Source organism: Bacillus sp. EKM202B (assembly GCF_011066025.1).
Taxonomy (GTDB): Bacteria; Bacillota; Bacilli; order Bacillales; family Bacillaceae_G; genus Bacillus_A; species Bacillus_A toyonensis.
Genome location: NZ_JAAMNK010000011.1, coordinates 57,672 through 141,426, shown reverse-complemented (window position 1 = coordinate 141,426; position 83,755 = coordinate 57,672). Strand labels below are relative to the sequence as shown.

92 protein-coding genes, 3 pseudogenes and 2 riboswitches (1 of these 97 running past the window's edge) are annotated in these 83,755 nt (G+C 34.8%); of the genes and pseudogenes, 57 read left to right on the top strand and 38 right to left on the bottom strand.

The features are described 5' to 3' along the window. The first annotated feature begins 219 nt into the window (after positions 1–219). On the top strand, positions 220–411 hold the full coding sequence (locus G9F74_RS15700) for a YjcZ family sporulation protein (protein WP_001290392.1): 192 nt from the start codon (positions 220–222) through the stop codon (positions 409–411). A gap of 50 nt (positions 412–461) precedes the next feature. Here the strand turns inward: G9F74_RS15700 and G9F74_RS15695 are convergent, their stop codons facing one another. From G9F74_RS15695 to G9F74_RS15670, 6 genes are all read right to left on the bottom strand, one after another. Beyond that, complete coding sequence (locus G9F74_RS15695) at positions 462–2,438, bottom strand: FtsX-like permease family protein (protein ID WP_016109252.1); 1,977 nt, start codon at positions 2,436–2,438, stop codon at positions 462–464. Further along, positions 2,435–3,187 carry an ABC transporter ATP-binding protein gene (locus G9F74_RS15690; protein WP_000393256.1) on the bottom strand — a complete coding sequence of 251 codons (753 nt, stop codon included), beginning with the start codon at positions 3,185–3,187 and terminating at the stop codon, positions 2,435–2,437. Before G9F74_RS15690 ends, G9F74_RS15695 begins: the two co-directional genes overlap by 4 nt. Positions 3,188–3,206: 19 nt before the next feature. Beyond that, positions 3,207–5,162, bottom strand: a complete 1,956-nt coding sequence (locus tag G9F74_RS15685) for an FtsX-like permease family protein (RefSeq protein WP_016109251.1) — start codon at positions 5,160–5,162, stop codon at positions 3,207–3,209. Positions 5,163–5,241: 79 nt separating this feature from the next. Next, entirely contained in the window at positions 5,242–7,212 is a 1,971-nt protein-coding gene (locus G9F74_RS15680; protein ID WP_000145026.1) for an FtsX-like permease family protein, read from the bottom strand. A 94-nt stretch (positions 7,213–7,306) separates the two neighbouring features. Next, positions 7,307–8,329 (bottom strand): sensor histidine kinase, encoded by a 1,023-nt coding sequence (locus G9F74_RS15675; RefSeq protein ID WP_000765359.1) that lies wholly within the window; start codon positions 8,327–8,329, stop codon positions 7,307–7,309. Positions 8,330–8,331: 2 nt separating this feature from the next. Further along, positions 8,332–9,027 (bottom strand): response regulator transcription factor, encoded by a 696-nt coding sequence (locus tag G9F74_RS15670; protein ID WP_000276732.1) that lies wholly within the window; start codon positions 9,025–9,027, stop codon positions 8,332–8,334. Between the two features lie 262 nt (positions 9,028–9,289). Here G9F74_RS15670 and G9F74_RS15665 point away from each other — a divergent pair, with 262 nt between their 5' ends. The 6 genes from G9F74_RS15665 (at position 9,290) to G9F74_RS15640 (ending at position 14,368) form a co-directional block, all read left to right on the top strand. Further along, positions 9,290–9,874: a sigma-70 family RNA polymerase sigma factor gene (locus tag G9F74_RS15665; RefSeq protein WP_000157855.1), complete on the top strand. Its 585-nt coding sequence runs from the start codon at positions 9,290–9,292 to the stop codon at positions 9,872–9,874. Then, positions 9,858–10,670: a DUF4179 domain-containing protein gene (locus tag G9F74_RS15660; protein ID WP_016109250.1), complete on the top strand. Its 813-nt coding sequence runs from the start codon at positions 9,858–9,860 to the stop codon at positions 10,668–10,670. The genes G9F74_RS15665 and G9F74_RS15660 overlap by 17 nt, the downstream gene beginning before the upstream one ends. Before the next feature lie 367 nt (positions 10,671–11,037). Further along, a complete protein-coding gene (locus G9F74_RS15655) occupies positions 11,038–11,310 on the top strand; it encodes an autorepressor SdpR family transcription factor (protein WP_001070532.1) in 273 nt (90 codons plus the stop codon). Then, entirely contained in the window at positions 11,307–11,942 is a 636-nt protein-coding gene (locus G9F74_RS15650) for an SdpI family protein (RefSeq protein WP_000716342.1), read from the top strand. The genes G9F74_RS15655 and G9F74_RS15650 overlap by 4 nt, the downstream gene beginning before the upstream one ends. A gap of 145 nt (positions 11,943–12,087) precedes the next feature. Further along, on the top strand, positions 12,088–12,804 hold the full coding sequence (locus tag G9F74_RS15645) for an ABC transporter ATP-binding protein (RefSeq protein WP_000889768.1): 717 nt from the start codon (positions 12,088–12,090) through the stop codon (positions 12,802–12,804). Next, positions 12,794–14,368 carry a putative ABC transporter permease subunit gene (locus tag G9F74_RS15640; protein ID WP_001095675.1) on the top strand — a complete coding sequence of 525 codons (1,575 nt, stop codon included), beginning with the start codon at positions 12,794–12,796 and terminating at the stop codon, positions 14,366–14,368. The genes G9F74_RS15645 and G9F74_RS15640 overlap by 11 nt, the downstream gene beginning before the upstream one ends. Before the next feature lie 217 nt (positions 14,369–14,585). Here the strand turns inward: G9F74_RS15640 and G9F74_RS15635 are convergent, their stop codons facing one another. Further along, positions 14,586–15,458, bottom strand: a complete 873-nt coding sequence (locus tag G9F74_RS15635; RefSeq protein ID WP_016109249.1) for an AraC family transcriptional regulator — start codon at positions 15,456–15,458, stop codon at positions 14,586–14,588. Positions 15,459–15,763: 305 nt separating this feature from the next. Here G9F74_RS15635 and G9F74_RS15630 point away from each other — a divergent pair, with 305 nt between their 5' ends. From G9F74_RS15630 to G9F74_RS15570, 12 genes and pseudogenes are all read left to right on the top strand, one after another. Beyond that, positions 15,764–16,534: an ABC transporter ATP-binding protein gene (locus G9F74_RS15630; protein ID WP_000859652.1), complete on the top strand. Its 771-nt coding sequence runs from the start codon at positions 15,764–15,766 to the stop codon at positions 16,532–16,534. Then, the gene (locus tag G9F74_RS15625) at positions 16,521–18,470 is read left to right on the top strand and encodes an ABC transporter permease (RefSeq protein WP_000176170.1); all 1,950 of its coding nucleotides are present in this window, start codon (positions 16,521–16,523) and stop codon (positions 18,468–18,470) included. Before G9F74_RS15630 ends, G9F74_RS15625 begins: the two co-directional genes overlap by 14 nt. A gap of 142 nt (positions 18,471–18,612) precedes the next feature. Then, complete coding sequence (locus tag G9F74_RS15620) at positions 18,613–19,191, top strand: class I SAM-dependent methyltransferase (RefSeq protein ID WP_001176051.1); 579 nt, start codon at positions 18,613–18,615, stop codon at positions 19,189–19,191. Beyond that, positions 19,191–19,790, top strand: a complete 600-nt coding sequence (locus tag G9F74_RS15615) for a DedA family protein (protein WP_000418929.1) — start codon at positions 19,191–19,193, stop codon at positions 19,788–19,790. The genes G9F74_RS15620 and G9F74_RS15615 overlap by 1 nt, the downstream gene beginning before the upstream one ends. A 170-nt stretch (positions 19,791–19,960) precedes the next feature. Beyond that, the gene (locus G9F74_RS15610) at positions 19,961–20,308 is read left to right on the top strand and encodes a YxeA family protein (RefSeq protein ID WP_000819390.1); all 348 of its coding nucleotides are present in this window, start codon (positions 19,961–19,963) and stop codon (positions 20,306–20,308) included. Between the two features lie 72 nt (positions 20,309–20,380). Next, a complete protein-coding gene (locus G9F74_RS15605; RefSeq protein WP_000924677.1) occupies positions 20,381–20,560 on the top strand; it encodes a hypothetical protein in 180 nt (59 codons plus the stop codon). Positions 20,561–20,714: 154 nt separating this feature from the next. Continuing rightward, positions 20,715–21,485, top strand: a complete 771-nt coding sequence (locus G9F74_RS15600) for an ABC transporter ATP-binding protein (RefSeq protein ID WP_000855628.1) — start codon at positions 20,715–20,717, stop codon at positions 21,483–21,485. Next, on the top strand, positions 21,472–23,388 hold the full coding sequence (locus tag G9F74_RS15595; protein WP_000059452.1) for an ABC transporter permease: 1,917 nt from the start codon (positions 21,472–21,474) through the stop codon (positions 23,386–23,388). Before G9F74_RS15600 ends, G9F74_RS15595 begins: the two co-directional genes overlap by 14 nt. A gap of 443 nt (positions 23,389–23,831) precedes the next feature. After that, entirely contained in the window at positions 23,832–24,599 is a 768-nt protein-coding gene (locus tag G9F74_RS15590) for a DUF4261 domain-containing protein (protein ID WP_016109248.1), read from the top strand. After that, positions 24,596–25,090 (top strand): annotated as a pseudogene (locus tag G9F74_RS15585) (immunity protein Imm33 domain-containing protein); the annotation flags it as partial. The gene G9F74_RS15590 and the pseudogene G9F74_RS15585, both read left to right, overlap by 4 nt. A gap of 104 nt (positions 25,091–25,194) precedes the next feature. Further along, positions 25,195–25,900: pseudogene (locus tag G9F74_RS15575) on the top strand (DUF7003 family protein). Between the two features lie 24 nt (positions 25,901–25,924). Beyond that, entirely contained in the window at positions 25,925–26,434 is a 510-nt protein-coding gene (locus G9F74_RS15570) for a DUF2199 domain-containing protein (RefSeq protein WP_000830223.1), read from the top strand. A 39-nt stretch (positions 26,435–26,473) separates the two neighbouring features. Here G9F74_RS15570 and G9F74_RS15565 read toward each other — a convergent pair whose 3' ends face one another. Together G9F74_RS15565 and hpt are read right to left on the bottom strand one after the other, a co-directional pair. Further along, the gene (locus tag G9F74_RS15565; protein WP_016109247.1) at positions 26,474–27,376 is read right to left on the bottom strand and encodes a diacylglycerol/lipid kinase family protein; all 903 of its coding nucleotides are present in this window, start codon (positions 27,374–27,376) and stop codon (positions 26,474–26,476) included. A 229-nt stretch (positions 27,377–27,605) separates the two neighbouring features. Then, entirely contained in the window at positions 27,606–28,133 is a 528-nt protein-coding gene (hpt, locus tag G9F74_RS15560) for a hypoxanthine phosphoribosyltransferase (RefSeq protein WP_000687583.1), read from the bottom strand. A 161-nt stretch (positions 28,134–28,294) separates the two neighbouring features. Between hpt and G9F74_RS15555 the strand changes: the two genes are divergently transcribed. The 6 genes from G9F74_RS15555 to G9F74_RS15530 all read left to right on the top strand — a co-directional run bounded on the left by G9F74_RS15555 (position 28,295) and on the right by G9F74_RS15530 (position 32,959). After that, complete coding sequence (locus G9F74_RS15555; protein ID WP_002039823.1) at positions 28,295–28,510, top strand: hypothetical protein; 216 nt, start codon at positions 28,295–28,297, stop codon at positions 28,508–28,510. A gap of 184 nt (positions 28,511–28,694) precedes the next feature. After that, on the top strand, positions 28,695–29,027 hold the full coding sequence (locus tag G9F74_RS15550; protein WP_000415609.1) for a hypothetical protein: 333 nt from the start codon (positions 28,695–28,697) through the stop codon (positions 29,025–29,027). Positions 29,028–29,202: 175 nt separating this feature from the next. After that, entirely contained in the window at positions 29,203–29,649 is a 447-nt protein-coding gene (locus G9F74_RS15545; protein ID WP_016109246.1) for an LPXTG cell wall anchor domain-containing protein, read from the top strand. Between the two features lie 89 nt (positions 29,650–29,738). Continuing rightward, positions 29,739–30,359, top strand: a complete 621-nt coding sequence (locus G9F74_RS15540; RefSeq protein ID WP_000771583.1) for a class D sortase — start codon at positions 29,739–29,741, stop codon at positions 30,357–30,359. 39 nt (positions 30,360–30,398) lie between these two features. After that, positions 30,399–31,088: a response regulator transcription factor gene (locus G9F74_RS15535; protein ID WP_000041867.1), complete on the top strand. Its 690-nt coding sequence runs from the start codon at positions 30,399–30,401 to the stop codon at positions 31,086–31,088. Continuing rightward, complete coding sequence (locus G9F74_RS15530; RefSeq protein WP_001225352.1) at positions 31,085–32,959, top strand: sensor histidine kinase; 1,875 nt, start codon at positions 31,085–31,087, stop codon at positions 32,957–32,959. The genes G9F74_RS15535 and G9F74_RS15530 overlap by 4 nt, the downstream gene beginning before the upstream one ends. Before the next feature lie 222 nt (positions 32,960–33,181). Here G9F74_RS15530 and thiT read toward each other — a convergent pair whose 3' ends face one another. Then, positions 33,182–33,850: an energy-coupled thiamine transporter ThiT gene (thiT, locus tag G9F74_RS15525; protein ID WP_001246601.1), complete on the bottom strand. Its 669-nt coding sequence runs from the start codon at positions 33,848–33,850 to the stop codon at positions 33,182–33,184. Between the two features lie 86 nt (positions 33,851–33,936). After that, a riboswitch (TPP riboswitch) is annotated at positions 33,937–34,038 on the bottom strand. Positions 34,039–34,232: 194 nt separating this feature from the next. Between thiT and G9F74_RS15520 the strand changes: the two genes are divergently transcribed. Genes G9F74_RS15520 through G9F74_RS15510 form a run of 3 tightly spaced genes read left to right on the top strand, consistent with a single transcriptional unit; the run spans position 34,233 to position 36,626 of the window. Next, a complete protein-coding gene (locus G9F74_RS15520; protein ID WP_000060512.1) occupies positions 34,233–34,460 on the top strand; it encodes a FeoA family protein in 228 nt (75 codons plus the stop codon). Next, entirely contained in the window at positions 34,457–36,445 is a 1,989-nt protein-coding gene (gene feoB, locus G9F74_RS15515) for a ferrous iron transport protein B (RefSeq protein ID WP_001044841.1), read from the top strand. Before G9F74_RS15520 ends, feoB begins: the two co-directional genes overlap by 4 nt. Before the next feature lie 13 nt (positions 36,446–36,458). Continuing rightward, entirely contained in the window at positions 36,459–36,626 is a 168-nt protein-coding gene (locus tag G9F74_RS15510; RefSeq protein WP_000989597.1) for a FeoB-associated Cys-rich membrane protein, read from the top strand. A gap of 35 nt (positions 36,627–36,661) precedes the next feature. Here G9F74_RS15510 and G9F74_RS15505 read toward each other — a convergent pair whose 3' ends face one another. Beyond that, positions 36,662–37,240: a lipoprotein BA_5634 family protein gene (locus G9F74_RS15505; RefSeq protein ID WP_000737473.1), complete on the bottom strand. Its 579-nt coding sequence runs from the start codon at positions 37,238–37,240 to the stop codon at positions 36,662–36,664. Between the two features lie 420 nt (positions 37,241–37,660). Between G9F74_RS15505 and G9F74_RS15500 the strand changes: the two genes are divergently transcribed. The 5 genes from G9F74_RS15500 (at position 37,661) to G9F74_RS15480 (ending at position 40,605) form a co-directional block, all read left to right on the top strand. Continuing rightward, positions 37,661–38,326, top strand: a complete 666-nt coding sequence (locus G9F74_RS15500) for a PspA/IM30 family protein (RefSeq protein ID WP_000110292.1) — start codon at positions 37,661–37,663, stop codon at positions 38,324–38,326. A gap of 198 nt (positions 38,327–38,524) precedes the next feature. Then, the gene (locus tag G9F74_RS15495; RefSeq protein ID WP_000220091.1) at positions 38,525–38,929 is read left to right on the top strand and encodes a DUF350 domain-containing protein; all 405 of its coding nucleotides are present in this window, start codon (positions 38,525–38,527) and stop codon (positions 38,927–38,929) included. A gap of 21 nt (positions 38,930–38,950) precedes the next feature. Further along, on the top strand, positions 38,951–39,457 hold the full coding sequence (locus G9F74_RS15490) for a DUF4178 domain-containing protein (RefSeq protein WP_000051753.1): 507 nt from the start codon (positions 38,951–38,953) through the stop codon (positions 39,455–39,457). A gap of 12 nt (positions 39,458–39,469) precedes the next feature. Further along, the gene (locus G9F74_RS15485) at positions 39,470–40,288 is read left to right on the top strand and encodes a DUF4247 domain-containing protein (RefSeq protein ID WP_000071184.1); all 819 of its coding nucleotides are present in this window, start codon (positions 39,470–39,472) and stop codon (positions 40,286–40,288) included. A 98-nt stretch (positions 40,289–40,386) separates the two neighbouring features. Continuing rightward, entirely contained in the window at positions 40,387–40,605 is a 219-nt protein-coding gene (locus G9F74_RS15480) for a hypothetical protein (protein ID WP_000158335.1), read from the top strand. Between the two features lie 160 nt (positions 40,606–40,765). Here G9F74_RS15480 and G9F74_RS15475 read toward each other — a convergent pair whose 3' ends face one another. Next, complete coding sequence (locus G9F74_RS15475) at positions 40,766–41,638, bottom strand: YitT family protein (protein ID WP_000415908.1); 873 nt, start codon at positions 41,636–41,638, stop codon at positions 40,766–40,768. 187 nt (positions 41,639–41,825) lie between these two features. Next, complete coding sequence (locus G9F74_RS15470; protein WP_016109245.1) at positions 41,826–42,863, bottom strand: YdcF family protein; 1,038 nt, start codon at positions 42,861–42,863, stop codon at positions 41,826–41,828. 825 nt (positions 42,864–43,688) lie between these two features. On the opposite strand from G9F74_RS15470, the gene G9F74_RS15465 reads away from it, so the two are divergent. Then, a complete protein-coding gene (locus G9F74_RS15465; protein ID WP_002039815.1) occupies positions 43,689–43,922 on the top strand; it encodes a spore germination protein in 234 nt (77 codons plus the stop codon). A gap of 315 nt (positions 43,923–44,237) precedes the next feature. Here G9F74_RS15465 and cydB read toward each other — a convergent pair whose 3' ends face one another. Beyond that, positions 44,238–45,266, bottom strand: a complete 1,029-nt coding sequence (gene cydB / locus G9F74_RS15460; protein ID WP_000017645.1) for a cytochrome d ubiquinol oxidase subunit II — start codon at positions 45,264–45,266, stop codon at positions 44,238–44,240. After that, complete coding sequence (gene cydA, locus G9F74_RS15455; protein WP_001286179.1) at positions 45,256–46,605, bottom strand: cytochrome ubiquinol oxidase subunit I; 1,350 nt, start codon at positions 46,603–46,605, stop codon at positions 45,256–45,258. The genes cydB and cydA overlap by 11 nt, the downstream gene beginning before the upstream one ends. Positions 46,606–46,829: 224 nt before the next feature. On the opposite strand from cydA, the gene G9F74_RS15450 reads away from it, so the two are divergent. Continuing rightward, on the top strand, positions 46,830–47,393 hold the full coding sequence (locus G9F74_RS15450) for a beta-class carbonic anhydrase (RefSeq protein ID WP_000838170.1): 564 nt from the start codon (positions 46,830–46,832) through the stop codon (positions 47,391–47,393). On the opposite strand, the gene yidD is transcribed toward G9F74_RS15450, so the two are convergent. Then, positions 47,390–47,626 carry a membrane protein insertion efficiency factor YidD gene (gene yidD / locus G9F74_RS15445; RefSeq protein WP_000809334.1) on the bottom strand — a complete coding sequence of 79 codons (237 nt, stop codon included), beginning with the start codon at positions 47,624–47,626 and terminating at the stop codon, positions 47,390–47,392. The two genes, G9F74_RS15450 and yidD, sit on opposite strands and share 4 nt — an antisense overlap. Positions 47,627–47,754: 128 nt before the next feature. On the opposite strand from yidD, the gene luxS reads away from it, so the two are divergent. The 4 genes from luxS (at position 47,755) to G9F74_RS15425 (ending at position 50,234) form a co-directional block, all read left to right on the top strand. Continuing rightward, a complete protein-coding gene (luxS, locus tag G9F74_RS15440; RefSeq protein ID WP_001141371.1) occupies positions 47,755–48,228 on the top strand; it encodes an S-ribosylhomocysteine lyase LuxS in 474 nt (157 codons plus the stop codon). Positions 48,229–48,464: 236 nt separating this feature from the next. Continuing rightward, the gene (locus tag G9F74_RS15435) at positions 48,465–49,226 is read left to right on the top strand and encodes a MerR family transcriptional regulator (protein ID WP_000362244.1); all 762 of its coding nucleotides are present in this window, start codon (positions 48,465–48,467) and stop codon (positions 49,224–49,226) included. Next, positions 49,223–49,918 (top strand): DMT family transporter, encoded by a 696-nt coding sequence (locus tag G9F74_RS29860; protein WP_000148147.1) that lies wholly within the window; start codon positions 49,223–49,225, stop codon positions 49,916–49,918. The genes G9F74_RS15435 and G9F74_RS29860 overlap by 4 nt, the downstream gene beginning before the upstream one ends. A gap of 1 nt (position 49,919) precedes the next feature. Beyond that, entirely contained in the window at positions 49,920–50,234 is a 315-nt protein-coding gene (locus G9F74_RS15425; RefSeq protein ID WP_000312334.1) for a DMT family transporter, read from the top strand. Between the two features lie 25 nt (positions 50,235–50,259). On the opposite strand, the gene G9F74_RS15420 is transcribed toward G9F74_RS15425, so the two are convergent. The 4 genes from G9F74_RS15420 to ytzI all read right to left on the bottom strand — a co-directional run bounded on the left by G9F74_RS15420 (position 50,260) and on the right by ytzI (position 51,458). Further along, positions 50,260–50,490 (bottom strand): DUF3953 domain-containing protein, encoded by a 231-nt coding sequence (locus G9F74_RS15420; RefSeq protein ID WP_000957183.1) that lies wholly within the window; start codon positions 50,488–50,490, stop codon positions 50,260–50,262. 342 nt (positions 50,491–50,832) lie between these two features. Next, a complete protein-coding gene (locus G9F74_RS15415) occupies positions 50,833–51,063 on the bottom strand; it encodes a DUF3953 domain-containing protein (protein ID WP_000911975.1) in 231 nt (76 codons plus the stop codon). 13 nt (positions 51,064–51,076) lie between these two features. Continuing rightward, positions 51,077–51,307, bottom strand: a complete 231-nt coding sequence (locus G9F74_RS15410) for a DUF3953 domain-containing protein (RefSeq protein ID WP_000946673.1) — start codon at positions 51,305–51,307, stop codon at positions 51,077–51,079. 1 nt (position 51,308) lies between these two features. Further along, positions 51,309–51,458, bottom strand: a complete 150-nt coding sequence (ytzI, locus tag G9F74_RS15405; RefSeq protein ID WP_000472801.1) for a YtzI protein — start codon at positions 51,456–51,458, stop codon at positions 51,309–51,311. 83 nt (positions 51,459–51,541) lie between these two features. On the opposite strand from ytzI, the gene G9F74_RS15400 reads away from it, so the two are divergent. The 3 genes from G9F74_RS15400 to G9F74_RS15390 all read left to right on the top strand — a co-directional run bounded on the left by G9F74_RS15400 (position 51,542) and on the right by G9F74_RS15390 (position 53,067). Next, the gene (locus tag G9F74_RS15400; RefSeq protein WP_000412304.1) at positions 51,542–51,859 is read left to right on the top strand and encodes a hypothetical protein; all 318 of its coding nucleotides are present in this window, start codon (positions 51,542–51,544) and stop codon (positions 51,857–51,859) included. Positions 51,860–51,943: 84 nt separating this feature from the next. Further along, positions 51,944–52,423 carry an antimutator 8-oxo-(dGTP/GTP)ase gene (mutTA, locus tag G9F74_RS15395; protein WP_000276384.1) on the top strand — a complete coding sequence of 160 codons (480 nt, stop codon included), beginning with the start codon at positions 51,944–51,946 and terminating at the stop codon, positions 52,421–52,423. A 104-nt stretch (positions 52,424–52,527) separates the two neighbouring features. Next, positions 52,528–53,067 carry a DUF3267 domain-containing protein gene (locus G9F74_RS15390; protein WP_000361300.1) on the top strand — a complete coding sequence of 180 codons (540 nt, stop codon included), beginning with the start codon at positions 52,528–52,530 and terminating at the stop codon, positions 53,065–53,067. A 72-nt stretch (positions 53,068–53,139) separates the two neighbouring features. Here the strand turns inward: G9F74_RS15390 and G9F74_RS15385 are convergent, their stop codons facing one another. After that, on the bottom strand, positions 53,140–53,811 hold the full coding sequence (locus G9F74_RS15385) for an HAD family hydrolase (RefSeq protein ID WP_000617321.1): 672 nt from the start codon (positions 53,809–53,811) through the stop codon (positions 53,140–53,142). Positions 53,812–53,904: 93 nt separating this feature from the next. Between G9F74_RS15385 and G9F74_RS15380 the strand changes: the two genes are divergently transcribed. Continuing rightward, complete coding sequence (locus G9F74_RS15380; protein WP_016109244.1) at positions 53,905–55,008, top strand: hypothetical protein; 1,104 nt, start codon at positions 53,905–53,907, stop codon at positions 55,006–55,008. A 239-nt stretch (positions 55,009–55,247) separates the two neighbouring features. Further along, positions 55,248–55,475 carry a hypothetical protein gene (locus G9F74_RS15375; protein ID WP_000849116.1) on the top strand — a complete coding sequence of 76 codons (228 nt, stop codon included), beginning with the start codon at positions 55,248–55,250 and terminating at the stop codon, positions 55,473–55,475. Between the two features lie 34 nt (positions 55,476–55,509). Here G9F74_RS15375 and G9F74_RS15370 read toward each other — a convergent pair whose 3' ends face one another. The 3 genes from G9F74_RS15370 to G9F74_RS15360 are packed head-to-tail and all read right to left on the bottom strand — an operon-like array spanning position 55,510 to position 58,092. Continuing rightward, the gene (locus G9F74_RS15370) at positions 55,510–56,316 is read right to left on the bottom strand and encodes an ABC transporter permease (protein WP_000368773.1); all 807 of its coding nucleotides are present in this window, start codon (positions 56,314–56,316) and stop codon (positions 55,510–55,512) included. Further along, positions 56,309–57,073, bottom strand: a complete 765-nt coding sequence (locus tag G9F74_RS15365; protein ID WP_000009038.1) for an ABC transporter ATP-binding protein — start codon at positions 57,071–57,073, stop codon at positions 56,309–56,311. Before G9F74_RS15365 ends, G9F74_RS15370 begins: the two co-directional genes overlap by 8 nt. Positions 57,074–57,084: 11 nt before the next feature. Beyond that, positions 57,085–58,092 carry an ABC transporter substrate-binding protein gene (locus tag G9F74_RS15360; RefSeq protein WP_000733218.1) on the bottom strand — a complete coding sequence of 336 codons (1,008 nt, stop codon included), beginning with the start codon at positions 58,090–58,092 and terminating at the stop codon, positions 57,085–57,087. A 120-nt stretch (positions 58,093–58,212) separates the two neighbouring features. Here G9F74_RS15360 and G9F74_RS15355 point away from each other — a divergent pair, with 120 nt between their 5' ends. The 3 genes from G9F74_RS15355 (at position 58,213) to G9F74_RS15345 (ending at position 61,263) form a co-directional block, all read left to right on the top strand. After that, positions 58,213–58,509: a DUF3986 family protein gene (locus G9F74_RS15355; RefSeq protein ID WP_000873109.1), complete on the top strand. Its 297-nt coding sequence runs from the start codon at positions 58,213–58,215 to the stop codon at positions 58,507–58,509. Positions 58,510–58,520: 11 nt separating this feature from the next. Then, positions 58,521–58,751, top strand: coding sequence for a hypothetical protein (locus G9F74_RS15350; protein WP_000227439.1), 231 nt, complete (start codon positions 58,521–58,523; stop codon positions 58,749–58,751). Between the two features lie 403 nt (positions 58,752–59,154). After that, positions 59,155–61,263, top strand: a complete 2,109-nt coding sequence (locus G9F74_RS15345; RefSeq protein ID WP_000050732.1) for an LTA synthase family protein — start codon at positions 59,155–59,157, stop codon at positions 61,261–61,263. 385 nt (positions 61,264–61,648) lie between these two features. Here G9F74_RS15345 and G9F74_RS15340 read toward each other — a convergent pair whose 3' ends face one another. Continuing rightward, the gene (locus tag G9F74_RS15340) at positions 61,649–62,458 is read right to left on the bottom strand and encodes an alpha/beta fold hydrolase (RefSeq protein ID WP_000498281.1); all 810 of its coding nucleotides are present in this window, start codon (positions 62,456–62,458) and stop codon (positions 61,649–61,651) included. A gap of 27 nt (positions 62,459–62,485) precedes the next feature. Then, positions 62,486–63,238 (bottom strand): annotated as a pseudogene (locus G9F74_RS15335) (catalase); the annotation flags it as partial. Between the two features lie 182 nt (positions 63,239–63,420). Here G9F74_RS15335 and G9F74_RS15330 point away from each other — a divergent pair. Next, on the top strand, positions 63,421–64,674 hold the full coding sequence (locus tag G9F74_RS15330; protein ID WP_000664869.1) for an ATP-binding protein: 1,254 nt from the start codon (positions 63,421–63,423) through the stop codon (positions 64,672–64,674). After that, a complete protein-coding gene (locus tag G9F74_RS15325; RefSeq protein WP_001032640.1) occupies positions 64,671–65,888 on the top strand; it encodes an ATP-binding protein in 1,218 nt (405 codons plus the stop codon). Before G9F74_RS15330 ends, G9F74_RS15325 begins: the two co-directional genes overlap by 4 nt. Positions 65,889–65,998: 110 nt before the next feature. Here the strand turns inward: G9F74_RS15325 and G9F74_RS15320 are convergent, their stop codons facing one another. Beyond that, complete coding sequence (locus tag G9F74_RS15320) at positions 65,999–66,919, bottom strand: Nif3-like dinuclear metal center hexameric protein (RefSeq protein ID WP_016109243.1); 921 nt, start codon at positions 66,917–66,919, stop codon at positions 65,999–66,001. A gap of 332 nt (positions 66,920–67,251) precedes the next feature. Between G9F74_RS15320 and G9F74_RS15315 the strand changes: the two genes are divergently transcribed. Both G9F74_RS15315 and G9F74_RS15310 read left to right on the top strand, forming a co-directional pair. Further along, positions 67,252–67,575, top strand: coding sequence for an iron-sulfur cluster biosynthesis family protein (locus G9F74_RS15315; protein ID WP_000289564.1), 324 nt, complete (start codon positions 67,252–67,254; stop codon positions 67,573–67,575). 221 nt (positions 67,576–67,796) lie between these two features. Next, positions 67,797–68,702, top strand: coding sequence for a DMT family transporter (locus G9F74_RS15310; protein WP_001255426.1), 906 nt, complete (start codon positions 67,797–67,799; stop codon positions 68,700–68,702). 28 nt (positions 68,703–68,730) lie between these two features. Here the strand turns inward: G9F74_RS15310 and G9F74_RS15305 are convergent, their stop codons facing one another. Further along, positions 68,731–68,952, bottom strand: a complete 222-nt coding sequence (locus G9F74_RS15305; RefSeq protein ID WP_000639048.1) for a hypothetical protein — start codon at positions 68,950–68,952, stop codon at positions 68,731–68,733. 291 nt (positions 68,953–69,243) lie between these two features. Here G9F74_RS15305 and G9F74_RS15300 point away from each other — a divergent pair, with 291 nt between their 5' ends. Next, positions 69,244–69,627 carry an ATP synthase subunit I gene (locus G9F74_RS15300; protein WP_000624935.1) on the top strand — a complete coding sequence of 128 codons (384 nt, stop codon included), beginning with the start codon at positions 69,244–69,246 and terminating at the stop codon, positions 69,625–69,627. Positions 69,628–70,054: 427 nt separating this feature from the next. Here the strand turns inward: G9F74_RS15300 and pckA are convergent, their stop codons facing one another. Further along, positions 70,055–71,641, bottom strand: a complete 1,587-nt coding sequence (pckA, locus tag G9F74_RS15295) for a phosphoenolpyruvate carboxykinase (ATP) (protein WP_000108810.1) — start codon at positions 71,639–71,641, stop codon at positions 70,055–70,057. A gap of 228 nt (positions 71,642–71,869) precedes the next feature. After that, positions 71,870–71,991: riboswitch (SAM riboswitch) on the top strand. Positions 71,992–72,160: 169 nt separating this feature from the next. Between pckA and metK the strand changes: the two genes are divergently transcribed. Further along, positions 72,161–73,360 (top strand): methionine adenosyltransferase, encoded by a 1,200-nt coding sequence (gene metK / locus G9F74_RS15290; RefSeq protein WP_000163114.1) that lies wholly within the window; start codon positions 72,161–72,163, stop codon positions 73,358–73,360. A 41-nt stretch (positions 73,361–73,401) separates the two neighbouring features. Here metK and G9F74_RS15285 read toward each other — a convergent pair whose 3' ends face one another. After that, positions 73,402–73,581, bottom strand: a complete 180-nt coding sequence (locus G9F74_RS15285) for a hypothetical protein (RefSeq protein ID WP_016109242.1) — start codon at positions 73,579–73,581, stop codon at positions 73,402–73,404. A gap of 6 nt (positions 73,582–73,587) precedes the next feature. Further along, the gene (locus tag G9F74_RS15280) at positions 73,588–73,767 is read right to left on the bottom strand and encodes a hypothetical protein (protein ID WP_000424805.1); all 180 of its coding nucleotides are present in this window, start codon (positions 73,765–73,767) and stop codon (positions 73,588–73,590) included. A 252-nt stretch (positions 73,768–74,019) separates the two neighbouring features. On the opposite strand from G9F74_RS15280, the gene G9F74_RS15275 reads away from it, so the two are divergent. Then, the gene (locus tag G9F74_RS15275) at positions 74,020–74,529 is read left to right on the top strand and encodes a MogA/MoaB family molybdenum cofactor biosynthesis protein (RefSeq protein ID WP_016109241.1); all 510 of its coding nucleotides are present in this window, start codon (positions 74,020–74,022) and stop codon (positions 74,527–74,529) included. Next, complete coding sequence (locus tag G9F74_RS15270) at positions 74,526–75,128, top strand: molybdenum cofactor guanylyltransferase (RefSeq protein WP_000049466.1); 603 nt, start codon at positions 74,526–74,528, stop codon at positions 75,126–75,128. Before G9F74_RS15275 ends, G9F74_RS15270 begins: the two co-directional genes overlap by 4 nt. A 280-nt stretch (positions 75,129–75,408) precedes the next feature. Here the strand turns inward: G9F74_RS15270 and G9F74_RS15265 are convergent, their stop codons facing one another. The 3 genes from G9F74_RS15265 to G9F74_RS15255 all read right to left on the bottom strand — a co-directional run bounded on the left by G9F74_RS15265 (position 75,409) and on the right by G9F74_RS15255 (position 77,821). Continuing rightward, a complete protein-coding gene (locus G9F74_RS15265) occupies positions 75,409–76,551 on the bottom strand; it encodes a glycosyltransferase family 4 protein (RefSeq protein WP_016109240.1) in 1,143 nt (380 codons plus the stop codon). A 12-nt stretch (positions 76,552–76,563) separates the two neighbouring features. Then, positions 76,564–77,097 carry a phosphatase PAP2 family protein gene (locus G9F74_RS15260; protein WP_016109239.1) on the bottom strand — a complete coding sequence of 178 codons (534 nt, stop codon included), beginning with the start codon at positions 77,095–77,097 and terminating at the stop codon, positions 76,564–76,566. Positions 77,098–77,308: 211 nt separating this feature from the next. Next, positions 77,309–77,821 (bottom strand): gamma carbonic anhydrase, encoded by a 513-nt coding sequence (locus G9F74_RS15255; protein ID WP_000640192.1) that lies wholly within the window; start codon positions 77,819–77,821, stop codon positions 77,309–77,311. A 74-nt stretch (positions 77,822–77,895) separates the two neighbouring features. On the opposite strand from G9F74_RS15255, the gene G9F74_RS15250 reads away from it, so the two are divergent. Both G9F74_RS15250 and G9F74_RS15245 read left to right on the top strand, forming a co-directional pair. Then, positions 77,896–78,699: an alpha/beta hydrolase gene (locus tag G9F74_RS15250; protein WP_016109238.1), complete on the top strand. Its 804-nt coding sequence runs from the start codon at positions 77,896–77,898 to the stop codon at positions 78,697–78,699. A gap of 37 nt (positions 78,700–78,736) precedes the next feature. After that, entirely contained in the window at positions 78,737–79,801 is a 1,065-nt protein-coding gene (locus G9F74_RS15245) for a tetraprenyl-beta-curcumene synthase family protein (RefSeq protein ID WP_016109237.1), read from the top strand. 37 nt (positions 79,802–79,838) lie between these two features. Here the strand turns inward: G9F74_RS15245 and G9F74_RS15240 are convergent, their stop codons facing one another. The 4 genes from G9F74_RS15240 to mnmL all read right to left on the bottom strand — a co-directional run. Continuing rightward, entirely contained in the window at positions 79,839–81,140 is a 1,302-nt protein-coding gene (locus tag G9F74_RS15240; RefSeq protein WP_000867831.1) for a PepSY-associated TM helix domain-containing protein, read from the bottom strand. Between the two features lie 155 nt (positions 81,141–81,295). Then, positions 81,296–81,970: an aspartate/glutamate racemase family protein gene (locus tag G9F74_RS15235; RefSeq protein WP_016109236.1), complete on the bottom strand. Its 675-nt coding sequence runs from the start codon at positions 81,968–81,970 to the stop codon at positions 81,296–81,298. A gap of 278 nt (positions 81,971–82,248) precedes the next feature. Next, positions 82,249–82,821 (bottom strand): tRNA 5-(aminomethyl)-2-thiouridylate-methyltransferase MnmM, encoded by a 573-nt coding sequence (mnmM, locus tag G9F74_RS15230; protein WP_000764466.1) that lies wholly within the window; start codon positions 82,819–82,821, stop codon positions 82,249–82,251. Continuing rightward, on the bottom strand, positions 82,818–83,755 hold the 3' portion of the coding sequence (gene mnmL / locus G9F74_RS15225) for a tRNA modification radical SAM protein MnmL/YtqA (protein ID WP_000868008.1). 22 nt of this gene lie beyond the right edge of the window; only the last 938 of its 960 coding nucleotides appear in the window; its start codon lies beyond the right edge, outside the window; its stop codon occupies positions 82,818–82,820. Before mnmL ends, mnmM begins: the two co-directional genes overlap by 4 nt.

Genomic DNA, 83,755 nt, shown 5'->3' with positions numbered 1-83,755 from the left:
ACCTCCATTAAAATCATAACTGATACTTACGATTTAGAGAGGTGTTTTTTATCGTCTCATTCTCAGGGTTCACTCCATGATGAAGCCCAATTGCCAAAACAAGCCCGTTTTTAAGTAAGCCAAGCTTCCTATTCGCCCTGAAAACATACTATAAATGGAATCCCCTCATTTAGAGCAAGGTGAACTTGTTATGAATGATACTAAAGGAGGAATAGAGTAATGAGCGAAAAGTGTGAACACAGACATGATGATTGTAACCGCAGACATGGGTGCGGCGGCGGTTTTGCGCTTCTAATCGTATTGTTTATTTTATTAATTATCATCGGTGCTAGCTGCTTCGGCGGAGGCGGCGGTTGTGGTTATGGTGGTTACGGCGGTTATGCAGGCGGCTATGGTGGATATTGCTGCTAATTAAAAACTATTGAAAATGGCCTTGTGCGTATTGCACAAGGCCATTTTATTCACGTTTTAATATGTTGTGATAATTTATTAATGTACAGAGAACGGATTAAGAAGAAGAAAATGATCTCGATAATCCCGAAAAAGGTGAGTACAATACATGTCTCTTTTAGTAATGAAAAAGAAAACATACTTTGTAAAAACTTAACCGCAAATAACGTGTGAACACCAGCAACGATGTAAGGAACGAAAAATAAAATTCCTAATTGAATCGTTGCAGAGCGAAACATTTCTGATTCAGTTAAGCCAAGCTTTGTAATCGTAATGTATTTTTGTTTTTCATTCGTTAAGTCGTTATACATACGGAAGTATAAAACACTAGCCGCACCGATAAAGAAAATAAAGCCGAGAAATGCCCAAATAAAGAACTGAGCAACCGCATTTCCTTTACTATGAACGAGTTCATCCGTAGCTGTATAAATATGAAATGGTTTAATGAAATCTTCTTCATCCTTATGTGCTTCATACAAGGTTTCTGCATCATGATCTAAGCTTTTTAATATATTTTTTGTTGGGACAATTGCATTTTCCCAATTTTCCACGAAGTAGTTATAAACTGTAATTGTTTCAATATGAGGAATCATATTTTCAATTACTTCATCTTGCATCACAATTAAGTGAGGTAATGCAAAGGGAGGCTCAATTCCTCTATTAATAAAACCTTTAATTTGAAATTCTTTTTTATTAGAGCCAAGTGTAATCGTGTCCTGCTTCGCAAATGGGTTAGACACGAGATTTAATAACGCTGGTGAATAGCGAGAAATATTATAAACTTGTGTAGAATCAAGAGTGATTTCTGGTCTGTTTAATTGCTTTGCTATTGCGTTATAATCACTCATTTTCATAATGGAAATTAATTCTTTTGAAGCTGTATCTTTTAAAACGGTAAACTTATATTTGTCATATTGAAAATTAGCATTTGTAAGTTCAGTTTCAATCGTAGTAATATGCTTTTGTTCAAATGCATTAACACCTTCTGATGTATAGGTGAATGGTATTGGATATCGTTCTAGTATGGATGCTTTCGTATGATTGTTTGCAGCAAATAACCCGATAATAATTGTAAATGCAAGTGCAGATAGCATAGAAACGATAAAGAGTACATTAATATTACTGCGGGTACGAGAAACTAAATCTGAAATCCATAACATATTTATTTGTTTCAAATAAAACTTTCTTCGTTTCTTTAAAATATAGATAAAGAGAAGAAATGTTTGTGAAAAAAACAAATACGTCCCAACTACTACGAGCGGTAAAATAGATAGTATAATTAAGAATACAGACCCATTTTGTACATTTTTTTCCGTTATGTAGCCTTGCGGATAACCGGCAATATAATAGCATAGTCCTAAACAAGTTAAAGCAAATAGTGAAATGAGTATAGATGGTTTTTTTTCGCTCTTCTTTTTGTTAACTCCCTTAATAAGCTGCGTTGTTTTTCGAGTACGAATAAACATTGGTGTAAACGTAGAAACAATTAAAAATAAAATGATAAACGTTACGGTTGTAACGATAATCGCTTCTGTTGGCCAATATAAATAGAGACCTTTTGCACTTGTTAATTTCGAAGTGACTAATAAGAAAAAGTTAGAAAATACAAGTCCACCTTGAATGCCGATAAAGATAGATAATATCCCGATTATCATATTTTCAGTAAATAACAGTCTTTTTAATTGTCTCTGTGAGATACCGAGAATGGTGAGTATCCCGAATTGCTGCTTCCGTACATTTAAAAATGTTCCAACTGAATATAAGAGAAAAAAGAACGAGAACATAACAATCACAAGCTGTGCTGTACTAGCTAAGTTCATTAGAGGATCCCGATCTTGAAAGCCTTGTACACTTTGTAAGCGCGGATGATACGCATATACAGTAAATGAAAAGAAAACCATAATAGAAAAAGCACTACTTACAAAATAAGCGAAATATGCTTTAGAATTACGCGAGACATTTTTAAATGCGAATTGCCAAAATGTCATCCACGTCTTCCTCCTAATAATGCTAGGACATCTAATATTTCTTGATAAAACTTCTCACGATACAATCCGCGATGCAGTTCATTGTAAAGCTCTCCATCTTTAATGAAAATAACACGGTTACAATAACTTGCTGCAAACGGATCATGCGTAACCATTAAAATCGTTGCATCTTCTTCTTTGTTTAATTTCGTAAATAATTCCATTACATCAATCGCTGCTTTTGAATCTAAGTTTCCTGTTGGTTCATCCGCAAGTAAAAGAGACGGATGATGAATGACAGCACGTGCTACCGCAGTACGCTGTGCTTGCCCTCCTGAAACTTCAAAAATACGTTTGTCCAAAATATGATCAATTCCAAGTTTCTTTGAGATGTTATCGAGCTTTTCGTCCATTTCTTTTAAAGGAACATTATCTAACGTTAAAGGTAATACGATATTTTCTCCAATCGTTAACGTATCTAATAGGTTAAAGTTTTGGAAAACAAATCCTAATTCTTGACGGCGGAAAATTGCTAATTTTTCTCTACGAAATGTATGAGGTTGTTTGCCGTTAATTACGACTTCTCCAGAAGTAGGAGAATCAATTGTAGAAATAACGTTTAAAAACGTAGATTTACCACTTCCAGAAGGCCCCATAATTGCGACGAATTCACCTTTATCCACGTGTAAATTTATATTTTTTAAAGCGGTATGAGGGACTTTCCCTTCATACACTTTTGAGACGTTTTTTATGTGTAATACTTCTTCCATAATAATCACCTTTCTATTTTTAAAACTTAATATGTTGTGATAATTTTTGCATATAAAAGGAACGAATTAAAAGGAAAAAGAGAATTTCAACCGTTCCAAAAATCATAAGTACGACTGTAATTTCAGCGAAGAACGAGAGATGTAATATCTCTTGTAGCATCTTTGTCGCGAACATCGTATGGATGGATGCCATAATGTAAGGGACAAAGAAAAGAATCGCAAGTTGGATTGTAGCAGATTGTTTCATTTCGTCTGCTGTTAATCCAATCTTTGTAATCGTTATATACTTTTCTTGCTCATTTGTTAAATCTGTATACATTCGGAAATACAGAACACTGCCTGCACCGATGAAGAAAATAACACCAAGAAAAGTTCCGATTAAGAAGAATGAAGCAACGTTTAGTTTCGTGTTGTATAAAGAGTCACTTGCTTCACTTGCATGAAACGGTGGATGTTCTGCCTGAATAGCTGCATTGTCGTTATCAATTTTTGTTATAAATGCTGAACCGATAGTATGTGCTTCTTCCCAATCGTTAACTTTAAAGTTATATACACTCATCTGTTTTGAAACGGTGAATAATGTTTCTACATTTTCATCAGATAGTATGAGCAATTGGTATATTAAGCTGTTTGGGAATGGGTTATAACTTTTATATTCTTTCACTTGTAGTTGTAAATTGTTTTGAGCAAGTGTAAGAGTATTTTTCTTTTCTTTAGTATGAATTGTTCCAACAACTTGATCGTCTAAGTCTTTCATAAGAATATAAGATTCATTCTTATTCACCGAGAGAGTCTCCCAATTTAACGCCTTAGCAAGTACATTATAGTCACTTTGTTTAATGGCATAATAGAGCTGCGCGTTATCTTCAGCTGAAGATACTTCATATATGTCTGTTTTAAATTTTGTATAAGTAAAGTGCTCTTCATTAAATTTTTGTTCTAACCAGTTTAAATGTTCATCAGCTAACGTATTTTCAGTATGTGATAAATACGTAAACGGGAAAGGGTTTTGCCTAATCGCATCAAACTTTGTAAATTTCCCGAATCCATATAAGAATGTAATCATTGTAAAAGCGAGCGTTGATAGCATTGCTACTATAAATAGCATATTAATATTTGTTCGAATGCGCGTTGCTAAATCAGAAATCCAAAGCATATTAATTCGTTTCATATAAAACTTTCTTCGTGTTTTTAATATACGAATAAGTAAAAAACTAATCTGTGAAAAGAAAAAATATGTTCCGGCTGCAATAAGCGATGGAATGACAAATATACTAGAGACGGCATATAAAAGCCCAATGATGTCGCCTAGCGACATAAAATATAGAGGATTTGCTGCTAATACATATCCAGATATTAAACATATCGCACCAAATAGAGAAATGAGTACGGATGCTTTTCTTTCTTTTTGTTTTGTTCCTTCTTTTAAAAGACGTACAGCTTTTCTCGTACGGATTAGCATCGGTGTAAAAGATGATACGAGAATGAAGAGTCCAAGAAAGATTATTATAGTTAAAACGATAGCACCTGTCGGCCAATATAAATATAGACCAGGTACATGTGTAATTTTGGCGGTAACTAGTAAAAAGAACTGTGAACAAACAAGTCCAAGTTGAATACCAAAAAATATAGAAAGAACACCAATCAGCATATTTTCTATAAATATGAGTCGCTTTAATTGTTTTTGAGATATACCAAGTACTGTTAAAATCCCAAATTGTTTTTTACGAACCTTTAAAAATGTACCAATTGAATAGAGTAAAAAGAAAAATGAAAAGAACACAATGACAACTTCTGAAATTGTCATTAATATGTTCAGAGCATAATTCACGTCTGTCATATGCAATTTAGGATGAAATAAATAAACTGCAAATGAGAAAAAAATAGCAATGGAAAACGCACTGCTTACAAAATAGGCGAAATAAGCTCTGGCGTTTCTTGTTACATTTTTAAAGGCAAACTGCCAAAAAGTCATTCACCTAAACCTCCTAATAGAGTGAAGAGGAAAAGAATATAAGAGGTATCCTTTTCCTGTACTAATATATTTATAAAACTTAACCATTCGTATACTCTGATAACTTTTGCATGTAAAAGGAACGAATAAATAAGAAAAAGATGAATTCAACTACTCCAAAAATAATAAGAACTGCTGAAATTTCTTTGAATAGTGATAAAGCAATTACGTCTTGAAGCATTTTTGTCGCGAACATTGTATGAATGGACGCCATAACGTACGGAACAAAAAATAAAATGCTAAGTTGAATGGTTGCAGATCTTTTCATCTCTGCATCTGTTACACCAATTTTTGAAATTGCTACATATTTTTCTTGTTCGTTCGTTAAATCTGTATACATTCTGAAGTAAAGAACGCTACCAGCTCCAATAAAGAAAATGACACCTAAGAATGTCCCGATTAGGAAGTATGCGGCACTTCCTGATGTGATTCTATATAATGAGCCTGCTGATTCATAGGAGCGTACAAGGGGTCCTTCGTATTGGAATTCTTGTCGATCTCTTTGTATTCTTTTCATAAAATCATCAGCAATTTCATACGTCTTTTCCCAGTTTTGTACGTTATAATTGTACGCTGCTACATGCTTTGTTGTACTTGGTAAGTTGTTTACAACAGCGTCAGGTAAAATTAAAGTTTGATATGAAAAGTCAGAGGGAATGGCCCCTGCTTGTTCATAGCCCTTTACTTGTAATATCGTATTTGTGCTAGAAAGTGTAATGGATTTTCTATTGAAGCTTGGCTCAAATTGGCTGAATAAGGTGAAATAAGCATCGCCGCTTAAGATATATGCTTCGTTATCACTCATGAATAGTTCTTTCATTCGCAGGGAAGCTGCAAGTTTATTATAGTCACTTTGTTTCATTGCATAAATGTCATTGTAAGTCGTTATACCTTCATCTTCTTTCAATGGTGTTTCATATAAATCAGTTTTGATCTTTTTATAAGAGAAATTTTCTTTTTGTAACTGCTGTTCAAGCCAAGTTAAATGCTTGTTAACAAAAGGATTTGCGTCATATGAAAAATAAGAAAATGGAAAAGGTGAAGTTCTCGCAACATCTAGCTTTGTAAACTTTCCGAATCCATATAGGAACGTAATCATTGTGAAAGCAATTGTAGAAAGCATGGCTACAATAAAAAGCATATTGATATTTGTTCGAATACGACTTGCTAAATCCGAAATCCAAAGCATATTAATTCGTTTCATATAAAACTTTCTTCTTTTCTTTAAAATATAAATAAGTAAGAAACTAATTTGAGAAAAGAAAAAATATGTCCCAATTGTAACAAGCGCTGGAATCACAAAAACACTTGAAACCATATAGATAACGCCTACTTGCGTGTTTATTGAGAAGAAATATTTAGGGTTTGCAGCTAAAATATAACCACCTAATAAACAGATAGCACCAAATAGAGAGATAAATATGGATGGTTTTCTTTCCTTTTGCTTCCTACCATTCGTTTTTAATAGGTTTACCGTCTTTTTCGTACGAATTAGCATGGGTGTAAATGAAGATACAGCGATAAAGAGACCAAGAAACACAATCGTTGTTAAAATGAAAGCATTCGTAGGGGGATATAAATATATCCCCGGTAGATGTGTAATTTTCGCTGTTACTAATAAGAAAAACTGCGAAAAGACAAGTCCAAACTGCATACCGAAAAAGATAGATAAAATACCAATTAACATATTTTCAGTGAAAACGAGTCGATGTAATTGTTTTTTTGATATACCTAAAATAGTTAAAATACCAAATTGCTTTTTACGAACTTTTAAAAACGATCCGATTGAATAGAGTAGAAAAAAGAACGAGAACAAAACAATCACAACTTCTGAAAAAATCATTAATCCTGAAATTTCAGAGATCATAGTGGGATTTTGTAATTTCGGATGAAACAAATAAACAGCGAACGAAAAGAAAACAGCAATGGAAAAGGCACTGCTTATAAAGTAAGCAAAATAAGCTCTTGAGTTGCGCGTTACATTTTTAAATGCAAATTGCCAAAATGTCATAATACGTGCCTCCCGTTAGCAGGGAAATATGTAGTTTTATTGCAAAAAATGTATGAGAGTGAGTTCTCATACATTTTGCTAGCATATGTTCTGATCATGATTCAGTCACCTTCTCTACATTCTCTGCTTGATTATTCGCAGCATTGTGGAAGATGATTTTAATCGTCGTTCCTTTACCAACTTCAGAATCTAGTTTGACGGAGTGACCTAAATAATCACAAATTTTACTTACAATATAAAGCCCCATACCGGTAGATTCTCCGAATGTACGACCGTTTTTCCCAGTGTAGAATGGTTCAAATACTCTTCGAATATCTTCTTGCGGAATACCAACGCCTTCATCGCGAACTTCTAGAATAATGTCTTTTCCATTTCGATAAGCGGATAAGAACACTTTCTTTCCACGCTCACCAGAGTAACGGACTGCATTTGTCATTAACTGATAGATAATAAATTTTAGCCATTTCGCATCAGAAGCAACTTTTAGATCAGAATGTACTTCTAAAACAGGGAAGACGCCATTACGAATAAATAGTTCTTTTAATCCATTAATATTTTTTGTTACCGTATCTTTTAATGAAATCGTCTCAACATGGAAATCTTCATGGAAGTTATTTAACCTAGCCATGTATAAAGCCATATCAAGTCCTTGGTTTAGACGCTCTAACTCTTTTTTGAATTTCGGAATTAAATGTTCGTCTTCCATTTCCAGTACCATAAGCTGCATAACAGAAACAGGTGTCTTCATTTGGTGTACCCAATGGTTAATGAATAATTGATGTTCCTGTTGTTTTACTTCATACGATTGTAGTTCTTTTTGGAAGAGACGGTATTGCGTACGCACGAGTTCATTTACACCGTGAGGCATCGGAGCGGTTGCTCTTTCAATAAACGCATCTTCCATTTTTTCTGGCTGCTCACTTAATCTATGATACATTCTACGGTTACGAACGTAACGATAAGCAAGGAAACAAATAAATAAGTATAAGCTTAAAACGATGAAGTAAAACTTATTATTTTGAAATCCATCTACTGCATCATAGAGAACGAAAATGATACCGAAGTTTAATACGTACAGTAGAAAAAATGTAAAATGATCACGTAAAAATAGCTTCATGCTTATTCACTCCAAGTTGCGTTAAAACGATACCCAAGTCCGCGTACTGTTTCAATAGCATTTTCAATACCAAGCTCATTGAACTTTTTACGAAGACGCGTGATGTTTACGTTTAATGTATTTTCCTCAACGAAGCTCTCATCATCCCAAAGAGCAGCTAATAAATCTTCACGGCTCGCTGTACGAGGGAATTTAGATAATAACATTTCGGCTAAAATTGCTTCTTTCTTCGTTAAAAGAACTTGTTCAGATCCGAAGTGAATTTCTGGACGTTCAGGGAATAGTTTTAAACCTTCTACTTCAACGATACGCTCAGAAATATTTGGTGCATAGTCACCGTAAATACGGCGCAATTGACCTTTAATTTTTGCCATTACAACGTCGTAGTGGAACGGTTTCGTAATATAATCATCCGCACCGCTTTCAATCGCCATAATTTGTTCCATCTCACCAGCACGCGCTGAAATGAAAATAATTGGACAAGTAGATTCATGACGAATTTGACGGCACCAGTAGAATCCATCGAATTTCGGTAAGTTCACATCAAGTAAAACAAGGTGTGGTTTCACGGCGTTAAACGATTCCATAATATCATCAAAATTTTCAGTAACAACAGCGTCGTACCCGTATTTTTGAATGTGAGATTGCAGTAATGATGAAATATTTGGATCGTCTTCAACGATTAAAATTTTATACATATGTATATTCCTCCTCAAAAAAACAATTGTAGCTATAGTGTACCATGTGTTTCACGTCTTTTCATTATGTTGAAATATAAGCTAGTTAACAGTATAGGTTAAAAGTGAGAAAAGTAAAAAGTATTATAGGGATAACTGAATGTATTGTCCTTTTAAATAGATGAAATTTCATAAAAAATAATATATTTTTTATGAAATTTGGAACTTTATTTTGCTTACTGTCCAATATATAGTGAGAACATCGTTAAGGAGGGGGCACTACTTGGCAAGTAATGAAGATATACATATCTGGATAGAACGTTTATTAAAAGGCGATGAGGAGGCTTTTGAATTTATATTTGATTTAACGAGTCAGAGAATATATGAAACTGTCTTCGCTATAGTTAAAAATCGGCATGATACAAATGAAATCGTAAATGAAGTTTACTTTCAACTTTGGAAATCTATTTCAACATATGATCAATCTAGACCGTTTCTATTTTGGTTGAATGGAATTGTTTACAAACAGATTAGTCAGTGGAGAAAAAATATATGGAAGAGGATGCGCTTATTTGAAAAACAACAATTACGTGATGATCCAGTTGTAGACGTTCCCGAAAAAGTATTATTAAGAAAAGAAACAGAAGAGCAGTTATTAACGGTGATACAAGAACTTCCATTTAAATTTAGAATAGTAATCGTGTATCGCTTTTACCACGATTATACGTATGAAGAAATTGCAGAACTATTACAAATCCCTATAGGTACAGTGAGGTCTAGAATTCACAGAGCGTTAGAAAAAATTCGGAATCAGTCTAGTATAGAAATAGATGAGGAGGAATCTAATTCAAATGTCGTTTTCAAATGAATTTAAAAAAGCAATGAAACAAGAGGTCCCTAAAGAAGTTAAAGAGCATGCTCATCAATCCTTTAGTCAAATGTATAAAAAAGATAGCAAAAAGAAAACGAAAAAGAAATTATTAATAGCGGGTTTAATAGCGGCTATCGTTATACCGACGAGTACAATGGCGTTAAACAATTCTTATTTTGTAAAGCCGGAAGTAAAATTAAATGACATGATTAATGATCAAGTTAAAAAGGATGCTGCGGATGGAAAGTCTATACAGCTAAATGAAAAAATAGTCGATAATGGTATTACTCTTCATATAAAAGAAATATTAATTCAAGATGCCAAAATACTTGTTTATTATCGTTTTGAACAACAAGATGGTTCGCTCGTTCCATATGAATTTAATACAACTGGGCTTGATATTAAATCTGATGGTAAAGAAGACGGGAAACAAGTAGAGAGTCCACATTATGAAAATAAGAAATTTAATGCTGTGCAATATTTGCATTTTCTTAGTAACACTCATATCGATAATTATCAAAAAGATCGTATTGGTAATCCTGATGCACCAGAGGCAAGTACTTTTTACTTAAGTGATGAAGCAGGAAAGAGCTTTGAAACGGCATACGCTAATCACGACAAACCAGAGGGAGTAGCGATTTTTGAAACGTTAGAAGGTGAAAAATTCCCAGACTTCTTATCTGTCCATATTAATATTAACAGAATTGGAGGAACGGAAGGAACTTGGAAAACGAAAATTCCAGTGGACATGGCGCATAAAACTGTCCAAAAGGACTCTACAAAGAATGGATGAATTCTTATTATAGTTAATAGAATCCAAACTAGGTGTGTGAAAGCATGATTAGTTATTGGTTAAATGAATTCGGAACGATAGTAGGTATGTCCTTTATTATAAGTTTGATAATCTTTTGGATTTCTTCGTTTGTTAATAAAATGATAAAATTTAAATAAAAGAAGCTCTTCCTTTAGTTAGAAGAGCTTCTTTTATTTTGTATCCCTCGTATTTCTTCCATCTTTACAGTTTTACTCTATAAAGTAATTAATGTAGGTTAAAAGTGGAAAAAGTAAAAAGGGCCTTACATATTATTGACAATTAACTGAAATCATTTTAACATTTAGATAAATATCTAAATGTCTAATTATCGAAAGGAAGAAAGACATTGAATCAAGCATTCAAAGCATTAGCAGATCCAACAAGGCGAAAAATTTTAGACTTATTAAAAGAAGGTGATCTAACCGCTGGTGAAATTGCCGAACATTTCAATATGACGAAACCAAGTATTTCACACCACTTAAGTGCACTTAAAAATGCTGAACTTATTCAAGATGAAAAAAGAGGGCAATTCGTTGTGTACTCTTTAAACACAACTGTCTTTCAAGATTTGTTGACTTGGGTGTTTACGTTTACAAATAAGGGGGAAGAGGGGAAATGAAAAAACATCTTTTCGCAATTATATTAATTGTTACAACTTGTTTAGCTTGGGCGTTTGCTTGGCCACATTTGCCGGATACAATTGCGACACATTGGAGCGGCGGTAAGGTAGATGGCTATTCGTCTAAATTTTACGGAATGATTTCTATGGTCGGAATTATGATTGCATTATATATATTTCTAAATGTGATACCTAAGATTGATCCAAGAAAAGCAAATTATGAGAAATTTTCTAAAGCTTTTATGATGATGAATAATGGGGTACTCCTGCTACTATTTGTAGGGAATATAGATATTATTACAAGTGGATTAGGATATAACTTATTTATTAATCGGGTTCCAGAATTATTAGTGGGTGTTTTATTTTTAGTAATGGGTAATTATTTACCACAGTGTAAGCCAAACTTTTTTGTCGGGATGCGTAATCCATGGACGTTAAGTAATGAAGAAGTGTGGCGGAAAACACATCGATTTAGTGGAAAAGTATTTGTGGCTTTAGGAATTATTATGATTATAAGTGTTTTCGCTCCGGCTGATTGGAGATCTTATATGATGCTGGGGATTATAGTAGTTGCTGTTATTATAACGAATTTATATTCTTACGTTTTATATAAAAAAGAAATACAATTGTGAGCTATATTAATCAAATTTTATAGTTATAGTTTCTATGTGTTAAGAGATTTTAATACTCAGTGGGGATAATGAAAAGCTCACTGAGTAAATTTTCTGTTTTGAGGTCTGAAAATTCAGTTAAAGAGATGGCTTGGGGGGATTTTACATGTTAGAAATTATAAATTTTAGTAAGACATACAAAGGTGGAAAGAAAGCGGTAAATCATTTAAATATTACTGTTAAAGCAGGAGATATCTTTGGATTTATTGGACATAACGGTGCGGGGAAAAGTACAACAATTAAGTCGTTAGTAGGAGTTATAGATTTTGAAGAGGGCGAAATTTTTATTGATGGACATTCAGTAAAAAAGGATCCGATTGCATGTAAGAGAGTAATGGCGTATATTCCTGATAATCCAGATTTATATGAGCAATTAACAGGAATTCAATATTTGAACTTTGTTGCGGATGTATATAAAGTGCCGGCGAAGGATCGGGAAGAACAGATCCAGAAGTATGGGGATGCCTTTGAGATTACACCTTACTTGGGAGACTTAATATCTTCTTATTCGCATGGCATGAAACAAAAAGTAGCGATTATATCGGCGGTTTTACATAAACCGAAATTACTAGTTTTAGATGAACCTTTCGTTGGTCTTGATCCAAAAGCAGCCGTAGTTTTGAAAGGTATTATGAAAGAGCTTTGTGAAAAAGGAAGTGCGATTTTCTTTTCTACGCACGTTTTAGATGTAGCGGAGAAGTTATGTAATAAAATAGCGATGATAAATAGAGGGAAATTAGCACTTTCAGGGGAAGTGCATTCTTTAATAAAGGAAAGTTCATTGGAAGAACTCTTTATGAAGGAGCTTGCTAATGAATACTAATAGTTTAGGACTTTTAAAAATCCGGTTAATAACGCAGCTCGGTCTAAACACTTTTAAATATGAAAAAGATAAGAAAAAGAAGCAGAATAAGATTTTGCTGACAGCATCTATTGCTCTAGTTGGTGTCATGCTAATGTTATATTGCGGAGCCTCGGCATATGGATTGGTGAAACTAGGAATGAGTGAAATTATTCCCGTTTATGCACTAGTTATTAGCAGTGTATTAACGTTGTTTTTCACTATATTTAAGGCAAATGGAGAAATTTTTGCTTTTAAGGATTACGACTTTTTAATGTCATTGCCGATTCGTGTAAATACTGTTATTGCAAGTAGATTTTTGTATTTATACTTGCTGAATACAATCTTTTCAATCATAATCATGCTACCGATGGGAGTTGTTTATGGCATACATGAAAATCAATCAGTTTCTTTTTACTTTATGTGGTTCATCAGTATGTTTATAGCATCTTTAATTCCAACAACAATTGCAGCAATCTTTGGAGCTGCGATTACGGCAATCGCTTCTAAATTTAAAAATGCGAATAAAATAACTACGATTTTAAGTTTTATAGTAATTATTACATTCGGTTTCTTTATGCTAAAAAACGGAAATGCTCAATATAGCCTTAATGATATGAACGGAATTGGTGCAATTGTTTCGGAGCAATTAACTAAAGTGTATCCACTAGCTAACATGTTTCAAAAAGCAATTGTTCATGCTGATATTATAGCTTTCATCTTATTCGTCGGGATATCAGTTAGTTGGTATTATCTTTTTGTAAAAATACTTTCGTTAAAATATAAGCAAATAAACACAGGGATTTCCACTTATCATATGCTTTCAAATTATGAGATTAATAGTATAAGAAAAGAAAGTGTATTGGTCGCATTGTATAAAAAAGAGCTGAAACGTTTCTTCTCTTCTACAGTGTATGTCATAAATAGTGGAATGGGAGTCGTGATGGCGATAGCTTTCTCGTTAGCTGTAGTTGTAGTAGGGCCAAGTCAATTAATAGCGTACCCTGGAATTGAGCCCTTGTTGCAAAAGATTGCTCCATTTGCTATTGCAGCAGCGATTTCAATGACGTGTACAACATGTGTGTCATTGTCTTTAGAAGGAAAAAATGTATGGATTATTAAGTCATTGCCTATAGCGCCAAAGATGGTTTATGACAGTAAAATTCTTATGAATCTTTCATTGAGTATACCTGCATCACTTATTAGTGCCGTATTGCTAATAATCGGGTTAAAACTCGATGTTTGGAGTTCTCTTTTCATCGTAATAACACCGATAACATACTCACTCTTTTCGGCAGTATGGGGAATTTTTATTAATAATCGATTTGGTTATTATGATTGGGTATCAGAAACTCAAGTAATAAAACAAAGTATAGGATCGTTTATCGGTATGTTTGGTGGCTTAATTATGGCAGTTATACCTGCCATGTTAATCGGTACCGGTACTATCTTGAACGACAGAGTATTTACTTTTGTAGTTGTTATAGTACTTACGATTATTACTATTTTCTTGTATAAGAACGAGTCGAGAAGAAGTATAAAGTGAAACTTTGATCAGTGGGGGGTGTTCATCCCCACTGATTATTAGCCCTCACCAATTGGGCGTTTACGGGCAGTTTATCTCCCACCTAACTTCTTTGCTTCACCTGAATTTTGAGGTGGGAGTTTTACTGCCCGCAAATAGCGGGATAAAATAAAGAAGCTGCTTTTCCTTTAAAAAGGAAGAGCAGCTTTTTTATTTTGAAAAGGTTTAGACTCTTATATTACTTTTTTAAAACAGGTATCCATATCTCGCTTCTGAAATTCGGCGAGGATATCTCTTTACTTTCATTCCACAATATTTCCGGACCTCCTGCTAGTTCATAGTTTGAAGAAGGGAACCATTCAGAATAAATACGTCCCCACACATTTTGTAATGCATCAGGAAATGGACCGACAGCTTCAAATATAGCCCATGTTGAAGTTGCGACTTCAAGTTGCGCGAATTGCTCTGGACAATCTTTCGTTGTGGCTACCCCAATATAATGATCGAGTTCGCCTTTTTCCTCCATTCTTCCTTCAGAAAAATTTGTAGAAGCACTAATGATTCCATTTGGTTCCACATTTGAAAGGGACTTTAATGTTTGAATAGACTCTGGATTTAAACTTTTCCACATAGAAGCGATTTCTGCATTTACACCGTTAAACACAATCGGTACTCGTTTTGTAATACCAATGATTTGAAATGGTTCTTTTTCTTCAATTCGATAGTTCATTTCATTTCCTCCTCGGATCGATAACTGGAAGGTCATTGGTGAATAAGCTTTCAAAGAATGGCTACTATTTCGGGCCTCTGAAGGTGTTATGCCGTGCAAGTTTTGAAAGGCACGTGCAAAAGAATCCGGTGAGTTGTACCCATACTTTATAGCGACATCAATGACTTTTGCATTGTTATCTTTTAGTTCAAAAGCAGCAAGAGTAAGACGTCTACAGCGAATATAATCAGATAGTGATATACCTGCTAAAAACGAAAACATTCTTTTAAAGTGATACTCAGAACAGAGAGCTAGCCTCGCAACTTCTTTAAAATCAATTTCATTCGTAAGGTTATCTTCAATATAGTGCATTGCTGCATTCATATTTTTAAGTGAATCCATACTATGACCTCCTCTGTACATAGAATAGCAGGAACGAAATAACCCCATCCGACATTTCGTGCACAACTTTGTAGGTGCATTTTTTACCTTACAAAATTGTAATGTTCCTGTAAGGAGAATGAATGGATGGTATGATATCCCAATGTTATAGTAACAAAGTACTTTTGTTCAGTAGGTTAAATTTTTATATCTTTACTTATGCGTCTTACATAACTGTCATGTTTGTGTAAGAAACATCGATAGTGGCAAGAGTAGAGAGTGTATATAGTTGAAAATAGAGAATAGAAGAAATGAGGGATGTCGAGATGAAAACAGTGTTAGAAGCAAAAAATATTGAAAAAGTGTACGACACGGGTGGTAATAAATTTGCAGCGTTAAAAGGTATTAACTTACAAGTAAAAGAAGGTGAGTTCGTTGGAATTATGGGACCTTCTGGTTCTGGTAAGACGACTTTACTAAATGTTCTTTCTACAATTGATAATGCGACGAACGGTGAAATTTTAATTGATGGAAAAGATATTGTGAAGATGAATGATGATAAGCTAGCGTTATTCCGCCGCGATCATTTAGGTTTCATTTTCCAAGATTATAACTTATTAGATACGTTAACAGTGAAAGAGAATATTGCGTTACCTCTTGCTTTATCGAAAGTAAAGGCAAATGAAATTGATCGACGTGTTCTTGAAATTGCGAAAAAGTTCGGTATCGATCATATTTTAAGTCAGTTTCCATATCAAGTATCTGGTGGACAAAAGCAGCGCTGCGCCGCATCGCGTGCAATCGTTACGAATCCAAGTATGATTTTCGGAGACGAGCCAACTGGAGCGCTTGATTCTAAATCAGCGACAGATTTACTTGAAAGTATGAAGTCGTTAAATGAATATGATAACTCTACCATTTTAATGGTAACACATGATGCATTTGCAGCGAGTTATTGTAAACGAGTTATTTTCATTAAAGATGGTGAACTATATAAAGAATTGCATCGCGGTGAATCGACGCGTAAACAGTTCTTCCAAAAAATCGTTGACGTAATGTCTTCTATTTCTGGAGGTATGGCTGATGACCTTATCTAGCATTGCCCTCCGCAACATACAGCGGAACTTTAAAGACTACTTTGTATATTTTGCATCTATGATTTTTAGTATCGTCATTTACTTTACATTTAAAGCACTGCAATATAATTCACAAATGGAAAAAGCAGCGGAAGCCTCTAAAAAAATTAGCGGTGCGTTTCAAGTTTCAAGTGTGATGCTTATCATTTTCGTAGCAGTGTTCATTATATATTCGAACGGATTCTTTACACGTAAACGTAAAAAAGAAGTTGGCTTATATTCGTTATTAGGTATTCGTAAAAGACAAATTGGTAAAATGCTCTTTTATGAAAATATGTTAATGGGATTAATGTCATTAGTAATTGGGATTGCGATTGGTAGTGTCCTTTCAAAATTATTCCTTGAGTTATTAGTAAGTATGATGGGATTAAACTTAAACGTTCATTTTGAAGTACCGATGGCGGCCATTATTGATACAGCAATTATTTTCCTTGTGATTATTTTATATACATCGCTCCAAGGATATCGTTTAATTTATCGCTTTAAATTAATTGAACTTTTCCGTGCGGAACGTGAAGGAGAAGCAATGCCAAAAGGATCAGTCATTATGGCATTAATTTCAGTTTTCTTAATCGGTTCAGGTTATTTCTTAGCATTAATGTTCATGAAGGCAGTTAAGTATGCAGACTTTATGGCAATTGCACTTTATATTTTACTTGCGACAGTATTAGGTACGTACTTACTATTTATGTTCTTTACTGTATTCGTATTGAAACGTGCAAGAAATAATAAATCATCGTTTTATAACGGTATGAATATGGTAACGACGTCACAGCTACTATATCGTATTAAAGGGAATGCAAAGTCACTTGCGACAATTTCTATTTTAAGTGCGGTAACATTAACAGCAGTTGGTACGTCAGTTACGATGTATTACAACACATTTACACAATCAAAAGCAGTTGCACCATACAGCTACTCTTATGAGAAGAAAGATGCAGAACTAGATAAGAAAGTAAATGCGATTTTTGCTGAAGAGAAAGAAAATCATCCTGTAAAAAATCAATTTGAAGTTGAGATGGTTCCTGTAAAAGGAAAGTTTGAAGGAGCTAAAGTCGATTTTATCTTTAATATGAACTACAGTATCTCAGAGAAATATCAATTTATATCTCAATCTGAATTCAACAAACTTGCGCAAAAAATCGATGCGGAAACAGTGAATGTAGCTGCTGGTGAAGCCTTTATATATGATAGTTCTTATATTGAAGGGTATGAGTTTAGCCCTGAATATAAAGGAAATAAAGCGGTATTCCAAATTGGAAATGAAACGAAGACATTGAAGATCCAAGGTGCAAATAATAATGCAATTACGAATTTAGGTGAATTAGTTGTTGTCGTTCCAGATGAAATGTATGAACAAGCGAAGCAAGCATTTGGAACACGTGTTGTGAAAAATATTGATGTAAAAGATGAAAGAAACAGTAAATTATTAACAGAAAAATTTAAAAAAGTGATGCCAGCTGGTGAATCAGAAATGGCACCACCATTTAGAGACTTCTATACTGGTTTCCATATGGGACTTGAAGCAACTGGACTAATGATGTTCATCGGAATGTTCTTGGGACTTGTATTCTTACTAGCAACAGGTTCTATTATTTACTTCAAGCAGCTAACAGAAGCAAGTGCAGATCGTGAGCGTTACGTTGTCCTTCATAAAATCGGTGTAACGAAACAAGAAATGAAAAAAGCTATTGCAAAACAAGTGAGCTTTATCTTTGCAATTCCGTTAGTAATCGGAATTCTACACAGTTTGTTTGCATTAAAAGGTTTAGGGAACATACTACCATTTGAAATTATGATTCCGCTTCTAATTAGTATCGGAGTATACAGCGTTATTTATATCGGATATTATTTCTTAACAGTTCGCTCTTATTATAAGATTGTGAGTGCGAAGTAATAAGGGGACAGCTATCGCTATAGGCGGTGGCTGTTTTTTATTCTTCATAAAATCTTAAGAAATCTCCTCAATTTTTATTAAGAAACGCTAGTTATACTTAGACACAAGTTAAAAACTATTGATCGAATGGGGAGAGGTTTACATGCAACTCATAACATTCTTACATGAATTTATTAAACATCCGAAACATACTGGTGCAATTGCACCAAGTTCAAAAATATTAGCAAAGAAAATGGTAGATGTAATTGATTTTAATAAAGCGAAATGCATTGTAGAGTTAGGTCCTGGTACAGGAGTCTTTACGAAAGAAATTATGAAGAGAAAGAAGAAGGAAACAATATTTCTTCTTATTGAAATTAATGAAGTGTTTTGCAAAGAGCTAAAGAGAAAATTTAAAGATGAAAAGAACGTCATTGTTGTACATGGTTCAGCTGAAAATATAAAGAAGTATATGGAAGAGTTCAATATAGAATGCATTGATTACGTCTTATCAGGATTGCCTTTTACTTCTTTACCAGAAGAAGTTTCAAAACGTATTTTAAACAATGCAATGGAAGCGATACATGAGAATGGGGAATTCATAACATTTCAATATTCACTTGTGAAAAAAGGCTTTATACAGCATTTCTTCCCTGAAATTACATTAGAAAAGGTGTGGCTCAATTTCCCGCCAGCTTACGTCTTTAGCTGTAAAAAAGAGCTAAGGAGAGCGTATGCATAATGGAATTACATGAATTATTATCATACATTGAACAGTACGGGTATTGGGCATTATTTTTCTGTTTATGGTTAGGAATTATCGGTATGCCAATTCCAGATGAAATGATTGTGATGAGCGGAGGATTTGTATCTTCATTAGGTATATTAAGTGTTATTCCTGCGTTTTTATTAACATATTTAGGCGTTGTGTCCGGGCTTTCTTTAGGATATATATTAGGGAAAATATTTGGGACAAAAGTACTCCATAAATTAATGAAAAAGAAGAAGGCGAAGTATTTTATAAAATCACAAGAAATGGTCGAGGCATACGGACATTACGCACTAATTACGAGTTATTTCATACCGGTTGTAAGACATATCGTGCCGTATTTAGTTGGAATGAATAACATGTCATTTAAGACGTATGTTTTATATTCCTATACGACAGGCTTTGTTTGGACGCTCGTTTACTTTGTGCTTGGTTCTATATTTGGACAACATATTGAAAGTATTGTGGCGATTGCGATAGAGTATGGAGTGTATTTTGGAGGAATCATCGCAGTGATTGTGAGTGTGTTTTATTTATACAGACAAAAAAGGAATACAGTGATGAGTAAATAAAGGAGGCGGCAGCCTCCTTTTATTATGAATATGGCTTTATTTATCGAAGTGCTGATGCACAGCCCTGTTACATTAAGAAAAAGTTAAGAAACTGTACGAGTTTTTATTAAGAAATGTTCTCTATACTTAGAAAGGTCTTATTGAAAAACATAATGAAAGGCGGAATATAGATGAAAAGATTTATTTTAGGATCATTACTTGTGATTGTAGCAGGGGCGGCATATTTATTAAATGGGAGTGCTACAATTGATCGAATGAACCCATTTCTTGATTTAGAATATCGTTATGCAGTGATCGATAATGATGGAAAAGAGTTAGATGGAAATAAAGGTCGTGAGTATACAGTAAAAGCTTATGATGAAAAAGGAGAGGTAAAAGAAGTTACGATTAATGGGGTAGATGAATTACCGATAGGATCGTATTGGCATGTAATTACAAGAGGGAAGTTTTTACACGATAAAGTGCAAATAGATGTAGATAAAATTCCTGATGGTGCGAAGGCAAAGTTAGGACTGTAAGTATAAACCCGATTCTAGATGAGAGAATCGGGTTTGTTATTTTATGGTAAAATATAGAGGGGAGTGAGAGATATGCTACTCATTGTTAGCCTTATATTAATTGGGATTATGTGTAGTATGAGAATAGTATCCTTAAATATGCTAGAGCGGCAAAAGATAGAAGAGCAATATGTATATTGTCCAAAATGTAATGCGAAAATTAGAAAAGGGAATTCTGCTCCTTTTTGTTCGAAGTGTAATTTGATATTTTAATAATAGTAAATCCAAAGTTGGTTGTTACGGCTTTGGATTTTTCTTTTTAAGAAAACCTTAAGAAACCATAGCACTATTTGTTAAGAAAATATATCTATACTGAATTCTGTTGCTTAAAGAGGACATCAAGAATCATAACAGGAGGTACAGATAGATGAAAACAATGTTAGAGGCGAAAGGGATTTCGAAAATATATGATACAGGCGGGAATACGTTTGAAGCGTTGAAAGATATTCATTTACAGGTAAAAGAAGGAGAGTTTGTCGGTATTATGGGACCGTCTGGTTCTGGTAAGACGACACTTTTAAATGTCCTTTCTACCATTGATACAGCTTCAAAAGGTGAGATTTTAATTGATGGAAAAGATATTGTGAAGATGAATGATGATGAATTGGCGCTATTTCGTCGTAATCATTTAGGATTCATTTTTCAAGATTATAACTTGTTAGATACGTTAACAGTACGAGAAAATATTGCACTGCCACTCGCTTTATCAAAAGTGAAGGCGAAAGAAGTAGAATTACGAGTCGAGACGATTGCGAAGAAGTTTGGAATAGATCATATTTTAAATCAATATCCGTATGAAGCATCAGGTGGACAAAAACAGCGCTGTGCAGCATCAAGAGCGATTGTAACAAATCCAAGTATGATTTTTGGGGATGAGCCAACGGGTGCACTTGATTCAAAGTCAGCGACAGATTTATTAGAAAGCATGAAAACATTAAACGAAAAAGATCGTGTAACAATTTTAATGGTAACGCATGATGCATTTGCGGCAAGTTATTGTAAACGTGTTGTATTTATTAAAGATGGCAAGTTATACAAAGAATTACACCGCGGGGATATGACACGCAAACAATTCCTCCAACAAATTATTGATGTGATGTCTTCAATTTCTGGAGGTGCTATAAATGAGCTTATCTAGCATTGCGCTTCGTAATATAAAACGAAATTTTAAAGATTATTTTATATACTTTGCGTCTATGATTTTTAGCATCGTCATTTATTTTACATTTAAGGCGCTGCAATACAATTCACAAATAAGTGAAGCTGGAGATAACATCGGACGAGGATTCCAGCTTGCGAGTGTAATGCTCATTATTTTTGTTACGATATTTATTATATATTCGAATGGTTTCTTTACACGAAAACGTAAGAAAGAAATAGGTCTTTATTCTTTACTTGGTATTCGAAAGAAAGAAATAGGTAAAATGCTTTTTTATGAAAACATGTTAATGGGGTTATTATCGTTAGTAATCGGAATTATAATAGGTAGTTTACTTTCAAAAGGGTTCCTGAATTTACTTGTAAATATGATGGAGTTAGGTGTAAAAGTTCACTTTGAAGTACCGATTGGAGCGGTTATAGATACAGCAGTTATTTTTTGTTTCATTATTTTATACACATCGTTTAAAGGGTACCGCGTTATTTATCAATTTAAGTTAATTGAGCTATTCCGTGCAGATAACGAAGGCGAAGTCATGCCAAAAGGTTCTAAAATAATGGCTATCATTTCTATATTATTAATTGGATCAGGGTATTTCTTATCAGTAACGGCTATTAAAAATGCAAACAGTGATAACTTTATGCCACTTGCTCTTTACATTTTATTAGCAACAGTACTTGGAACGTATTTATTATTTATGTTCTTTACTATTTTTGTATTAAAAAGAGTGCGAAACAAAAAATCTTCATTCTATAACGGAATGCAAATTGTGACGACATCGCAGTTACTATACCGCATTAAAGGAAATGCGAAATCGTTAGCGACGATTGCAGTATTAAGTGCAGTAACTTTAACGGCGGTTGGAACTTCTGTAACAATGTATTACAACACATATATGCAGGCGAAAAAATATAAGCCAGTTAGTTATTCATATGAAATGAAAGATAATCATGTGGATCGTAAAGTGAATGAGATTTTAAAAGAAGAAAAGAATGAAGTCATTCATCAATATGAGTTAGAGACAGTAAAAGTGATAGGTGAATACGGTGATGATATTTCAAATAAAGATAGTTTACATGCAAGAACAACTGAAATAATCGCACAGTCAGCATTTAATAGAATAGCAAAATATTTGAATGAAGAAACTGTGTCTTTAAAGAAGACCGAAGCGTATGCATTTGATGCTATGTATAGTGAAGGAAATAGAGATAGTGGTGTATATAAAGGGAGAAAAGCTATATTCCCAATTGGAGAAGCAGCACCGGTACAAGTGAAAGATGTCCAAGCACAAAACATTACAAACTTATATGAACTTCTATTTGTCGTTCCGGATGAAGTGTATGAGCAAGCGAAGAAGACAATTGGAGCTCATACTGTGAAAAATATTGATGTGAAAGATGAAAGAAATAGTAAAGTGTTAACAGAGAAATTAAAGAAAGTAATACCGGAAGAAGATGCAGAAGGAAGAGAGCAATTCAGCGATTTCTATACGATATTCCGCAGCGGTATTGAAACGTCAGGTTTAATGATGTTTAGTGGAACTTTCTTAGGTCTAGTATTTTTACTTGCAACAGGGTCTATCATTTACTTCAAACAATTAACAGAAGCACATGCAGACCGTGAACGGTACATCGTTCTTCGAAAACTCGGTGTTACGAAAAAAGAAATGAAAAAGGCAATCGCAAAACAAATGAGATTTATCTTCTTCACTCCTTTAGTACTTGGTATATTACACACTTTATTTGCGCTGAAAGGATTAGCGACAGTTATTCCGTATGAAATTGCAGTTCCGTTGTTAATTAGCATTGGCGTGTATAGCTTTATTTATATTGGTTATTATTTGTTGACGGTTCGTGCTTATTTTCGGATTGTTAGTAAATGAAAAAATCCCGTGTTGAGTTTGGACACGGGATTTTTTGTTTATTTAATACTAATAAACAAGGTAGATATTACACTTAGTTTACGATATCTTTTTGTATGAATATATTGTAATTCATTTTGAGTGATTATGAAATAGAAAATCGAAAAGTGTCGATAAAGAGTCGGAATAGATATTTTTTCTTTAAAACCTTATGTTCTTTAGTTGAGTTTCTTTCTAGAATTCATTAGATTTTTAATGAAAGTAAGTAGCGCTAATTAATAGGTAGTATAAAATACAATATAGAAATAACTAGGATTTAATATAGAGCAATATATATAAGAAATGCTTACTACGTATTTCTTAAGGGTTTTAAAGAAGATTAGTAGAAGGTGCTTAGTAATTCAGCTATGCTTTTTTATCATTCAAAATATTGTAGTGATTTTAATTGAAAAGGGAGCATGTTAATGGAGACACAAATCGTTATTGGAGTACCTGGTTTATGGAAAGATAGAACAGAATTAATACAAGAAGTTGTGAGTAAAAGTAACTATATGTTAGCAGGGAATAGTATGCACCATAAGGAGAAGGAGATTGGCTTTGAAATCGATATATATGAACAAGATCCTTCTTTGAGAGAGGCTTTCTTCTATGCAAGTGGTGAGCGTTTTGATGAAGAATTGCTTCGGGATTTGGAGAAGCATACTTATACAGTGTATGTTATTGCAAAAGTTGACGATACAGAGAGGTTACAAGAAGTAATTGATGTAGGAATGGAACTTTTAAATGCAGGTGGACTTGCTTTAAAAGTTGAAACAGCAGGTGTAGCTTATTCAAAAGAAGAATGGCAAGGGCTTGCAGAGGATAAGGAAATCTTTCCTATGTATTCACATCTTGTAACTTTAGTTGGAGATGAAGAGGACGGTTATTATTCATGTGGAATGCAAGCATTTAATCTACCAGACGTTGTTTTAGACGGAGGAATAGAGCCGGAAGTAGCTGTAGATTTATTAAATGATTTTAACCTACATAATATATTGGAAAAACCTAATTTGAAAGATGGAGATACAATTAGTTTCAAAGAAGATGCTCCAGTGTATCTTTTATCTCATTATATAGATAATCGTTATGAACAAGAGGATCCATTTTATAATCCGTGTGGGGTATGGAAGTTAGAGAGTGCTTCGCCAAAGAAATCTATATTTCAAAAATTGAGGAGTATGCTAAGAGGATGAAGAAATGCATAAAAGAGCAACTACGCATATGTGAAAAATATGAGGCGGAGTATGTAGAATCACCAGATAACTTTAAGTTAGGGATAGCGCAAAATGTGAAAAGTGGTACCGTTCCAATTAATGGGTTACGAATGCCTGTAGAAAACGGAACGACAGGTTGGTACATTTGGGCTGGTGAAGAAATGGGGACAGAAGAAGATTTCTTTCTTCCTTTACACGTTCAACATATTGATGAATGGGCACCTGAAATAAAGAAGTATTTAGGGTTACCACCTGGTTGGAGATTTTTAATTGATGGAGATTACGAAGATGTGTGGTATGATCCGAATTTACTTAATGAAGAGTTAGAAGAGGATTCAGATGCATGGGAAGAAAATATGCTACAAGAGCATGGATGGTACATGCATAGCATATTAGCAGAAGATATTGATGGTATCCATGCTAATTATCATACGCATGGTCTAAAAGATAACTTTAATCATCAAGATTTATAAAAAATATTAAATATAGATTCTGAAGTTTTTCAAGTAACAGATTGAGAGTTTTTATTACTCAATGAAAGAGGAATTTTTTCAGCTGCATGAGAGCACGGTAAATGTTAGATAATATTAATGAAAAGGTGATAAATGTGCAAAAAGATATTTTAAGGTTATTAGATAGAAAGCAAAGTAAGTATGAATTTCCTATCTTAGATAATGAAAATATGGATATTTCACAAGTGAAATATCCATATTTTCTTTAAAGAGAATCAGGATTGGTTAATGGTGTTTCAATTTGTTGGTACAGGTTCATTAGGTGTATTTAATGATATTCAAGTATATGGAGATAGAATTACTCATTCAATGGGTGATGATGGTATTTTGCAATTAAATGATGGCGATTATGAGTTGTTTGATGATGAAGGTGAATTTATACTGGATATTTATAACGGCAGTTTAAAGATTCGTGAGCATCATTTTGAATATCAATTTACAGAAGAAGATTATGCGAATAATGGAATAGAAGTACAAACGACAGAGCAGTATCCAACATACTTCATGCGTATGCTTGCTACTAATGATGAAGCTAAAGAATTATTATGGTGGGATAAAGAAGAAATTTTAGAAGAGTTTGGTTTAGAAGGCGACTGGCAAGTAGCTTATGAAACGGAAGAATGGAAACATGTTGAAGAAGAAAAAGTAAGTGAAAATGAATTCTTCCAATCAGTAGCCGCTGCAATAGAGAAGAAAGATCCAAGTGTTATTGTGAATAAAAATGCTAATACGCATTGGAAAAATTGGGTAGAATTTGATTGTGACTGAAAAGGATAGGAGAAAGAATAACAAATGAAAAGAAGAAGAAAATCCGGAGAAAAAGTACAGATGAATCGTTTTACACTTCCTTTATGCTACGAAAGTGTAGCGCCATATTATTATTACGAGGTGGCGCCTCATGAAAGAGAGGGACGGTTCCATTTAACATCAGATCTTTGTGTAATGGACGATGAACATTACTTTATTAGAGGATGTTTAGAGATTCCTATAATTGATTATCACGAAAATTTCATTTGGACTGTGTGGGCATCACTTAGTAAAGAAAGTTATGATGAAGTATTAGAGAAGTGGGATGAAAGAGGCCGAGAAAATAGTGATCCTTACTTTGGTTGGTTATCTGTAGAAATACCAGTTTATCCAGAAACACTAAATTTAAAAACAAATGTACATATAAGAGAAGTAGGAATGGCGCCGTATGTTGAATTAGAGCCAACCGAGCATCCTTTAGCGATCGAACAAAGAAATGGAATTACTTTGGAGAGAGTTAAAGAAATACAAGAAATGATTCAACAACATAACTAGATTAGAAGAGAAAAAACGAGTGATAGCACTCGTTTTTTCTTATACAACCGCAGGATTATAAATCATCGTAAAGTGCCCTTGCAACAATTCAATATGACACGGTGTATGAAGTGAACTTTCGCCATCTGTATCTACTTCTTTTTCTTCTTCTGTTTCAATATGAATGGATTTCGCCTTTACATGGAAAATATCATTTTCATTTGAGTCTTCAAATAGTTTCTTTCCGATATAATCTTTAAACGCTTGAATGCCTGTTGACTTAACTACGAAAATATCAAGTGTACCGTCATCACATTTTACGTTCGGAATAAAGGAGGGAATACCACCAAGATATTCACCGTTTCCAACCATAACAAGAACAGCTTCATCTTCATATACTTGTCCGTCGTAAGTGATTTTAACTGGGAATGTTTCAGCATTTTTTACAGTTCGAATTGTGCTTAAGTAGTAGCCGATTTTTCCAAGTTTTACTTTTTCTTCTGCATCGATATTGTTTGATACTTCAGATACGAGACCAATGCCCCAGAAGTTTAAGAAATGTTGTCCATTTGCTTTTGCAACGTCAATTGGTTTTACGTGTTCCTTTGTGATAAGTTTTGCCGCTTCTGAAATGTTTTGCGGAACACCAAGTGTGCGAGAGAAGTCGTTGCAAGTTCCGCCTGGAATAATTGCAAGTGTAGGTCTAGTTTCAAGAGGAGCTAAGCCGTTTGTGCATTCAAATACAGTTCCGTCACCGCCAAAGACGATAATTAAATCTACTTTACTAGCAAACTCCTGACAATATTTTGTTGCATCACCTTGTTTTTTCGTATGAAGGATACGTAAGTCAGGAAAATTCGCCGCAAGAGGTGGTACGATTTTCGCTAAATTTGTATGTAAGTCGCCTTGTCCAGCTTTTGGATTTACGATGAGGAGTACTTTTTCAAATTTTTTCTTTGTCATTTTTATTCTCTCCCTTTGTCTTTTACGAATTGTGATAGAAAATAAACTTCCATCAGTAATTGATGGAAGTTTACCCCGATTAACGGGCAGTAAGACTCCCACCTCAAATTTCGCCGAATACGAGGAAGTCAGGTGGGAGATTAACTGCCCGTAAAAGCCCGATTGGTGAAGGCTAATAATCAGTGGGAGAAAAAAACCACTGATTAAAGTTTCACTTTATTTTATTATATTACTCCGTTACAACTGAAGCGATAAATGGTAAGTTACGATATTTTTCTGCGCAGTCGATACCGTAGCCAACGATAAATTCGTCTGGAATTTGGAAGCCAACATATTCAGCTTTTAAGTCCACTTTACGGCGTTCAGGTTTATCAAGTAACGTACAGAATTTCAATGCTTTTGGTTTGTGCATGAAGAAGTGATCTTTTAAGAAGTGAAGTGTTAAACCAGAATCGATAATGTCTTCTACGACAATTACGTTTTTTCCAGTAATGTTTACATCGATATCTTTTAATAGTTTTACTTTTCCAGTTGTTTCTGTTTGATTTCCGTAGCTAGATGCAGAGATAAAGTCGATTGTTACTTCGTTTTTAATGTGACGAATTAAATCAGCAGCGAATACGAATGAACCTTTTAATACTGCGATTACTACGATTTCTTCTCCTTCAAAGTCACGCTCGATTTGAAGTGCTAGTTCTTTTACTTTTGCTTGTAATTGTTCTTCAGAAATTAAAGTGTCTTTTATTTCAATTTTCATTTGAATCCTCCTACAGTGTAAAACTTGTGAACATTTCGACTGTAAAGGATAGAAAGAAAAAAGTCAAAGAAGACATAAGGTTTTTACAAAAATCCCCACAAAATAATCAGATGATATGATATACTGATTACATTAAGAAAACGCTTCCACAAAGGGTGATTATGATGAAAAAGAAACAGTATACAAGTGTAACATTTATAAAAGCATTGCTGTTAACAATTGTTCTTGGTATGTTGGCTTACATAATTGATGTACCTGCAATTCGCATTTCACTAATTGGAATGACTTTAGTATTAGGCGCAATTTCCCACGGTATGATATCACAGCTCAAAGAAGCTGGACTTGATAATATGAAAAATCATATAGATAAGAATTAAGAAACCCTCACGTATATATAGTGAAGGTTTTTTCGTTTCTTACAAAACTGTAAGGTAGTTGTAAGACAAATCGATAGTTGCATAATAGTATTTTGGATAAACTAGGGGTGTAAGGTAAAAGGCAAGCACATTTTAGGTAAATTAAGTTTTAGGCACTCTATATGTGAAGAAGGAGTAGGAGGGCATGGAGAAACGTTGGACAACCTTTTCTTTTTTAGCGACTAGTAACACCGTAATGCTAGCTGGAGAAATGGATTTTTTGCACTTGTTTGATCGTAAAGACGATCATTCTTCTTCGCAAATTACAATGAAATGGCGTAAATGGAGCGAAAGTTGTAGATTGGAAGAAGAGGCCCCTAACGAAGAGCAAAAGATTATTTTAACAAATCCTATTAAAGCGTGGGTTGTTCAACGTCGTAAGTGTAACGTCAAAAATCACTTCAAGAAAACTGAGCCGAGACAATTAGTTATCGCTCCGGCCCGCTCTACTTCTGAAACACGCGAAAGTAACATGTAAATATTGAGACACGCACTCAAAAAACATCGTATATATTGCGATGTTTTTTATTTTTCTACAATGAAATCTTTAAATGAAATATATTTCATCTGCATCTTATATTTATCTCTCTTGTTTATTCTAGTGATACATCCGATGCGAAGTGATGTAAAACGTATAAGAGGAGAGAGATAAAATGAAAAAGAAACTATTACCGATCTGTGCAATGGCACTTTTAACAGTAGGATATTCTTCAGTAGCAAGTGCGGATACTGGAACAGTAACAAAGGAAGAAGAAGCGCAAGTGCAACAAGATAAAGCTAAAAAAGAAGAAGCAATTAAGGCGCAGCAAAAAAATGAAGAAGAGAAAAAGCAAGCGGCACAAGTCCAAGAGAAAAGTGATATGGCTAAAAAAGAAGCTGCGATAAAAGAGCAACAAAAGAATGAAGTAAGGAAAAAAGAAGAAGCACAAGTGCAACAAAAAAAAGATGCGGCAAAAAAAGAAGTAGCGAAGCCAGTTGTAAAAGGTGAAAAATTACCAAATACAGCATCTAATAATGTAGCAATGATGGGATTAAGCGCATGTCTTGTAGCGATAGGTACATTATTTGGTTTGAATCGTCGTAATAAAGTTAAGGCGTAAATAAAATATTGTCCTATAAAGAATGGGATAATTTCACATATTAAAAATGGTAGGTTATTCCTACCATTTTTTGCATGGAGGGATGAAACATGAAGTTACTCAATTATATCGGTATCATATTGATGGCCATAGGGCTATTCATGGGATCATATTACGCTGTGGAATGGTATAAAGGAAAAAGCTCTGCGCAAGAATTAACGGCAGAAGAAATAAAGAATCTTAAAAATATACAAGATACTCAACTTGCTCATGAAACACCTGTAACTTCTCAAGTGCCTTCTTCTCAAATAGAACATAAAGAAGGAGAAAAAGTAGCAATGTTAAATATACCGAAAATAAAGAAGAAGTTTTCTATATATTGGGGAGCGAATGATGCAACGCTCAAAAAAGGAGTTGGTATGTTTGTAAGCGATTTAACGACAACGCCATCTGGAGGGGGACATACTGTATTAAGTGGGCACCGGGATACTGTATTTACAGATTTAGGAGAGTTGAAAGAAAAGGATACTCTTACTTTAGAGTATGATAATAAAACTTACACATATGAAATTCAAAAGACGTGGATTACCCATGCGGATGATCGTACTGTTATTATAAAAAAAGAAGAACCACTATTAACACTGACAACTTGTTACCCATTTGATTATATAGGAGATGCACCGGATAGATATATTATCGAGGCGAAGTTAACTGCTAGTTATTCAAAATAAAATTATAGTTTCTGAAGGCGAGAGGGGGATACATAGGTTATGTCAAAAAACATTTTAATTGTTGAAGATGAAGAGATTTTACGTGAAATATTAAAAGATTATTTTTTAAGTGAACAATATGTAGTGTTTGAAGCAAGGGACGGGAAAGAAGCTTTAGTTGTATTTGAAGAAGAAGAGGTTGATTTAGTTATTTTAGATATTATGTTGCCGGAACTCGATGGATGGTCTGTTTGCCGAAGAATTCGGAAGACGTCCGAGGTGCCTATTATTATGTTGACGGCGCGCGTAGATGAAGATGATACGTTACTTGGTTTTGAACTTGGGGCAGATGACTATGTGACGAAGCCGTACAGTCCACCAATTTTATTAGCAAGAGCGAAACGATTATTAGAAAGTAGAAAAGCATCGAAGAAACCTTTAGAGAATGAAGATGATACGTTATCAATTCATGGTATCCACGTTCATTTTCCATCACGTACTGTTACTGTTGATGAGGTAGATGTTAGTTTAACGCATACGGAGTTTGAAATATTGGTGTATTTCATGAAAAACCAAGGAATTGTACTAACAAGGGAACAATTAATTTCAAGAATTTGGGGATATGAATTTGCTGGTGATGATCGAACGGTTAATAGCCATATTCGTAATTTAAGAAATAAATTAGGAGAGAAAGCAAAGTACATTACAACTGTAGTGCGAACTGGATATAAGTTTGAGGGGAATGTATGAGAAAAGGGATTGTACTAAAATTATTTACTCTCACAACAGCATTATGTATGTTGATTTTAGCGACGATTTTTATTGGACAAACGATATTTTTCAAACAATATTATGCAAATCGAAAAGTGGAAGATATTAAAGTGAATTTAAATTCTTTTGAAAAGAACTATTTAAATTATGCAGGAAGTGCAGATGGAATCCAGAAGCTGGAGCAAGAATTTTTAAGAGAAAATAACACGTGGATTACAACATTAGATCAGAATGGAAATTTAAAACATGCGGATGATTTTTATGTGGAGATTACTTTAGAGCGTTGGGCAGAGAAACAATTTGGACAAAAAACAATCACTATTCCTCTGTATAACCTCATGAATATAGATGAGATTGAAAGTAGGATACTACCTAGTTTGGTAGGAAAAAAGGTTTATTTTAGTGGTTTGCTAAGAAATGACAGTTTCATCACATCATATTTACAGTCAGCAGAGGGGAGTTTGAGTTGGGCTAATAAACCACTAAGTAAGAAGTTAGCTGAAAGGGAACTTAAGGCAAGTGAGGAAAAGCCAAAAGTAGCACAAGATTTAATCGATGAGGAAAGAAAAAAAGTTGCTGGGAATTTGAGTGATTTGGAGAAGAAGAGGGTTGCTCAAAATTCCGATTTCAATATAAATGGGACAATTACGAAAGTGCAGCCTTCTGATGGAACAGTTCCCGTAAATCCAATTTATAAAAATAATTTATTTTTGGATAATATAAAAGAATTTCAAACTGATTTATTATTAAAAGAAAGCAATAAAATACGATATACAATAGAGACAATGGATTTTGAAAAGAATGATATAAAGTATAAATTATTAATTAAGCCAATAAAAGAAAAAGATGGATCAGTAGCATATATATATGCGATGGCTTCTTTACAACCAGTAGATGAGGCTGTACAAATGGTACAAGATTATTACATTTACATTATTGCATTTGTAGTCGTTTTGGTTTTTCTAGCTTCGTTTTATTACTCGAAACAAATTGCAAAACCGCTACTAAAAATAAATGATACAACGAAAAAAATAGCGCATTTAGATTTCACAGAAAAAATACCAATTACTTCAAAAGATGAAATTGGTGATTTATCGAAAAATATTAATACGCTATCGAATAAACTCCATTCGCATATTGGACAGCTAGAACAAGATATTGAAAAGGAAAGAAAGCTAGAAAAGACGCGGAAGGAATTCATTTCTGGTGTTTCACATGAATTAAAAACACCGTTAAGTATTATGAAAAGCTGTATTTCTATTTTAAAGGATGGGGTAGCTGAACATAAAAAAGAGTACTATTTTCAAGCGATGGAACGAGAAGTAGATAAAATGGATACGTTAATTTTAGATATGCTTGAGTTAGCTAAATTTGAGTCAGGTACATATAAAATGAAAATGGATTCATTTTATATCGATACAGTAATTGAAGATATATGTGAACACCTTTCTGTAGAAATAGAGAAAAAAGAACTTCGTGTTCATAAAAATATAGGTCCATTTGAAGTAGTCGCAAATCAAGGCCGGATTGAACAAGTCATCGTGAACTTCATTACGAATGCCATACGTTATACACCGAATAAAGAGGATATTATTATTTCTACAATAGATGAGAAAAATCGTATAAAAGTGTGTATTGAAAATAAAGGTACTCATATTGAAGAAGAGCAATTAGATAAAATTTGGGATCGTTTTTATCGCGTGGATGCAGCACGTCATCGTTCACAAGGTGGAACAGGGCTTGGGCTTGCTATTTCAAAGAATATTTTAGAACTGCACGATGCTGAATATGGGGTAAAGAATACAGAAGATGGTGTGTTATTTTACTTCTACTTACTGAAAAAAGCGTAGATCATACATGCTACGCTTTTTTTTAAGTTATTTTCATATTATCTTTACCTAATCTTTATTTTTAAGAGATATAATCTTGTTAGAAAAAGAGGTTATGTAAGGAGTAGATTAGCCATGAATAGCAATTTACTAGGTGTGATGGTATTTATTTTTCTTTGTGCATTTATTGTATTTATTATCGATATTACTCATTGAGAATTTTGATATAAAAAAGGGCGCTAGTTAAGCGCCCTTTTTGTTTGCATTTATTTGATAAGCATTGATGCTTTTGAATAAGCGTGGTGAAGTGATAAATAAAAATATAAGTAAAACTGTACATAGAATAAAAGAACCAAGCATTGTGCTGCCATTTACGATTAATGAATATAGCACAGCTGATTGACCTTTCGGTGCATATTGTCCCCAGAAAATAATACCGGCAATAAAGTGACAGAAGTAACGAGCTAGACTACCGATAAATGTAGCAACGATAATGAATCCAATTACTTTCTTTCCTTGGTTTTGTTTTGATGAAGGTTTATCTTTATGGCTACTTAAGTTTGATTGTTCGTTGCCATTCGCATTAGATGCTAAAAGTGCATTTTGAATTGGACGATAGAATAACCCGGCAAATCCGATAAAAGCAAAGGCAATGAAGTACTCAATGAATGCTTGAACTGGTGTTAAAATGTAGGCATCACCTACGACAATTTGTAACAGTCCCCAAACTAAACCACCTAAGAAAGCTGATTTAAAGCCCCAGCGGTAAGCAATAATAAAAATAGGAATCATAGCGAATGAGATAGAACCGCCTGTTGGAAGTTTAATTGATAATGGTAAAATGTCGATGACCATGGCGAAGGCTGCAAGAATAGCAGATTCGATCATCGCTTGTAAATTAGTGTTACGCATGTTGTCTCCCCCTAAATCCAAGTTGTACAAAAAAGAATAGATATCATAGGAGGATACGAAATACGTAAATAAAAATGAGGTATGTATTTCGGACGTTTGCACAATCCCTGCGTTAGCATTAACTAACAGGTTCGAAGGGTCGGAACGAAGTGTTCCCTCTCAGCGGCATGGCTCCCCCAGTGATAACGAGATTCTTTATTTGCTATTGTTTATTGTAAGCGAAATGGATGAGAATGGCAAACGAATACAGTATGACAATAATTGAAATACAATTGTAGCGAAATGTTAATAAATATGAAGCAAAAGGGTATAGTACAAGAGAAATTGGGTGTGGTATAATTTTTTTGAAAATAATTATCATTCTCTTCTGAGGGGGAAGGTTATGAGCTTAGTAGATATTAAAATTGGAGAGAAAGTGTTAGTAAAAAGTATTCAGTCTTTAGATCAGCTATTAAAGCGTAGACTAGCTGCTTTCGGTCTTGCTGAAGGAAGCGAACTTCGCCTGAAACAGAAAGCGATGTTTAAAGGTCCTTGTACATTGGAGTGTCGTGGACAGTTAATTAGTATTCGTCATTGTGACGCGAAAATGATAAAGGTGGAATTAGCGTGAATAAGGTAGCTTTGCTAGGGAATCCGAATACAGGGAAGACATCATTATTTAATGCACTTACTGGTTCTTATGAATATGTAGGAAACTGGAGCGGTGTAACAGTAGAAAAGAAGGTTGGTAAATTAAAAGATAGACAAGGAACATTAATTGATTTACCAGGTGTTTATGATTTAAATCCAGTTTCACGTGATGAAGGTGTTGTAACAAACTTTCTATTAACAGAAGAATTTAATCATATGTTAAATATCGTAGATTCCTCGCAGTTTGAAAGAAATATGCATTTAACGTTGCAGTTACTTGAATTTGGTAAGCCAGTCTCAATTGGTTTAAACATGGTTGATGTGGCGAAGCAAAGAGGAATTGTAATTGATGTAAAACGATTATCAGAACTATTAGGTGTAACAGTTGTGCCTGTCGTTGCAAGAAGTGGAAAAGGCTGTGAAGAACTGCTTACGACTCTTAAAGAAAATGACAAAAAAGAGAAAAAGCCATTCCTTATTTCATATGGTGTACAAATGGATGAAGGAATTGGAGAAGTAATTGCTCTTTTAGAGACAGTGAATTACGAGCATCCGAGATGGTTAGCACTTCAATTTTTAAGCAATAACGAAGTAGTAGAAAAAGAAATAAAAGCATTACCAATTTATAAGGAACTCATAGCCATTCGATCTCGCTTAGAAGGAAAACTTGATTGTACGTTAGAAGAGCACATTTACAAAACTCGTGAAGCGTATATTGAAAAGTTAAAAACAAATGTTATGAAGCATGAGAAAGAAGGAAAAATTCCTTTTTCAGAAAAAATTGATAGATTAATTACACATAAAATTTTAGGACTTCCAATCTTTTTAGCAGTTATGTTTTTTATTTTTCAGGTTACGTTTACTTGGATTGGTACACCTTTATCGGATATGTTAGATGAGTTTTTTGGTGGCCAGCTTACGGATTGGGTGACGGCTGGACTTACAAGTATTGGAGCTTCTGATTTTATTCAAGCGCTTGTTACAGAAGGTATTATTGCCGGTGTTGGTGCTGTGTTAGTATTCGTTCCACAAATCTTTGCACTATTCTTTTTCATTTCATTATTAGAAGACTCAGGGTATATGGCGCGAATTGCAGTTGTTATGGATAGAATTATGGAGTTCTTCGGTTTAAATGGAAAAGCCTTTATTCCGATGATTATCGGTTTTGGCTGTAACGTTCCAGGTATTATGGCAGCGAGAACGATTGAACAGGAGAAAGAGCGTTTACTTACAATTTTAGTAACACCATTTATGTCTTGTTCAGCACGTTTACCTGTATATGCATTATTTGCGGGAGTGTTCTTCCCTCATAGTCAGGCAACTGTTGTGTTCTCTTTATACGTTGCAGGGATTGTCCTTGCGTTATTAGTTACAAAAATAATGTCTCTTACTATTTTAAAAGCGGAAAAATCTATTTTCGTCATTGAACTACCGCCTTACCGCGTGCCACAAGCGAAAACGTTATGGCTTAGCACATGGGAAAAAGGGAAAGGGTTTGTTCGTAAAGCTGGTACATTCATCTTTGGTGGTTCGGTTGTCATTTGGCTATTAAATTATGCAGGTCCATCAGGATTTGGTGTTGATATGGGAGACAGTTACTTAGCGATGATTGGTGGATTTATCGCACCGCTATTTGCACCGCTAGGCTTTGGAACGTGGCAAGCTGCAGCATCCCTTTTAACAGGATTTTTAGCGAAAGAAGTTGTCGTTTCTACAATGGCGATTATTTATGCGGTTAAAGAAGATGTGCTTGGAAACGTAATGGGAGCACATTATACAGCATTATCAGCGTATGCATTTATGTTCTTTATTTTATTATACGTTCCGTGCTTAGCGACAGTAGCTGTTATTAAACGTGAAACAGGATCAGCGAAATGGACGATTTTCTCAGTCGTTTATCCGCTCGTAGTTGCTTATGTATTAACGCTTATTATATACCAAGTTGGATCTTTACTCGGATTCTAAAAGGAGATGTATGATGATGGTCAATATTATAATTGGAGCTATCATTTTTGGTTATGCAGCATATACGTTAGTTAATTTCGTAAAAAGAAGTAAAAAAGGAAAATGCGCAGCATGTTCTTTAAATAAGTCATGCCAGTCGCAAACTTGTAGTCCGGATATGGAGCAAATCGCTCACAAGTAGAAAAAAAGCTTTGCGAATCTCGCAAAGCTTTTTTCTTACTTTTTAATTTTTACAAGTTGTGATGTTTCTACACCATTTTTGCCAGGGAATTCTTTACTCGGGTCCTTATCAAATTTTAATACACCCACCGATTTTTCTTCACCTTTTACATTGTTGTAAGTTGCATCATCAACAATCGCGAACATATCTGCATATGCACGGCCACTTCCGATAATTATGTTGCCTTCATATTTTAATTTCGCGCCATCGATTTTAGCATTTTCAACTTTGTTTTTTGCGAATAATACACCTTGTTCTGTTGTTACAGCTGGTAATTTATCAAGTGGTTTCGTGTCGTCTTTTGCATCCACTTTGCTAAGTAACTCTTTCTTCACTAGTTCTTCACCAGTTTTTTTATCCATTACAAGAACTTTTTTATCTTCTAACGTTGTAAGTTTCATTTTATAGAAGTCTTTTTCTTTCACTTCTTTTTTGTTTTTATCTGCAATTTGTGTTACTTGCTCTTCTGATCCGTACAATACAAAGCCGTTTGCCTTTTCTCCTAATAAAGAACAACCTGATAATGCTCCGAATGAAATTGCTGCTGCTAATCCGATTCCTACTAATTTTTTCATGATGATTTCTCCTTGTCATATGTTTTATAGTAAATACAGTTTTTGTATTAGTTCTTACAGTTTGAGAAGCTTGTTTGTTGCTTCTGGTATTAGTGTATAAGAAATATCGGAATGTAACTATCGAGTTAGCTTACAGTAACATTACAATAATGTAATTTAGTGAAAGTAAATAAAAATAAGTCAATTTTTGATGGTTTTAATTATAATATATTGGTAATATAATATATTAGGAATACAATGTTATATCTGGAATGTCATATTATATTGGTTATATTTTGGAAATAACATGTAAGGACATATTAGTTTTGTTATAATAAACACATAGGCTGTAAAAATGAATATTCTTTACTGTAAAGGGAGATTTTTAAGTTTTCCAAGTAGTGAATTTGAAATATGAGGTATATCATAGGAGGAATTTGGATGTCTGTATTTAAACGATTACGAGATTTAACAATGTCAAATGTGTATTCATTAATTGAAAAAGCGGAAGATCCAGTTAAGATGACGGATCAATATTTACGCGATATGCAAGCGGATGTACAAGAAGCTGAGAAAAGTGTAGCAGCTCAAATCGCGCTTGAGAAAAAGTTTAAATTATTATTTGAAGAACAAGAAGCACTTGTGAAAAAGCGTGAAGATCAAGCTCATATGGCTGTTCAAGCTAGTAACTTAGATCTTGCGCGCCGTGCACTAGAAGAAAAACAAAATGCAGAGCAAAAAATGAATGAGTATAAAGCAAGCTATGAGCAAAATAAAGCAGCTGCTGATAATCTTCGTGCGAAGTTAGAAGAAATGCGTAAGCAATTAACAGAGCTGAAAAATAAACGTGAAACACTTGTAGCACGTGTAAATGCAGCGAAAGCACAAAAGAATATTAATCAGGCGATGTCTGGGTTTGATTCAAATTCAGCAAAAGCTGGTTTAAGCCGTATGGAAGAGAAAGCTCTTCAATTAGAAGCTGAAGCAGAAGCAAGCGGTGAAGTTTACAAAAAAGAAAAGTCATTAGATGATGAATTCGCAAGCTTAAACAAAAATTCTGCTGTTGACGATGAATTAGCTCGTATTATGAAGCAGTATGAGAAATAATATAGAATAGAGACAAATGAACCGACATGTCTAAACAAATTCATGTCGGTTTTCTATTACCCCGCTATTTGCCGGTAGTAAGACTCCCGCCCCAACATTTCGTGAAAGCAGAGAGGCTGGTGGGAGCTAATAATCAGTAGGGGATGGAAAACGCCCCACCGATTAAAGTTTCACTTTATATTTAGAGGAGGTTTTGCAATGACATGGATGAATGTAGTAGCCATGCTCGTATGGACTGGAGCGAGTGCAGTACTTTTATTTGCAATTATGTGGGTTGATTCAATTTTTACAAAATACAATGATTTAAAAGAAATAAAAAATGGGAATACAGCTGTAACAACTCGTTTCGTCATGAAATTATTCGCACAAGGGTACATTTTATCTCAATCAATAACGAAAGCGAATGACTTATGGCAAGCACTACTTGCTTCAGCAGTTTCTTTCGTTATTTTACTAGTGGTAGAAATGTTTATTGAGTTTGTGTTAAAGAAAATGTCTGGTTTGGATTTAGAAGAAGGTACGAAAGAAGGCAGTGTTGCGCATGCGATGTTAGCTGGATCATTACATATTGTTGGTGCACTTATTTTAGGTGCTTGTTTATAAAGAGAAAAGGAGGGGTAGATTGTGAGCTTATTTAAACGAATTAAAAATATAATGAAAAGTCCAGAGCCGCCGAAGCCGGAAAAGAGTCTTTTGACATTAGCTCCTGGCGATATGATTGAAGTTTCATTAGTTATGTACGAATTAACTGGAAAAACGAGCATGCATTCTCGTAAGGAGATTGTTTTAACACTGCAAGATGGGAAAGATATTCGTTATTTGAAAATTGAAGATCGTGAAAATACGTATTACAAATTATATACACCAATTGATGGTCGTTTAGATTCAATTGATGAAGTTCCGACGACAATTGAAATGGATGATACCGAGTACCATATGGAAGAGCAATATAACGGACGTGTTGTTGTAATGGGAAAAACACCATTCTCTGCTTCAGAAGAACAGTACGTATGGGAATTTCAATCTGATAACCGAAAATTATTACGTATTGAATGGCAAAATGGTCGCACAATGATGTATGAGGGAGAAGCAATCATTCCTGCAGATGTACAAATTATAAGAGCAACGTAAGGGGGCGTAATCATGTCAAACCGATTGTTTACCATGATTAAATCGTTCGTGATCCCTATACTTGCTATCGTTATTTTACTTGTTGTTGCCGGTTATGCTTTATCAGGCTGTCAAGGCGGGCAGACGAAGTCGATTCAAGACCGTTATCCACTCGAGTCTGTTGCAAAGGAAGGTAAACAAGAATCTTACGTGTATAGGGCCGCCAATCGGTCTGTTCCTGAAGTAGCAAAGGAACTCATTAATGAAAGAGAACCGAAGCAAGCATCTAAAGAAGACGAAAATCAAATGTTCCTCGTTTATTCTGATAAGATTTATAATCTGCAAAAGGATAAAGAGAAACCGTCTGATACGTTAATTGAAATAAGTAATAAAGAGTTTGTCCGTCAAAATTACCAACCATCCTTCTTGCAAGGGTATATTATGGGGAGTATATTAAACGATATATTCGGTTCAAAAAAATCATCATCTGGTGATTATCGAGGATATAATGACAGACAAAATCATAAACCAGTTATTCCGGAAAGGCCACCTACGAAAGAAGAAAAGAAAACCCCGCCTCCAATTACGAAGGAAGGGAAAGGATCTATCATTAAGCGAGGCGATAATGTAGATTCGAAGTCATCAGTAGGTGATAAGGGAAGTATTACTGAAAAAGGAAATAATACGACGCCTCCACCTTCTACCGGAAGCAAAGGGAAAATTACAAAAACACCAGGTGGTTCAAGCGGATCAGATGTGAAGCCGAAATCATCTATTAAAACCCCGCCAAGGAATACATCTCCTCCGAAAACGAGGGTCGGTGGTTCAGGAAAAATTACGAAGCGAAGATAGTTAAAAAGATCGAAAAGTAGAATTTGCTTTTCGGTCTTTTTATTATGGAAATTAATTCCTTGTAGCTGGTACAATTAAGTTATAAGGAGGAGATTATTATGACTATATATAAAAGGTTTAGTTTGATTATGTTCCTCGTCTTATTCCTCAGTTTGTTTATTAGCACAACGATGAAATTTCACTTTGTAGTAGGTATTCTATGGATACTATGTACATGTACTCTTTTTCTATATGTTCCGCTTCGTTTTCAACAAGAAGTGCCGGTTTTTCAAAAGTATGTAGAGTGGATTAAACGAGGGAGCCGGTGGGGCGAGTAAAAATATATCAGCGCTTATTGGAATATATCGACCGCAACTCAAAATATATCAGCGATTATTGAAATATATCGACTTACCGACAAAAACTGACAACGATAGCAACTTAATAATAAAACGAGGCTGTGCCAAAATGTTGGCACAGCCTCGTTTTTCATAACGATTAATGAATATCACGTTTCTTGAAATTACCGCCTTTTACTTCTGCTACGTCATAAACTGTAATAAAGGCATTTGGATCGATTTCATTAATAAGATCTTTCATTTTACTTTCTTCTAAACGGTTAATTACACAAGAAATTTCTTTGAATTTCTCTCTTGAATAACCACCGTATACTTCGTTATACGTTGCGCTTCGGCCTAAACGATCGCGAATTGTTTCTACCATTAATTCAGGCTCTTTGGTGATAATTTTAAATGTTTTCGAACCACTTAAACCAACTTCAACGATATGAATCACTTTCGAAGCAATAAAGTAAGCAATTGCCGAAAGAATAGCTCCTTGAAGACCGAATACTGTTGATACGAAAATAAACACGAACATGTTTAAGAATAAAATAAGGTCACTCGTTCCAAAAGGTAACTTGCGAGAAAGTAATACAGCTAGCATATCGATTCCATCTAATGCTCCGCCGTTACGTAATGCTAGTCCCATACCAAAACCGATAATAATACCACCAACAACTGTAACTAATAATGTATCGCCTTCAATAATAGTTGGTATTCCGTGCATGACAACGGTACCTATTGCTAATGAAGCAATCCCGATAATGGAATAAATTGCAAAGCTTTTACCGATTTGCTTATATCCTAACCAAACGAAAGGAATGTTAATAACTGCGATTAGAGCCCCTAATGGCAATCCAAATAATCTTGAACTAACGATACTTAAACCAGTTACACCACCGTCGGATACGTTATTTGGAATTAAGACAGCTTCTAATCCGTACGCTGTAATAAATGCCCCAATAATAATCATCAAAGCTTTTGAAGCGATTTTTAGCTTATTGGGCTTGTTTTTGATAGTTTTCTCCATATAATTTCCTCGTTTCAAACTAGTTTCTTGTTTGTTACATCATTCACACCTAAATTTCATTTTAACATTTAATTTGAAAAAATTCTCCTTTAATGGATGTATGGAGGGAATATTATCGCCATATTATCTTTAAAATATTTTTGAAATGAGTATAAGAAATCCCATCCTTTCAAAGGATGGGATGCTATTAAGAAAATATAAAGCTAAGTACTGACACGAATAAAGCGAATCCTAAAATAGCTCCGCAAAACTTCATATGACGTTTACGTCCCATTACGACAATCGCAACGTATTCACGAATCATTGCATTAGGCCAGTAATAAAATGCGGTTTTTGATCCAATTCCTTGGCTATTTAGGCCAGCTTGTCTTGCATATATACCAGCGCGGAAAAGGTGGAAATTATTCGTTGTAAAAATACTTCTATACTTACCTTCAGGTTTTAAAGAATCCATAATTTCTTTAGAGAACGACATATTTTGATATGTGTTTACAGAACGATTTTCTTGCACTGTATGTTCAAGAGGAATTCCTTTTTCAACCGCATAATTTTGCATCGCTTCTGCTTCAGGAAGCCCTTCATCTGGACCTTGTCCACCAGAGAAAATAATTGTTGGTGGGGTATTCACAGCTGCTTGTTTCCAATAAAAGTCGATAGCTTTATTAATGCGGCTTGCAAGTAAAGGTGGTACTTTATCATTAATTAAGCCACTACCGAGAACGATGATGAAATCTTGATTACGTCTTGGTCTGTTGAATTGGTATAGAAAATAAGCACTTAAAAAGTTAGATAAGTGTATAAAGAAATATATGCTTATAAGAGAAATACCTGCAAAAATAGGCTCTAAATGTGATGAGACCAAACTTGCTGGATTTATAATAGGGAGTAACATAAAGAATAACATCCCTAATGCAGCAAGGAGCGTTAAACAGTTAGTGAACCGTCTTCCTTCTCGCTTCATTAAAATTCTTGCATTAAGAAATAATCCAAACATTAAAGCGATAATACCGAAAGGAAGCATAATGAGGAGTGCTAAAAAAGGTAAAAATATAATGTAACGCAAGACAGCACTATCTGAGTTCAAAGATGCGATTACGCAAAAAAGAAGGAAAAAACAGATAAAGGCATTAAATAAAAAGCCGTTTATGATTTTTCGCGGATCTTTTAAATAAGAGATAAGAAAAATAATAAACAATATAAGAGGAATAATTCCAAAATACAGCATAAATATAGTACACCTCAACTTGTATAAGAATTTGACATATCTTTTATATTACATGATTTCATAAGTGAAAATGAAAGAAAAAGGATTTTGAATTTTCTCAATAAATTATATAGATACATATGTTAAAATGTATGTAAGGCGATATATTAAAAGTAAAGTGGTTGAAAAGGCACTCGGTAGAGTGTCTTTTCTTTTTTGTATGTAATTGTGCATATTATATTTATTTTAAAATGAAGAGGATTAAAATATAAGTTGTAGACAGACTTTATAAAGCAGAATTTTGTACAAGCATTTCCCTCAATTTTTTGTATCTAACAATCGTATAACAATAAAGTGAAACTTTAATCAGTGGGGGATTCATCCCCAGCTGATTATTAGTTGAACCAATCGGGCATTTACAGGCAGTTGATCCCCCACCTAACTTTTTTTCTTTCGCTGAATTTTGAGGTGGGGGTCTTACTGCCCGTTAATGCGGGATAAATAATTCTGTTTTATAGTGTCTGTTTATGAAAAGTGTCTTCTTTGAGGGCACTTTTTATTGTTTAGTGGAGATGAGTTTTTACTGTTAACATAGTGGAAACTATCTATACTAAACATTAGCAATCTTCCGTATAAACATTATCAATTTACTATATATTCCAGTGGTGTTAAGTTAAATATGAAAGGCTTTCTTTTTCAAAATATTACCCCTAATAAAATTTTGAAGAAGTCAACTGTCTCCAAACTTGCCATTCATGCTTAGAGAAAAAGCACTCATTTTGAGTGCTTTTTCTTATTGAAACATGCTATTTTTATAGGCGATTTTCATAAAATGAAAGTAAGGAAATGAAAGTAGGTGACAATATGCCGGCAGTTGTTGAAGGTGTTATTATTGAAAACTGCAATGGGACGATTAATTTAGGGGATAAATATAACGTGCAACCGATTGAAAAGACGAAAGCTTATAATGGATCGGGATCATCGAACACTGGATTAAATGTGAGAACATTTAGCGGGATTAGTACAGCAGATGTAAGGGATAATGATGTAAATGACCAAGAGATACAATTTACCTTATAGTGCAATATGTAAAATTGCATAAAATGATGAATTTGCCCTATGATACAATTTAGTTGTGAGCTGTTTGTGATTCTTCTGTATCATAGTTGTTAGATTGAAAGTATAACATCTTATCCTGCTATTTACGGGCAGTAAGACTCCCACCTCACAGATCGGCTTGTGCTGAGTATTTAGGTAGGGAATCAACTGCCCGGAAATGTCCGATTGGTGTGGGCTAATAATCAGTGGGGATGAACAAAATCCCCACTGATTATAGTTTCACTTTATCGAAAATCATACGTAAAAAAGACACTTCAAACGAAGTGTCTTTTTATCTTAGTGATATCCTTTAGCAGAGTCTTTATGGATTTTATTTTTAAAAATACTGTAGCTCCAAAGTTGATAGCCAATAACAATTGGTACCATAACTATTGCAACGAAGAACATAATTTTTAAGTTTAATTGGCTACCAGCTGCGTTGTATAACGTTGTACTATAGGCGTCGTTAATGCGAGAAGGTAACATTCTTGGGAACATACCTGCAAAGCCAGTTGTCATAAACATTGCGATTGTTAAGCAAACAAATGTAAAGGCGAGGCCGATTTTATGTTTGTACACCATAATAAGTGCGAGTACACTCATTAACATTGCAAGTACTGGAAGAATAAATAGTACCGGATATTCCGTAAAGTTTTGGAATAAGTTTGTGCGATTTGCAGTTGCTACATAGAAGATAGCTAAAATGATAGCAGCTGCCATTGAAAATGGTCTTGCGATTTTATAAGCACGATCGGATACTTCACCAGTCGTTTTAATCATAACCCAAAGAGCACCAGATACGACGAATATAGCAGTGAAGAACAGACCACCTAAAATACCGTAATGGTTTAGTAAGCTAAGTAAATTTCCTTCATAGCCATTTTTTCCGATTTGTAGTCCGTAATATAGGTTAGCGAATGTAACACCGAATAAAAAAGCGATTAGGAAACTACCAATTGTAAATGCCCATTTACAAGTTTTTTGCCAAATTGGTGAATCATCTTTATGCATAAATTCAAGTCCAGCAGCACGAGCAAATAGTGCAAGTAATACTAAAAATAGTGGTGTGTATAGGTAACTAAACATATTTGCATATGTGATTGGAAAGGCAGCAAATGTTGCGCCACCAGCTGTAATTAACCATACTTCATTACCACCCCAAAATGGACCAATTGCTTCTTGTAATTGATTTCGTTCTTGTCGGTCTTTCGCAACGAATGGGAAAATCATTCCGTTACCGAGTGCGTAGCCATCAAGAATGAAGTAAACTGTCCAAATTACGCCCCATAAACCGAACCAGATGATTGCAAGCATATCATGAGACATGAGCTGTACCTCCTTCAGTAGCAGGCTCTTCTAATGCAGCTGGTCCTTTTTTTGCGAACTTCAGCATTAAGTATACATCTGCAATTAAAAGTAAAGTGTAGAACAATATTAAACTAATTAATGAGAACCAAATTTGTGGAACTGATATAGGTGATACAGATTCTGCTGTACGCATTAGTTTATAAACTGTCCATGGTTGACGACCTACTTCAGCGACAATCCAGCCAGCGTTAATCGCAATGTACGGAAGTAAGACAGACCACATTGTAATTTTTAAATAACGTTTTGAGTTTTCTAGTTTTCCTTTTCGGTTTAAATAGAAACCGAACCAAGTTAATGCCATAAAGAACATGCCAAGTGCGACCATTAAGCGGAAGCTATAGTACACAAGGTTAACGTTTGGACGATCTTCTTTCGGAATATCTTTTAAACCAACAATTTCTCCATCAAATGAGTTTGTATAGAAGAAACTTCCGAGTTTTGGAATTGTAAGTAGTTCAAAGTTCTTTTCATTTTTCACATCAGGAATTTGAATGATTGAGAAACCTTGTCCTTTTCCAGTTTCCCAAACTGCTTCCATCGCAGCTCCTTTAGCAGGTTGATATTTAGCTGCCGATACACCAGATTGATGTCCCATAAACGGTGTAATAGTTGCGGCGAATAAGCCTAACATTAAACCAAACTTAAATGATTTTTTGAAGAATTCCACTTCGTTTTTACGTAGCAAGTGATAGGCACTAATGGCCATAACGAAGAAAGCACCAACGATATAACAACTAATTACAGTATGGAAGAACATGTTCCAAGCATATGGATTTGTAACAAGTGCCCAGAAATCATTTAATTCAGCGCGGCCGTTACGTACTACATAGCCAACAGGATTTTGCATAAAGCCGTTTGCTGTAATAATCCAAAGTGCGGAAATATTTGTTCCAAGTGCAACCATCCACATACAGAAGGCACGGAACTTTGGTGAAATTTTGTCTTTACCGAATAACCATATTCCCATGAACGTAGATTCTAAGAAGAAGGCAACGAGTGCTTCGATTGCGAGAGGGGATCCGAAAATATCTCCCATATATTTGGAGTACTCAGACCAGTTTGTTCCAAATTGGAATTCCATCGTAATCCCGGTTATAATCCCCATTACGAAGTTAATTGTAAATAATTTACCCCAGAAATTTGCCATTTTGCGGTATGTTGGATTCAATGTGCGGGCGTATTGAGTTTCCATACATGCTACTAAAATAACAAGTCCGATTGTTAAAGGTACAAATAAAAAGTGATAAAAAATAGTAATTGCAAATTGAAAACGACTTAGTAACAGAACGTCGGACATAATAAATATTCACTCCTTTTTTACATTATCTACAATCAGTTTATAGTGAAAATACGTTTAAAGTATGTGAGACTTGTTACAAAGGTGTGTGTATATTTTGAAAGAATTATGTCGGTTATCTGAAAATATCTCATTTTTACTATAAAGCAATATCCTTTTTGAGTTTTTCAAATTTTGGTACACTACATATGTAATGTAAATGAGAGAAAAGAGGGTTCTGTACTATGAAGTCATTAGAAGAGATTTTACAATACAATGAAAAATTCGTTGAAGAGAAAAAATACGAAGAGTATGAAACAGGAAAATTTCCAAATAAAAAAATGGTAATTATCTCTTGTATGGATACTCGTCTTGTTGAATTATTACCGAAAGCGATGAATATGCGTAACGGTGATGTGAAAATTATTAAAGTAGCAGGCGCTGTTATTTCCCATCCATTCGGAAGTATTATGCGTAGTATTTTAGTTGCTGTATACGAACTTGGTGCCGATGAAGTTTGTGTAGTTGGTCATCATGATTGTGGTATGGCAAAAATTCAAGCAAGCAGTACAATTGAGAAGATGAAAGAGCGCGGTGTAACAGATGAGAAATTAGATACACTTCGTTATTCTGGAATCGATTTAGAAAGATTCCTACAAGGGTTCTCTAGTGTTGAAGAAAGTGTAGAACATAGTGTATCAATACTTCGCAATCATCCATTACTTCCAGAAGAAGTACCTGTTCACGGTCTTGTTATAGATCCTGATACAGGAAAATTAGATTTAGTTGTGAATGGTTACGACAATTAAGAATTTACTTTGTCATCCTTTTTATCTGGGACAGGATCAAATCCTCCCGGGTGGAAAGGGTGACATTTTAATATACGCTTACAAGTAAGCCAAAAACCTTTCAATGCACCATGCTTTTGAAACGCCTCTAATCCGTAATGAGAACAAGTCGGATAAAAGCGGCACGTTGGCGGTGTCATCGGCGAAATAAATTTTTGATAAAAGCGTATAATTCCAATGAAAATCTGTTTCATAATGGTCTCCTTTTCAGCATATTCTTAAAGTATTATAGCACGACTGTACATAATACTTTACTAATGTGCATTTCCGTTATATCATATTGGATATAACGGAATTAAATTAAAAGCGGGAGAGATGTTGTATGCCATCAGTAGAAAGCTTTGAATTAGATCATACGATTGTAAAGGCACCGTATGTAAGACATTGCGGAGTTCATAACGTAGGTAGTGACGGTATTGTAAATAAATTCGATATTCGTTTTTGCCAACCGAATAAACAAGCAATGAAACCAGATGTTATTCATACGTTAGAGCATTTATTAGCATTTAATTTACGTAAATATATTGATCGTTATCCGCATTTTGATATTATCGATATTTCACCAATGGGCTGCCAAACAGGATATTATCTTGTTGTAAGCGGAACACCAACAGTTCGTGAAATCATTGATTTATTAGAACTAACATTAAAAGATGCGGTTCAAATTACAGAAATTCCAGCTGCAAACGAAACACAATGTGGCCAAGCGAAGCTTCACGATTTAGAAGGAGCACAACGCTTAATGAACTTCTGGTTAAGCCAAGATAAAGACGAACTTGAAAAAGTATTTGGATAAAGAAAAACTGCCTGTGAAAAGGCAGTTTTTTTATTTGTAAAAGAGAAAAGTACAGGTTTTATAGAAAAACAATGAGTTTCACTTATGAGCATTTTTAAGAAATGAAAGGCAGTAGGTGAATATATTAATGAGAGCTCCTGTTTGAAAAACAGGAGTTTTTTGTGTGAATGGAGTATTGACTTTAACGTATACGTCAAAGTTTATAGTGAAGATAAATAAGGCGTGAGGAGGAAACGATGGATAAGTATAGCATTGGTGAAATTTCAAAAGAAACAAATGTAACGACGAGAACACTTAGATATTATGAGGAAATTGGATTATTAAAACCGTCGTACGTTGCTGAGTCAGGATATCGTTACTATTCAAAAGATGATGTAATTACATTGCAACAAATAACAACGTTTAAAAAGCTTGGTTTTAAGCTTTCGGAAATAAAAAAAGTGTTAAAAGAGGAAAAGGGGAATTCAGAAGAAAGATGGAAAAGTGCAATTCAAAATGAAATTCAAACAATACAAGCGGAAGTAAAAAGATTACAGGACTTAGAAAAACTATTATATACAGCATTTCATTCCATTGAATTAACTGGAGAGCTTAAAACAGAAGATTTAATGTTATTCATAAAATCAGTACAGGGAATTGAGCAGAGAGAAAATTTCCGACAAAAATATTTTACGGAGGAAGAACAGAAGGTTATAGAGGATTTACCAACACTTGAAGAAAACGATGAAAGAACAAAAGAATGGTTACAAGTATTAAGAGAAATTCGTCAGCGTATAAATGAACCAGTAGATTCACCGGAAATTCAAAAATTAGCGGAAAGGGTAGTGGCCTTTTCAATGCACGTATTTCATGAAGATGAACAATTAATAAATAAGTATTGGGATTTAATTAAACCTGAAGAGGGAGAGATTGCAAGAGTATACGGACTTGATTTAGAAACGATGAATTATTTAGAAAAGATGATGGATTGTTATTTAAAAAAGGAGGAGGGTAAATGACGGGCACGGGAAAAGAGAAGCTATATGGAATTAAGCATGCGCGGATGGAGAGGCAATATTTTTATAAGCATCTGGGGATTTTCATTTTTGCACAGCTTCTATTTATTTTTATAGTAGGGCTTGTACCAGCTCAAGAGTTGCCAAGCGGTTCCTATTTCCTTCATATGAAAGAGTGGATTTTAAATAAACAAATTGGATTTTATAAAAATGAAACGATTAATACGATTACAAGTGTCTGGACATCAGTGCTTATTATTCATTTTATATGGGCGATGTCTTACATTCTTTTTCCGAAAAAGAAGCGTAATTCTTCGAAACAAGAAACAAGAGAAGAGATAAAAGAAGAAGTGAAAAAGAAAAAGGAGATTAGCATAAATAGGGCGTGGATGTATTTAGTATTTGGGGGCTTAATTGAAATATATTGGGCGACAGGATTAAAAACAAATTCAATGAGTATTTTGACACTCATTGCAATTTTAGTGAGCTTTCAACTACTAATTGAAGCAACTAAAAAAATTCCAATTGGTACGGCATATTCAGTATTTACTGGAATTGGTACAGTTGGAACGATATTGGTAGATATTTTATATTTCAAAGAACCATTTTCGCTCATCAAAATTTTCCTCGTTTGCTTATTGGCACTATTTATTATCGGATTGAAATTTAGTGGGAATAAGGAAGAGGTGAAATAAAGTGGCATGGATCTATTTAATTATAGCTGGGCTCTTTGAAATTGTCGGTGTAATTGGGATAAAGAAAGTAGCAAAAAATAATAGTTGGACGAATAATATTATTTTAATAGGTGGTTTTATTATTAGTTTTCAATTTTTAACGATGGCGCTTCAAGAAATTCAGTTATCGATCGCATATGCAGTTTGGACTGGAATCGGAACGCTCGGGGCAGCAGTTGTCGGTATTTTATTTTTTCAAGAACCTAAAAACGCTTTTCGGATTATTTGTATCGTTGGGATTATGGGGACGATTATTGGATTGAAAGTAGTGAGTTAAAGAAGAGCACACAAGCTCTTCTTTTTTATGGAAGTATGTCAGAAATCCCAACGAAGAAAGTGATTATCCCAACTATAAAACAAAAGATAGCTTTCGGTTTTTGCTTTTGTTGTATTTCAGCAACTCCCGAAAGAATAAATGTGATGCTTAAAAGGATAAATACATAAGAGAAAAGAATAGAAATTCGTGTAAAAAGACTAAAAAAAGCAAGAATAAAAGCAATAGCAGATAGTAAGATTCGAAGGTTTGTTAGCATAGTATCCTCCAATTTATTAACTGTTTAAAAAATCCAAATTAGTGAGAGGTAATGGTCAGTAGGTGATTGGAAATTACATGTTATCTTTAGTGAAAGTAATTCGATATTACAATGAAGAGCATAAGACTAGAAACGAAAAAATGCGAGATGCCCATTGATTTTCTTCCGGATTTCAGTTCATTAATTCCTAGAAGAATAAAGAAACAACTGAGAGCAAATTGCATGTATGGGAGAAGTGTGAAGTTGTCGGTAGCAAGAGAATAAGTGCAAAGAGAGAATGTGAGAAGCATGAAAAAATAGCGTAATCCAGTTAGCATTGTATACCTCCTTTAAAGAGACTATTTATCGAAATATTTCTGAGAAGCCAAGAAATAAAGCACCAGCTCCTGCTAACAGAGCAAGTATACTACCACCTTTTTGCTGTTTTAAGATTTCCTCTATACTAATAACGAAAGCCATCATCCCTAAAAAGATGAACATATAAGGCATAATTTCTCTATTACTAGTAAAGAAACTATAGATTGCTATACATAAAGCAATAAGTGAAAAAGTAATTCGCAATCCTTTTAGCATACATGTATCCCCTTTATTTTATATAGCTAATGATAAGAACAATCCAAATGAAAGCACCGGCAACAATACAAATGAATCCTGTTCCTGAATCCTTCTTTTTTATTTGTTCCATTGCAATGAGGAACATGAGAGCTCCTAATAAAAATTGTGAAAGTGGTAGAAAGTTATTTTGACCTGTATAGAGCCCGATTATCGACATTATGATCACAGTGAGTGCGATTGCAATGCGAAGTACACGAAGCATATTATGAATCCTCCTTATTATTTTTTGTATAAGGATTATCTTCTGGTTTATCAACGGAATGTTTGTATGCATAGCCTTTATTAATCGTCATGACGGAGAGTACTAGTATGACTAGGACGATTATAATACCGATAATTAATATTTTGAACATGAAATCCCTCCTTTTCTTTATTTTACATAATTTTGTAATTGATGAAAACAATAGAAACTAAAAGGATGAAAGAAGGGTGTTACATGGAGAAGAAAAAAACATATTATATATCAATAGGTAATGGTCAAATTTCACAAGTGAAGACGGCAGATACGTACAATTTTGAAGTTTACGCAAATGATGAGGAAATTACGGAGTTAAGAGCGTACTTTGATCAAGCATATGTAGAGGATTTAGGTTCATTTGTACGGTCTCACGTTCCATTTGTTGAATATCATCACGATTCAAATAATGATCGATATGATGAACAACTACAAAAAGCATATAAAATGATTTACGAATTAGGAAATCATGAGACGAAAGAATTAGTCGCACAAATGGGAATAATCAATGGATTGTAATTGGATAATATTATGCAGAAAAGCGAGAATATGCTACAATTTGTGGTAGGAAAAACTTGTAACCATCAATAGGGGAGTAATGGCATGTACAAATTTAAAGATTATTACCACAACACTGTACAATTATCGTTTGAACGTTATCCATTTTCTCCTGAGCCAAAGCATGTTTGGGTTGTATGCCGGTACGGGGATCAATGGTTATTAACGCATCATTTACGTCGCGGTCTTGAATTTCCAGGTGGTAAAGTAGAACTAGGGGAAACACCGGAAGAAGCGGCGGTTCGAGAAGTTCATGAAGAAACCGGCGGCATAGTTTCGGATTTAACTTACTTAGGACAATATAAAGTATCTGGAAAAGACAAAATAATCATTAAAAACATTTATTTTGCAACAATTAGTGCGGTAGAAGAACATACGCATTACGAAGAAACGAAAGGGTCTGTTTTATTAAAAGACATTCCTGATAACATTAAAACTGATAGAAAATTTAGCTTTATTATGCGCGACGATGTATTAGCGCGTACGATGAAACATATAGAAGAAATCGGCTGTTTTACGAAGTAAAATGGCCGGTTTCTTTTTTTGTTCGAGAATGTAAATATATCTTTACATAATTTGGGTATATTATACAATTTTGTAAAGATGTATTTACATTTTAGGAGGAGAAGATGGATAAAAGAAAAGAAACGACTGTTACTGTTTCGATGGTTAAATTAAATATCTATTCATTTTTTATAATATTAGCTCTAGCGATTGGAATTAGTTTTTTACATGCGCTTTTTTCAGGCGGGTTTCAAGTTGAAATTACATTGCCCGTTATGTTTCTTTTAATTATTGGAATGATTGTTCTCGTTTGTATACATGAAGCGATACATTTAATAGGATTTCGCTATATCGGAGGTGTTCCGTGGAGTGAACTAACATGGGGTGTCAATTGGAAATTAGGTGTAGCATACGCTCATTCTAAAAAAGAAATTACAGTAAAGCAAATGAAGAAAGTTTTAATGTTGCCATTTTTGCCTACTGGAATTTTACCAATTGCAATTGGATTAGCGATGAATGTTCAAGCGATCTCATTTTTAGGGGTTCTACTAACAGCAGGTTGTATTGGCGACATTTCTCTGTATCAAAAAGTTTCAAAGTTTCCAGATGATGCACTAGTAAAAGATCATCCGAGTAAACCGCAGTTTACAGTTTATGAACAATAAAGGAAGAGGAGGCGTTTTTAAATAACGGCCTCCTCTTTTTGGCGGTAAATCGCTTATATAATTTATTTACTATTACCTTGTTTTTATCTCTACCTCTAAAAATGAAAGAACATCTAATAAATCATCTATCACACGTGAATGCTCGAAGTCACCCCAAAATAAATCTCTCTTCCAAACGCCAAGAATTCCTACTTGTTCAGAACCGAGCGCGTCGTTTTCTGGATGATCTCCAACGTAAAGACATTCTTCGGCTTTTACATTCAGCTTTTGTAAAGCACGTTCGAAAATTTCAGGATGAGGTTTTTTGATTCCTTCCGCTTCTGAAACGAGAATTGTATTTGTATACGTATGTATGTTTAATGCTCGAAGGTTGCTCATTTGAAATTCAGTAAAGCCGTTTGTAATTATACCAATTTTAATGTTTCGCTGTTTTAATTGTTGAAGTAGTTCATGCATGTCTGGGAAAGGAATACAATGATGTCGGAAGTTTGTAATGTAGTCGTGCAACAGTTGCTCTGGCGTTAAAGTGGTAATGTTGTATTCGCAAAGGAGAGTGGAATATACCTTATCTTTCCACGTGTAACCATTATTATCGAGCTCGAGAAAACGAGAGCAATACTCGAATTTTTCTATGTTTATCAAATGAAAGGCGAAACGATTATATTGATCACGAATAAATTGCTCTAGAGATTGGCGACGATCTAATAGTGTTCCATCTAAGTCAAATAAGACTGCTCGAATCATGGGAAACCTCCATACAGTTTTTATAATTAATTATCGCATATTCGTTAAAAAATGATTATGATATTTTTGTAGAATGGAATAATGGAGGGGCGTATGAAAAAACTGTATGGCAAGTTAGTGTGTTTTATGATTTCAACGGGCTTAGTAGCTGGATGTGATATGTCGGAGCAAACTTCAAAAAGAGAGAAAAAAGATGCGTGCGAAACGACAGAAGAATGTGCACAAATAGGTGATAAGACGCTTCAAAAAGTATATAAAAAAATAGATGGACTTTCAGAACTTGAAGTACTAGAGGATTATGTTTTAGAAGGAAATTCAAGTAATGATATGAAAGAAGCGGAAATGAAAAAAGAGGATGATGAAAATTATTTCTTTTTAGCTTCTTATTATATTGATGGTGATGAAATTGTAGATCCGTATTTCGATAAACTAGATCAGAAACGATTGAATAAGGCGTTCGCAGAAGATAAAGAAGCGAAAGAAGAGATACTAAAACAACGTCAAGATAAAGCGTATCATCAATCATTATGGGAGATGTATAGCACTCTTATTCCAGCTAAGTATCGCACTGACATAAAAGAGTTTGACATGGTAACAGATGGTTACGATGGAATTGTCGCCCACGTTATCCCGAATGTAGAGTATCCGAAAGAGTGGACCCTTAGTTTAGATACGCTTGATTCTGCAGTAAATATTGATCAAGTGATGAAAACATTAATACATGAGACAGCACACGTATTAACACTCGGGCATAAACAAATATCAGTAAATGAAAAATACTTAAAGGCTTTTGAAGAAGAAAAAGATATTTCATCATACCAAAATAAATGTAAATCTCTTTTCTTGCAAGAAGGATGTGCGAAGGAGAGCTCTTATATAAATCAATTCCATAATTTGTTCTGGAAACCAATTGAGCAGGAGTGGACAGAAAAGAAAGTGGAAGAAAGCGAAGAAGCTCAAATTGAATTTTTTAAAGAGAAACAAAATGAGTTTGTTTCTCTTTACGGGACGACAAATGTAGCAGAAGACATTGCAGATACATTTACAGCGTTTATTTTACAAGATTCAAAAAAGGTGGAAGAAGGAACGGAGTTAAAATATAAAAAAATTGCGTTTTTCTATCAGTTCCCTGAGCTTGTAAAAATGAGAGCGGAAGTGTTAGCTGGATTATATGATGTTTCGAAAACGATAGAGTAACCAATTGGACACGAATGTGAGCTATGTATCCGATATATTTTAGCCAAGAGAAAACGTGAAGAATTTTAGTTCTTTACGTTTTTTATGTTGAGAAAGTTGAAAATTCTGTCTTTTTTAAAAAAGAAGAAGGAACTAGTGCTATAAAAGAGAATTAGTATAAAAATGTCACAATTTAGACACAATTATAATGCGCGTGTTGTAGGGACTATAAGTTTACTCTCGAGGAGGTAATGAAACGTATGAAAACGATTCTTGCTGTTGCTGGTCTCATTTGGGTAATGTCTCACGGTTTTCCGATTTTTGAAGGGGAGCAAATTCGTAGTGCACTAAATAAAAAGTTCAACGATTATCATGTAATAGATCGAAAAGATAATGTCGTTACAGTACGTGTGAAAGACTGTTTCCATACAGTTACGGTTGCGGATGGAAATGTTACAAATGAAACAAAAATGTGTGATAAAAGGTAAAAGAAAGAAGCTGACTCTAGCATATTGTTTTGAGTCAGCTTCTTTTTCGTTTTCCGATTAGAAGTTTTTCAAATGCTTCTACAAACACATACATCAGTGTTGCGAGAACACATGTGAGTAGCACACTCAGTAAGACGAGTGTGAAGTTAAAGACTTGGAATCCATAGCTAATTAAGTAGCCAAGTCCTTGTTTAGAAACGAGAAGCTCACCGAAAATAACACCGACCCATGATAATCCAACGTTCACTTTTAGCGTTGAAATAATTGCAGGGAACGATGAGGGGAGTATAACTTGCTTATAGCATTGCCATTTATTTGCGCCAAATGTGTCCATTACTTTTATATAGTTAGAATCGACTTCTTGAAATGCGCTGTAAATAACGAGAATGGTAATGATGATGGAAATGATTACGCCCATTGCAATAGACGATGAAATATTAGGACCGAAGATTACAATGATAATAGGGCCGAGTGCGACTTTGGGCATTGCATTTAGGACGACGAGATATGGATCAAGAACGCGAGCTAAAAGTGGTATCCACCAAAGGAACGTGGCAATAATAGCCCCGAGTACTGTTCCAAGAATGAAGCCTACTCCTGTTTCAAGTAGCGTCGTCCATATATGAATCCAAAGCGAACCGTCAATCCACTTGCTAAGAAAGAGATCCCAAATACTCGACGGAGAGCTAAAGAGTAAAGGATCAATCCATTCGTTTTTGCTAGCTATTTCCCATAATGCAAAGAAAAGAATGAGCAGTAAAAGTTGTAGCGAGCGAGCAATCCATGCACGCCTGCGTTCTTTCTTTCGAAATTGTTCATGTAGCTGTTTTATATTATCCAAGGCGCTCCAGCTCCTTCCATATGTCTTGGAAAAGGGCTGGAAAGTCGTAGTGATGGCGCGATTCTAACGGTGATAAGGAGCGAATACTTTCTGGGACGACGAACGTTTTTGCAATTTTCCCAGGATTCGCTTGTAGTAAATAAATACGATCACTCATCGCAATTGCTTCTTCAATATCATGTGTCACGAGTAAAGATGTTTTTTTAAAGTTACGTAATAATGTGAAGACGAGATCCTCTAGTTTTAACTTTGTTTGATAATCGAGAGCGGAAAATGGTTCATCTAACAATAAAATTTTTGGATCAGTCGCTAATGTTCGAACGAGTGCAGCGCGTTGACGCATACCACCGGACAATTCACGAGGATATTGCTGTTCTACATCATGCAAACCGACTTGTTTTAAAAGCTTTAAAGTATGTTCTTTCGTTCGTTCATCATAAATCTTTCGAATATGAAGTCCAAGCATAATATTTTCTTCAATTGTTTTCCACGGAAACAAGTAATCTTGCTGGAGCATATAACCCATAGATGGACTTTTTGTTGTAATTGGTTCACCATCTAAAAATACGATACCTTCAATTGGATCAAGTAGCCCAGCGATAATCGAGAGAAGCGTCGTTTTGCCGCAACCACTTGGACCGAGTATAGAAATAAATTCTCCTTCTTCCACTTGTAAACTCATATCTTCGAGAATTAGTTTGGCGTTCTCTTTTGCGAAAAAGCAGTGAGAAACGTTACGTATTTGTAAAAAACTCATACACTTCGCCTCTATTTCTTAATAACGCTTTCGGCAATTTTCGTATTGACGAGCGCTTCATGTGGGACTTCTTTTTGTAATTCACCAGCGTCTTTCATAATAGTTTGGAGCTGTTTCCATTCTTCCGCATCTAATAGCGGATTTGTCGCATAAGAATGTTGCTTTTTATACCGTTCAATTACTTTTACTGTAATGTCTTTTGAAGTGTCTTTAAATAACGGAGAAACGGCATCAGCGATCTCTTCGGGACTATGTGTATCAACCCATTGCTGCGCTTTATAGAGCGCACGTGTGAACTTTTCAGCAGCAGTTTTATCCTTCTTTAAGAAACTTTCTCTTGCCATGAACGATGTATAAGGAACAGTACCAGATTCATTTCCGAACGAAGCGACGATATAACCTTTACCTTCTTTTTCGAATATACTTGCAGTCGGTTCAAAGAGCTGTACAAATTCTCCCGTACCAGATGCGTAGGCATTTGCGATATTAGCAAACTCGATGTTTTGAATTAAGTTCGTATCTTTGTGAGGATCAATGCCATTTTTCTTTAAAACGTATTCTCCAACCATTTGCGGCATGCCGCCTTTACGCTGACCTAAAAACGTAACACCTTTTACGTCATTCCAATTAAAAGAATCTAGCTTCTTACGTGAAACTAAAAATGTCCCATCTGTTTGTGTAAGCTGTGCAAAGTTAATAACAGGGTCTTTTGCTCCTTGTTGATGAACGTAAATAGACGTTTCAGAACCGACAAGAGCAATATCAATTCCACCAGATAATAGGGCGGTCATCGTCTTATCTCCGCCAGCTGTTGTTTGTAGGTCAATATTTAGTCCTTCATCTTTAAAAAAACCTTTTTCAATCCCAACATATAACGGTGCATAGAAAAGAGAATGGGTAACTTCGCCGACGCGAATGTTTTGAGTTTGATCTTTTGGCCCTTCTTTTTTACTACTACAAGCAGCAAAAGTGAAAACAGTTAGTAACATGATGCAAAAAACAGCTATTAATTTTTTCACTATATAACACCTCCTAGAAGTCACTCTACAAGCATGATATGTAGGTAAGTGCCCATATGTGAGTATAGATAGCAGGAATTTTTTGAGTGATAAAGAAGTACAAATATAAGGGGTGATAAAATGAAGTACGAATATGATGATAGCGTACATTTACATCTTGATTATTTCGGAACAGAATGTGATATGGAATCGATTGCTTATAAGAGGAAGAATGAAGACGTATGGGATGTGTATTTTAATTTTGGAGTATACGGTATTCAGAAAGAGGATGTAGAGTTAGGAAGGTTTATGGACGAATATGCTGGTCATTACGTTTTTTCTGTACATGCTCGTGATTTAAGCTGGGAATTTGGAAGTGCTCAGTTTGAGGAGTGGGTTTTGAGAAATCAGATAGTAGAAAAATCACTGCAAAAATAGGTAGGGATTTTGTGGTCGATTTTCTCATTTTATTGTTCATTTTCGTAGTTGGATTTTTTATTATACAATTGCTCATTTACCGATTTGCAAAGAAAAGCATTCAAAAATATACAAAAATGAAATGGATGCATATGTGGCTACATATGCATATGGAAAAAGGTCCGAGATTAGATTTTTTTGATTTTGTATTTATAGTAATCGTATGTATTATATGGAGAATGTGGATAGTTTCTCTTTTATAGTAGATGTTTCAACACGTTCTTAAAGGCATCATGATTTGTCCTCTTAGTTTGTAAGGAATAAAAAATAGAAATCAAAATACGAAGCAAAACCTGCAAGTTTGATCAGGTTTTGCTTCGTATTTTAATTTGCATAATAAATAGATTATATCTCCTAAAATAACGGTGAATTTTAACTTTTTTTGAAGGTAGAATCCTTTTGTAATATAGTTTGTATATGCAGTATTTTTGTACTTTTTAGAATCTGTTTTGTTGTAAAAAGTACGAAAAAATGTTATTTTTTAAGGGGTATTTAAGGTTATATATATATAATAAAAATAGATATAAAGATCATAAGTATAATGTTTTTTACTGATGCGGGGTGAAATAGAGAGAAGAAAACAAGAAGAGAAAAGAGGGAAATAAGTTGAGTTTGGATTTTGTAGTTCAGCAACAAAGAAGAAATGAATTTCGTTATAATTTTTCTGTTCAGCAAGAAAGAAAGAGCCCATTACTTTCTTTCATTATTAGCGGAATATGGACTGTTTTTTTAGAAACGTTGTTTGTTATTACATTAGGCTATTTCGAATTAGAGAAGACGAAGTTATTTTTTAATGAAGGAATCACGTTAAGTATAATTACTATAATTTTATGGAGCATACTATTTTTTATTGATTATTTGAATAAAGGGATAATCAATAAACTTAGACCAGCTATAAGAGTTCATATTTTATTGCTGCCAATAGCTCATTTAATAGTTTTTATTTATATATTCATACAAGAATATATGAATTTTTTGCTTGTGAATAACTGGATTTATTTGCAGTATACACAGTACCTATTCAGCGTTTTACTCATTTATATGGTGTATATTTTAGTTTACAATTCAATTGGAAAAATTTTACTAAGTGTAATGTTAACTAGTTGTTCTTTTATTATTTTAGGGATTGTTAATTACTTCAAGAGTATGTTCAGAGGAGAGCCGCTATATCCATCTGACTTTACACAAATAGGGCATATGCAGTCAGTTATACCAATGGTTATGGATTATTTTAGTTTGAAAAATATATTAATAGGAATCATTAGTATAGTTGTATTTGCATTTGTTGTTTTTACTATTCGAAAGCATATTAAATCTATAAAAATCCATATCGGTATGCGAATTGTTTTAATATGTACATCTCTGTTTATGGTGTATGCGTTTAGTAATTACCCTAATACATTTGTGAATAAGTTATTTGTAAAGGGTGGGGTATACTTCCCTTTATGGAATCAAAATATGAACTATGGTCAAAATGGCTTGGTTTTAGGATTTTTAAGTAACTTAGATACGACAGTTATTCAGGAACCAGAAAAATATTCAAAGGAAAATATGCTTCAAATTGCGAATGACATAAAGAAACAATATGGTGTTAATGTGAGTGAACAAAAAAAAGCCGAGAAACCGAATATTATATTTCTGATGAGCGAGGCTTTTTGGGACCCTACAAAACTAACGAATCTTTCATTTAGCGAAGATCCAGTCCCGAATCTACATCATTATATTGAGAATTTTCCAGGTGGACAAACAATAGCTCCTACATTTGGGGGGAATACAGCGAATACCGAATTTGAAGCGCTAACGAGTTATTCAATGAGTTTGTTAATGCCCGGTTCTATACCGTATCAACAAGCTGTTACAGGTCAGAAAGAAATCCCATCTATTGCAAGTGAATTGAAAAAACAAGGATACTATGCAAGTGCAATTCATGCTTTTGATCGCTCATTTTACAAACGAGATACTGTATATAATGTATTTGGATTTGATAACTTTAATGCAGAAGATACGATGAAGCATAAAGAATTAGCTGGGGACAATGTTAGTGATTTGTCTATGAGTAAAGAAATAATAGATGAATTGAATAAGAGAAAACAGCCTACATTTATTCATGCGGTAACGATGCAAAATCATTTTCCATATAATCCGGGACGATTTGAAGAAAATCAAATAGAAGTTAATGGATTAACAGAAGATGCATCGAAGGCAGAATTAGAAATATATACGGAAGGTGTAAGGCGCTCCGATGAAGCTTTAAAATATTTAATAGACCAGCTTGATGAATTAGAAAGACCTACTTTATTAGTCTTTTTTGGAGATCATTTACCAGTACTAGGGACAAATAAGGCTATTTATAAAGAGGCTGGATATATAGAGAATGAAGAAACTGTAAGTGAAAGATTATCAATGGCAGAAACACCATTGTTAATGTATGCAAATTTTGATATACCAAATGACAACTTAGGTTTAGTAAGTCCAATGTATTTCTCAAATCTTGTTTTTGATTACGCAGGATTAAATAAATCACCATTTTATCAATTTTTATCGGGATTATATAAAGAAATCCCAGTGCTTAGAGATGAATTAAAAGTTGATAAAAATGGCGAAGAGATTAAAGACTTAACAAAGAAACAAAAAGAAATGTTAGAGCAATATAAAATGATTCAATATGATTTACTCGTTGGAAAGCAGTATAGTAAAGATATACTCTTTAAATAGGGGAAACAAAAAAGGACTTGTATAGGATACAAGTCCTTTTTTCATAGTATTTAACGGGGTAACCAGACAAGCTGGGTTTAGGGAGTATTACTTGTACATTTAGTATAAACAAAAATGTAATCGTTTTATTAATTGATTTGTGAGAAATGTGTGAATTTTATTTTGTGAAAACTTCATTCACTTCAACAAATAACCTATAGGGCATATACTTTCACTTTCTTTGAAAAATAAGTTGTAATGATATTCGATGGGATAAATTAAAACAGGAGATGAGAAGATAACAGAATGTATCATTCGTATCGTAGTTATTCTTACTTACGAATGGGCCGGTTTAATTGGGTAAACAAAAAAGATAGTTAATAAAAAAGAATTTGCTGTAAGGAAACTATGAATTTAAAAATTTTATAAGTTCTGCATTTAATTCATCTGCTTGGTCGATTGGAGAGCCGTGACCACTATTTGTAAGAGCATGTAGTTGAGCATTTTTAATCCGTTTTTGCGTGAGTTCAGCACTTTTGTATGGGATCAGTTGGTCGTGAACGCCGTGGAATATTTTTGTTGGAACGTTAATTTTACTTAAGTCTTTCGTTACGTCTTCGTTTGCAGCTGCTTGCAAAATTTTGATGAGAGCATAGGAAGCGGACTGCATACCGAGATAAGAAAACCATTCAAGGGTTGCAGCTCCTAAGTTTCTATTGAAAAATGATAAAGATACATCACTTAAAAATTTTGGTAAATTTACATACATTTGATGAATGAGGGTATCTGCTTGTTCTTTTGGTACACCGTAAGGGGACTCTTGATTTTTCACGAAAGAAGGAGAGACGGCATCAATTAATGCGAGCTTAGAAATACGACGCCCATTGTAGCGAGACATATAGCGAATAGAAAGAGCACCGCCGACTGAAAAACCGACTAACGTAGCATTTTCTACTTGGAGTGCTTCCAGAACAATTGCAATATCATCAGCTAATCGGTCATACGTGTAACCAGTCCATGGCTTATCAGATTGCCCATTTCCGCGTATATCCATGGCGATGCAGCGAAAGCCGTGCTCCGGTAAAACATTGAGTTGATATTGATACATTTGATGATTTAAAGGCCAGCCATGGACGAAAAAAACAGTTTTACTACCGGGACCGGGATTAACGTCTTGCACAAAAATATGAACATCTTTCTCGACCGTAACAAACATGAAGTATCCCCCTTATATGTGTTAGTATGCTCTATCCCAAATTAACGAATGAACGCCGAGCTTTGGCTTCCAGTGGAATTTTACGAATCGCGACTTTCCATTTTTATTAACGAAACGAAATGTATGAACGCCAAATCCTTGCATCATTCGAAAACTTCTTGGAATTGTACGGTCGGACATAATCCACATCATCATTGCAGCTGATTCTTGATTATTGGCGATGAAGTCCCAAAAAGTATCATGTGCTGTTTGGCCCTGTGGAATTTCATTATGTGGCTCTGGTTTAAGGGCGTGAATAAGATCAGGAAATTTAATACCATCTTGAATGAAGAAAATTGGTATGTTATTTCCTACTAAGTCGAAATTTCCTTCTTCTGTATAAAATTTAACAGCGAATCCTCTAACATCTCGATTCGTTTCATTGGCTCCTTTTGATCCCGCTACTTCAGAAAAACGAACGAAAAGTGGTGTTGTTTTTGAAGGGTTTTGTAGAAAGTGTGCCATTGTTAGCTCTTCTAAAGATTCATATAACTCAAAAATGCCATGTGCTCCGTATCCTCGTGCATGAACGACTCTTTCAGGAATTCGTTCACGATCAAAATGAGAAAGCTTTTCTCGCATAAGAAAATCTTCCAGAAGGGTAGGGCCACGATCACTGGCAGTTAAAGAGTTTTCATCATTTGAAATTTTAACACCTGTATTTGTTGTCATCTCCTTCCCTTCATTTTCGGGTGTAAAGGATTGGAGCTGTTCTGTCTTTTTATTTTTTTTGCCGTCCATATAAAACACCTCCCATAATATACGTATTATTGATTGTAGTTTTTATGCTTGCATATAGTCTGAAGATATTACACTGTTGGTATGATTTTCCTCAAATGTTCGATTTATCTTTGTTTGTCTATGAAAATCATTTATTATAATAAATGGTATTCTTCGAGATATTATTTTGAAGGGGTGTTAAAGTGAAAGAAAGTTTTCTATCATATAAAGAAGAAGAAAGGAATGCAAAAATTTTCTTATGGGTGCTATTTGTTACTGTTACTGCATATCAAATTTTCTATGCAATCGTATTAGAAAATAAATCACTAACGGATAAGGGACATAACATACTATGGCAAGTTATTTGTGGAACAGCAATACTCGGCGTGAATATATATTTAATAAAAAAAGAGAAAGCAAACCTTGTTAAATATACATGTTTATTTGCATACATAGGGATAGAAATGGCTAATATACTTTCGTATATTCTTTATAATAAGGCGGCATTTGATGGGGTAAATATAATAGAAATTATTCTCATTTTCTTTGTACCTATATTTTTAAATAAAAAGTATTTTGTGTTTTTACTTGCTACGATTATAGGGAAATATGTGATTTATTTATTTGTATTAGAGGAAGTAAAAGCGTTTATGTTTCTTATTATGTACACACTTTTATTAATAGCTGCATACATCATTTTAAATCGATTTTTACAATATCTTTCAGCTGTAAAGGAAAGTATTAAGATTGCTAGTGAATCACAAAAATTAGCAGTGATCGGAAAAATGGCAGCGACAGTCGGGCATGAAATTAAAAATCCACTTGCTTCGTTAAAAGGATTTACACAATTACAGCGAGAGAAGCATGAAGATGATCCTATTTATAAACGAATGATCTTTGAAATAGAAAATATGAATAATATGATAAGTGAGTTAATGGAAGTTGCTACATGTAAACCTTCTATTTATGAGAAACATGATGTAGGAAAAATTGTATTACAAGCAGTAAAAACTCTTCGCGAAAAAATGAATGAATCAAATGTTCAACTTATTTCTAATGTGGAAGAAAAAACAGTGGAAGTTGAATGTGATGAACGAAAAATAAGAGGAGTTTTTTTATATGTCATAAATAATGCTCTGGAGGCAATGGAGCAAGGTGGCATTTTAGATTTGCGATTAGAAAATAAAGGGAAAGATTATGTGATGATAAGTATAATCGATAGTGGTTACGGTATTAAGAAGGAAAATTTAGCCCGTGTGACAGAGGCTTTTTATACAACGAAACAAGATAAAATTGGTCTAGGACTTACGGTAGCGGATCGAATTGTTGCCGAGCATCTTGGTGAATTATGCATTGTAAGTGAAAGAGATATTGGAACAAGAATAGACATCATTCTTCCAATGAAGTTTGGAAATTATGAAATCCAAGTGGAAGAAAAGCTAGGAGTTACCATATGAATAAAGGCTATATATTTAAAAATGAAGAAATAAAGGCACTCAAAGTATTTTTAAGCTTATTTTTTATTATATTTTTTGTATATGATCTTGCCTATGAATTTATCGTACCTTTAATAGGGGGAGAACAAGAAGGAGTAGGAAAATTCGAAGATGGTTTAGGTTTATGGCTCTATTTTTGGATGGTGATATTGTTTTGCATCGGCATATATTTTATGAAATGGAAGAATCCATTTGCGGTAAAGTATATCATTTTAATTGGCTATAATATATTAGATTTTATCCATAATATTATGATTTATTCTGGTAGTGATGCTGAGTTTGATGGTGGAAATATAGTAGAAGGATTTTTCATTTTATTTGCACCAATCTTCGTGAGTAAAAAATATTTTTGGTTAGTTATAGGGATAATTGTTGGAAGGTACGCTCTTATTGGAATCATTATTCAATCTTCTCTCGTTTTAATCCCAATGGCATTATGTAGCGTATTCTCCATTATATGTTGGATTATATTTTTGAGATTCCAGTCTTACATTCGTACGATTGAGATGATGGATAAAGAAATAAAACAAACAGAAAAGCTAGCAACTGTTGGAAAAATGGCAACAGTTATTGGCTATAAGATTAGAAGACCTTTAGCAACTTTAAAAAAACTTGTGAATAAACAAGCGAACAAGCATCCCGAGGATAAGATTTATAGCGATATTATGAAGCAAGAGGTAGAACGAATTCATACAATTACTACAGAACTTAGTGGGTTTGAGAAATCTAAATCGCTAGAATCAGAAACTCATAACATACAAGAAATTATCGCTTATGTTATTCGGGTTATGGGTAAGCCTGCTTTAGAACAAGGGGTGCACATACAAGGTATTTACAGTAAAGACATACCGTCAATTACATGCGACGAAAAACGATTAAAACAAGTATTTTTTAATTTAATCAAAAATGGGATTGAAGCAATGTCAGTTGGTGGGACGATTACGATTAAAGTTACCGTAGAAGATGGAATCGTCGTTCAGGTGAAAGATGAGGGGTGCGGCATTCCAAAAGATAAAATTCCAAAGTTAAATGAAGCTTTTTACACAACGAAAGAAACGGGCACAGGTTTAGGGTTAGTAGTTACAGAAAAAATTATTAAAGACCACAACGGTAAAATGAGCTTTGAAAGTGAAGTTGGAGTTGGAACGACGGTAAAGGTAATGTTGCCGATGTAATGATAAAATATTCGAAAAAGGGAGATTACTTACTTGAGAGCGATCTCCTTTTTTATTCTGTAAAAAATAAATTGATGTGTGTACCCATCTTCACTAATTAAAGTGTCCTTTTATAACCACCATTTCTCCTGCGGAATTAAAGTAATATCCAAACGAAAGTTCTCTTTAAACCAATCATATATCAATGTCTCTTTCACTAAGTATTCAGAGGCAGAGTGCGACACACCGATGAGTGACATATTCGTTGTTTTTACATAATCCATAATGAGCGAGTATTTATGTCTACCGTAATCATTGTCGATATGGCAATGGATTTCTCCTGCAATATATGCTTCAGCACCTTTTTCTTCTGCTTCGTTCATTAAAGATACGACATCGCCACATCCAGCGATAATTGCAATTTTTTTAATGGAATCGTGTTGTTTACCTCCGAAGTCTGTGTAAGGAATGTGGAAGAGTTTTTTTAGACGTTTTTGGAGTGCTTCTGTTGATGTTTCATCTATTTCACAAATGAGACCGACTGGCTCGCTTTCTGGACCACCGTAAGCAAATCCGTCAATTACACTGGCTTGGAGTGCTTTTGCGATTGAAATGCTTGTTCCATACGTTTGATGAAAATCCATTGGTCCGTGACATGTATATATAGAAAGTTGTTTTTCTTTTATCGCCTGCAAATATTTTTCTGGAATGGGAATAAAACCACGGCCTGATTTTCCAAGCGGATCACCGCACTCCATTACAAGTGGATGATGCATAAAGAGTAAATCACCAGGTGTCGATTGTGAAATGAAGGCTTCAAGAACGTCATCTGTAGGGAATACAGCTAAAAATACTTTGTTTACATTTTCAGCCCCTCGTATCATAAGACCGTTAAATAGCTCTACAAAAGTTGCTTCAAAAAATTGTTGCCATGGAAATTGGATAGAATCATATACAGCAGGGATAAAGCGACTAAAGGCAATGTCTTTTCCGTATTTTTCGATTTGGAATATATGATTGAGTGATTGTTCTATTTCTTTTAAAGCTGGCATGTTGTGTTATCCTCCTTAAACTAATTCTTACTCTATTAGTTATTTTTATTGTTCATGGCAAAATAAGAAGCGGATAGGAAACAAATAAAACCTAGAATCCAACCAATAGAAGGAGAATAGGGAAGTATATGTTGTAATATCATTCCGCTAGAAATAAAAAAGCTACCTAATAGGCCTAATAAAATAGGATATCGCTTTAGTTGAGACATCAGTGATAGAACCTCCTTTATCACATACATTGTATATTAGTCTTAATTTTCTGTATACAAAGTTTTAGAAAAATAGTGGTACAATATATGAATGATATGAGAAGAAAGGATGAACATTAACAGATGTACGTTACTGTAACAGAAGCAGCATATAAAAAAATTATGGATACGATTCCAAATGAAGCGAAATATATAAAATTATTTTACGATAATGAAGGTTGCGGTTGTGTTATGAGCGGAATCATTGATTTAGTAGCTGTAGCTGAAAAAGATGAGCGTGATGTAGATATTGAATCAAGTACACTTAGCTTTATCGCCGATCGTACAAAGCTTGTATTTATGGATGATAAGTTAACGGTTGATTGGCATGAAGGTGGAGGAACTCTTCAGTTAAAAAGCCCGAGCCAGTTTTATAATCCAAATATGAAGTTACATGTTCGAGTATAATAAAGAAAAGACGGTTCCAATATGTTTTTGGAATCGTCTTTTTTATTGCATAAGGTGTTATTATTGCCGTTTTTTGTTGATAAGTCGATATACTTAAAAATCGCCGATATAATTTCATGTGTCAAAGTAAAGCTCTTGATACAATAAAAAGATTTTTTCACATAATGAAATGTACACATGATTGAATTTTCTGTATAATTTTCTTTGCGGAGGGGATACGCATGAGAAGATGGGGAATTGAGTTATTAATTTTAAGTGTGGTTATGATTTGGGGTATTAACTATACCATTGCAAAATATGGGCTTGTAGAATTTACAGCAATTGAGTTTACTGCTATTCGGATGATGGCGGCGGCACCGTTACTGTTATTGCTTACATTCTTTATTGAAAAGTCGCTTTATGTGGAGCGAAAAGATATACCAAGATTAATCGTTGTTAGTTTTGTAGGTATTGTACTATATCAAACGTTATTTATGGAAACTGTTAAATATACATCCGCTACAAATGCCTCTTTACTCATTTCTATTTCACCTATTTTTACAACTTTATTTGCGGTTTTTTTGAAACAAGAAAAGTTTTCTTCTCGGAAGTTAATTGGTTCTATGATTGCCTTTGTGGGTGCAGCATTAGTTTTAGTAGCGGGGCATTCACTCGCTAGTTCTTTTTACGGGAATGGAATTGGAATGATTACATCAATATGCTGGGGGCTTTATCCTGTTTTAGCAGGGCCATTAATTAAAAAATATTCAGCACTACGTGTTACTGCATGGTCGGCATTAGTTGGAGCAATTCCGCTTTTATTATTAAGTGGTCCACATGTATTTGTCATGCCGTTTCACATTACAAAAGGGATGACACTATTTGCTTTACTATATTCTATTTTCTTTGTAACAGTATTTGGTTTAGTAATGTGGTATATCGGTGTTCAAAAAATTGGGGCATCCCATACGATGGTATATATGTATATTACACCGATTGTAGCGGTTTTATTTGCAGCTATATGGGCAAATGAATCTATTTCATTACAACAAATGATCGGTGGGATAATCATTTTCTTTGGTCTATGGTTTGTAAAATTGGAGAAAGTAAAAGTTCATACTACCGTACAGGAACCTATATCAAAATAGGAAAACAGATCACTTATGATCTGCTTTCCTATTTTTTTATTTTTGGTAAGAAGACGAGAAATAAGATAGCAGTAATAAGTGGAATTAAGTTTAAAAATGGAATACGGAAGAGTGTGATAAGAATAATACCTGGAAGGAGAACACCGAGGACAGCGTAGAAAATACTATGATTTTTCGTGTACCAATATAGCGAAAGTCCAATAAGTGCAGGTACAATGAGATGAATGAGAGCCATTAAAAAATAAATCATTAGACGCCCCCTTTATTTGTGTATTTATTACATCATATCCGTATGTTCATAGATTGATATCACTTTTTTCATAAATGGACGAAAAATGTTTGGAAAAACGTCACAAATTATAAGAATATGATGTTCGAAATCTTGTATAATATTATTTTCTGAAAACATTTAAACAACATAAACATTGGGTTTATGTTGTTTTTAATTTGAGTGAAGAGAATTTTAAGTAGTATGAACTCGAAAGAAATGAGTTATACAGCTTTTGTTGGATAGATTAAAACTACTGAAGAGGGGTACAGCATGATTAGTATGTCATTAAGATCGTTTAAAATTCAATCGTATTATTTACTAGGTATTCTGCTATTAGGCTGGATGTTAACGCCGTTTTCAGCGCATTTTCTAGGTGCAGGAATTGGACTTATCGTAAGTATGTATTGTGTTTGGCTTTTAGGGAGACGAATTGAGAAGCTTGGAGATAGCATTGTAAAGAAAACGAAAGCACCGACGCTCGGTATGTTTAACCGTTTTGCCGCTGCTATTTTGGGTGCTATTATTATGTACGAAATTGAGCACCATATGGTGATGTGGGCTTTTGCAGTAGGGATTATGGGCGGTTATTTCTTAATTGTTGTTAATTTAGGCTACTATAGCATGAAAGATGAGAAAGAATTAACGAAGAGATAAAAAGATAAAAGCTGCTCTTTAGATGGGATAGAGGATCCAGCGGTGGCTAGAAGCGGTTAGAGCCTTTTTTAGTTCCAGGCAGTGTGAGACCAGAAGGATGTAGTAAGTAGGAAAAAAGTTTGTGTGTTTGAATCTGTGATTTATATGTGTGAAAATTTAAGTATATGAATTGTAGATTGTGGTTGGGAATTTTTTAGATGGAATAGAGAATCCGGCGATGGTTAGAAGCGGTTAGAGCCTTTTTTAGCTCCGTACTTGTATAAAAAATAGATAGAAAGAAGCTTACGTAAAAACGTAAGCTTCTTTTTTATGTAAGTGTGTGTAACCGTTAAGCCGCATTGGGTTTTGTCGGTGAGTACGCGAAACTTTTCGGTTACACGACACTTATTCATATGAGTAAAGGGTTATTCCAACAGAAAGTTTTAACTTAAGCGATTGGACCGCCTAAGTTAATAATAGCTTCAGAAACGCTGTCGAACTTTTTGAAGTTCTCTTTGAATTCGTTTGCAAGTTCAATTGCTTTTGTTTTGTAAGCAGCTTTATCAGCCCAAGTTTGTTCAGGCATTAATACTTCGTCAGGTACACCTGGTACGTGAAGAGGTACTTCAAGACCGAAGATGTCATGTTTAGCAGTTTCAGCTTTTGCAAGTTCACCGCTTAGTGCTGCTTGAATCATTGCGCGAGTGTAACCTAAGTTCATACGCTTACCAACACCGTATTCGCCACCAGTCCAGCCAGTGTTTACTAAGAATACTTTCGCATCGTGTTTCTCAATTTTTTCACCAAGCATTTCAGCATAGCGAGATGCATCAAGTGGTAAGAATGGTGAACCGAAGCAAGTTGAGAATGTAGCTTGCGGAGATGTAACGCCGCGCTCTGTTCCTGCTAGTTTACTAGTGTAACCACTTAAGAAATGGTACATAGCTTGTTCTTTTGATAACTTACTGATTGGAGGCAATACGCCAGATGCATCAGCAGTTAAGAAAATGATTGTATTTGGATGTCCTGCAACACTTGGCAGCACGATATTGTCAATCGCATGCATAGGGTAGGCAGCACGTGTATTTTCTGTTAAAGTAGTATCGTTATAGTCAGCGATGCGTGTTTGATCATTAATGACAACGTTTTCTAAAACAGATCCAAATTTGATTGCATCAAAGATTTGTGGTTCTTTCTCATGAGAAAGGTTTACACATTTCGCATAGCAACCGCCTTCAATATTGAATACACCGTTATCAGACCAACCATGCTCATCATCACCGATTAATTTACGGTTTGGATCAGCAGATAAAGTTGTTTTACCTGTTCCAGATAAACCGAAGAATAGTGCTACGTCACCTTCTTCACCTACGTTTGCAGAGCAATGCATAGAAAGAATATCTTGTTCAGGTAGTAAGAAGTTCATAATAGAGAAGATTGATTTTTTCATTTCTCCAGCGTATTCTGTACCACCGATTAGTACGATACGTTTTTCGAATGAAACCATGATGAATGCTTCAGAGTTTGTACCGTCAATTACTGGATCTGCTTTAAAGTTCGGTGCAGAAACAATTGTAAACTCTGATTCATGAGTTGTTAATTCTTCTTCAGTTGGACGAATAAATAATTGATGTACAAATAGATTGTGCCATGCATATTCGTTAATAACTTGAATTGGTAGGCGATAGTTGCGATCAGCGCCTGCAAATCCTTTGAAGACGAATAACTCTTCTTTTTCTTTTAAGTATTCTAAAACTTTAGTATATAATTTATTAAAATGTTCTTCAGAAATCGGTTGGTTCACAGCTCCCCAAGCAATTTTGTCAGCAACCGATGCTTCTTTCACAATAAATTTATCTTTAGGAGAACGTCCTGTGTATTTTCCTGTTGAAGCAGAAACTGCACCAGTAGAAGTTAATTTCCCTTCATTTCGCATTAATACTTTTTCCACTAATTGCGGAACACTTAGTTGAATCTGTGCATTGCTTCCGTTCAATAATTCATGTAAACCGATTTGGACATTCACAGTACTCATATTTATATACCATCCTTTTCATTTAATGAAATATTTCTCGTAATCCCCATCAAGAGTATAACACAATTATATAAATAATGTATACTATTTATTTATTTTTGTTTGTGTGAATGTATTATTTCCTTATTAATATTTCATTCCAGGCGTATTGAGAAAAACTTTCAGGAAAATGTGAATATTAATTGACAAATGAATATCATTTCTTTAGTATAGGTTGGGACGGATACTCTCTTATCCCGAGCTGGCGGAGGGACAGGCCCGATGAAGCCCAGCAACCTCACTTGTAGTGGTAAATACATGTGAATAGGTGCTAAAACCTGTGCGAGGCTAATGGTCTCGAACGATAAGAGCAAAGGGCAAAAAGCAGTATGCAAGTAGCAAATTAAACCTTTCCTCTATGTTAAGTAGGAAAGGTTTTTCTGTATGCTTGTGTGGGAGAATAAATGTATGTCGCAGTTTGTGGCAAATTAAGGATGAGTTCCGTACAATATATACAATTACTGTAGGGAGGTTTACCACATGACAAAAAAACGTCATCTGTTCACATCTGAGTCTGTAACTGAAGGACATCCAGATAAAATTTGTGACCAAATTTCTGATTCAATTTTAGATGCGATCTTATCAAAAGACGCAAATGCACGTGTAGCTTGTGAAACAACTGTAACAACTGGTTTAGTATTGGTAGCGGGGGAAATTACGACTTCTACTTACGTAGACATTCCAAAAATCGTTCGTGAAACAATTCAAGGCATTGGTTACACACGCGCAAAATACGGATTCGATGCAGAAACTTGTGCAGTTTTAACATCTATCGATGAGCAATCTGCTGACATCGCTATGGGTGTTGACCAAGCGCTAGAAGCACGCGAAGGTCAAATGACTGACGCTGAGATTGAGGCAATTGGTGCAGGAGACCAAGGTTTAATGTTTGGTTTTGCATGTAATGAAACACAAGAATTAATGCCACTTCCAATCTCGCTTGCTCACAAATTAGCTCGCCGTTTAACTGAAGTACGTAAAGATGACACATTATCATACTTACGTCCGGATGGAAAAACGCAAGTTACAATTGAGTATGATGAAAATGGTAAACCTGTACGTGTAGATACAATTGTAATTTCTACACAGCATCATCCAGATGTTACATGGGAAGAAATCGATCGCGATTTAAAAGAGCATGTAATTAAAGCTGTAGTTCCAGCAGAATTAATGGATGGAGAAACGAAATTCTTCATTAACCCAACTGGCCGCTTCGTAATTGGTGGACCTCAAGGTGATGCTGGTTTAACAGGACGTAAAATCATCGTTGATACTTACGGTGGATACGCTCGCCACGGTGGCGGTGCATTCTCTGGTAAAGATGCAACGAAAGTTGACCGTTCTGCAGCATATGCAGCTCGTTATGTTGCGAAAAATATCGTAGCAGCTGGCCTTGCTGACAAAGCAGAAGTACAACTTGCATACGCAATTGGCGTAGCACAACCAGTATCAATTTCAGTTGATACATTTGGCACTGGTAAAGTATCTGAAGACGTACTAGTAGAACTAGTTCGTAACAACTTCGATCTTCGCCCAGCTGGTATTATTAAAATGCTAGACTTACGTCGCCCAATTTACAAACAAACAGCAGCTTACGGTCACTTTGGACGTACTGATGTAGATCTTTCATGGGAACGTACAGACAAAGCAGCTACTTTAAAAGAGCAAGCTGGTCTATAATATATGAAAAAAAGCTTTGCGCAGTGAGCGCAAAGCTTTTTTTATTTCGTTTTACTTACAATTTGAATGCATGATTTACAATACACTTCTCCGTCTAGCTCAATATATTTTTTCATATTAGTCATACCACTTGCTGGAAATGGCATATGAATCCATGATTTTTCATATGTTTGTATTTCTTTTTCACATGATTTACAAATGGTCCGTTTCTTATGTAACATATGCAATCAACCTTTCATTTGACGTGCTTTACCCGCGCAAAAGGCACTGCTTAGTAAAAATAGCGTTGCGAATATAATACTTACTAATGTGGCGTATGGAATTGCTCCTTTTAGAGAAAAACCGACAGTGATGGAAGCAACGAATAAGAGGATGAATGTTGTTGTTAATTTTTTGTATAGTTCCATAATAGGTAGACCTCCGATTTATTTGGTAGTGCAATTTTAAAAACTGAATTCTACTACGTAGAAAATATAAGAAAAGTTAAAGGTTAGCTAATGATGTGAAGTCTAGGGGGATAAGAAAGAATGTTTTTCATTTTCCTTTTTGTGGATTACTATACTTATATTGTATCATGATGCATCATCGGCTTCATACATAATTGTGTAAAGATATGTATGATAAAATGAAGAAAAGTCTTTAAGAAAGGAAGAGTAAAAATGAGTGTCAATGAACATAAAAAACAAGCGCCAAAAGAAGTGCGTTGCAAGATTGTAACAATTTCCGATACACGTACGGAAGAGACAGATAAGAGCGGACAACTATTACATGAATTGTTAAAAGAAGCAGGCCATACAGTGACTTCTTATGAAATTGTAAAAGATGATCAAGAAAGTATTCAGCAAGCAGTGTTAGCTGGTTATCATAAGGAAGATGTTGATGTTGTATTAACAAATGGTGGTACAGGTATTACGAAACGTGATGTCACAATTGAAACTGTATCAGCTTTATTAGATAAAGAAATTGTCGGATTTGGTGAGTTGTTCCGCATGATTAGTTATTTAGAAGATATCGGAAGTAGTGCAATGTTAAGTAGAGCGATTGGTGGCACAATTGGGCGAAAAGTTGTCTTTTCAATGCCAGGATCTAGCGGAGCAGTTCGCCTTGCGATGAATAAGTTGATTTTACCGGAGTTAGGTCATATTACATTCGAGCTGCATCGCCAATGAGTAAATGGGCTGGAATTGTATTAGCGGGCGGTATGTCGAGTAGGTTTGGTGAGCCGAAAGCGTTAGCGAGCTGGCAAGGGAGTACTTTTATTGAGCATATTTTGAAAGTGATGACAAGGACGCTCCAAGAGGTTGTAGTCATTAGTCATTCTGATATAAAAGAGCGAGTGGAGCAATTCGTACAAGTTCCTGTTATAGAAGATATTCCGCACTATAAAGGAAACGGTCCACTTGCTGGAATTGTATCAGGAATGGAATATATAGAAGCAGATTGGTACGCTATTATGCCTTGCGATGCGCCAAATGTTTCGCATGAGTGGTTTACTATTTTATTAGAGCAAACGAACAATGAATATGATGCGGTTGTACCTATTATTAATGGAAGAAAACAACCGTTACTTGCAGCGTATCATAACCGTGTGAAAGAAAAGATTTATACTTTACTTCAAGAAGAAAAAAGAAGTATGGGGCAGCTTTTATTACAATGTAATGTGAAATATGTTGCCGGAGAAGATATACAAGCAAATGCAGAATGGTTTATAAATGTAAATACGAAAGAAGAATATGCGCAAGCTCAAAAAAACCTTTCAAATGAATGAAAAGTTTTTTGATATACAGAATTGGGGAACAATTGCTGTATAAAGGTATGTGAGTAAGCTGATTTTAAGGGGAATTCTTAAAATCACTATACAGTAAAAATACTGTATAACCATATATTAATTTTTATGGGTTTTTATTACAAGTCTGTTTAGTTATGTTTATTTTTGTTATAATGAATATAGAAATAAAGTGATATTTAACCTTATGTATCATTTATTAAACTAAAATTTGTGTTCGTGTAATAAACTCCCTTCATTTTTTTGAAGGGAGTTTTTGTGTTTAAGCGAGTAATTCTGATGTGGTGTGCTGAAGGACTTCTTCATATTGATTAAGTAAGCCACGAAAAATCTCATCCCAGCTTTTGGATTTCGCATAAGACGAAGCTGCTATTCCCATCTGTATAAGTTTTTCTTTATTTTGTAATAAAGAATAAATGGATGATAGAAATGCATCCGCATCTTTTGGTGAACAAAGAACTCCCGTTTTTCCATCTGTAATAATATTTTTAACTCCGCCACTATTTGCACCAATGACAGGGGTACCACATGCAAGTGATTCGAGTACGACATTTCCAAACGTTTCAGTAGCTGATGGAAATACCATTATGTTAGAACAAGCATATGCTTCAGCTAAATCTTCACCTTGTAAATAGCCAGTAAAAGTGACATTTGTTTTCGAGACAGCTTCACATAAGTTTGCTGCTAGAGGACCATCTCCGGCGATGAGCCAATGAATGTCGTTTCGAGTATGCGCGGATTTAACGATAAGGTCTTGCAACGTATCAATATCTTTTTCAGGAGCAATCCGTCCAACATAGGAAAGGACATACTTCGCTGTAATATTATATTTTTTTCGGAATAGGTCTGTATTATAAGCTGGATGAAAGAGTGTGCAATCTACACCACGTCCCCAAATAGAGAGGGACTGAAACCCTTTATTTTTTAGTTGATGTAATGTTTCAGAGGAAGGAACAAAATTCTTTTGCATATGACTATGAAACCATTTTAAATAGTTCCAAAGCATATTAGAGAGGAATTCGATTTTGTAATAGCGTAAATAGGCATCGAAATCAGTATGATAAGAACCGACAACTGGAATGTTTAACTTTTTTGCATAATACAATCCACAAAGTCCCATGTTGAAAGGTGTAGCAATGTGAATCATATCAGGTTTAAAGGTAAGAAGTTCCCGTTTAATGCGCGGAGTAGGAAAAGAAAAGCGGCATTCTGGATATAATATTGTTAACGGGATACTTCTCATTTTGTTCACATTTGCTACGAAATTATCTTCAGCGGTATGCTGAGGGGCGAAAACAGAATAGGCAATCTTTTCTTTTTGAAAGTAACGTGTTAATCGCTCTAATGTTTTCGCAACCCCATTGATTTGTGGTGTAAAAGTATCGGTAAATATGGCGACTCTCATCATATCGCTCCTTTACGTGAAGAGTGGGATGCATTGATAAAAAGAGATGATGCCAGAGCAAGTGCCGAGGCACATACCGACGAATACGTCTGACGGATAGTGAAGCCCTAAATAAATGCGAGAAATCCCGACGCATAATGCTAGCGGTAATAGAAAAACAAGTAAGCTTGGATTATAGCAAATAAATGGAATGAACACAGAGAAAACAGCCGTTGTATGACCAGACGGGAAAGAGTGGTCTTTTAATGGATGGACTGGATATTTTGCATCCTGAATTGCTAAATAAGGACGTTTTCGCGGATACCATCTTTTTAATATTTGCACAGGAATATGGCTAATTGCTAAAGAAATAGCAGTTGCAATTGCAGCTTGATGCAAAGTCCCTTTTGCGAAAATTAAAAAGAAAAGTGTGAGTGCAATGGAGAAAGTGGCACCACCAATATGAGTAATATTGCTGAAAAAGATATTTAATGTTTTTTGATCAAAGTAGCGATTAATTTCTTTGAAAATGTAACATTCTATTTTATATAATCCACTGACCTTCATGAAAATTATCCTCCCTCATCTACATATATATGGAGATATTTGCTTCTATTTTAATAAGATTTTGTTGAGGGAATAATAATGTTTTGTAAAGAAAAAGTTAGTTTTTATAAAGTGAAACTTTAATCAGTGGGGATTCTGTTCATCCACCACTGATTATTAGCCTTCACCAATCGGGATGAAAAAAGCTGCCAATCTTATGGCAGCAGGAAAATTATTTTTGTAATGATTTATAGTATTGACCTTTTTCAACGTATTGTGTGCGAATTCGTTCCATGTCTTTACGGTCTTCTTCTGTTAATTCACGAATGACTTTCGCTGGGCGACCGAACGCTAACGTATTTGGTGGAATTTTCTTCCCTTGTGAAACGAGACTCCCAGCACCGATAAAGGCTCCTTCACCAATTTCAGCACCATCTAATATAATAGATCCCATTCCAATTAAAGCATCTTTTTTAATGTGACAGCTATGTAAAATGACTTGATGTCCAACTGTAACGTCATCTTCTAAAATAAGAGGATACTGAGGGCTTTGGTGGAGTGTACATTGATCTTGTACATTTACCCGGTCTCCAATTATAGTCGGTGATACGTCACCTCGGATGACTGTATTAAACCAAATACTTGCTTCTTCACCAATGGAAACATCGCCTGTAATCGTAACATAGTCAGCGATAAAAGCACTACTCGAAATTTTTGGTTTTTTTTCTTTATAAGGATATATCATGTAAAGCCTTCCTTTCCTAGAGACTAGTTTTAGTGTATCAAATTATGAAAAAGAGTGAAATGGAGGAGGTCTGTATGTGGAATTATGAAGCGGAGGAAGCGAAAGCTGTAGTCGTTATTGTACACGGCGCAATGGAATATCACGGACGCTACGAAGCGGTCGCGGAAATGTGGAATCATATCGGCTACCACGTCGTGATGGGAGACCTTCCGTCACATGGAACGACTTCGAGAAATAGAGGACATATTGATTCATTTGATGAATACATAGAAGAAGTTAAATTATGGGTGAAAGAAGCTAGAAAATACCGGGTACCTATTTTTCTATTCGGTCATAGTATGGGCGGTCTTATCGTGATTCGTATGATGCAAGAAACGAAGAGAGAAGATATAGATGGTATCATTTTAAGTTCGCCATGTTTAGGCGTATTAGCTGCACCTGCTGCTCCGCTTCGAGCGGCTTCAAAAATATTAAATGTTGTTGCACCAAAATTGCAATTTGCAACGAATCTTACAGTGGAAATGTCGACACGTAATCATGAAGTGAGAGATGCGATGGAGAATGATTCATTGTTCTTGCGCAAAGTATCAGTACGTTGGTATAGTGAATTAATTAAGTCTATTGAAATGGCCCATAAGAAAATAAACGATTTTCCAGATGTTCCGCTCTTGCTAATGCAAGCATGTGAGGATAAACTTGTAGATAAAACACGTGTCCGCATGTGGTTTGATAATGTTAAAATAAGTGATAAGGGATATAAAGAATGGCCTAATTGTTATCATGAATTATTAAATGAGTATGAGCGTGATGAAATTTTGAATTATATTCAGTCATTTACTGAAATACGTATCAATAACATAATAGAAACAAATAAGTAAATTATTTGTACAATGAATAGAGGAGATGAAGGAAGAAGTGAACGTACCGAGTAATCCCATAACGCTCATGGCGAAAGTATACCGTGATGTGTTTCCGGTTGTACACCATGAGCTAGCGATGTGGAAAGAGCGTGCCTACCATATTCCGAATGATGAGCTTCATAGTCAGGCAATCGCAAGTATTGAGCATAAAACGTTTCATTGCGAGGGCGGTGGCATTTTAGCGCTATTAGCAAATGGACACCGAGAGGAATGTATTCGTTTTATCGTAGCGTATCAAACGATTAGCGACTATTTAGATAATTTATGTGATCGCAGTACATCACTTGATCCGAACGATTTTGCCGCGCTGCATGAATCCATGTTAATGGCATTATCACCTGAAGTAGAAGGTGGCGGTAATTATTATCGTTATCGTGATGATCAAGATGATGGTGGTTATTTAGATGAACTTGTTGAAACGTGCCAAGATGTTTTAAAGAAAACGAAGCACTATGACAAAATTGCTCCTGTTCTTCATGAACTAGCTTGTTATTATTGTGATTTGCAAATTCATAAACACGTGAAGTTAGAAGAAAGAGAGCCGCGCCTGAAAACTTGGTTTGAAGCACATAAAGAAAACTTACCTGAGATGAGCTGGTTTGAATTTTCAGCATGTGCCGGTTCTACACTTGGAATTTTCTGTCTTGTAGCATATGCATTTCATGATGAATTACATGATGAAGATATTGCGAAAATTAGACAAGGGTACTTCCCTTACGTACAAGGACTTCATATCTTACTTGATTATTTCATTGATCAAGAAGAAGACCGTATAGGCGGAGATTTGAATTTCTGTAGTTATTACGAAAATGAGCAAGCGATATTAGATCGCATGAAACATTTTGTAGAAGAAGCAGAGAACAGCATTGGTGATTTGCCTCATGCGAAGTTTCATCGTCTTATTAGCCGAGGGTTACTTGGTATTTATTTATCAGACCAAAAAGTATCAGCACAAAAGAATATGCACAAAATGGCACGGCGCATTGTAAAATACGGAGGGCTTACTTCACGATTCTTCTATTGGAACGGGAAGTTGTACCGAAAGAAAATGGCGCAGTGATGAAGAAAACCACTCTATATGAGTGGTTTTCTTTTCATTATAATCGTATTTTTGAAAATACATATATAAGAAGTTCAATCGCAAAAATAACTAAAACAGACAGTCCGAATAAAGGCATGACAGCGCCTAGTATAACCATCATGATAAAGAAAACGAGTACGCTTTTCTTATCTCTTTGCTTTGGCGGTGCTGCTAATTTTCCTTTCGGCTTTCTTGCTAACCACATTTTTATTCCGTAATAAATGAGAAGTAATAAAGAAAATGTCGTTAGTAAGCATAATATTTTATTTGGCCATCCGAATAAATGTCCTTCGTGAAGCGGGATGCCGTAAGTGAACCATTGTGCAAGTAATCCATAATCACGATAGTCCGTTTTTGAAATGAGTTCCCCGCTATATTGATCAAAGTAAGCTGTTATCTCTTCATTTGGTGCAACATGCATACCTGTAATACCAGAACCGCTCGATTTCGAAACAGTGAATACACCTTTCGGATCAGCTGGTAGTGAGATAACATATGGCTTTTTTATTTCAATTTCTTTTTGTAATTCATCGACAGAAATTGCTTTCGGTTCATTTGAATTCGATTCAGGCGGAGCTTCTTTTCTTGTTGCCCACGGCAATTCTTTTACCTTCGATTCAGGTGGTGCCATATACAATTTGGGATATCCGATCGATTCATTCGACGCTGCGATTTTATAAATTTGGTTGCCCATAAATCCTGACCACGGCAATCCAGATGCGACTAGCAGAAAGAGAGGAATTGTAAATATAATACCGATAATAGAATGACGTCTTTTTGCTTTTTCTCGCTTATTGGATGATGGTGTGTTTTTGAATTGGCGTATACTCATGTACAATCCGGTTACGATTAAAAAGATTGTCCAGCATGCCGCAAGTTCTACAGTATAGTTGACGACAGTGCCACCAACTAAAAGAGAACTATGTAATTCCCTCATGATATTGGCAAACGTTTCACTTGCATTTTGATCCCCAACAATTTGATTATTGCTGTCTAAATACACATATTTTTGTTGCCCAGTATATTCATTCGCAATAGTAAGCCTCGTATTATAATCCCCATTAAACTCACTAATTTTCGCCACGCTATAATGTGGATATTTTTTCTCTGTTAAGGAAATAGAATCAGACATCGAAATAGACTCTGTTTGGGCGCTCTTCCCAAAATACAAATCTTTATAGATGAAATCCTCAACCTCTTCCCGAAATAAATACCCAATTCCGCTCAGTGACAAAGTAATAAGAAGTGGCGTAATAAAAAGACCAGCATAAAAATGCCAACGCCAAAAAATGTAATGAAGCGAACGATTTACTTTCATACTTTCAGTTCCCCTAACCTTCCCTATATGAATAACTACTTATTTAATATAGCGAGATTAAGTGTGGATACTTTGAAAGAATTGTGAAGAAAGTTAAAAGTTTTGGGGGTTTTTAGCAAACAAAAAACACATTTTAAAAGGGCTGTTTTCTATGTTTATGAAGATCTCTTAGTATTTGATAGATACATCCTAACAACCGCCTCAGCAAGACATTGAGCAGAATCCACAAAATCCTCACTCGCCACAACATTCAAATCAGTACATGCGATAATAGCAGTATCTATTTCATCTTTTAATTGTAAAACGAGTGCGCTCCATAATTTGCGGGCTTCTTCAACTTCTCCGCTTTTAATACAAGTAATAATTTGATTAATCATCTCCTGCCATTTTTCATTATGGAGGTATTCTATATTACGTTTTGCAATCCCGTCTTGGTAAATTCCAGCTTGAACAGTCGCTTCTGTTGCGAGAAGAGCGACTCTTTTTACAGTTTCAGGAATTGCTCGTAACGTCTCATCGACTATATTCAAAATTGGAATAGAAAGAGAATGCTGTAATTCTTCAAAATAAAGATGCGCTGTATTGCACGGCATAGCAATAAAGTCTACACCAGCACTTTCGAGTTTTTGTGCTCCTTCAATAATCGCTTTTTTCATCGCTTCGTGATCGATAGGACGATCCATGTAAAACGGTGTTGGGCAAGAATAAATCATCATATGAGGAAAGTCCATATCATGTTTTGCTCCATATATTGTTTGGCACTCTGCTACAACTGTATCGACGAATGGCCCAGTTGATTTTGGCCCCATTCCTGCTAGTATTCCAATCATTTTTTCGTCTCCTTTAACATTGTATATATCCATTATATAGGAGAATAACAAAAAGACGTGCAGTGAGTGCACGTCTTTTTTTGTTATGTTTTGTCGAACAATCGATATATCCAAGAAATCGTTGATATATTGTAAGTTATGATAGATATATCGAAAAAATCGTTGATATATCCCGAGTTATGATAGATATAATTGAAAAATCGTTGATATAATTACCCCGTTAATGCTCGATTGGTGAGGGCATTAACGGGGGATGCCCCACTGATTAAAGTTTCACTTTATCGCTTCTCAATCGCCACAATAAATGGCGGGTTATTTTGCTGGTTAATGAAGCCGTATCGCAAAACGTGAGCTTGTTTTTGGTCGAGTTCTTCTGCAAATTTAAGTACAGCGTCGCGTTCTACTTGTCCTTCTGGATGTCCGTGGTAAATGACAAGGACGATGATACCTTCAGGTGCCATTACTTCTAATAATTGTTCAATCGCCGAAATCGTTGAGTTCGGCTTTGTAACGATATGTTTGTCTCCGCCTGGAAGGTAACCTAAGTTGAAGATTGCGCCTGTTACTTTTCCTTTTGCATCTTCTGGTAATACGGATACAAGTGTATCGTGACTATCGTGAACTAAAACAGTACGTTCGAAAAGTTTTTTTTCTTTTAGACGGATAGTAGAACTTTCAATTGCTTCTTTTTGAATATCAAATCCAAATACTTTTCCGTTATCTCCAACAATTTCAGCTAGGAAGCAAGCATCATGACCATTTCCGAGTGTTGCATCTACAGCGTAATCGCCTTCTTTAACAGCCGTTTGCAGCAGCGAGCGAGCAAACGGTAATACACGTTCTAATTTCATTTTTGTTTCTCCTCATTTGCATATTTTCCTTGCCAGCTTCCGCGGCGTACAAATTCTGCATCGATGGAATTTAATACTTCCCATTTATTTAAGCTCCACATTGGGCCAATCATTAAATCAGGTGGACCGTCACCTGTGATACGGTGCACAATTACGTCTTCTGGAATCATTTCAAGTTGGTCAACAACGAGACTTACGTAATCTTCAAGAGAAAGAAACTCCAATTGTCCTTTTTCATATTGCTTCACCATTGGCGTTCCTTTTAATAAATGAAGCAAATGAATTTTAATTCCTTGTACGTCAAGCTTCGCTACTTCACGAGCTGTTTCCATCATCATGTCGTAATCTTCAAGTGGAAGACCATTAATAATATGAGAGCAAACTCTAATGCCGTGCTTACGTAATTTATTTACACCTGCAACGTAAGACGGATAATCGTGGGCGCGGTTAATAAGATTGGCAGTACGTTCATGGACAGTTTGTAGTCCAAGCTCAACCCAAAGATAAGTGCGTTTATTTAAGTCTGCTAAATATGCAACGACATCGTCCGGTAAACAATCTGGACGAGTTGCGATAGAAAGACCGACAACGTCTTTTTCTGCTAGAAGCGGTTCAAATTTTTCTTTTAACACTTCAAGTGGAGCATGTGTATTTGTGTACGCCTGGAAATAAGCGATACATTTTCCGTCTTTCCACTTTGCGTGCATTTTTTCTTTCATTTCATGATATTGCGTTATAACATCATCGCGGCGATCGCCAGCGAAGTCACCAGATCCAGCGGCACTGCAAAATGTACAGCCACCATAAGCAACTGTACCGTCACGGTTCGGGCAATCGAAGCCAGCATCTAATGAAACTTTAAAGATTTTTTCACCAAATTCATTTCGTAAATGGTAATTCCATGTATGATAACGTTTATTGTCGTTTGTATATG

Coding starts and splice junctions, on each gene's coding strand:
- G9F74_RS15700 (WP_001290392.1), top strand. CDS start 220: ATGAGCGAAAAGTGTGAACACAGACATGATGATTGTAACCGCAGACAT.
- G9F74_RS15695 (WP_016109252.1), bottom strand. CDS start 2,438: ATGACATTTTGGCAATTCGCATTTAAAAATGTCTCGCGTAATTCTAAA.
- G9F74_RS15690 (WP_000393256.1), bottom strand. CDS start 3,187: ATGGAAGAAGTATTACACATAAAAAACGTCTCAAAAGTGTATGAAGGG.
- G9F74_RS15685 (WP_016109251.1), bottom strand. CDS start 5,162: ATGACTTTTTGGCAGTTTGCCTTTAAAAATGTAACAAGAAACGCCAGA.
- G9F74_RS15680 (WP_000145026.1), bottom strand. CDS start 7,212: ATGACATTTTGGCAATTTGCATTTAAAAATGTAACGCGCAACTCAAGA.
- G9F74_RS15675 (WP_000765359.1), bottom strand. CDS start 8,329: ATGAAGCTATTTTTACGTGATCATTTTACATTTTTTCTACTGTACGTA.
- G9F74_RS15670 (WP_000276732.1), bottom strand. CDS start 9,027: ATGTATAAAATTTTAATCGTTGAAGACGATCCAAATATTTCATCATTA.
- G9F74_RS15660 (WP_016109250.1), top strand. CDS start 9,858: ATGTCGTTTTCAAATGAATTTAAAAAAGCAATGAAACAAGAGGTCCCT.
- G9F74_RS15650 (WP_000716342.1), top strand. CDS start 11,307: ATGAAAAAACATCTTTTCGCAATTATATTAATTGTTACAACTTGTTTA.
- G9F74_RS15645 (WP_000889768.1), top strand. CDS start 12,088: ATGTTAGAAATTATAAATTTTAGTAAGACATACAAAGGTGGAAAGAAA.
- G9F74_RS15640 (WP_001095675.1), top strand. CDS start 12,794: ATGAATACTAATAGTTTAGGACTTTTAAAAATCCGGTTAATAACGCAG.
- G9F74_RS15635 (WP_016109249.1), bottom strand. CDS start 15,458: ATGGATTCACTTAAAAATATGAATGCAGCAATGCACTATATTGAAGAT.
- G9F74_RS15630 (WP_000859652.1), top strand. CDS start 15,764: ATGAAAACAGTGTTAGAAGCAAAAAATATTGAAAAAGTGTACGACACG.
- G9F74_RS15625 (WP_000176170.1), top strand. CDS start 16,521: ATGACCTTATCTAGCATTGCCCTCCGCAACATACAGCGGAACTTTAAA.
- G9F74_RS15620 (WP_001176051.1), top strand. CDS start 18,613: ATGCAACTCATAACATTCTTACATGAATTTATTAAACATCCGAAACAT.
- G9F74_RS15615 (WP_000418929.1), top strand. CDS start 19,191: ATGGAATTACATGAATTATTATCATACATTGAACAGTACGGGTATTGG.
- G9F74_RS15610 (WP_000819390.1), top strand. CDS start 19,961: ATGAAAAGATTTATTTTAGGATCATTACTTGTGATTGTAGCAGGGGCG.
- G9F74_RS15605 (WP_000924677.1), top strand. CDS start 20,381: ATGCTACTCATTGTTAGCCTTATATTAATTGGGATTATGTGTAGTATG.
- G9F74_RS15600 (WP_000855628.1), top strand. CDS start 20,715: ATGAAAACAATGTTAGAGGCGAAAGGGATTTCGAAAATATATGATACA.
- G9F74_RS15595 (WP_000059452.1), top strand. CDS start 21,472: ATGAGCTTATCTAGCATTGCGCTTCGTAATATAAAACGAAATTTTAAA.
- G9F74_RS15590 (WP_016109248.1), top strand. CDS start 23,832: ATGGAGACACAAATCGTTATTGGAGTACCTGGTTTATGGAAAGATAGA.
- G9F74_RS15570 (WP_000830223.1), top strand. CDS start 25,925: ATGAAAAGAAGAAGAAAATCCGGAGAAAAAGTACAGATGAATCGTTTT.
- G9F74_RS15565 (WP_016109247.1), bottom strand. CDS start 27,376: ATGACAAAGAAAAAATTTGAAAAAGTACTCCTCATCGTAAATCCAAAA.
- hpt (WP_000687583.1), bottom strand. CDS start 28,133: ATGAAAATTGAAATAAAAGACACTTTAATTTCTGAAGAACAATTACAA.
- G9F74_RS15555 (WP_002039823.1), top strand. CDS start 28,295: ATGATGAAAAAGAAACAGTATACAAGTGTAACATTTATAAAAGCATTG.
- G9F74_RS15550 (WP_000415609.1), top strand. CDS start 28,695: ATGGAGAAACGTTGGACAACCTTTTCTTTTTTAGCGACTAGTAACACC.
- G9F74_RS15545 (WP_016109246.1), top strand. CDS start 29,203: ATGAAAAAGAAACTATTACCGATCTGTGCAATGGCACTTTTAACAGTA.
- G9F74_RS15540 (WP_000771583.1), top strand. CDS start 29,739: ATGAAGTTACTCAATTATATCGGTATCATATTGATGGCCATAGGGCTA.
- G9F74_RS15535 (WP_000041867.1), top strand. CDS start 30,399: ATGTCAAAAAACATTTTAATTGTTGAAGATGAAGAGATTTTACGTGAA.
- G9F74_RS15530 (WP_001225352.1), top strand. CDS start 31,085: ATGAGAAAAGGGATTGTACTAAAATTATTTACTCTCACAACAGCATTA.
- thiT (WP_001246601.1), bottom strand. CDS start 33,850: ATGCGTAACACTAATTTACAAGCGATGATCGAATCTGCTATTCTTGCA.
- G9F74_RS15520 (WP_000060512.1), top strand. CDS start 34,233: ATGAGCTTAGTAGATATTAAAATTGGAGAGAAAGTGTTAGTAAAAAGT.
- G9F74_RS15510 (WP_000989597.1), top strand. CDS start 36,459: ATGATGGTCAATATTATAATTGGAGCTATCATTTTTGGTTATGCAGCA.
- G9F74_RS15505 (WP_000737473.1), bottom strand. CDS start 37,240: ATGAAAAAATTAGTAGGAATCGGATTAGCAGCAGCAATTTCATTCGGA.
- G9F74_RS15500 (WP_000110292.1), top strand. CDS start 37,661: ATGTCTGTATTTAAACGATTACGAGATTTAACAATGTCAAATGTGTAT.
- G9F74_RS15495 (WP_000220091.1), top strand. CDS start 38,525: ATGACATGGATGAATGTAGTAGCCATGCTCGTATGGACTGGAGCGAGT.
- G9F74_RS15485 (WP_000071184.1), top strand. CDS start 39,470: ATGTCAAACCGATTGTTTACCATGATTAAATCGTTCGTGATCCCTATA.
- G9F74_RS15480 (WP_000158335.1), top strand. CDS start 40,387: ATGACTATATATAAAAGGTTTAGTTTGATTATGTTCCTCGTCTTATTC.
- G9F74_RS15475 (WP_000415908.1), bottom strand. CDS start 41,638: ATGGAGAAAACTATCAAAAACAAGCCCAATAAGCTAAAAATCGCTTCA.
- G9F74_RS15470 (WP_016109245.1), bottom strand. CDS start 42,863: ATGCTGTATTTTGGAATTATTCCTCTTATATTGTTTATTATTTTTCTT.
- G9F74_RS15465 (WP_002039815.1), top strand. CDS start 43,689: ATGAAAGTAGGTGACAATATGCCGGCAGTTGTTGAAGGTGTTATTATT.
- cydB (WP_000017645.1), bottom strand. CDS start 45,266: ATGTCTCATGATATGCTTGCAATCATCTGGTTCGGTTTATGGGGCGTA.
- cydA (WP_001286179.1), bottom strand. CDS start 46,605: ATGTCCGACGTTCTGTTACTAAGTCGTTTTCAATTTGCAATTACTATT.
- G9F74_RS15450 (WP_000838170.1), top strand. CDS start 46,830: ATGAAGTCATTAGAAGAGATTTTACAATACAATGAAAAATTCGTTGAA.
- yidD (WP_000809334.1), bottom strand. CDS start 47,626: ATGAAACAGATTTTCATTGGAATTATACGCTTTTATCAAAAATTTATT.
- luxS (WP_001141371.1), top strand. CDS start 47,755: ATGCCATCAGTAGAAAGCTTTGAATTAGATCATACGATTGTAAAGGCA.
- G9F74_RS15435 (WP_000362244.1), top strand. CDS start 48,465: ATGGATAAGTATAGCATTGGTGAAATTTCAAAAGAAACAAATGTAACG.
- G9F74_RS29860 (WP_000148147.1), top strand. CDS start 49,223: ATGACGGGCACGGGAAAAGAGAAGCTATATGGAATTAAGCATGCGCGG.
- G9F74_RS15420 (WP_000957183.1), bottom strand. CDS start 50,490: ATGCTAACAAACCTTCGAATCTTACTATCTGCTATTGCTTTTATTCTT.
- G9F74_RS15415 (WP_000911975.1), bottom strand. CDS start 51,063: ATGCTAAAAGGATTGCGAATTACTTTTTCACTTATTGCTTTATGTATA.
- G9F74_RS15410 (WP_000946673.1), bottom strand. CDS start 51,307: ATGCTTCGTGTACTTCGCATTGCAATCGCACTCACTGTGATCATAATG.
- ytzI (WP_000472801.1), bottom strand. CDS start 51,458: ATGTTCAAAATATTAATTATCGGTATTATAATCGTCCTAGTCATACTA.
- G9F74_RS15400 (WP_000412304.1), top strand. CDS start 51,542: ATGGAGAAGAAAAAAACATATTATATATCAATAGGTAATGGTCAAATT.
- mutTA (WP_000276384.1), top strand. CDS start 51,944: ATGTACAAATTTAAAGATTATTACCACAACACTGTACAATTATCGTTT.
- G9F74_RS15390 (WP_000361300.1), top strand. CDS start 52,528: ATGGATAAAAGAAAAGAAACGACTGTTACTGTTTCGATGGTTAAATTA.
- G9F74_RS15385 (WP_000617321.1), bottom strand. CDS start 53,811: ATGATTCGAGCAGTCTTATTTGACTTAGATGGAACACTATTAGATCGT.
- G9F74_RS15380 (WP_016109244.1), top strand. CDS start 53,905: ATGAAAAAACTGTATGGCAAGTTAGTGTGTTTTATGATTTCAACGGGC.
- G9F74_RS15375 (WP_000849116.1), top strand. CDS start 55,248: ATGAAAACGATTCTTGCTGTTGCTGGTCTCATTTGGGTAATGTCTCAC.
- G9F74_RS15365 (WP_000009038.1), bottom strand. CDS start 57,073: ATGAGTTTTTTACAAATACGTAACGTTTCTCACTGCTTTTTCGCAAAA.
- G9F74_RS15355 (WP_000873109.1), top strand. CDS start 58,213: ATGAAGTACGAATATGATGATAGCGTACATTTACATCTTGATTATTTC.
- G9F74_RS15340 (WP_000498281.1), bottom strand. CDS start 62,458: ATGTTTGTTACGGTCGAGAAAGATGTTCATATTTTTGTGCAAGACGTT.
- G9F74_RS15325 (WP_001032640.1), top strand. CDS start 64,671: ATGAATAAAGGCTATATATTTAAAAATGAAGAAATAAAGGCACTCAAA.
- G9F74_RS15320 (WP_016109243.1), bottom strand. CDS start 66,919: ATGCCAGCTTTAAAAGAAATAGAACAATCACTCAATCATATATTCCAA.
- G9F74_RS15315 (WP_000289564.1), top strand. CDS start 67,252: ATGTACGTTACTGTAACAGAAGCAGCATATAAAAAAATTATGGATACG.
- G9F74_RS15310 (WP_001255426.1), top strand. CDS start 67,797: ATGAGAAGATGGGGAATTGAGTTATTAATTTTAAGTGTGGTTATGATT.
- G9F74_RS15305 (WP_000639048.1), bottom strand. CDS start 68,952: ATGATTTATTTTTTAATGGCTCTCATTCATCTCATTGTACCTGCACTT.
- G9F74_RS15300 (WP_000624935.1), top strand. CDS start 69,244: ATGATTAGTATGTCATTAAGATCGTTTAAAATTCAATCGTATTATTTA.
- pckA (WP_000108810.1), bottom strand. CDS start 71,641: ATGAGTACTGTGAATGTCCAAATCGGTTTACATGAATTATTGAACGGA.
- metK (WP_000163114.1), top strand. CDS start 72,161: ATGACAAAAAAACGTCATCTGTTCACATCTGAGTCTGTAACTGAAGGA.
- G9F74_RS15285 (WP_016109242.1), bottom strand. CDS start 73,581: ATGTTACATAAGAAACGGACCATTTGTAAATCATGTGAAAAAGAAATA.
- G9F74_RS15280 (WP_000424805.1), bottom strand. CDS start 73,767: ATGGAACTATACAAAAAATTAACAACAACATTCATCCTCTTATTCGTT.
- G9F74_RS15275 (WP_016109241.1), top strand. CDS start 74,020: ATGAGTGTCAATGAACATAAAAAACAAGCGCCAAAAGAAGTGCGTTGC.
- G9F74_RS15270 (WP_000049466.1), top strand. CDS start 74,526: ATGAGTAAATGGGCTGGAATTGTATTAGCGGGCGGTATGTCGAGTAGG.
- G9F74_RS15265 (WP_016109240.1), bottom strand. CDS start 76,551: ATGAGAGTCGCCATATTTACCGATACTTTTACACCACAAATCAATGGG.
- G9F74_RS15260 (WP_016109239.1), bottom strand. CDS start 77,097: ATGAAGGTCAGTGGATTATATAAAATAGAATGTTACATTTTCAAAGAA.
- G9F74_RS15255 (WP_000640192.1), bottom strand. CDS start 77,821: ATGATATATCCTTATAAAGAAAAAAAACCAAAAATTTCGAGTAGTGCT.
- G9F74_RS15250 (WP_016109238.1), top strand. CDS start 77,896: ATGTGGAATTATGAAGCGGAGGAAGCGAAAGCTGTAGTCGTTATTGTA.
- G9F74_RS15240 (WP_000867831.1), bottom strand. CDS start 81,140: ATGAAAGTAAATCGTTCGCTTCATTACATTTTTTGGCGTTGGCATTTT.
- G9F74_RS15235 (WP_016109236.1), bottom strand. CDS start 81,970: ATGATTGGAATACTAGCAGGAATGGGGCCAAAATCAACTGGGCCATTC.
- mnmM (WP_000764466.1), bottom strand. CDS start 82,821: ATGAAATTAGAACGTGTATTACCGTTTGCTCGCTCGCTGCTGCAAACG.